General features: G+C 69.9%; 92 protein-coding genes, 2 tRNA genes and 2 pseudogenes (2 of these 96 cut by a window edge). 40 read left to right on the top strand and 56 right to left on the bottom strand.

The features are described 5' to 3' along the window. Both LXT23_RS50495 and LXT23_RS39085 read right to left on the bottom strand, forming a co-directional pair. Window positions 1-264: the beginning of a LamG domain-containing protein gene (locus LXT23_RS50495; RefSeq protein WP_323379132.1), read on the bottom strand. 570 nt of this gene lie to the left of the window's left edge; 264 of the gene's 834 nt are visible here — the first part of the coding sequence; the start codon lies at window positions 262-264; the stop codon falls past the left edge of the window. Window positions 265-299: 35 nt separating this feature from the next. Next, window positions 300-968 (bottom strand): nucleoside hydrolase-like domain-containing protein, encoded by a 669-nt coding sequence (locus LXT23_RS39085; protein ID WP_253985541.1) that lies wholly within the window; start codon window positions 966-968, stop codon window positions 300-302. A 593-nt stretch (window positions 969-1,561) separates the two neighbouring features. Between LXT23_RS39085 and LXT23_RS50800 the strand changes: the two are divergent. Further along, window positions 1,562-1,708, top strand: a pseudogene (locus tag LXT23_RS50800) (TetR family transcriptional regulator); the annotation flags it as partial. An 879-nt stretch (window positions 1,709-2,587) separates the two neighbouring features. Here the strand turns inward: LXT23_RS50800 and LXT23_RS39080 are convergent. The 9 genes from LXT23_RS39080 to LXT23_RS39040 all read right to left on the bottom strand — a co-directional run bounded on the left by LXT23_RS39080 (window position 2,588) and on the right by LXT23_RS39040 (window position 12,805). After that, a complete protein-coding gene (locus tag LXT23_RS39080; RefSeq protein WP_253985540.1) occupies window positions 2,588-3,790 on the bottom strand; it encodes a GNAT family N-acetyltransferase in 1,203 nt (400 codons plus the stop codon). A 52-nt stretch (window positions 3,791-3,842) separates the two neighbouring features. Continuing rightward, a complete protein-coding gene (locus LXT23_RS39075) occupies window positions 3,843-5,012 on the bottom strand; it encodes a DegT/DnrJ/EryC1/StrS family aminotransferase (RefSeq protein WP_253985620.1) in 1,170 nt (389 codons plus the stop codon). Then, window positions 5,009-6,127, bottom strand: coding sequence for a GNAT family N-acetyltransferase (locus LXT23_RS39070; protein ID WP_253985539.1), 1,119 nt, complete (start codon window positions 6,125-6,127; stop codon window positions 5,009-5,011). The genes LXT23_RS39075 and LXT23_RS39070 overlap by 4 nt, the downstream gene beginning before the upstream one ends. Window positions 6,128-6,162: 35 nt before the next feature. Then, a complete protein-coding gene (locus LXT23_RS39065) occupies window positions 6,163-7,242 on the bottom strand; it encodes a gluconeogenesis factor YvcK family protein (RefSeq protein WP_253985538.1) in 1,080 nt (359 codons plus the stop codon). Window positions 7,243-7,344: 102 nt separating this feature from the next. Further along, a complete protein-coding gene (gene exoE / locus LXT23_RS39060) occupies window positions 7,345-8,712 on the bottom strand; it encodes a polyisoprenyl-phosphate hexose-1-phosphate transferase ExoE (protein WP_253985537.1) in 1,368 nt (455 codons plus the stop codon). Window positions 8,713-8,810: 98 nt separating this feature from the next. Continuing rightward, window positions 8,811-9,548 (bottom strand): CpsD/CapB family tyrosine-protein kinase, encoded by a 738-nt coding sequence (locus LXT23_RS39055; protein ID WP_253985536.1) that lies wholly within the window; start codon window positions 9,546-9,548, stop codon window positions 8,811-8,813. 28 nt (window positions 9,549-9,576) lie between these two features. Then, complete coding sequence (locus tag LXT23_RS39050; protein WP_253985535.1) at window positions 9,577-11,004, bottom strand: GumC family protein; 1,428 nt, start codon at window positions 11,002-11,004, stop codon at window positions 9,577-9,579. A gap of 14 nt (window positions 11,005-11,018) precedes the next feature. Continuing rightward, window positions 11,019-12,167: a hypothetical protein gene (locus LXT23_RS39045; RefSeq protein ID WP_253985534.1), complete on the bottom strand. Its 1,149-nt coding sequence runs from the start codon at window positions 12,165-12,167 to the stop codon at window positions 11,019-11,021. Between the two features lie 65 nt (window positions 12,168-12,232). Further along, entirely contained in the window at window positions 12,233-12,805 is a 573-nt protein-coding gene (locus tag LXT23_RS39040) for a polysaccharide biosynthesis/export family protein (protein WP_253985533.1), read from the bottom strand. A 368-nt stretch (window positions 12,806-13,173) separates the two neighbouring features. Between LXT23_RS39040 and LXT23_RS39035 the strand changes: the two genes are divergently transcribed. The 3 genes from LXT23_RS39035 (at window position 13,174) to LXT23_RS39025 (ending at window position 17,645) form a co-directional block, all read left to right on the top strand. After that, window positions 13,174-13,377 (top strand): hypothetical protein, encoded by a 204-nt coding sequence (locus LXT23_RS39035; protein WP_253985532.1) that lies wholly within the window; start codon window positions 13,174-13,176, stop codon window positions 13,375-13,377. Window positions 13,378-13,725: 348 nt separating this feature from the next. Next, complete coding sequence (gene treZ / locus LXT23_RS39030) at window positions 13,726-15,609, top strand: malto-oligosyltrehalose trehalohydrolase (protein WP_253985531.1); 1,884 nt, start codon at window positions 13,726-13,728, stop codon at window positions 15,607-15,609. After that, on the top strand, window positions 15,606-17,645 hold the full coding sequence (locus LXT23_RS39025) for an amylo-alpha-1,6-glucosidase (RefSeq protein ID WP_253985530.1): 2,040 nt from the start codon (window positions 15,606-15,608) through the stop codon (window positions 17,643-17,645). Before treZ ends, LXT23_RS39025 begins: the two co-directional genes overlap by 4 nt. A gap of 41 nt (window positions 17,646-17,686) precedes the next feature. On the opposite strand, the gene LXT23_RS39020 is transcribed toward LXT23_RS39025, so the two are convergent. Both LXT23_RS39020 and LXT23_RS39015 read right to left on the bottom strand, forming a co-directional pair. Then, a complete protein-coding gene (locus LXT23_RS39020) occupies window positions 17,687-18,481 on the bottom strand; it encodes an SDR family NAD(P)-dependent oxidoreductase (protein WP_253985529.1) in 795 nt (264 codons plus the stop codon). 380 nt (window positions 18,482-18,861) lie between these two features. After that, window positions 18,862-19,035, bottom strand: a complete 174-nt coding sequence (locus tag LXT23_RS39015; RefSeq protein WP_253985528.1) for a hypothetical protein — start codon at window positions 19,033-19,035, stop codon at window positions 18,862-18,864. Window positions 19,036-19,177: 142 nt separating this feature from the next. On the opposite strand from LXT23_RS39015, the pseudogene LXT23_RS50795 reads away from it, so the two are divergent. Beyond that, window positions 19,178-19,594, top strand: a pseudogene (locus LXT23_RS50795) (helix-turn-helix domain-containing protein); the annotation flags it as partial. A 1,084-nt stretch (window positions 19,595-20,678) separates the two neighbouring features. After that, a complete protein-coding gene (locus tag LXT23_RS39010) occupies window positions 20,679-21,107 on the top strand; it encodes an EVE domain-containing protein (RefSeq protein WP_253985527.1) in 429 nt (142 codons plus the stop codon). Here the strand turns inward: LXT23_RS39010 and LXT23_RS39005 are convergent. The 4 genes from LXT23_RS39005 to LXT23_RS38990 form a co-directional block, all read right to left on the bottom strand. Continuing rightward, window positions 21,070-22,551 carry an amino acid permease gene (locus LXT23_RS39005; protein ID WP_253985526.1) on the bottom strand — a complete coding sequence of 494 codons (1,482 nt, stop codon included), beginning with the start codon at window positions 22,549-22,551 and terminating at the stop codon, window positions 21,070-21,072. The genes LXT23_RS39010 and LXT23_RS39005 overlap by 38 nt on opposite strands. A gap of 72 nt (window positions 22,552-22,623) precedes the next feature. Beyond that, window positions 22,624-23,211 (bottom strand): periplasmic heavy metal sensor, encoded by a 588-nt coding sequence (locus LXT23_RS39000; RefSeq protein WP_253985525.1) that lies wholly within the window; start codon window positions 23,209-23,211, stop codon window positions 22,624-22,626. Further along, a complete protein-coding gene (locus tag LXT23_RS38995; protein ID WP_253985524.1) occupies window positions 23,211-23,828 on the bottom strand; it encodes a hypothetical protein in 618 nt (205 codons plus the stop codon). The genes LXT23_RS39000 and LXT23_RS38995 overlap by 1 nt, the downstream gene beginning before the upstream one ends. Next, window positions 23,825-24,379 carry an RNA polymerase sigma factor gene (locus LXT23_RS38990; protein WP_253985523.1) on the bottom strand — a complete coding sequence of 185 codons (555 nt, stop codon included), beginning with the start codon at window positions 24,377-24,379 and terminating at the stop codon, window positions 23,825-23,827. The genes LXT23_RS38995 and LXT23_RS38990 overlap by 4 nt, the downstream gene beginning before the upstream one ends. Window positions 24,380-24,450: 71 nt before the next feature. Here LXT23_RS38990 and LXT23_RS38985 point away from each other — a divergent pair, with 71 nt between their 5' ends. Genes LXT23_RS38985 through pheA form a run of 3 tightly spaced genes read left to right on the top strand, consistent with a single transcriptional unit; the run spans window position 24,451 to window position 26,862 of the window. Further along, window positions 24,451-24,912: a GNAT family N-acetyltransferase gene (locus LXT23_RS38985; RefSeq protein ID WP_253985522.1), complete on the top strand. Its 462-nt coding sequence runs from the start codon at window positions 24,451-24,453 to the stop codon at window positions 24,910-24,912. Next, window positions 24,909-26,048 carry a bifunctional chorismate mutase/prephenate dehydratase gene (locus LXT23_RS38980; RefSeq protein WP_253985521.1) on the top strand — a complete coding sequence of 380 codons (1,140 nt, stop codon included), beginning with the start codon at window positions 24,909-24,911 and terminating at the stop codon, window positions 26,046-26,048. Before LXT23_RS38985 ends, LXT23_RS38980 begins: the two co-directional genes overlap by 4 nt. Continuing rightward, the gene (pheA, locus tag LXT23_RS38975) at window positions 26,041-26,862 is read left to right on the top strand and encodes a prephenate dehydratase (RefSeq protein ID WP_253985520.1); all 822 of its coding nucleotides are present in this window, start codon (window positions 26,041-26,043) and stop codon (window positions 26,860-26,862) included. Before LXT23_RS38980 ends, pheA begins: the two co-directional genes overlap by 8 nt. Before the next feature lie 42 nt (window positions 26,863-26,904). On the opposite strand, the gene LXT23_RS38970 is transcribed toward pheA, so the two are convergent. Next, complete coding sequence (locus LXT23_RS38970; protein ID WP_253985519.1) at window positions 26,905-28,026, bottom strand: 3-deoxy-7-phosphoheptulonate synthase; 1,122 nt, start codon at window positions 28,024-28,026, stop codon at window positions 26,905-26,907. 173 nt (window positions 28,027-28,199) lie between these two features. Next, the gene (locus LXT23_RS38965) at window positions 28,200-28,766 is read right to left on the bottom strand and encodes a tetratricopeptide repeat protein (RefSeq protein WP_253985518.1); all 567 of its coding nucleotides are present in this window, start codon (window positions 28,764-28,766) and stop codon (window positions 28,200-28,202) included. Window positions 28,767-29,049: 283 nt separating this feature from the next. Here LXT23_RS38965 and LXT23_RS38960 point away from each other — a divergent pair, with 283 nt between their 5' ends. Beyond that, window positions 29,050-30,054 carry an energy transducer TonB gene (locus tag LXT23_RS38960; protein ID WP_253985517.1) on the top strand — a complete coding sequence of 335 codons (1,005 nt, stop codon included), beginning with the start codon at window positions 29,050-29,052 and terminating at the stop codon, window positions 30,052-30,054. Window positions 30,055-30,069: 15 nt separating this feature from the next. On the opposite strand, the gene LXT23_RS38955 is transcribed toward LXT23_RS38960, so the two are convergent. The 6 genes from LXT23_RS38955 to LXT23_RS38930 form a co-directional block, all read right to left on the bottom strand. Beyond that, complete coding sequence (locus LXT23_RS38955; RefSeq protein ID WP_253985516.1) at window positions 30,070-32,334, bottom strand: caspase family protein; 2,265 nt, start codon at window positions 32,332-32,334, stop codon at window positions 30,070-30,072. Next, complete coding sequence (locus LXT23_RS38950; RefSeq protein WP_253985515.1) at window positions 32,334-33,137, bottom strand: ActD protein; 804 nt, start codon at window positions 33,135-33,137, stop codon at window positions 32,334-32,336. Before LXT23_RS38950 ends, LXT23_RS38955 begins: the two co-directional genes overlap by 1 nt. A gap of 152 nt (window positions 33,138-33,289) precedes the next feature. Beyond that, a complete protein-coding gene (locus LXT23_RS38945; RefSeq protein ID WP_253985514.1) occupies window positions 33,290-34,603 on the bottom strand; it encodes a GNAT family N-acetyltransferase in 1,314 nt (437 codons plus the stop codon). A 51-nt stretch (window positions 34,604-34,654) separates the two neighbouring features. Further along, window positions 34,655-36,316 carry a sigma-54-dependent transcriptional regulator gene (locus tag LXT23_RS38940; protein WP_253985513.1) on the bottom strand — a complete coding sequence of 554 codons (1,662 nt, stop codon included), beginning with the start codon at window positions 36,314-36,316 and terminating at the stop codon, window positions 34,655-34,657. A 50-nt stretch (window positions 36,317-36,366) separates the two neighbouring features. After that, window positions 36,367-37,320 carry a GGDEF domain-containing protein gene (locus LXT23_RS38935; RefSeq protein WP_253985512.1) on the bottom strand — a complete coding sequence of 318 codons (954 nt, stop codon included), beginning with the start codon at window positions 37,318-37,320 and terminating at the stop codon, window positions 36,367-36,369. A 123-nt stretch (window positions 37,321-37,443) separates the two neighbouring features. Next, window positions 37,444-37,722: a glutaredoxin family protein gene (locus tag LXT23_RS38930; RefSeq protein WP_253985511.1), complete on the bottom strand. Its 279-nt coding sequence runs from the start codon at window positions 37,720-37,722 to the stop codon at window positions 37,444-37,446. Between the two features lie 21 nt (window positions 37,723-37,743). On the opposite strand from LXT23_RS38930, the gene LXT23_RS38925 reads away from it, so the two are divergent. Next, entirely contained in the window at window positions 37,744-38,898 is a 1,155-nt protein-coding gene (locus tag LXT23_RS38925) for a DUF4388 domain-containing protein (RefSeq protein ID WP_253985510.1), read from the top strand. 21 nt (window positions 38,899-38,919) lie between these two features. Here the strand turns inward: LXT23_RS38925 and LXT23_RS38920 are convergent, their stop codons facing one another. Next, entirely contained in the window at window positions 38,920-40,329 is a 1,410-nt protein-coding gene (locus LXT23_RS38920; protein WP_253985509.1) for a penicillin-binding transpeptidase domain-containing protein, read from the bottom strand. 180 nt (window positions 40,330-40,509) lie between these two features. On the opposite strand from LXT23_RS38920, the gene LXT23_RS38915 reads away from it, so the two are divergent. Both LXT23_RS38915 and LXT23_RS38910 read left to right on the top strand, forming a co-directional pair. After that, window positions 40,510-41,397, top strand: coding sequence for an ABC transporter permease (locus LXT23_RS38915; RefSeq protein ID WP_256561584.1), 888 nt, complete (start codon window positions 40,510-40,512; stop codon window positions 41,395-41,397). Next, window positions 41,394-42,305: an ABC transporter ATP-binding protein gene (locus tag LXT23_RS38910; RefSeq protein ID WP_253985507.1), complete on the top strand. Its 912-nt coding sequence runs from the start codon at window positions 41,394-41,396 to the stop codon at window positions 42,303-42,305. Before LXT23_RS38915 ends, LXT23_RS38910 begins: the two co-directional genes overlap by 4 nt. A gap of 31 nt (window positions 42,306-42,336) precedes the next feature. Here LXT23_RS38910 and LXT23_RS38905 read toward each other — a convergent pair whose 3' ends face one another. After that, window positions 42,337-42,567, bottom strand: a complete 231-nt coding sequence (locus tag LXT23_RS38905) for a sulfurtransferase TusA family protein (RefSeq protein ID WP_256561583.1) — start codon at window positions 42,565-42,567, stop codon at window positions 42,337-42,339. Window positions 42,568-42,764: 197 nt separating this feature from the next. Here LXT23_RS38905 and LXT23_RS38900 point away from each other — a divergent pair, with 197 nt between their 5' ends. Then, entirely contained in the window at window positions 42,765-44,741 is a 1,977-nt protein-coding gene (locus LXT23_RS38900; protein ID WP_253985506.1) for a DsbA family protein, read from the top strand. A gap of 94 nt (window positions 44,742-44,835) precedes the next feature. Here LXT23_RS38900 and LXT23_RS38895 read toward each other — a convergent pair whose 3' ends face one another. After that, the gene (locus tag LXT23_RS38895; protein WP_253985505.1) at window positions 44,836-45,231 is read right to left on the bottom strand and encodes a RidA family protein; all 396 of its coding nucleotides are present in this window, start codon (window positions 45,229-45,231) and stop codon (window positions 44,836-44,838) included. Between the two features lie 71 nt (window positions 45,232-45,302). Further along, window positions 45,303-47,519 (bottom strand): RelA/SpoT family protein, encoded by a 2,217-nt coding sequence (locus LXT23_RS38890; RefSeq protein ID WP_253985504.1) that lies wholly within the window; start codon window positions 47,517-47,519, stop codon window positions 45,303-45,305. A 149-nt stretch (window positions 47,520-47,668) separates the two neighbouring features. On the opposite strand from LXT23_RS38890, the gene LXT23_RS38885 reads away from it, so the two are divergent. After that, window positions 47,669-48,844, top strand: a complete 1,176-nt coding sequence (locus LXT23_RS38885; RefSeq protein ID WP_253985503.1) for an FHA domain-containing protein — start codon at window positions 47,669-47,671, stop codon at window positions 48,842-48,844. 105 nt (window positions 48,845-48,949) lie between these two features. Here the strand turns inward: LXT23_RS38885 and LXT23_RS38880 are convergent, their stop codons facing one another. Further along, on the bottom strand, window positions 48,950-50,659 hold the full coding sequence (locus LXT23_RS38880) for a serine/threonine-protein kinase (RefSeq protein WP_253985502.1): 1,710 nt from the start codon (window positions 50,657-50,659) through the stop codon (window positions 48,950-48,952). A 115-nt stretch (window positions 50,660-50,774) separates the two neighbouring features. Here LXT23_RS38880 and LXT23_RS38875 point away from each other — a divergent pair, with 115 nt between their 5' ends. Further along, window positions 50,775-51,542 (top strand): FHA domain-containing protein, encoded by a 768-nt coding sequence (locus LXT23_RS38875; RefSeq protein ID WP_253985501.1) that lies wholly within the window; start codon window positions 50,775-50,777, stop codon window positions 51,540-51,542. A 102-nt stretch (window positions 51,543-51,644) separates the two neighbouring features. Here the strand turns inward: LXT23_RS38875 and LXT23_RS38870 are convergent, their stop codons facing one another. Next, window positions 51,645-52,007: a TraR/DksA family transcriptional regulator gene (locus LXT23_RS38870; RefSeq protein ID WP_002640271.1), complete on the bottom strand. Its 363-nt coding sequence runs from the start codon at window positions 52,005-52,007 to the stop codon at window positions 51,645-51,647. Window positions 52,008-52,134: 127 nt separating this feature from the next. Between LXT23_RS38870 and LXT23_RS38865 the strand changes: the two genes are divergently transcribed. Continuing rightward, window positions 52,135-53,016: a DNA integrity scanning protein DisA nucleotide-binding domain protein gene (locus LXT23_RS38865; protein ID WP_253985500.1), complete on the top strand. Its 882-nt coding sequence runs from the start codon at window positions 52,135-52,137 to the stop codon at window positions 53,014-53,016. Between the two features lie 79 nt (window positions 53,017-53,095). Here the strand turns inward: LXT23_RS38865 and LXT23_RS38860 are convergent, their stop codons facing one another. From LXT23_RS38860 to dnaK, 5 genes are all read right to left on the bottom strand, one after another. Next, a complete protein-coding gene (locus LXT23_RS38860; RefSeq protein WP_253985499.1) occupies window positions 53,096-53,656 on the bottom strand; it encodes a PspA/IM30 family protein in 561 nt (186 codons plus the stop codon). A 16-nt stretch (window positions 53,657-53,672) separates the two neighbouring features. Then, window positions 53,673-55,949 carry a vWA domain-containing protein gene (locus LXT23_RS38855; RefSeq protein ID WP_253985498.1) on the bottom strand — a complete coding sequence of 759 codons (2,277 nt, stop codon included), beginning with the start codon at window positions 55,947-55,949 and terminating at the stop codon, window positions 53,673-53,675. Between the two features lie 31 nt (window positions 55,950-55,980). Continuing rightward, complete coding sequence (locus LXT23_RS38850; RefSeq protein WP_253985497.1) at window positions 55,981-58,512, bottom strand: AAA family ATPase; 2,532 nt, start codon at window positions 58,510-58,512, stop codon at window positions 55,981-55,983. A 91-nt stretch (window positions 58,513-58,603) separates the two neighbouring features. After that, the gene (locus LXT23_RS38845) at window positions 58,604-59,473 is read right to left on the bottom strand and encodes an SRPBCC family protein (RefSeq protein ID WP_253985496.1); all 870 of its coding nucleotides are present in this window, start codon (window positions 59,471-59,473) and stop codon (window positions 58,604-58,606) included. A 241-nt stretch (window positions 59,474-59,714) separates the two neighbouring features. After that, window positions 59,715-61,625 carry a molecular chaperone DnaK gene (gene dnaK, locus LXT23_RS38840; protein ID WP_253985495.1) on the bottom strand — a complete coding sequence of 637 codons (1,911 nt, stop codon included), beginning with the start codon at window positions 61,623-61,625 and terminating at the stop codon, window positions 59,715-59,717. Window positions 61,626-62,024: 399 nt separating this feature from the next. On the opposite strand from dnaK, the gene LXT23_RS38835 reads away from it, so the two are divergent. Beyond that, entirely contained in the window at window positions 62,025-63,119 is a 1,095-nt protein-coding gene (locus tag LXT23_RS38835) for a diacylglycerol/lipid kinase family protein (RefSeq protein WP_253985494.1), read from the top strand. Between the two features lie 40 nt (window positions 63,120-63,159). Here the strand turns inward: LXT23_RS38835 and LXT23_RS38830 are convergent, their stop codons facing one another. The 5 genes from LXT23_RS38830 to greB all read right to left on the bottom strand — a co-directional run bounded on the left by LXT23_RS38830 (window position 63,160) and on the right by greB (window position 67,391). Then, the gene (locus LXT23_RS38830; protein ID WP_253985493.1) at window positions 63,160-63,921 is read right to left on the bottom strand and encodes an SAM-dependent methyltransferase; all 762 of its coding nucleotides are present in this window, start codon (window positions 63,919-63,921) and stop codon (window positions 63,160-63,162) included. A gap of 83 nt (window positions 63,922-64,004) precedes the next feature. Further along, on the bottom strand, window positions 64,005-64,316 hold the full coding sequence (locus tag LXT23_RS38825; protein ID WP_253985492.1) for an HP0495 family protein: 312 nt from the start codon (window positions 64,314-64,316) through the stop codon (window positions 64,005-64,007). 32 nt (window positions 64,317-64,348) lie between these two features. Beyond that, window positions 64,349-65,668: a PhoH family protein gene (locus LXT23_RS38820; RefSeq protein WP_253985491.1), complete on the bottom strand. Its 1,320-nt coding sequence runs from the start codon at window positions 65,666-65,668 to the stop codon at window positions 64,349-64,351. A 211-nt stretch (window positions 65,669-65,879) separates the two neighbouring features. After that, window positions 65,880-66,851 carry a deacetylase gene (locus LXT23_RS38815; protein WP_253985490.1) on the bottom strand — a complete coding sequence of 324 codons (972 nt, stop codon included), beginning with the start codon at window positions 66,849-66,851 and terminating at the stop codon, window positions 65,880-65,882. 9 nt (window positions 66,852-66,860) lie between these two features. Then, window positions 66,861-67,391 carry a transcription elongation factor GreB gene (gene greB, locus LXT23_RS38810; protein WP_253985489.1) on the bottom strand — a complete coding sequence of 177 codons (531 nt, stop codon included), beginning with the start codon at window positions 67,389-67,391 and terminating at the stop codon, window positions 66,861-66,863. 196 nt (window positions 67,392-67,587) lie between these two features. Between greB and LXT23_RS38805 the strand changes: the two genes are divergently transcribed. From LXT23_RS38805 to LXT23_RS38780, 6 genes are all read left to right on the top strand, one after another. Next, window positions 67,588-67,660 (top strand) — tRNA-Lys (locus tag LXT23_RS38805). A 20-nt stretch (window positions 67,661-67,680) separates the two neighbouring features. Further along, window positions 67,681-67,753: transfer RNA gene (locus LXT23_RS38800), tRNA-Glu, on the top strand. A 248-nt stretch (window positions 67,754-68,001) separates the two neighbouring features. After that, window positions 68,002-68,562, top strand: a complete 561-nt coding sequence (locus LXT23_RS38795; protein WP_253985488.1) for a hypothetical protein — start codon at window positions 68,002-68,004, stop codon at window positions 68,560-68,562. 200 nt (window positions 68,563-68,762) lie between these two features. Further along, window positions 68,763-69,119, top strand: a complete 357-nt coding sequence (locus LXT23_RS38790; RefSeq protein WP_253985487.1) for a YciI family protein — start codon at window positions 68,763-68,765, stop codon at window positions 69,117-69,119. After that, window positions 69,119-69,595 (top strand): DoxX family protein, encoded by a 477-nt coding sequence (locus tag LXT23_RS38785; RefSeq protein WP_253985486.1) that lies wholly within the window; start codon window positions 69,119-69,121, stop codon window positions 69,593-69,595. Before LXT23_RS38790 ends, LXT23_RS38785 begins: the two co-directional genes overlap by 1 nt. After that, on the top strand, window positions 69,595-70,833 hold the full coding sequence (locus LXT23_RS38780; RefSeq protein ID WP_253985485.1) for an RNA polymerase sigma factor: 1,239 nt from the start codon (window positions 69,595-69,597) through the stop codon (window positions 70,831-70,833). The genes LXT23_RS38785 and LXT23_RS38780 overlap by 1 nt, the downstream gene beginning before the upstream one ends. A gap of 272 nt (window positions 70,834-71,105) precedes the next feature. On the opposite strand, the gene LXT23_RS38775 is transcribed toward LXT23_RS38780, so the two are convergent. The 4 genes from LXT23_RS38775 to LXT23_RS38760 form a co-directional block, all read right to left on the bottom strand. Continuing rightward, window positions 71,106-71,861 (bottom strand): DUF5953 family protein, encoded by a 756-nt coding sequence (locus LXT23_RS38775; RefSeq protein WP_253985618.1) that lies wholly within the window; start codon window positions 71,859-71,861, stop codon window positions 71,106-71,108. Next, complete coding sequence (locus LXT23_RS38770) at window positions 71,858-72,469, bottom strand: DUF6310 domain-containing protein (protein ID WP_323379130.1); 612 nt, start codon at window positions 72,467-72,469, stop codon at window positions 71,858-71,860. The genes LXT23_RS38775 and LXT23_RS38770 overlap by 4 nt, the downstream gene beginning before the upstream one ends. A 570-nt stretch (window positions 72,470-73,039) precedes the next feature. Then, the gene (locus tag LXT23_RS38765; protein ID WP_253985483.1) at window positions 73,040-74,509 is read right to left on the bottom strand and encodes an arabinan endo-1,5-alpha-L-arabinosidase; all 1,470 of its coding nucleotides are present in this window, start codon (window positions 74,507-74,509) and stop codon (window positions 73,040-73,042) included. A 53-nt stretch (window positions 74,510-74,562) separates the two neighbouring features. Continuing rightward, a complete protein-coding gene (locus tag LXT23_RS38760; RefSeq protein ID WP_253985482.1) occupies window positions 74,563-75,051 on the bottom strand; it encodes an SRPBCC family protein in 489 nt (162 codons plus the stop codon). Between the two features lie 174 nt (window positions 75,052-75,225). On the opposite strand from LXT23_RS38760, the gene LXT23_RS38755 reads away from it, so the two are divergent. Together LXT23_RS38755 and LXT23_RS38750 are read left to right on the top strand one after the other, a co-directional pair. Beyond that, complete coding sequence (locus LXT23_RS38755) at window positions 75,226-76,956, top strand: SH3 domain-containing protein (RefSeq protein WP_253985481.1); 1,731 nt, start codon at window positions 75,226-75,228, stop codon at window positions 76,954-76,956. Between the two features lie 149 nt (window positions 76,957-77,105). Continuing rightward, window positions 77,106-77,864 (top strand): DUF6209 family protein, encoded by a 759-nt coding sequence (locus tag LXT23_RS38750; protein WP_253985480.1) that lies wholly within the window; start codon window positions 77,106-77,108, stop codon window positions 77,862-77,864. A 106-nt stretch (window positions 77,865-77,970) separates the two neighbouring features. On the opposite strand, the gene LXT23_RS38745 is transcribed toward LXT23_RS38750, so the two are convergent. After that, window positions 77,971-78,885 (bottom strand): polysaccharide deacetylase family protein, encoded by a 915-nt coding sequence (locus LXT23_RS38745; RefSeq protein WP_253985479.1) that lies wholly within the window; start codon window positions 78,883-78,885, stop codon window positions 77,971-77,973. 141 nt (window positions 78,886-79,026) lie between these two features. On the opposite strand from LXT23_RS38745, the gene LXT23_RS38740 reads away from it, so the two are divergent. Continuing rightward, window positions 79,027-79,518: a DinB family protein gene (locus tag LXT23_RS38740; RefSeq protein WP_253985478.1), complete on the top strand. Its 492-nt coding sequence runs from the start codon at window positions 79,027-79,029 to the stop codon at window positions 79,516-79,518. On the opposite strand, the gene LXT23_RS38735 is transcribed toward LXT23_RS38740, so the two are convergent. Next, entirely contained in the window at window positions 79,496-79,870 is a 375-nt protein-coding gene (locus LXT23_RS38735; protein WP_253985477.1) for a helix-turn-helix domain-containing protein, read from the bottom strand. The two genes, LXT23_RS38740 and LXT23_RS38735, sit on opposite strands and share 23 nt — an antisense overlap. A 471-nt stretch (window positions 79,871-80,341) precedes the next feature. Further along, window positions 80,342-82,210, bottom strand: a complete 1,869-nt coding sequence (locus tag LXT23_RS38730) for a family 43 glycosylhydrolase (protein ID WP_253985476.1) — start codon at window positions 82,208-82,210, stop codon at window positions 80,342-80,344. Window positions 82,211-82,587: 377 nt separating this feature from the next. On the opposite strand from LXT23_RS38730, the gene LXT23_RS38725 reads away from it, so the two are divergent. Continuing rightward, a complete protein-coding gene (locus tag LXT23_RS38725; RefSeq protein WP_253985475.1) occupies window positions 82,588-83,760 on the top strand; it encodes a hypothetical protein in 1,173 nt (390 codons plus the stop codon). 161 nt (window positions 83,761-83,921) lie between these two features. After that, window positions 83,922-86,636, top strand: coding sequence for a PAS domain-containing sensor histidine kinase (locus tag LXT23_RS38720; RefSeq protein ID WP_253985474.1), 2,715 nt, complete (start codon window positions 83,922-83,924; stop codon window positions 86,634-86,636). A gap of 18 nt (window positions 86,637-86,654) precedes the next feature. On the opposite strand, the gene LXT23_RS38715 is transcribed toward LXT23_RS38720, so the two are convergent. The 3 genes from LXT23_RS38715 to LXT23_RS38705 form a co-directional block, all read right to left on the bottom strand. Beyond that, window positions 86,655-87,017: a nuclear transport factor 2 family protein gene (locus LXT23_RS38715; protein WP_253985473.1), complete on the bottom strand. Its 363-nt coding sequence runs from the start codon at window positions 87,015-87,017 to the stop codon at window positions 86,655-86,657. A 35-nt stretch (window positions 87,018-87,052) separates the two neighbouring features. Continuing rightward, on the bottom strand, window positions 87,053-88,999 hold the full coding sequence (locus LXT23_RS38710) for a peptidoglycan DD-metalloendopeptidase family protein (protein WP_253985472.1): 1,947 nt from the start codon (window positions 88,997-88,999) through the stop codon (window positions 87,053-87,055). Between the two features lie 172 nt (window positions 89,000-89,171). After that, window positions 89,172-90,092 carry a hypothetical protein gene (locus tag LXT23_RS38705; RefSeq protein ID WP_253985471.1) on the bottom strand — a complete coding sequence of 307 codons (921 nt, stop codon included), beginning with the start codon at window positions 90,090-90,092 and terminating at the stop codon, window positions 89,172-89,174. A 311-nt stretch (window positions 90,093-90,403) separates the two neighbouring features. Here LXT23_RS38705 and LXT23_RS38700 point away from each other — a divergent pair, with 311 nt between their 5' ends. From LXT23_RS38700 to LXT23_RS38675, 6 genes are all read left to right on the top strand, one after another. Then, entirely contained in the window at window positions 90,404-91,222 is an 819-nt protein-coding gene (locus LXT23_RS38700; RefSeq protein WP_253985470.1) for a hypothetical protein, read from the top strand. A 140-nt stretch (window positions 91,223-91,362) separates the two neighbouring features. Next, complete coding sequence (locus LXT23_RS38695; protein WP_253985469.1) at window positions 91,363-95,079, top strand: annexin; 3,717 nt, start codon at window positions 91,363-91,365, stop codon at window positions 95,077-95,079. Window positions 95,080-95,107: 28 nt separating this feature from the next. Beyond that, window positions 95,108-95,914: a hypothetical protein gene (locus tag LXT23_RS38690; protein WP_253985468.1), complete on the top strand. Its 807-nt coding sequence runs from the start codon at window positions 95,108-95,110 to the stop codon at window positions 95,912-95,914. A gap of 102 nt (window positions 95,915-96,016) precedes the next feature. Next, a complete protein-coding gene (locus LXT23_RS38685) occupies window positions 96,017-98,284 on the top strand; it encodes a TonB-dependent receptor (protein ID WP_407692940.1) in 2,268 nt (755 codons plus the stop codon). A 139-nt stretch (window positions 98,285-98,423) separates the two neighbouring features. Continuing rightward, entirely contained in the window at window positions 98,424-99,791 is a 1,368-nt protein-coding gene (locus LXT23_RS38680) for a hypothetical protein (RefSeq protein ID WP_253985466.1), read from the top strand. 192 nt (window positions 99,792-99,983) lie between these two features. Beyond that, the gene (locus tag LXT23_RS38675; protein WP_253985465.1) at window positions 99,984-102,137 is read left to right on the top strand and encodes an ATP-binding protein; all 2,154 of its coding nucleotides are present in this window, start codon (window positions 99,984-99,986) and stop codon (window positions 102,135-102,137) included. 349 nt (window positions 102,138-102,486) lie between these two features. Here LXT23_RS38675 and LXT23_RS38670 read toward each other — a convergent pair whose 3' ends face one another. Further along, window positions 102,487-103,815 carry a glycoside hydrolase family 88 protein gene (locus LXT23_RS38670; RefSeq protein ID WP_253985464.1) on the bottom strand — a complete coding sequence of 443 codons (1,329 nt, stop codon included), beginning with the start codon at window positions 103,813-103,815 and terminating at the stop codon, window positions 102,487-102,489. 338 nt (window positions 103,816-104,153) lie between these two features. Between LXT23_RS38670 and LXT23_RS38665 the strand changes: the two genes are divergently transcribed. After that, a complete protein-coding gene (locus LXT23_RS38665; RefSeq protein WP_253985463.1) occupies window positions 104,154-104,480 on the top strand; it encodes a hypothetical protein in 327 nt (108 codons plus the stop codon). On the opposite strand, the gene LXT23_RS38660 is transcribed toward LXT23_RS38665, so the two are convergent. Then, on the bottom strand, window positions 104,462-105,229 hold the full coding sequence (locus tag LXT23_RS38660; RefSeq protein ID WP_253985462.1) for a hypothetical protein: 768 nt from the start codon (window positions 105,227-105,229) through the stop codon (window positions 104,462-104,464). The two genes, LXT23_RS38665 and LXT23_RS38660, sit on opposite strands and share 19 nt — an antisense overlap. 106 nt (window positions 105,230-105,335) lie before the next feature. Next, the gene (locus LXT23_RS38655) at window positions 105,336-106,817 is read right to left on the bottom strand and encodes a hypothetical protein (protein WP_253985461.1); all 1,482 of its coding nucleotides are present in this window, start codon (window positions 106,815-106,817) and stop codon (window positions 105,336-105,338) included. A gap of 306 nt (window positions 106,818-107,123) precedes the next feature. Between LXT23_RS38655 and LXT23_RS38650 the strand changes: the two genes are divergently transcribed. From LXT23_RS38650 to LXT23_RS38635, 4 genes are all read left to right on the top strand, one after another. Further along, window positions 107,124-109,106 carry an OPT family oligopeptide transporter gene (locus LXT23_RS38650; protein ID WP_253985460.1) on the top strand — a complete coding sequence of 661 codons (1,983 nt, stop codon included), beginning with the start codon at window positions 107,124-107,126 and terminating at the stop codon, window positions 109,104-109,106. Between the two features lie 410 nt (window positions 109,107-109,516). Continuing rightward, the gene (locus LXT23_RS38645) at window positions 109,517-109,996 is read left to right on the top strand and encodes a flagellar hook-length control protein (RefSeq protein ID WP_253985459.1); all 480 of its coding nucleotides are present in this window, start codon (window positions 109,517-109,519) and stop codon (window positions 109,994-109,996) included. Between the two features lie 200 nt (window positions 109,997-110,196). After that, window positions 110,197-111,987, top strand: coding sequence for a hypothetical protein (locus tag LXT23_RS38640; protein ID WP_253985458.1), 1,791 nt, complete (start codon window positions 110,197-110,199; stop codon window positions 111,985-111,987). Between the two features lie 12 nt (window positions 111,988-111,999). After that, window positions 112,000-114,714, top strand: a complete 2,715-nt coding sequence (locus LXT23_RS38635; RefSeq protein ID WP_253985457.1) for a hypothetical protein — start codon at window positions 112,000-112,002, stop codon at window positions 114,712-114,714. On the opposite strand, the gene LXT23_RS38630 is transcribed toward LXT23_RS38635, so the two are convergent. Both LXT23_RS38630 and LXT23_RS38625 read right to left on the bottom strand, forming a co-directional pair. Further along, complete coding sequence (locus LXT23_RS38630; RefSeq protein WP_253985456.1) at window positions 114,659-115,192, bottom strand: hypothetical protein; 534 nt, start codon at window positions 115,190-115,192, stop codon at window positions 114,659-114,661. The two genes, LXT23_RS38635 and LXT23_RS38630, sit on opposite strands and share 56 nt — an antisense overlap. Further along, window positions 115,189-115,343 carry the 3' end of a hypothetical protein gene (locus tag LXT23_RS38625; protein ID WP_253985455.1) on the bottom strand. 214 nt of this gene lie beyond the right edge of the window, so 155 of the gene's 369 nt are visible here — the last part of the coding sequence; its start codon lies off the right edge, out of view — the gene reads right to left on this strand; its stop codon occupies window positions 115,189-115,191. The genes LXT23_RS38630 and LXT23_RS38625 overlap by 4 nt, the downstream gene beginning before the upstream one ends.

The following is a 115,343-nucleotide window of genomic DNA, read 5'->3' as shown; positions in this document are numbered from 1 at the left end:
GCCACTGCCTTCATCCAGCTTCCAGTGGCCCACGAGTCCGGCCGTCGGGCCCGGTCCTCCCGGCGGCGTGACAGTCACCACGACGCGCCGGTAGCTGGTGAGCCGGGGCGTGCCGTTATCAGTCACTGCCAGGATGAGGTGCACGGTGGCCGGAGCACTCACGGTCGGCGCGGTGAAGCTGGCATCGCGCGAGGTGCCGCCGGACAGGGTAACGGTGCCTGGGTGCGTGCCGGCCTCCACGTACTGGAACCACTGGTAGCTCAGGGTGTGGCCGTCCGGGTCCGTCGAACCGGCGGCGCTCAGGTCGACGCGGGTGCCGGAGACGGCGGAGCGCTGGAGGAACTGCCGGCTCGTGTCGTTGCTGACGGCGGCGACGGGCGGATGGTTCGCATTGGCGTAGGCGGAGGTGTTGCTCCAGTCCAGTCGCGCCGCGAAGTCGTGCTGATACGCCTCCCGCCAGCGGGCCACGGTCCACTTCCGCCGCGTGCTGAAGTCGGCGTTGCCCGCCGTGGACCAGTGCGTGTCCTCCGCATCGATGTAGTGCTGGCCGGCGTCCAGGCGGAATTCGAGCCCTCCGTGGAGCGCCCCGCGCCGAGGTTCGCCACGCCGCGATTGGGACTGCCGGACTTCACCCGCACGCGCAGCGTGGAGGCCAGGGGGTAGCCAGTGGCGTGCTTCGCCGGGTTGGGCTGCACCGTCTCGTAGTCGTTGACGATGGCGTGGATGAGGTCGGGCCGGACGATGGGGTTGGGCAGCTCGCCCGCGGTGCCGGCCGCCGACGCGATGAGTCCGGTGAGCTCCACCTCATTCGAGTAGAGCATCAACCGCCGCATCGACTGCTGGTCGTCCGGGTCTCCACCGATGTCGGTGGTCACCAGCAGGCGCGGCTTCGACTGCGCCTGCGCGGTGCAGAAGGCCAGCAGGGCTCCGGCGAGCACCGCTCGCCAGAGGGAGGAGGAAACGGGCATCGCTGAGGGCTCCCAGTGACGTGTCCTGAATGGACAGAAGCAAGAAAGCCCACAATACCCGCCCTCCAAGACGTCTCGCGCCATGGCCGCTTTCACCTGCCGATGGCCGAGGTGTCCTGCGCGCCAGGTCCCTGGTGCACATCATGGGCGGCCCAACGCACCTGCCAGCATCGGTGTCCCACGAGGCTGCGGAAACATGTCTCGGCCGCATGTCCCTGTTCGCGCGTGAAGCCGTGGCGGCAGGGCAGTTGCTGGCAACCGCCCTGTTGGGCCTCACCGCGCCGTTCCAGCCTCCCCCGGCGTGAGGACGACCGTGGAAGGAAGGTTCCTTCCAGGAACGAGCCGGGCCGAGGCGACCGGGGCCCCCACCAACGGCTTCCCTGATGGACTGCCGCACCGTCCTCTACCGGGCGCGATGGGCAGTTGCGGAAGGAAGCTTCCTTCCAGGAACGAGCCGCTCCCGAGGCGGTCACCCCTTGGCGGGAGAGGCCTCAGCTGGGTTGCCGGCTTCGTGTCAGACCCACGAGGTAGGAAGGAGCTGAGGCGGAAGGAAGGTACCTTCCAGCGGCCAGCCGGCCTGAGGGCGAGGGTGTATGGGGATCTTCGAGCAAATCTACGCGACGACGATGGGGCAGGCCGCGGAGGTGCTGGCACAACGGGGGTACGAGAAGACGCCAGCGGACGTGCTGGCGCGGGCGGCGCGCATGTCGGTAGGCACGCTCTACCGGCAGTATGGCGGCAAGCGGAACTTCGCCCTGAAGGTGCGCGACTTCGCCGAGAACGAGCTGTGCCGCTACGCACGCACCGAATTCGAAATCGAGCGAGGCCGCACCCGCGAGGACTACCGACGGGGCTTCATGGGCTTCTGGAGGATGCTGGCGCTCTGGGGGCTGAGGCAGCCGTCGCACTTCTGCTTCACCTTCCTGCACTGGCACCCGGAGGACTCCCCGGAAGAGGAGCGAGGCTGGAGGATTCGGCGGTTGGTGCTGGAGATACTCGAGCAAGGCGTGCGTGACGGAGCTCTGACGGAAGGCTCGTCGGTCACGAGAGCCTGTTTCGTCTGGGGCTCGCTGGCGGAGCTGGCGCGCATGGCGATGCAGCGACCGGATGCGCTGTCGGAAGAGGACGTCTTCGCTTCGGCGGAGGCGCTCTGGCAGGCGCTGGGGCCCACGAAGCACGAGGGCCCCCGTGGGGCTGGCAGTCCGCCGGCTGGGAAAGGCGAACTCGCGGCCGCGACGCTCGGTGACGACTCGGCACCAGGCTCGGACGGAGCCATGGAAGCAGGGCCCACTGCGAATCCCCCCAGCCTTGCGGCAACCTCCGAGCTCGACGGCTCGCAGGGCGACTTCACGCCCTCAGGCAAGGGGGGAAACCCTTCAGCTGGTGGGCCCCCCACCTTGTTCTCGTTTACCGCAACCGAAGGAAGAGTGCGCGTCGGACAGAGCACGACGCTGGTGGCACAGGTCATCGACCCCGACACGCGGTGGGCTGACGGCCGCCACGCTCAACATCTGCGTCGTGCCGGCGGATTCACACGCGCCGTAGGCCTTGCCACGCCGACGCCCACGAAAGCCGCAGCGCCTCTGCGTGGCAGGCAGAGGCGCGCTCCAGGCTCGCCCCTACTCCACCGCGGCCTTGCGACGGCGCAACCGCCGCACCTTCTCCACCAGCGTGTCCGGCATCACCGCCTTGGCGCCGTTGCGCAGCCCGCGCGCCAGCTCCTCGGAGCGGGTGAACCACTGCCCTGCCCAGGCCTGGCCGTGCACGCGCACCGACACCGTGCGCCGCTGCTTCGTCACCCAGTCGGACTTGTACGTCTCCGTGCCTCGCAGGAAGTCGTACTCCGTGAGGCCCGACTCAATCGCGTCCCGGAACGTCTCGCCCACCAGCACCAGGCCCACGCTGCGGTTGCGCCACTCCGGGTCATACCCGGACTGGAAGTACACGAAGCTGTCCCGATGCAGGATGCCGTACACGGAGGCGACGGCTCGGCCGCCCACCTTCATCGTGTACATGCGCAGCCGGCCCCGCTCCGCCAGGAACTGCGTGGCATCCCGGTGGAACGCCTCCACGCCCGTGCCCTTGATGCCCTGCGAGCCCCCATCCGCGGCCCACCGCGCCGAGTGCAGCCGGAAGAAGTCCGTCAGCGGCCCGGCCAGCTCCCCCGGCGCCTCCGTGCGCTCAATCCGGTAGCCCTCCTGCTTCTCCAGCCACTTGCGCCGGCGCAGGAAGTTGTCGCGCCGGCCCGTGCGCTTGAGGAACGCATCGAACGGCTCGCTGGGGCTGAGCGTGTCGTACGGGCACACGTAGCGCTCCGCCACCCGGACGTCGCCCGCGGGGAACACCTCGCGCAGCACGTCCACCGTGGGCGAGCCCTCGCGCAGGTCCGTGAGGTCCAGCACGTCCCACTCGTCGCGCAGCGCGTGCAGCATCCGCGCGAAGGCATGCGCCACATCCCGCTCGTGGCCGCGCTTCGCCACCACGTCCAGGTAGTCGCTGCCCACGTGCGTCTCGCCCAGGAAGCTCAGGCGCCGCACCGGCACGCCCGTCACGCCCCGGTACTCCACGGACAGCGGCAATAGCCCCACCAGCGTGCCGTTCCTGTCCCGCGCGGTGAGCACCAGCGGGCGCCGGTCCGTGCCGATGCGCCTGCACCATGGGTACAGCCACTCCCAGGCGTTGAAGGGCCCCGAGTCGCTCGCGTCCAGCAGCGCGTCCCACTCCGCCCGCATCCCCGCCAGCGCGGAAGTACTGCCCACGGCCGTCACTTCCAGCCACTGCGCCGCCTGCGGCCCCTGCGCCAGCTCGGTCTCCCGAATCACCGCCCGTCCTCCCGGAGGGACGGACGTCCCTCCCCTGTACCCTGTCCCCTGCTCAACCCGCGCGCTTCTTCGACCGACGGTCCGACTTCAAGGCCTCCCGCACCGCCTGGGCCACGTCCGCCATGACTTCCGGCGACAGGTCCTGGTGGCACGGAATCTCCACGATGGAGCGCCGCAGCTGCGCCACCTCCGGGAAGGCCGACGCGTCACACGCCGGGTGGAAGCGCTTCCAGAAGTCGATGGCGTCGATGCCCTGCGCCCGCAGCCGCGCCAGCACCTCGGCCTTGTCCTCCACCACCATCGGGTAGAACAGCGGGCACGCCCCCGGCGGCAGCTGGTTGAACAGCGGCGGAGACACGTCCCGCAGACGGCCCAGCAGGAAGAAGTAGTTGCGGCGCCGCTGCTCGACGATGGACTCCAGGTCCTGCGCCAGGGCAATCCGCTTCGTCAGCGGGCTCATGCCCAGGTCCACGTGCCGCCGGTCGAAGTGCTGCGTGCCCGTCGCCACGCGCTCGATGCTGGCCGCCTTCACCGTCCCGTGCCCCACGCTGCGCACCATGCTGCGCAGCGTCCGGCCGAACGCCCCGCCGCGCAGCTCCAGGTTCTGCAGCAGCGCGGACACCGTGTGGCTGAAGGTGGACGCGGACGGAGGCGCCGGCGGCTCCGGGAGGCTGTACTGGCGCGGGCCGTTGACGACCAGCGCACCGCCATTGGGAACCGGCAGCGTCTTGTAGAGGCAGAAGATGCCCACGTCACCCGTGGTGCCCAGCGGCACCGCGCCGTCCGACGACAGGAGCGACAGCGCGCAGTCCTCGATGAGGATGAGGCCGTGCTGGTCCGCCAGCTTGCGCATCTGGGCCACCGGGCCCGGGAAGCCCGCGTAGTGCGTGAGGTACAGCGCCTTCGTCTTTGGGCCGATGCGGCGGGCCACGTCCTCCAGGTCCACGTCCCACCGGCTGCCCACGCGGTAGAAGCGCGGCGTGGCGCCCGCGTCCACCAGCGCCTCCACCTCCACGCCGTGGTGGTAGGCCGGCATGAGCACTTCACCCGCGTCCAGCCCCAGCATCTTCACCGTCAGCCAGATGGCGTTGCGGGCGAAGTAGAAGTAGCGGACGTTGGGAGACGAGAACGGGGGCAGCGAGCCCGGCTTCGGCCGCGACAGCAGCATGTGCGGCCACAGCGTCGGCAGGGACGGAACGAACAGCTTCCCCGAGGACTTCATCGCTTCCATCGCGCCACCACCTCTTTCATCGCGGGTCCCCACCGGAACTTGGCCGCGCAGAGCGCCCGGCCGAAGGCGGAGTCATTGAATACGTAGAGCCACGTGTGGCGCCGGACCTGGTCCGTCCAGTCGCGCTTCCACACCATGTCCGGCCCCAGGAAGTCGAACTCGCGCAGCCCGCGGTCGATGCAGTCCCCCACCACCTCTTCCACGAGGAGCTGCCCCGGGCTGCACTCACGCAGGCTCTCGTCGTAGCCGGGCTTGAGCAGGAAGTAGCGCCCGCCGTGCTCCAGGCCGTAGTGGAAGGCCACCGGCCTGCCGTCCACGCGCAGGAAGTACAGCGCCAGCCGCCCGCGGTACGCCGAGTCCCGCGCCAGCTCCGTGTAGAAGCCGCGCGTGCGCGCGTCCTGCGCCATGGCCGTGCCGCGCTCGCCCTTCCAGCCGCTCTGCTCGAGCAGGAAGCCCTGCTCCAGCGTGCCCTCGAGCCCGAGCCCACCGTCCACGCGCTCGAAGGTGACGCGGCCCTTCTCCTCCAGCTTGCGGCGGCGCCGCCGGCAGTTGGCCTTGAACTTGGACTGCAGCTTCCCCTGGTACGCCTCGCGGCTCTTGGGCAGCGGGATGTAGGGCGACTGGAGCGACTCCCACTCCCCCACCGGCAGCCCCGCCTCGCGCGCCGCCGCGTGCAGCCGCCAGGCCGCGCCGCCGTCCGGCACGTCCGTCAGCCGCAGGACATCCCAGCCGCCCGCCTCGCGCAGGTGCGCGAGGAAGGCCGCCGAGGCCACGTCCGGCTCACGGGCCAGCAGGTCGAACCGGCACGAGTGCGCGTTGGCCATGCCGGACAGCTGCCGCGCCGGCACGCCGTACAGCGTGGTGCGCTCCTCGAAGAGCGGGAGCGCCGCCGTCAGGCGCCCCTGCGCGTCGCGCAGCGTCAGCACCCGCGGGCGGGCGCCCGGGGCGAAGTTGTCCAGCCAGATGCGCAGGAACTCGTGCCGGTAGAAGACCTCGTTGGAGGTGGCCTCCACGAGCGCGTTCCACTCGGACTCCAGGGCCATGAAGGCCGCCCGGTCGGTGACTTCCACGACGGACGGCGGGGAGATGAGCTGTCTAGCTTCCATTGTCGGGCGCCAAAGGTGGTGACGAGGCCTCGCGGCTACAAGCCGCTGCGGGCCATCTTCAGGAGGCAGGAGGCAACCTTGCGGCTGTCGTGTCGGATCCTGGACCCCTCCTTCAGGAGGTCGGCCCGGACCGGCACCACGCCCGCGGCAATCAAGTCCCGGTGGTCCACCGGAACTACATAGGAGCCGCGCCGCGCATACCGCTTCATGGACTCGTCCGTGGGCGGGGTGCCGTTGACCAGCACCGCGTCCAGCACCGGACCCACGTGGTCGATGACCGCCTGGACGTGGTCCAGGCACGTCATGCCGTCCGTCTCACCCGGCTGCGTCATGAGATTCGACACCATGACCTTCAGCGCCCGAGTCTCCTTCAGCGCCTGGGCCACGCCGTCCACCAGGAGGTTGGGCAGCAGGCTCGAGTAGAGCGAGCCGGGGCCGATGGCGATGAGGTCCGCCGTGTAGATGGCCTCCAGCAGCCCGTCCACGGGCGGCGGAGAGCGCGGGCTCAGGGACACCCGGCGCACGCGGCCGTGGGCGCGGCAGATGTTGCGCTCGCCCACGACTTCCGTGTCGTCGTGCATCTGCGCGACGAGCTGCACCGAGGACAGCGTGGACGGCAGCACCCGGCCCCGCGAGCCCAGCAGCTCGCCGGACATGCGCACCGCCTCCAGGAAGTCTCCCTTCAGCTCCGCCAGGGCGGAGATGAGCAGGTTGCCCACCGCGTGCCCCGCCAGGCCGCGCGCCCCGCCGAAGCGGAACTGGAAGACGTCCTTCAGGGCATTCTTCCCACCCGCCAGCGCCACCAGGCAGTTGCGGATGTCACCCGGAGGAAGCGCGCCGTGCTGGCGCCGGAGCCGGCCGGAGCTGCCGCCGTCGTCGCTCATGGCCACCACCGCGGTGATGTCCACCCCCGCGTCGCCGGGCCTGGGCAGCGCGCGCCGGGCCAGGCCGCGGAGCACCATGGGCAGCCCCGTCCCGCCGCCGATGGCGACGATGCGCGTGGGCCGCTCCACCTGAGGCTGCAGCAGCTCGTTGCGCTCGTGCTCCTGCTCGAGCCGGCGCCGGGTCTCCTCCCAGCCCTCCGGGAGCGGCGCTTCCATGTCCATTCCCATCATGACCCTACCCCCATCCACGACGCCCGAAAGCCCGGACCCGCCCCACCTGGCGGGCCCCACCCGCCCCGGCCTCTTCAACAGAGGCCGGAGCGGAGAATGTCCCTACCGCGCCCCACGACCGAGAAGCACATGCCTCACGGTGTGGAAGATGATTCCCACATCCAGGAACAGCGAACCGTTCTTCACGTAGTACAGGTCGAACTCCAGCTTGTTGCGCGCGTCCTCCACCGAGGCCCCATAGGGGTAGCGAATCTGTGCCCACCCCGTCAGGCCCGGCTTCACCGCCTCGCGCAGCCCGTAGAAGGGAATCTGCTGCTTCAGCTGCTCGACGAACACCGGCCGCTCGGGCCGGGGCCCCACGAAGCTCATCTCCCCCATCAACACGTTGAAGACCTGGGGAATCTCGTCGATGCGCGTGCGGCGGATGAAGCGCCCCACCCGCGTGACGCGGTCGTCATTCGCCCGGGCCCACACCGCGCCGTTCTTCTCCGCGTCGGTGCGCATGCTGCGGAACTTCCACAAGTGGAACGTGCTCCCGGCCAGGCCCGTCCGCTCCTGGCGGTAGAAGATGGGGCCCTTCGAGTCCAGCTTGATGGCCACCGCGACCACCAGCAGGAAGGGCGACGCTGCCAGGAGCAAGAGCGAGGCCACCGCGATGTCGAAGCCGCGCTTGAGCGCCCGGCGCAGCGGGGACACGGTCAGCTCGTCCGCGAAGGCGAAGTCGCTGGCCCGGAGGAACTGCACCGGGATGCGGCGCAGCACCCGCTCGCAGAAGCCCGCCGCCTCGTACACCCGGCGGCCCTGCAGCCTGCAGCTCAACAGTGAGTCCACCCAGTTGGCCCCGCGCATGTCATCCGCCGCTTGCACGACGTAGGCCGCCTTGAGCCGGTGGGCCGACGTGTCGATGGACTCGCCCGTGACGCGCGGGTCCACCATGCCGACGACGCGGTAGCTGCCCTCGCCGCCTGCTTCAATCGCGCTGGCCACCGCGCGGGCCTTGAGGCCGTCTCCCACGAGGAGGACGGTGTCGGGCGCGCCCACCACCGCGCGGATGGACACGCGCACCATCAGCGTGCCGGCCAGGGCGCCCATCGCCCCACCCAGCAGCGTGCCCGGAGGCAGCGCCACCGGCAGCGCCAGCGGCAGCACCAGCATCACCCCACCGGCCACCATCGCCGTGACGCCGGCGGCCTTGAGGAAGCGGTAGCCGCGCTCCCGGTCCTCCGCGGCTACGCGCAAGTCGTACAGGTCCAACAGGTACAGCGTGAACTGGAAGGTGACGACGAAGGCCGCGCCCAGTGCCAGCAGCGTGGGCCACAGCTCGGAAAGCGGGGGCCAGGTCCCCGCAGGCGCGAAGAGTGCCGCGCAGGCCGCCGCGCCCATCACGCAGGCCAGTGCGATTGCCGACGACTCGGCGAGGAAGAAAGTCAGCTTCTTTGCAGAAAAGTAGTGGTGAAAAACGCGGAGCACGTGCCCCTCCAACCAACCCGCCCGACCAACCGACCCGCTTCCAGGCTCCGCGCCGCCCCCCCCCGTCGCCAGGGGGCGGAGCGGAGCCATTCCAGGAGCTACTTCTTCTCGTAGTTCTTCAGGTACGGAGTCGCCTGCGTCTCCGCTCCGTTCAGCACACACCCGACGATGGGCGCGCCGCCCAGGCTCTCCACCGCCTGGTGCACGGCCTTGCTCGGGGTGACGTTGGCGCGAATCACCATCAGCACGCCGTCCACCTGGTGGCCCAGAATCGCCGCGTCCGCGAACGGCAGCGTGGGCGGCAGGTCCACGTACACCTCGTCGAAGCCCTCACGCACGGCCTTGAGGAACTGCTTCATCCGCGCGCTGGCCAGCACCTGCGTGGGCTCCTCCGGCGTGGCGCCCGCGGGGATGAGGGCCAGGCGCGTGCTGTTGAAGCGGCGCACCACGTCCCGCACCTCGCACTCGCCCGCCAGCAGCTCCGCCAGGCCCGTCTTGTTGCGCATGCCCAGCGTGCTGGCCACCCCGCCCCGGCGCAGGTCCGCATCCACCAGCAGGATGCGGCGCTCCGGGTTCGCCCGCGCCGCCGCGAGGGCCAGGTTGACGCTCGTCACCGTCTTGCCCTCCCCCGGCATCGCCGACGTCAGGGCCACCACCTTCATCGGCCGCAGCTCCCGCATCCGCTCCAGCCTGTAATAAAGACTGCGGTACTGCTCCGCCGCGGCCGAGGCCGGCGCCGTCAACGTCACCACCCGACGGTCCACCACGTTGCCGCTGGTTGCGTTGTCATCCACTCGAGGGAGGAAGTTGCCCGCCCGCTCCATCGTCTGATCCATACCCGTCCTCCGTCCTATTTCCGGCAACTCAGTTCAATGACGTGGGGGACGACACGCTGTTTCGAGCCCCCGAAGCCGGCATCAGAATCCGCCGCTCCGTCTTGCCATGCATATCCGGGACCACCGCCAGCACCGGGAGGGTGAGGCGCTCACGCACCTCGGAGCCATCGCGCAGGCTGTCGTCGCGCATCTCCAGCACCGCGCCGGTGAGGACGCCCAGGCCCAGGGCCACCAGGAGGGCAATCAGCATCCCCGTGACACGGTCCGGCTTGGCGGGGATGGCCGGCACACCGGCCGGGGAGATGACGTTGAAGAGGCTCTTGGCGCTCTTGGCCTCCAGCTCCTGCGCAATCTCTGCCTCCACCTTGCGGCTCACCACGCTCTGGTACTTGGTGCGGGTGATTTCGTAGTCGCGGTTCATCACCGACAGCTCGTGCGCCCAGCGCGGCGTGTTGGTGAGGCGCGCCTGGTAGACTTCGGCCTGCTTCTGGAGGTCGACAATCTCCTTCTGGATGGACTCGATGAGCTGGGCCACCCGGGTGCGCTCGGCGCGCTCGGCCCACAGCCGGCCTTCCGCATCCTTGCGCTTGGCGGACATGCCCTCGAGCTCCGTGGACATGCGCTTGATTTCAGGGTGGTCCTCCGTCCACTGGGTGCGGGCGTTGACCAGGGCGCGGGTGAGGCCGTTCTCCGCGGCCTCGAGCCGGCCGGCCTCGCTGTCCACCGCGTTGCGAGCGCGGGCCAGGTCGGAGCGGCGGGCCTCGGCGACGCGCAGCTCCTCGGACTTCGTCTGGAGCTGGTGCGACACGCGCTCCAGGCCGCGCATGTTCATCTCCATCTGCTCGGGCAGCTCACCCAGGTGGTCCACCTTGAACTGGGCAATCTTGCGCTCCCAGGACGAGACGGCCGCGCCCATCTGCACCATCTCCTCGTTGAAGAGGTCGGTGGCGCGGGCCGCCTGGGCCTGGCGGATCTTCAGCGTCTCCGCGGAGAAGATGTCCGGCAGCCGGTTGGCCACCTGCGCGGCCACCTGCGGGTCGCGGTTGGCGTAGGTGAGCTCGAAGGCCGTCTCACCCTCCACGCGCACCGTGAGGTCCTTGCGCATCTGGGCGACCGCGGACTCCATGCCCTTCTCGGACACGATGTCCGGGTAGAGGTTCATCTCCTCGATGGCCTTCTGGAGCACGGGGCGCGCCAGCAGCTCCTGTCGCACCGTGAGCAGCCGCTGTTCGATGAGCTCGCTCACCGTGCGCTGCACCATCTCCTCGCCCGGCCGCTGTGGCTCCACGCGGACCACCACCGATGCCTCGTACATGCTCGGCCGGGTCATCACGATGGCCGCGCCCACCGCGAAGACCGCCGCTGCGATGGCTCCCACCAAGGCCTTGCGGCGCCACAGGGCCGCCAGCAGCTGGTCCGCCGTCATCCCTCGCTCCATGTTCCGCTCCTCCTCCATCCCTCTCGATGTTGCTACCAAGGCGTCACCACCAGTCGGACCGCGAAGACATTGCGCGTCAGGTCCGCCGCGCCAGCCGTTTCCGCCACTCCGACCTGAGCAATTCGATCCACCGCACCCTGCGCCGACAGCTGCCGGCTGATGCGGTACTCCACCCCACCACTCAATGCGTACCCCTGAGACACCACGGGAGAGCCGTCCAGGACGCTCCAGTCCTGGGCCGGAGCCCGCCCGTTGCGGAAGAAGCTCGCCGCTCCGAAAGCGGAGAAGCGTTGGGTGAACCGACGCGCCAGCACCACCGCCGCGTAGTCCGCCCAGAGCGCGTTGGCGTAGCCACTCGCGCCCACCAGGTCGTGGCCCACCGCCACGCCCACGTCCAACAGCTCACCCTCGCGCTGCAGCTCCAGCGTCACGCGAGGCACCCAGCCACCCTCCTGGCCATCCGGCGCCAGGTACCGCACCGGGCCCGCCCGGGCGATGAACGTCATGGGGCGGGTCAGCCGGTAGCGCAGGCCCGCCGCCGCGCCGTGCGCCTGGCTCAGCTCCCCCTGGTAGAGGAAGCCCTGGTACCGGTACTCGAGGCCCAGGCTGAGCCGCCGCGTCGTGCGGTACCACGCCTCCACCAGCGGGGTGTGCGCGTAGCCGGCGGACTGACCGGCCTCAAGGATGCGAACCGCCTCGAAGGTGTAGCCCACGCGCACGTCCAGCCTGTCGGTGGCGCGGCCCGTGAAGCCCAGCCGCGCCTGGGTGAAGAACGTCGGCGAGGTGGAGCGGGCCAGGCCGTCACGCGGCAGCGAGGACGGGTCCGTCACGCGATACACCCGGACGGCCGAGTCCACCCGGAGCCGGCGCGTCAGCACGTGCCGGGCCTCCAGTCCCGCGCGGTGGTCCAGCGTCACCTTGCCGGAGCCGTGCCGCATCAGGAGGTCCGCCGCGTAGAAGCTGTCCAACGTCAGCCGGGCGTCCTTCGCCTCCAGACCCAGCCGCGGCGTCAGCTTCGTCATCAGCTGGCCGCCGGCCGCGCCATCTCCCAGGCGCAGGTCGTCGTCGTACCGCTCCTCCGCGGTGAGCCGCAGCCGGGGCTCGAAGACAGTCGCCCCCTGTGCGGCTGGTGCGGCGAGCATGAGGCCCGCGAGCAGCCACTTCTTCCAGTTGCCCTTCACCGTCGCCCTCCGTCCCACACGCCACCCACCGTCCATGTCCACGACGCCCACGCCCTCACACCCCCTCACGGCACGACGATGGTGTCACCCGGCCGGAGGATGAGCTCCTGTCCCCCGTCCGGAGAGATGAGGTCGCTGTAGCGCACCGGAATCTGCCCGCCCTTGGAGTCGGTGCGGATGACCACGATGCCGTCCGAGTTGGCGAAGTCCGTGAAGCCGCCCGCCAGGGCAATCGCCTGCAGCAGCGACACGCGGCCGCGCAGCGGATAGGCGCCCGGGTTGGCCACCTCGCCGGTGACGAACACCCGGCTGCTGTTCACCTCGCGGACAATCACCGTCACGCGGGGCTCCTGCACATACGCCTGGAAACCCTGCTTCAGCTGCTCCGCCAGCTCCGTGGGCGTCTTGCCCGCGGCCTGCACCTCGCCCACCATCGGCATGGAGATGAAGCCATCCGGCCGGACGGGGATGGTGCGCGACAGCTCCGCGTCACGCCACACCGCGATGTCCAGCACATCCTCACGACCAATCCGGTAGGGCTGGTCCGAGTTGTCCACCTTCACCTGCGGCTGGTGGGCACACCCCGCCAGGAGCACCACGCCCAACACCGTCCAGAACCCCGCGCTCGTCTTGCCCATCGTCTGCTCTCCCTCGCTGCGGATGTCTCGCTCATGGCCACGAAGTCGCTCGCGCCACGCTTCCGGCGGCTGTCCCATAGCAGCGGGTGTGCCATGTGCCTCGGGGAGGGAAAGTCCATGGATCGTCGTGGGTTACGAAATGCCCTGGGGTGCAGCCTGCTCGGGGTCGGGAAATTTTTCCGGCATCGTACTGGCGTCCAGTGCAGTGATTTCTGCTGGGAGGGGTCAGATCACGGAACCGGTTTACCCACTCCGGGCCACACCCCTTCTCATTCCATACGGCAGGTGCGTGGCACGCGTCTTGATACAGAAGGCGCGTGAGGCAACAGGGTTCACACAGCGGGCCGGGGGGCCCGGGAGAGAGGCGGATGAGGAAGGCGGCTGGGGCGGTGGCGGCGGCGTTCGCGATGGGAACTGGGGCCATGGCCGTGATGGGCGTGGCGTTCGCCAATCAGATGGAAGCAGCGGTGCTGGGTGTCGTCGGCCTGGCGCTGTATGCGAGCAGCGCGCTCGTCACCAGCAAGGCGTCGCCCTCGGCGGCCGCGCCTCGCGAGGTGGCGAAGCAGGCGTAGTAGAAGTTACTTCATGAAGGCGGGAGCCCGGCGCGGCAGCAGCTCGCCGGGCCCCGCCGCTGACTTCGCCGGCTCGATGCGGCCCCTTCAGGGTGGGCCCGTCTGGAGCGCGAGGCTCGGTCTCCGCGACCCGGTGGGATGCCATGCGGCCGATGCGTCGAGCCGCTGCTCGGAGAGCAGGCGTGCGCGAGCCGTGGTGTCCATGCGGGCCCGAGCGCCAGTTGCCTCCCGGACGACTCCTGCCCGCTCCACACGTGGGCATGCCCGACTCAGACTCCCGGTCCTTTCCGCGCTCGCCGCGCGTGCACAACGTCGCCACGGTGCCCTGCGCCCGAAGGAGGACGACTGTTGCGGCCTACCGCCTTTCAACTCAACCTGGGCGCGAGGACGCTGGGAGACGGGCGCACCCACTTCCGCGTGTGGGCGCCGAGCCGCCGCATGGTGGACGTCTGCCACCTCGAGGCAGGCCAGGCACGATACCTGCCCCTGCAGCGCACGGAGCGTGGCTACTTCCAGGGCACGCACCCGGTGCCCGCCGGAGCGCTCTACAAGTACCGGCTGGACGGCGAGGAATGCCTGCCGGACCCGTGCTCGCGCTTCCAGCCGGAGGGGCCTCACGGGCCCTCGCAGGTGGTGGACCCGCACCGCTACGCGTGGAGCGACGCCGGCTGGCGCGGCGTCACGCTGAAGGGGCAGGTCCTCTATGAGCTGCACCTGGGCACCTTCACGCCGGAGGGCACCTGCGCCAGCGCCGCCGCCAAGCTGCCGCTCCTGAAGGAGCTGGGCATCACCACCGTGGAGCTGATGCCGCTGCACACGTACCCGGGCCGCTACAACTGGGGCTACGACGGGGTGACGCTCTTCGCGCCGTGTGCCGTGTATGGAGACCCGGATGACCTGCGCCGCCTGGTGGACGAGGCGCACCGGCTCGGGCTCGGCATCATCGTGGACGTCGTCTACAACCACCTCGGTCCGGACGGGAACTACCTCGCGCGCTTCTCGCCCGGGTACTTCAACCCGAAGTACCCCAATGAATGGGGCGAGCCCACCAACTTCGACGACGGCGACGCCGCGGGGCCCTCGCGAGACTTCTTCATCCAGAACGCCTGCTACTGGCTCACCGAGTACCACTTCGACGGCCTGCGCCTGGACGCCACCCAGAGCCTCTACGACGCGTCCTCCCGCCACATCGTCACCGAGCTGGTGGCGCACGCGCGCGCCGCCACACGGGGCCGCGACATCCTCCTCATCGCGGAGAACGAGCCGCAGGACGTGAAGGTCGTCACGCCCCCGGAGGCCGGAGGCCACGGGGCGGACGCCGTCTGGGTGGATGACTTCCACCACTCCGCGCGGGTGGCGGCGGTGGGCCGCTCCGAGGCCTACCTCATGGACTACCGGGGCACCGCGCAGGAGCTGCTGTCGTGCGCGCTGCGCAACTCGCTCTACCAGGGCCAGTACTACGGCTGGCAGAAGAAGCGCCGGGGCTCGCCCCTGCTGCGCACGCCCGCCGAGCACGTCGTCTTCTACCTCCAGAACCACGACCAGCTCGCCAACACGCTGCGCGGCGAGCGGCTGCACGTGCTGACGGGCGCGCCTCGCATGCGGGCGCTGACGACGTTCTTCCTGCTGCTGCCGCAGACGCCCATGCTCTTCATGGGCCAGGAGTTCTTCGCCTCCTCGCCCTTCCTCTACTTCGTGGACCACCAGCCGGAGCTGCAGGGGCTCGTGCAGCAGGGCCGCGACGGCTTCCTCTCCCAGTTCGCCAGCGCCCGGCACGCCCTGGAGGCGGAGGGCTTCCACATGCCCATCGGCGAGGAGGCCTTCCGCCGCTCCAAGCTGGACTGGAGCGAGCGCGCGCGGCACCCGGGCGCGCTGGCACTGCACCAGGACCTGCTGCGGCTGCGGCGGGAGGACCCGGTGTTCGCCGCGCAGGACCGCTCCCGAATCGACGGGGCGGTGCTGGGCCCGGGCGCGCTGCTGCTGCGGTACCTCGGAAGCGAGCAGGAGGGCGACCGCCTGCTCCTCCTCAACCTGGGCACGGGACTGGATTACGAGCCGTGTCCGGAGCCGCTGGTGGCGCCGCCCGGGGGAAGGAACTGGCGCGTCCTGCTGTCCAGTGACCAGGTCCGCTACGGCGGGATGGGAACCGCACCGGTTCCCGAGGACGGGCGCCTGCACCTGCCCGGACAGACTGCGTTGGTGCTGACGAGCACCGAGGAGAAGAAGGCGTGATTCCGGTCCATCCCTCCCCCGCCCTGCCCCGCCTCGACGTCGAGAGGCCCGCTGGCACGGACTTCACCACGGACCTCGCCCACGAGTGGCTGGTCACCAACGGCCGCGGCGGCTACGCGTCCGGCACGGTGGTGGGCTGCAACACGCGCCGCTACCACGGCCTCTTCATCCCCAGCCTGGAGAAGCGCGGCCGCACGGTGCTGCTGGCGCGGCTGGAGGAGCAGGCGCTGGTAGAGGGCAGGCCTTACCGGCTGGACGCCGAGGAGCGCGCGGACGGCACCACGGACGAGTCGGGCGCGCGGCACCTGCGAGGCTTCCACCTGGACGGCCTGGTGCCCGTCTGGGAGTACCAGCTGGGCCCGGCGCGGCTGCGGCGCAAGCTGGTGATGGTGCACGGGGAGAACACCGTCTTCATCGCCTGGGAGCACGTGTCCGGGCCCGAAGTCAGCCTGCGGCTGCGCCCCTTCCCGGTGGACCGCCCGCACGACAAGCCCATCCCCCAGCGCCAGGGCGAGCCCACCGTCTTCCTGCGAGGCCGGCACGTCGAGCTGTGCGCCGATGACGGCGCTCCGCCCCTGCGCATGCGGGTGTATGGCGCCGGCCCCACGCCCTTCGTGAGCCTGCCCATGACGTCCCCCGCGCAGCTGTACCGGGTGGAGAAGGCACGGGGCTACGAGCACACGGAGGTGCAGCAGTCCCCGGGCTACTTCGAGTGCACGCTGCCCCCGGGAGGCACGCTCGCGCTGGGCGCCACCACGGAGGGCTGGGCGTGCCTGGAGCGGGAGCCGACGGAGGTCTTCGCACTGGAGCTGGAGCGCGAGCGGCGGCTCATCTCCCGCGCGCCCGAGGAGGCCCGCACGGGCGTGCCCGCCCGGCTGGTGCTGGCGGCGGACCAGTTCATCATCGACCCGACGCGCCCCGCGGACGACGCCTGGGCGCGCTCCATGGGCCAGGACGCGCGCAGCGTCATCGCCGGCTACCACTGGTTCACGGACTGGGGCCGGGACACGATGATTTCGCTGGATGGCCTGACGCTGGCCACCGGGCGCTACCGCGAGGCGGCGGCAATCCTGCGCACCTTCCAGCACTACGTGCGCGACGGCCTCATCCCCAACTACTTCCCCGACGGGGAGAGCGAGGGCGTCTACCACACGGCCGACGCGACGCTCTGGTTCTTCCACGGCGTGGACCGCTACCTGGACTGCACGAAGGACGAGGAGCTGCTGCGAGACCTCTTCCCCACGCTTAGGGCCATCGTGGAGCACCACCAGAAGGGCACGCGCTTCCACATCGGCGTGGACCCGGCGGACGGACTCTTGCGTCAGGGCGCGGAGGGCTACCAGCTCACCTGGATGGACGCGAAGGTGGACGGCTGGGTGGTGACGCCGCGGCGGGGCAAGGCGGTGGAGATCAACGCCCTGTGGTTCAACGCCCTGCGGCTGATGGCCACCTGGGCGGAGCGGCTGGGGCAGGACGCGAGGCCGTACCTGGCGGCGGCGGAGAAGGCCTACGGCAGCTTCAACCGGCGCTTCTGGAACGAGAAGCTGCAGTGCCTCTTCGACGTGGTGGACGGGGAGCAGCTGAAGGAGGACCCGGCCATCCGTCCCAACCAGGTGTTCGCCATCTCACTGAAGCACCCGGTGCTGCACCGCGACCGCTGGGAGCCCGTGCTGGAGGTGGTGCGGCGCGAGCTGGTGACGCCGGTGGGCCTGCGCAGCCTGGCGGCGGGGCACGCGGACTACAAGGCGAACTACGACGGCGACCTGCGCGCGCGGGACGCGGCGTACCACCAGGGCACGGTGTGGGGGTGGCTCATCGGCCACTACGTGGACGCGACGCTGAAGGTGAACCCGGACCTGGCGGCGGCGCGCGCGCTGCTGCGCGGGCTGGAGGAGCACCTGCTCCACACGGGCATCGGGCAGATCAGCGAAATCTTCGACGCCACCGAGCCCTACCGCCCGCGCGGCTGCATCGCCCAGGCGTGGAGCGTGGCCGAGGCGCTGCGCGTGTTCATGAAGACGCACGTGACGACCTGAGCCGCCGTCACGTGGCGCTTCCGGGCGCGCCGCCGTCAGGCTCAGGCGATGGCGCGCACCACGCCGCCGTCCACGCGCAGGGCCGCACCGCTGATGCCCGAGGCCTTCGGGCTGCAGACGAAGGCGACCAGGGAGGCAATCTCCTCCACCGTCTCGAAGCGCTGGAGCAGCGAGGACGGCCGCGCGTTCTTGAAGAAGTCGCGCTCCACGGTGGCCACGTCCACGCCCTGCTGGCGCGCCAGGTTCTCGAGGAACCCCTCCACCCCTTCAGAGCGCGTGGGCCCGGGGAGGATGGAGTTCACGGTGATGCCGGTACCGGCGGTGCCCTCGGCGATGCCTCGGGCCAGGGCAATCTGCGCCGTCTTGGTGACGCCGTAGTGGACCATCTCCACCGGAATCTGGAGGCCGGACTCGCTGGAGATGAAGAGGACGCGGCCCCAGTTCTTCTCGCGCATGCCCTTGAGGTAGTGGCGGCTGAGACGCACGCCGCTCATCACGTTCACCTCGAAGATGTTGAACCACTGCTCGTCGGTGATGTCCTCGAAGGGGCGGGGCTCGAAGGTGCCCAGGTTGTTCACCAGGATGTCCACGCGGGGCACCGCCTTCAGCATCCGGTTGACGCCTTCCAGCGTCCCCAGATCACCGGCCACGCCGCGCAGCTTCGCCCCCGGCTGCTTCCCCCGGAGCTCCTTCAGCGCCGCGTCCACGCGCTCCTGCGTGCGCCCGTTGACGATGACCTCCGCGCCCTCGCGGGCCAGCGCCTCCGCGATGGCCAGGCCGATGCCCGCCGTGGAGCCACTCACCAGCGCAACCTTGTCCTTCAGTTCCAGGTCCATGCGTTTCCACTCCTGAATTGAGGCGCACCGTGTAACGCAGTCCTCGCCGGGCCGCACGGCAACTCCGGGCAATCCCGGCCGGACGGGGCGAACCTACAGCGCCACCCTTGCATCCGTCTGACCACCAATAGCAGGGCGGTGCCGAAGCGCCCCTGGTGGCGGCGGGGCTGGCTGTGACTTCGCCGGTGGCACTCCCTTCGCGACCTCAGGGAAGTGCTCAGGACGAAGCTCCAGAGCCGTCGTCAGAGAGAAAGGCAACACGGCGACCGTGAACTGAGCTACCCAGAACGCCAGCAAGTGCACGCTCGATGGGATAGAAGTGCCCGCCAGCGGCACACTTTCGCTCCCGTCCGCAGTTCCCACAGCATCAACCGGGTCCGCTACATCGACTCCTTCGTCGCCCTGCCAGCGAAGAATTGCTCCGGTGATGAGCCACGCTTGAGCTGGGCCACGTCAATGCGCCCCAGTGCGCGCTCCTGGGTGGCGGTATCCAGCGCCCCATCGATGCCGAAGGTGAGGTGGCTGTCCTCCCCTCCCAGAGCACGACCTCCCATGTGAGATGTTCCGGATCTGGCGGGAGCACTCTCAAGTCGGCCAGGGGCGATGCGGAGGAGTTCCCGGACTGATGCAAGACGCGCATGAGTCCTGCCTGACAGGGTGAAGCCCAGGGCGGGAAGGACAGACCACCGTGCGGCCATGCCGTGCCAGCGCTCCACTCCTCGGGGCAGTCCGAGGCATCCCGTGGGCAGGCTCTCGGGAGGGTTTGACTCCAGACTTGGAGGGAGCCCGCATCGCCTGAACGCTCGCGGGCTTTTCGGCCTCTTACGCAGCACGGACCGCAGCGGACCTGCCCGGTCGTCCGCCGTCGACATGTCAGCCCCACCCGGTAGGAAGGTGCTGGCGGAAGGAACGTTCCTTCCGCGGGCGGGTCGGTCCGGGGGTGGGCAGATGATCATGGAGCTGTACCAGCAGTTCGTGGCCACGCGGATGGAGGAGGCGGCGGCGGTGATGGCGCAGCGCGGCTACGACAACACCCCGGCCGCGGAGCTGGCGCGGGTGATGCGCATGTCGGTGGGCTCGCTGTACCGGCGCTACGGCAGCAAGCGCGGCTGTGCGCTGGCCATTCGCGACTTCTCCGAGGACGAGCTGTGCCGGTATGCGCGCTACGAGTTCCAGATGGCCAGCACGGACGAGGGCGCGGGCTTCCGCGAGGGCTTCTTCGCCCTCTGGCGGCTGCTGGCCAACTACGCGTTGCGGACGCCCGGCGTCTTCAGCTTCGTCTTCCTGCACGTCCACCCGGAGGCGGGGCCTGACGACGAGCGAGGCTGGCGGGTGCGGGACCTGATTCGCGAGATCGTCAGCCAGGCGGAGCGTGACGGAGCGCTGGAGCCGGGGTCCGCGATGGCGAGGACGTGCCTGGTGTGGGGCGCGCTGGCGGAGCTGGGGCGGGTGGCGGCGAGGTGGGAAGGCGCAGTCACGGAGGAGGACGTGCTCGCGTCGGCGGAGGCGCTCTGGCGGGCGCTCGGGCCCGGGGAGAAGTCGGCGCCCCGGGGGTCTGGCGGAGTGCCGCCTCCTGAAGGCGAGAAGGTCCCGGATGAGGCGCCCGACAGTGCCGCGGCGGCAATGGATGATGGTGCGGAGGCGAATCCGCCTCCAGATGGCGAGAAGGCCCCGGATGAGGCGCCCGATAGTGGCGCGGCGGCGGCAATAGATGAGGGCGCGGAGGAGCCTCGGCCAGGCGCTCCGCCCGTGGAAACGAAGCGTCCCCTCGCCATGGTGGAGGGCGGTACTCCGGCAACTGCGACGCGCGAAGCCCCAGGGCTGCACGTGTTGAGTGATTCACCTGCGGGTGTGGGCGCGACGCGGTCCGAAGCCATGACGGAGGAAGTGGCCCTCGCACCAGCTCACGAGGCTCCGGCATTCGGGCGCTCGATGCACGCCAGACCCCGTCGCGGTCATCGATGCGGCCCTGCCGGAACGGGGACACCTCACCCGGGAGGCCGTTGCCGGGCGACGTGGCAGGCAGCGCACTGGAGTCAGGTCGCTCGCCACGTTCCTGCATGCCATGGCCCCGGGAGGGCGCGGGGCCTCCCGGATGCCGCAGGCCCCTGCCACGTCATGAATGAAGGGCTGCGCTGCGCACCATCCTCCAACGTTACCGTCGCGGCGGCGCACCAGGGAGGTAGCATCCGCCGCCATGGCGAAACCCCAGTACTGGCTCATCAAGAGCGAGCCCTCCGTCTACCCGTACACGCAGCTCGAGAAGGACGGGAAGACGGAGTGGACCGGCGTGCGCAACTACGAGGCGCGCAACAACCTCCGGGCGATGAAGCCCGGCGACCTGTGCCTCTACTACCACTCCAACGAGGGCAAGGCCGTGGTGGCCGTGGCGAAGGTCCTCACCCCACCCGGCCCGGACTCCACCGCGCCCGACGAGGACTGGGCCGCGGTGCACGTGGGCCCCTTCCTCCCGCTGAAGCAGCCGGTAGAGCTGGCCACCATCAAGGACACCGAGGCGCTGAAGGACATGCAGCTCATCACCCGCAGCCGCATCAGCGTGGTGCCCGTCACCGCGCCCCACTTCAAGCTCATCCTGAAGATGGGGAAGACCGCGCTTCCGAAGTAGCCAGCGGGTCCGGCCCCCGCAGCAGCGTCACCTTGGGCCCCGTGAAGGTGTGCCGCTGCGCCAGCAGCCAGTAGAGGGCCAGCAGCACCAGCGCGCCGGCGAACGTGTAGCCGGCGAGCTGGTTGGGCGGCAGCACGAAGAGCACCATGATGGCCGCGCACCAGACCAGCGCCACCCCGTTGATGAAGGGCGACGCGCGGCCCAGGTCCCACGGCCCCCGGTGCGACCACGTCCCCGAGCGCCGTGCCCGCCACCCCACCCAGATGGGCAGCGCATACGACGCGTAGAGCGCCAGCGTGCTCAGCGCCACCATGGCCGCGTACGCCTCGGCCCAGAGCGCCACCACCAGCGCCGCCGCCACGGACACCCATACCGCCACGGACGGCGTCTTGAAGCGCGGGGACACGTGCTTCAACCACCGCGAGCCCGGCAGCCCGTTGTCCCGCGCGAAGGCGAACAGCATGCGCGAGTTGGACGTCACCGACGACAGCCCGCAGAACCACATGGCACAGATGGCCACCCACACCAGCGCGCCACCCACCGTCGGGCCCAGCGCCGTCGTCAGCACGTACAGGAACGGGTTGGGGGCCGCCGCCGCGGCCGGCAGGTCCTGGATCGCCAGCGTCACCGCGCCCAGCAGCACGTACCCCACCACGGCGCTGACGGCCACGGACAGGAAGATGCCCCAGGGCGCGTTGCGCGTCGGGTCTCTCGTCTCCTCGGAGATGTGGGCGCTGGCGTCGTAGCCCGTGAAGGTCCACTGCGCCTGGAGCAGGCCGATGAGGAAGCCGTACAGGTACCAGGGGTTCTCGCTGCTGAAGCGCGTGAGGAGGAACGCCGGCTCCTTCATCGGCGCCAGGGCCACCAGCGCGCCGATGAGCACCGCCACGCCGGCCAGATGGTACCAGGCGGAGAAGTCGTTGAGCCAGGCCACCACCCGCACGCCCACGTGGTTGAGCACCGCGTGGGACACGAGGATGGCGGCGTAGAGCGGCAGCACGGCGCCGCGCTCGCGAGGCAGGCCCAGCATGTCCGCGAGGAACTCCGCCAGGCCGTAGTCGATGCCCGCCGTAATCGCGAACTGCCCCACGGTGTTGAGCCACGCGGTGAAGAAGCCCACCCGCGGCCCGCCGAGCATCGCCGACCAGTGGTAGAGCGCGCCGGCCGTGGGGAAGGACGAGGCGAGCTGCGCGAGGCTCGCCGCCACCGCCAGCGTCAACAGCGCCACCAGCGGCCAGCCCACCCCCATGACGAAGGGTCCGCCGAAGCGCAGCCCGTGGCCATACAGCGTCACCGCTCCGGTGAGGATGGAGATGATGGAGAAGGAGACGGCGAAGTTGGAGAAGCCGCCCATGTCGCGCAGCAGCTGCTGCGCGTACCCCAGCCGCTGGAGCTGGGCGGCGTCCTCCTCGAGCTGGCGCTCACGGTCCGGAGTGTTGGCCATGAACACCAGGATAGGCGGGCCAGCGGCACGGAGCCCCGACCTCCGGGCCCGCCTCTGTCCGAAACCGGAACGCTACGGCTTACGGGGCGCCGGGGTGCCAGGGCGCGCCGGCTCGGCGGCGGTGCCCGGGAGGCCCCGGTGGATCTTGATGTGCTTCTCGAAGTGCATCGGCCCCATCTCCGCCTCCAGCTTCTGCCAGAGGTCCGGCCCGAGCAGCTTCTTGATCTGCACCATCAGCCCCACGCGGTTGCGGCGCACCGCCGTCTCCGCGCGGCCCACCTCCTCCACCTGCTTGAGGATGCCGCTCTCGTCCGGTGACGGCGCGCTCAGCAGCCGCTCCAGGCGCAGCTGCGCCCGCTTCAGGTCGGCCTCCAGGGGAATGAGGGCCTCGTTGGACTCGAAGCTCAGGTCCTGGGCCCGCTGCGCCACGTCGCGGGGGATGCCCAGCTTCTCCACCAGGTGCGGCGGAATGCCATTGGTGGGCGCCGGCAGCGGCCCCACGCGCATCATCATCGGCTGGCCCGAGCGCGTCGCCGAGATGACGGGCCCGTTGGAGTGGATGAGGACGTTGCCCTCCTCGTCCTCCTGGGCCAGCGCGGGGGTGGTCAGCAGCAGCGCGGCCACGGTGGTGCTCAACAGCCTCTGGAATCGGGTCTTCATCACAAGGACTCCACTGGGTAGAGAGGAATGACCGCCGTTCGGAACGGCGGGGCTTCCAGCGCGCGGGAATCGGGAGGGCGCAGCCACGCGGCGAGCGTGCCGAACGGCCGGTACGTCTCGTCGTGCACCACCAGGTCGCGGCGGGTGAAGCCGCGCACCTCGCCCATCAGCTGCATGAGGGAGCCCCGCTCGGCGGCGTGCTGCACGGCCACGGCGGCGGAGTCCTCCTCCAGATGCGTCGGCAGCACGTCCTCGCGAGGCTCGCGAGTCAGCCCCAGCTCGGCCTGGGGCATGGGTGCTTCGCCTATATAATGATGCGGGTCCTGCTCGGGCGCGGCGGCGGGCCGCAGCCACAGCACCAGCGCCGCCAGCCCGAGGGACGCCACGGCGCCGGCGGAGGCGCGGCGGCGGATGACGCGGCGGCGCACCTCCCGCAACACGGCTTCGCGGGGGATGGTGGGCAGCTCGGGCGGCTGGGGCAGGCGCAGCGCGGCGGCGGACGCGTGCAGGGCTGCCAGGGTGCGGCAGTCCTCGCAGTGCGCCAGGTGGGCCTGGAGCTCCGGCGTCAGGCGCGCAGGCGCTTCCACGAGGGCAGCGGCCGCGTCGTGGCATCTCATGGGGTGTCTCCTTCCAGGGCGTCAGCGGCCTTGAGCTTCTTGAGGGCGCGGTAGAGGTGGATGCGGACGGTGCCGCGGCCGATGCGCATGGCCTCGGCGATGGCGTCCAGCTCGAGGCCCTCCAGGTAGCGGAGGGTGAAGGCGGTGGCCTGCTGCGTCGGGAGCGCCCGCAGCGCGCGGCCGAAGCCGAGCCAGCGCTCGGCGCCGACGAAGTGCTCCTCCGGAGAGGGCACCGGCGCGGGGCCGAAGTCCAGCGCCTCGCGCACCACGTTCCAGACACGCCGCCGGCGAAGGTGGCTCATGGCGCGGGACACCAGGATGCTGCGCAGCCACGCGGGCGCCGCGGTGGCGTCCCTCAGCGTGTGTCGCTTCTCGTACGCATCCGCGAGGGTGGCCTGCACCAGGTCCCTCGCCTCCTCGCCGTCCCAGACCAGCCGCCGGGCGAGCCGCAGCAGCCCACCCTGCTCCGCCTCCAGGAGCACGTCGAAATCCAGCGCGGCCGTGGCTCGCGGCGGGCTTCGAGGCTCGTCCAGGATGGCGGTGCCCTTCACGGTGAAACAACCTCCCATCAGCTTCCACGTGAATGAGGACGCGCGGGTGGGAAAATCGGCATACTCGACCCGTGAGTGTTTCTGAAATCCGCCGGATTCCCGCCGCCGCGACTCGCGGTCTTCGCCAGGCCGTCCTCCGCCCGAACCAGCCCCCGCAGACGGTCGTCTATCCGGGAGATGACGATGCGGACACCCTCCACCTGGGCGTCTACGCGGTGGGGGGCCGCCTCGTCGGGGTGGCCTCGCTCTACCGGGAGCCGCCCCCGGACTCCCTGAGGACCACCACGGCCTGGCGCCTGCGGGGCATGGCCGTGGACAAGTCGCTCCAGGGCCACGGGTACGGGGCCGCCCTCCTCCGGGCCTGTCTGGAGCACGCCACCGTCCAGGGAGGCACCCAGGTGTGGTGCAACGCCCGGACGACGGCGTCGGGCTTCTACCGCTCGCTCGGCTTCTCCCAGAAGGGAGACACCTTCGAGCTCCCCGGCATCGGCCCCCACCACTTCATGTGGCGCGGCCTCGAGGCCTCCCGATGACGACCATCCCCGACCTGGAGGCAGTGCGCATCGCCATCGAGAGCATCGACGAGGAGATCCTCGATGCCCTCCGCCGCCGCATGGACCTGGCGGACGACGTGGCGCGGGCGAAGCTGGCCGCGGCGGCGCCCTTTCGGGACCAGCGCCGTGAGGACCTGCTCCTGCGCCGCATCCGCACCCGGGCCGCGGAGCATGGGTTGGATCCGCACGAGGTGGAGCGCATCTGGCGCCTCTTCATCGACATGTCGGTGGCGCGGCAGCAGGCCCTGGTGCAGCGGCAGGACACCACGCCCCTGCGCGTGGCGTACCCGGGCGTCGAGGGCTCCTACAGCCACCTGGCCGCGCGCCGCCGCTACGGCAACCGCCCCGGGGGCGTGCTGCTCACCGGCTTCGACCATGCCCGCGAGGCGATGGACGCCCTGCGCCGGGGCGAGCAGGACCTGGTGCTGCTGCCAATCGAGAACACCACCGCTGGCAGCATGAACGAGACGTACGACCTGCTCGCCGAGGGCGGCGTGGTCATCACCGCGGAGCTGGTGAGCCAGGTGGACCACCGGCTGCTGGGGCTGCCGGGCGCGAAGCTGGAGGGGCTGCGCGAGGTGCTCTCCCACCCGCAGGCGCTGGCCCAGTGCGAGACGTTCCTCCGCGCGAAGGTGCCGTGGGCGCGCATGGTGCCGGACGTGGACACCGGCGGCGCGGCGCAGAAGGTGCGCGAGCGGAACGACCCGGCGGTGGCGGCCATCGCCAGCGAGACGGCGGCGCAGCGCTTCGGCCTGGAGGTGCTCGCCCGCGACCTGCAGCCCGCGTCGGACTACACGCGCTTCGTGGAGGTGGGCCGCGAGCCCACGCCGCTGGCGCCGGGCGTGCCGTGCAAGACGTCGCTGCTGGTGGTGCTGGAGCACAAGCCGGGGACGCTGGGTGAGATGCTCCAGCGGCTCATCCTGCGCGGGGTGAACCTGAGCAAGCTGGAGTCGCGGCCCATCCCCGGGCAGCCGTGGCAGTACCGCTTCTACCTGGACGTGGAGGGCCACGCGGCCTCCGCGGCGGTGACGGCGGCGCTGGACGACATCCGGCCGCTGACCTCGTCGCTGCGCGTGCTGGGCACGTACGCGAGCGCGGAGGGGGCCCATGGCTGAGCCCCGGCGCCGCATCGCCTTCCAGGGAGAGCACGGCGCCTATGGCGAGGAGGCCGTGCGCGCGCTGCACGGGCAGGACGTGGAGTCGGTGCCCGTGCTCACCTTCCGCGCCGTCTTCGAGTCCGTGGCGGAAGGCCGCGTGTACGGCGGCGTGGTGCCCGTGGAGAGCACGCTGGGCGGCCCGGTGGCGGAGAACGTGGACCTGCTGCTGGAGCACGACCTCCAGATTACGGGCGAGCTGTCGCTGCGCATCCGCCACTGCCTGCTCGCGCCGCCGGGACGGACGCTGGACGGAATCGAGCGGGCCCTCTCCCATCCGCAGGCGCTGGCGCAGTGCGCGGGCTACCTGAGAAGGCGCGGCATCACCCCGCTGCCGGAGGCGAACACGGCGATTGCCGCGCGCCGGGTGGCGGAGGAGGCGCCGCCGCGCACGGCCGCCATCGCCAGCCGCGTGGCGGCGGAGCTGTACGGGCTGGCGGTGCTGGACGTGGGGGTGGAGGACTCGCCGGACAACCACACCCGCTTCGTCACGCTGGGCCCGGCGCCCGAGCGCACGTGGGCCCGGCGCAAGACGGCGCTGGCCTTCACGGTGGAGAACGCGTCCGGCGCGCTCTACCGGGTGCTGAGCGCCTTCTCCTCACGCGGGCTCAACGTGGCGAGGCTGGAGTCCCGGCCTCAGCGCCGCGCGTGGGAGTACGTGTGGTGCATGGACGTGGACGGCGCGCTGGAGGACCCGCGGGTGCGCGAGGCGGTGGACGCCGCCCAGGGCGCCTGCATCACCCTGCGGGTGCTCGGCAGCTACGGCGTGGCGTGACCCCGGAGCCGTGAGGCGCTCACCTCACGGCTCGCAGGGGACTCAGGTGGTGCCGCCGGGGCTGAGCCCGTCACCGGCCTTCACGGCGGCGACGTAGGCCTCGCGCACGAGGCGCACGTAGTTCTGGAGCGCGGGAAGCTGCGGCAGCCGCAGCGCCTGCGGGCCGTCGCACAGCGCGGCCTCCGGCTGCGGGTGGAAGTCCACGAGCAGCATGGACGCCCCGGCGATGAGGCCCTGGCCGATGGCGTGGAAGATGTCCGGCAGCCCGTCCGGCGGCGGCGGCGCCTGGCCGATGGCGTGCGACGGGTCCACGCACACGGGCATGCGCGTGAGGCGGCGCACCACCGGCACGTGGGCGAAGTCCACCATGTTGCGGTGCGGGTCGCCCAGGTGCGTCTTCACGCCGCGGAGGCAGAAGACAATCTTCGGGTTGCCCTCGCTCGCCACGTACTCGCAGGCGTTGAGGGACTCTTCCAGGGTGATTCCCATGCCGCGCTTGAAGAGCACGGGGAAGGTGCGCTGCTGGCCGATGCTCTTCAGCAGCTCGAAGTTCTGCGCGTTGCGCGTGCCCACCTGCAGCATGACGCCCGTGGCGTTGCCCGAGCGCTCCAGGGCCTCGCGAATCTCGTCGATGTGACGCGGGTGCGTCACCTCCATCGCGATGACCTTGATGCCGTGCTTGCCCGCGGACTCGAACACCCACGGGAGGCACGCGGCGCCCAGGCCCTGGAACTCGTACGGGCTGGTGCGCGGCTTGTACACGCCCATGCGCGTCGTCTTGATGCCGCACTTCGCGAGCGCGGCCATCATCGCGTCGACGTTCTCCCGGTTGTCCACGGCGCACAGGCCCGCGAACAGCTGCACCGACTTCTCATCGAAGGTGACACCGTTGTAGTCGAAGCCCGAGGACGCCCGCTGGCCCTTGTGCCGGCCGATGACGCGGTACTTCTGGGACACGCGCACCACCTGCCGCACGCCCGGAATCGCCTCGAACGGCTCGACGGGGACCTGCGCGGTGGAGCCGAGCAGGTACACCTCGGTGACCGTGTACTCGGCGCCCTCCATGACGTGCGTCCGAGGGGTCACTCCCTTGTACTGCGAGGCGACCTTGAGGACGGTGGACACCACGGACTCAGGTGAGTCCGGCTCGAGCATGACGATCATCTTCAGTTTCTCCCGCGCGGCGCTGTCGTACGTGCCGTGAAGCTTAGTGGAAAAGGATGCGCGGAGTGTAACAGCCAGGACAGTCGCTTCGCGTCCGCCCCCGGGTCAGGAGTGACGGCGCCCTCTGGCGGCACGCTCGAACCGCCGGGGCGCTCGTGCCCCTGGCCGCCCGCTCAGCTCGCGGCGGGACGGAGGCGGATGGCCATGAGGGCGTAGTGGTCGCGCTGGGCGTTGTCGCCCAGGTGCTCCCAGACGTCGGCGAGGGCCTTGGCGGCCTCGACGTACGCGGGGGAAAGCTCGAGCGCGAGCTCGAAGGTGTGGCGGGCCTGCCGGTAGCGCGCCTTGTCCGGCCGGCGGGGGCCGCGGGTCAGCAGCGCATTGCCCAGGGTGTAGACCTCCACGGCGGCGGCCTCGCGGTAGCCGGGCGTGGAGTTGAGCTGCACGGCGCGCTCCATGAGCTGCGCGGCGGCCTCGGGCTCACCGAGCTCGAGCTGGCAGAAGGCGGCGTCGCGGTACGGGTCCGCGGTGGTGGGGTCCACCTCGATGGCGCGCTCGAAGCACCGGAGCGCCTCCTTCGTGCGGCCGAGCGCCATCAGCGACGAGCCCTTGCCGGTGAGCGCGGGCAGGTGCTTCGGGTCCACGGCGAGGACCTTGTCGAAAGCGAGGATCGCGGCCTCGTGGTTGCCGGACATCGAGAGGCTGGCGCCTTCGTTGAAAGCCGCGAACAGCAACTTGGACATCGTTCCCCCACGGGACAGGGTGGCGCGGAGCGCGAGTCGCCCGCGTGTCGAGCCTGTCACCGTGCGGAAGGCCTGAAAAGGCATCAGTACGTCGGGCGTGCGTCTGGCTGATGGGAACCATCGGCTGGCGCGGCACGCCTCCCCAGGAGGTGCCTTGACCGGCCCACGCCAGCGGCTCCCAGCCCTCCGGGAGCCGCCATGGATTCAGGCGCCAAAGGGTCCGTGCTATGAGGCGTGCAAGCCCGACTGACTCCGGGCGGGGCCGGATTTCGACTTCCAGACCATGCACCTCTCCGCCTCCCCCCTCGTCGCGCTCCTCTGTCTTCTGGTGCTCCCTGGCTGCGCCTCCACGCCCCCCGCGGCCCGAAGGGAGGAAGGACCGGAGCAGGCGGCTCCCCTGCGCCCCACGGGCCAGAGCACCACCGCGAAAGAGGAGGCGAAGCGCAGGGACGAGCTCGAGCTGAAGGCACGGGCGGAGCTGCTCTGCCGGCACCACCAGTTGGGCGCTCCGGCGATGGCGCGCCTGCCCCAGGGCACGCGGGCGAATGACCTCATCCGCGACGTGGACCTCTTCTTCGTTCGCGACCATCCCGCCCTGGTGGTGCGTACGCCGGTGGACCTGCCCGCGGCCTTCGCCGAGGTGGCACGCCACATCCGCTGCGAGGTGGAGTCCGTGGAGCTCCGCGGCTGTACCGCGGCCGTCACCGTCCTGCAGACCCGGCCCCGGTGGGAGGACCCCGGCTTTCCCGCCGAGGCCCTGAAGGGCACCGCCCCCTCCGACGAGGTGCGCGCCAGCCTGGGGCGCTGGATGGAGCCTGAGTCAGCGCCAGTCATGGAGACGCACCGCTTCAGCTTCTCCATCACCCCGAGCGGCTGGCGTGCCGACTACGAGCTGCCCGAGAAGGCGCGAGGGCTCGAGGACCCCTTCTTCGCTCCGGTGGGCACGGCGGAGCAGCTGCTCGCGACGGCGATGCCCTCCGAGCCCGGGAGCTTCCCCGACGCTTCATCGCGCCAGGGGAACAGGGTGACGGCGTCCGACTGGCTGTGCCGCAACGACCAGGAGTCCATGCCGGCGGCGGCGGTCCGGGTCGAGGGCCAGGTGGTCGTCCGCTGCGTCATCACCCGGGAGGGCTCGGTGAAGAGCTGCCGCGTCCAGAAGACGCTCCCACAGATGGAGAAGACGGTGCTGGACTCCCTCTACGGCTCGCGCTCGAGGCCGGTCACCGTCGGCGGAGTTCCCATCGACGTGACGTACACGTTCACGCTCGACTTCAAGCCGCCGCGCTGAGGCCGCGGCGCGGCGTCACATCCGCACGCCGAGCTGCATGCCGGGCCACCAGAGGTAGTGCTTGGGGCCCTGGCGGGAGAAGCTGCTCAGCGCCGTCACCGGCTCGCCGTCCGGCGAGTGCAGCATGTTCATCGTGGGCCCGCCGATGATGGCGAAGCGCTTCGCGAGCTGGAAGCCGCCCATCACCCGCACCTGGTGCAGCAGGTTGGCGGTGGTGAAGCTCGAGTCCCACGGGTACACGCTGCTCGTCACCACATCCACGTCGACGAAGAGGCGCTCGGACACGGGGATGTGCCCGCCCAGGCCGATGCCCAGGGCCCAGTGGCTCGGCCCTCGCGCCTTCGCCGCATGGCCGATGCTCCCCACCACCGTCGTATAGAAGTAGCGGCTGCCCACCTTGAAGCCGACGTTGGCGAAGTGGCTGTCGCTGCCGTACGCCTCGACGTGGAACTGGCCGTTCTGGACGATGCTGACCAGGCCGAACGGCAGGCCGGACTCCACCTCCCGCGCCACGTTGACGAGGCCCAGCTGCATGCCGTTCAGCTTCCCCGCCAGGTTGATGAGCCCCAGCTGCATGCCGGACACGTCGCCACCCACGTTGAGGAGCGACAGCTGCAGGCCCTGGGCGGAGTCCGCCCAGTTCATCCCCACGGAGGTCTGCACACCTGTCATGCGCCCCTGCACCCTGTTGAGCCCCACCGTGCCCTGCACGCCCCCGAAGTCCCCCGACACCCAGTTGGTGCCCACCGACAGCTGCGTGCCCTCCATGGGCGCGGAGGACACGTTGCCGCCCACGGAGAGCTGTCCCATCAGGCCGCCCTGGCGGGCGACGTTGAGGCCCACCGCGGCCTGCAGGCCGCCCACCTGACCGGCGGCCCAGTTGCCACCGATGGAGAACTGCGCGCCCGTCACCTCCGCGCGCGCCACGTTGCCGCCGATGGCGAACATCACGCCCTGCACGGGGCCCGTGGCCCAGTTGCCGCCCAGCGAGAACGCCAGGCCATCCACCCGTCCGACGCGAGCGGCCCCCAGCGAGATGGAGAGCGTGTTGTCCACCGGGCCGACGTCGAGCACGTCGTTGGTCTGCACCGACGGGAACAGGCCCAGGTTGAGGAAGCGGTACGCGTTGCGCGGCGGTATCGGGGAGTCCAGGCCGCCCGTCGCGGACGCCATCGGCTCCACCGGAGGCGCGCCCATCAGCCGGGGCGTGCCCCCGCCGCGCATGGCGGTCAGCTCCACGCCGACGGGACGGAAGGCCGACTCGGCCAGCACGGCGCGCCCACCCTGCGCCAGCACCAGCTCCGCCTGGGACGCCTTGCCGTGCGCCTCGCGCATCACCGTGTACTTGCCCGGCTGTAGCCCCAGCTCCGTGGCACGGCCGGCGAACTTCTTGAGCTCCACCACCAGGCGGCCCGGCGTGTCGCGCACGTAGAGGCGCCCGTCGAGCATCTCCCCCAGCACCAGCACCGCCGCGGTGGAGCGCAGGTCCGTCATCACCAGCTCGCCCGTGCCCGCCAGCTCGATGTCGTAGGCGGGGTGCTGCGCGCCCGCGCGCGTCTGCTCGGTGCGCGCCAGCGTCTCGTGGAAGGCGAACTGGTACGCCTCGTGGAGCGTCACCCGGCCGTCGCCGGTGGCGTCCGCCGCGCCGCGCATGCCGGACATCAGGTTGTGGGTGAAGAACGAGCCGCCGATGCGGTCGGACTCCTGGGACACCTCGTCCTCGGAGGAGGACGTGAGGATGGCGTGCCCGCGCACCGCCGTGGACGCGTCCACCAGGAAGGCCGGACGGCGCACCCCGCCCTTCTTCCGCGCCAGCGTGCCGGACGCGCACGAGTCGAGGATGGCGATGCGCACGTCCGCCGGCAGCGACTCCAGCGCCTGCCGCAGCTCGCGGTAGCCGAAGCGGTCGTTGTGGAGCAGCAGGCCCTCCTCGTCCGAGTGGCCCGAGTAGTAGATGAGCGCCTCCGTGCGCCCGCCGCCCGTCTTCGCCGCGACCAGCATCGCCTTGAAGCGCGCCAGGGCGCCCTCGAAGGCCGCGCGGTCGCCCTCCATCATCAGCATCCGGTCCTGGGGCTGGACGCCGCCGAGCTCCTCCAGCACGTCGCCGAAGGCGCGCGCATCGGTGACGGCGTAGCGGAGCTTCGCCCGGCCGGGGCCGCCGTCATTGACCCCCACCAGCAGCGCGAAGCGGCGCACCGGGTGGGACTGCGCACCGGGGGCCGGCGCGGCGGAGGCCAGCGCGGGGACGAGCAGGAGCGAGAACAGGAGCGACCGCGTCATTACGGCACCTTCTCCAACGTGAAGGATGTCTGGACCAGCGTAGCCGGCAGGGGCAGCGGCCGGGTGCGCGCATCGGAGGGCTGGCGGGCCAGCGTGCGCGCGGCCTCCAGGATGGTGGCCACGTCGAGTGGCGCTTCGGAGGTGACGAAGAGGAAGCGCTCGAAGTCGGGCGCGTCGTCCAGCTCGTAGGCATGGCCCAGCGACACCGCGTCGCCAGGGGTGAGCGCCGTGGAGCCGGTCAGCGTCGTGGGCAGGTGCAGCGTCACCCCGCCGCGCCCGTCCACCGACACCACCACGCCGTGAGGGCGCCCACCGGACACGTAGCTGAGCTCCACCAGGTCTCCGCGGCGCACGGGGGTGCGGTCCGCGAGCAGCTCCGGCTCGATGGCGCCCTTGCGGTAGACGCGCAGCATCGGGGTGCCCTTGATGCGCTCGGTGTCCGCCCACGCGGGCGGGGCCGGCGCCGGGGCGGGCACGGGCAGCTCCTGCTGCGTGGACAGGAAGAGCAGCACCAGCGACGCGGCCACCGGCATGCTCAGCGACAGCCCGTGCCACCCGCCGTGCTCGCCGCCCCGGGCGGACTCGATGCGGGCGCGGGCGGCGCGGCGGCGCTCCACCTCGGCGGCCACGGCCTCGGGCGGGTGAAGCTCCAGGGTGCGGCGCGAGTCCTCCTCCAGCCGGGCCAGGCGGGCGGCGCCATTCGGCTCGCGCTCCAGGCGGACGCGCGCATCAGCCAGCGCGTCAGCGGACAGCTCGCCCAGGGCGACGCGCTCCAGCAACCAGTCGGGGGTGCACAGGGCCATACTCGAGGAGCCTCCAGCGCGGCGGGACGCGCGTTCAGTCGAACACCTGTCCGGGCTGGAACTGTTACCGCATCATGAAATGAGGATCAGCCGATGGCGCGAACCCCACGCCGGGGGGGGTGTGACACTGTGTGCGGGACTCGGGGCCCAGCTCACAGCGCGAGGACCATCTGCTCCTGGTCGACGTAGGCGCCTCCAATCTTCAGGGCGTTCGGCTCCACGCCGTAGGTGCGGAACCCCAGCGTCCGGTAGAGGCCCTGGGCCGCCCCGTTGCCCACGGCCACCGACAGGATGAGGCGCTCCACCCCGGCCATCCTCCGGGCCTCCTCGACGAGCGCGGTGAGCAGCCGCCGGCCGAGGCCTCGCGAGCGCGCCTCCGGCGCCACGTACATGCCCCAGACCACGCCGGTGTGCGCATGCTTCTGCCCCCCCGCCCGCTGGAGGCCCGCCACGCCCACCAGCCGCGCGCCGTCGAAGGCCCCCAGCACCACCTGCGCCGGCCCGACGAGCCGCGAGCGCACCGTCTCCATGGGCAGCGCCGAGTCCTCCGCGAGCGAGGCCCCGAAGGCCTCCGGGTGCTCCTCCAGGCCGCGCAGGCGCAGCGCCCAGAAGGTCTCCGCGTCCTCGGCCAGCAGCCGCCGGACGGTGAGCGGCCCGGGTCCTCCGCCCCGCCCCTCCGCCTCCAGCAGGGACGTGAAGCCGGCGGCGTAGTCCGGGTAGCGGGGCCGCCAGCCCAGCGTCTTGAGCCGGGCGTTGGACACGGCGCGGTCCCCGCGCAGCGACTCGTGGAGGCTCTCCAGGGGAACGCGGGGCGGCAGCGGCACGCCGACGCGCTGGCACAGCCAGCTGACGGTCTCCTCCTGGGGCGCGGGCCGATCATCCGCCACGCAGTAGAGGGCCCCGGGCTCGCCGTGCAGGAGCGCCACGCGGAGGGCCTCCACCAGGTCGTCCACGTGGATGCGGGAGATGCGCCCTCCCCCACGCTCCGGCAGCCGGACGGCGCCCGCCAGCAGCCGCGCGAGCGTGCTGCGCTCCGGGCCGTAGATGCCGGCGATGCGCAGCACCACCGCGCCCAGCGGCAGGTAGCGCGACTCCGCGTCGATGCGCGCGCGAGCGGTGGGTGACGCCGGCTCCACCGGCGTGTCCTCGTCCACATGCCCCCGCGCACCGCCGTACACGCCGGTGGAGGACAGGTAGACGAGCCGGGACGGCGGCTGCCGCGCGAGCGCCTCGGCGACCTGCACGTCGAGCCCCGCGTCCGGAGGGATGGAGACGACGACGTGCGCCCCGGCCGTCCGCGTCAGGGCGTCTTCCAGCGAGGTGACGCGGGCGCCCGCGCGCTCCAGCACCTCGCGGCGCGCGGAGTCCCGCGTGGCCGCCAGCACCTCACGGCCCGCGCGGGCCTCGGCCACCGCGAGCCGCGTCAGGGTGTAGCCAGCGCCCAGCAGGACGAGTGAAACGCTCATCCCCCCGCGATAGCGGGACCGCGGGGGGCAGCGCAAGTAGATGCAGCCGGATTACAGCTCCGCGCTGGCGCGCGGGTCGATGATTCCGCACTCCTTGATCTTGTACAGCAGCGCCTTGTAGCTGATGCGCAGCTTGGTGGCCGCGCGGCGCTTGTTCCAGGCGGTGCGCTGGAGCATGGCCAGTATCGCCTCGCGCTCGGCGAGCATCGCCGCGCGCTTGCCGATGTCCTTCAGCGACGGCTCACCGGCCGGCGCGGGAGGAGGCGGAGGCTGCGGCACGTCGAACGGGTTCAGGTAGCGCGGCGTCGGGAGCACCGAGTTCGCCGGCTCCAGCGCCGCCGCCGGGACGACCGAAGCGCCAGCCGGGGCGGAGGCCGCCGCGAGGGACGTCCCGCGCGACGGCATCTCCAGCACCTGGACGGACGAGGAAGGCGGCATGCGCACCGGCTCCTCGTGGTGCCCACGGCCGTAGGTGCCGTCATCACCGCCGTACGCGGTGGGCAGCGAGGGCGCGCTCGCGGGCGAGCGGCCCGCCGCGTTGAGCTCGTCCAGCACCAGCGTGGCGTCTTTCAGCACGCACAGCCGGCGCACCATGTTCTCCAGCTCGCGCACGTTGCCGGGCCAGTCGTAGTCCGCGAAGGCCTGCAGCACCTCGCGCGGCAGCTCCGACACGCCGTTGATGTAGTGGCGGCCGTACTTCTTGAGGAAGTGGTCCGTCAGGGGCACCACGTCCTCCCGGCGCTCGCGCAGGGGCGGCAGGCGGATGGCCACGACGTTGAGGCGGTAGTAGAGGTCCTCGCGGAAGTTGCCGAGGGCAATCTCCTTCTCGAGGTCGCGGTTGGTGGCCACCACCACGCGGCTGTCCACGCGCACGCTCTTCTTGCCGCCGACGCGGAAGAACTCCTCGTCCTGGAGGACCTGGAGCAGCTTGGCCTGGAGGCGGATGGCCATCTCGCCAATCTCGTCCAGGAAGATGGTGCCCTGGTCCGCCAGCTCGAACTTGCCCGGCTTCTCCGCCGTGGCGCCGGTGAAGGCGCCGCGCTCGTGGCCGAACAGCTCGCTCTCCAGCAGCTCCCCGGGGAGCGCCGCGCAGTTCACCTTGATGAAGGGCTTGCCACGGCGCTGGCTGCGCGCGTGGATTTCCCGGGCGATGACCTCCTTGCCCGTGCCCGACTCACCCAGCAGCAGCACCGGCACGTCCGTGTCGGCGATGCGCTCCACCAGCGCGCGTGCCCGGCGCATGGACGGAGACGAGGAGATGAGCACCCGCGCGTCCTGCGCGGCGTCCGGCACCGGCGTCACCACGCGGGGCGCGATGACCGGCGCCACGGCCTGACGCTCCGGAGCGCGCGTCCCCAGGGCCCGCGCCAGCACGTCCTGCAGCTCGTCGTTGCCGAACGGCTTGGCCAGATAGTCGCTGGCGCCCATCTTCAGCGCCCGCACCGCATCGTCCGCACCCGCCAGCGCGCTGAGCACGATGACCGGCGCACTCCCACCCTTGCCGCGATAGTGGCGCAGCACTTCCAGGCCGCTCATCTCCGGCATCACCACGTCCAGCAGCACCGCGTCGAACGAGCCTCCCGACAGCATCTCCAGGGCCTGCGAGCCACTCGCCGCACACCGCACCTGGTAGCCCGCGCTGCCGAGAAGCTCGGACAGGAACGTGCGCACCGACTCTTCGTCATCCACCACCAGCACCGCGATCCGATCCATCCCCACGCCTCCGCTCGCCCTGTGCATCGAACCTGAACCTCCGCCCATCTTCATATCGACAGCCGGGTAGGAGCCCCGACCGTGCGACGAAACTCTCGTGTACGGCGCATTTCCTGCTGCGCCGCGCTCAGCAACTGCGCGGGCGTGCCCACCGCGTCCGGGAAGCTCACCGCCCCCAGCTCCAGCGACGTGCGCACCACCCTGCCCTCCACCTGGAAGCGCGCCGCCTCGAAGCGCGCGCCCACCCGGCTCAGCACCTCCGGCACTGCCTCCGCGGGCGTGCCCGGCAGCATCAGCGCGAACTGGCAGTCACCCACCCGGGCCGCCGCGTCCGCCTCGCGCACCGTCTGCCCCAGCACCACCGCGCTGTACACCAGCAGGCGCTCCGCCATGCCACGCCCGAACTCCTTGCGGAAGGCGCCCCAGCCGCCCACCTCCGCCGCCACCAGGGAGAACGTCCCCCCGTAGCGCTCCGCCCGCCGCACCTCCAGGCCGATGAGGGCCAGCAGGAACGAGCGGTTGTAGAGCCCCGTCACCGGGTCATGCAGCGCCAGCGCGTTGCCGGACTCCTCGGTGGCCGCCGCCCGCAGCACCGCGGCCTTCAGCTTCAGCTGCGAGTGCAGCTTCATGGCCAGCTCGGCCCCGCTGCCGCCGCGCGACACCATGTCCACGCACTGCCCCTTCTCCAGGCAGAAGCGGTACGCCTCCGGGTCGTGAGGGTCCACGAGGTAGAGCACCGGCACCGTGCCACGGCTCAGCTGCCGCAGCCGCCGCGCCACCTGCACCGCCGCGTAGTCCGGAGCCTGCGCGGCCAGCAGCACCGCGTCCGGGCGGATGACCTCGAAGAGGGGCATCGCCGCGTCGAAGCGCGTCAGCGGAACGACACGGAAGCCCGCCTCCCCCAGGAGCATACGGGTCCGCTCCAGGTCCTCGGCTCGCGGCTCCACCACGAGCACGGTAGGCGGCTGCCCGGCCTTGCCTACCCGCTTCCGTCTCACGCCCACCAATCCGCCCTCCCCTTCAGAACTTTCTTCTTCACCGCGCCTCCGGCCCGCACCCGGATTTACAGTCCTGCACCCTCCACCGGGTTCTACATCTCCCCGGAATTACTGGAGAAGGGCACTGAACTACCCATCCTGGGCAGCGGTTTTAGCAATGGCTGTGCCACCTAGGCCTTCACGCAGGCGTGCCTCCAGCTCGGAGGCCTCCACGCGGTGCTTGAAGGCGGGCACGCCGTCGATGACGACGACGGGGATGTCGTAGCGCCACCTCTCGAAGGCCGCCGCGTCCTCGAGGATGGAGATGATCCGCAGCTCGAAGGGGATGCGAGCGCGGACGGACTCCACGACAATGGCTGCCTTGTCGCAGAGCGAGCAGTTGGGTTTCGAGTAGATATCGACTCTCATGCGGTGCAGGATGATCGGTTGATGCGTGGCCTGTCTGGTGACTTCTCGACGATGCCCCCCAAGGACCTCGTCGTCTACCTGGGGAACCGGCGGGTCACCGGTGCGCTCAAGCTGCATCGTGGGGACGTGCACAAGCAACTGGAGCTGCGTGACGGCCACGTCGTCAGCGCCAGCTCCAACCAGCCTCGCGAGTTCTTCGGTCAATTCCTCATCAACATGGGGCACCTGACGGAGGACCAGCTGGAGAAGGCCTTCGCCACCCAGGCCCAGACGCGCGTCTTCCTGGGGAAGATTCTGGTGATGACGGGCCTGGTGCCCGAGCCCACGGTCCGCAGCACGCTCAGCCACAAGTTCCGGGAGATGCTGCTGGACGTCTTCCACTGGGAGGACGGGACATTCGCCTTCGAGGCGTCGGACTCGGCGCCGGAGGTCGCGGGGCTGGACGTCAGCGTGGACCTGGTGGACATCCACCGCGAGGGCGAGTTCCGGGAGACGGCGTGGCAGGCCATCCGCGCCGTGTTCCCCTCCGGCTCGGTGCGTCTCACCATCGACGAGCGCAAGATGCCCGAGCGCAAGCCCGGCAGCATGGACGAGCGCATCGTCACCCTCATCAAGGAGGGGCTGAGCATCGACGGGCTGGCCCTGGCGCTGCACGCCACGGACTTCTTCCTCTACCAGCGGCTGTACGCGCTGTACCGGCTGGACGCGGTGAAGGTGTCGGAGCTGGAGCCGGAGCCCGAGACGGCCGTGGTGGAGGAAGAGGAGCAGGACGCCGGCGTCATCGGCTCGGAGTCCTCGTCGGACGAGGTGCTCCAGGCGGCGCAGCTGTTCCTGGACGCGGGCAACGTGCGGGACGCCGAGGCCCTGGCGCGGCGCGCGCACGAGATGTCCGCCTCGCCCCGCTCGGCGGAGCTGTTGAAGACGGCGCAGGAGCGGCTGGTGGTGGAGCTGCGGCGAGAGCTGACGGAGCCGCCCCGGGTGCCCGCGCTGCTGGTGCCGCCGGCCAACCTCAAGGCCATGCAGCTGTCCGCGCCCGAGCGCTATCTGCTGTCGCGCATCGACGGCCGCCGCGACGTGGCCGCCATCGTCCACGTGTCCCCGCTCCAAGAGTTGGACGCCCTGAAGTTCTTCCAGGGCTTCGTGGACCGGGGGCTGGTGAGGCTCACGGCGCGCTAGCGGGCGCGCCCTCCCACAGCTTCAGTGCTTGCCCGCGGCGGAGGCCGGCGCCGTCACCTCGACGGGGGCCGGCACGCGCTCCAGGCCCAGGCGCAGCGCCTCGCGGCCCAGCCAGGTGCCGCGGATGCGCCACTTCGGGTCGTTGACGATGACGGCGGCCACGGCCACGCGCGGGTTGTCCCTGGGCGCGAAGCCCACGAACCACGAGTAGTCGCGGAAGGGCTCGCGGTCCGCGAGCGTGCCCGTCTTGCCCACGGCGTTCTCCACGCGGAAGCCGCGCTCGCGGAAGACGCCGCGCGCGGTGCCGCGCGTCACCGTCTCCTCCAGCATGGCGGTGAGGTCCTTCGCCGCCTCGGGGGTGAGGACGGCCTCGCCCTCGGGCGGCAGCAGGGCGCCCGTCTCCGGCTCCACCAGCACCGGGTCCACCCAGCGGCCGTCATTGGCCGCCACCGACGCCACCAGCGCGCCGTGCAGGGGGGACAGGTACACGTCCCCGAAGCCCGCGCCGGTGTTGGCCAGGCCGAAGGCCTCGTCCGGGATGGCCGCCAGCGAGATGTCCGTGGGCACGGAGAAGGGAATCTCGCGGTTGAAGCGGAAGCGGGCCGCCATGCGCCGCAGGGCGTCCGCGGAGAGGTGCTTGTTCGTCAGCTTGGCGAAGACGACGTTGGCGCTCTTGCCCATGGCCAGCGCCAGCGTGTAGCAGGCGCCGTCGCGCTCGCTGTCCTCCAGGTGCTTCTCGCTCAGGCGCCGCTTGCCGCCGTGGAAGCACTCCTCCACCGACGGGGGGACGCCCGCCTCCAGCAGCGCGCTGCCGGTGACGATCTTGAAGATGCTGGCCGCGGGGAACACCGCGCGCACGGGCAGGCCGCGCACCTCCGGCCGCGCCGCCGAGTGCTCCGCCAGCGCCAGCACCCGCCCGGTGGACGGCTCCAGCACGACGACGGCGCCATATGGCACCCCGTAGTCGCGCATGATGTTCGTCAGCTGCGTCTGCAGCAGCGGGTCGATGGTGAGCACCTGCTTGCGGCCGTCCTTCTCCTTCACGACGAGCCGCTCGCCCTCCAGCTTCGCCCGGGCCAGCAGGTCCGCGGCGCGAGGCAGCGGCTGCAGCTTCGCGATGGGCGGAGCCGACTGGCGCGAGGGCACCGGCACGGGCGGCACCAGCCCCGGCTCCGCGGCCAGCGCGGGGATGCCGCCATCCGCCACCGACGCGCTGCCCAGCACCGCGGCGGAGGCCGTGGCCAGGGACTCGGGGCTCCCGGCGTCCGGGGGCGAGGCGCTGACGGTGTCGGCGGGGGCCTGGGCTGTCGCGCTTCCCGTCCCGGAGGCCTCCGGAGGCGCCTCGGCGGCCGGCTGCGGCCCGGTGGCGCCGAGCAGGAGCGTGAGGGGAAACAGCGCTGCGGCGGACAGGAGACGGCGGCGGATCGTCATGCTGCGCAGGGGCTCCGGGGGGCTCCAGGAGTCCCAGGGGGGCTCCGGAGGTGTGCTGAGCGTCCACTCTACCGACTGACGGCGCGCTGTCCACGGACGCTTCCTCGGCCGCTTTCCTCCATCCGCTGACGTCAGAAACTTGGCGATTGGGTGCGCAACTCCGCTAGGTTCCCCCACATCTTGGACGGATTGAAAGAGACACTGGTCATCTGGAGCGCCGAGCTCCGCCGGGCCGTGCGCAGCGGCCGCGCGCTGGTGCTGCTCGGGCTCTACAGCATGTTCTCCGCGCTGGTGCTGCTGGTGGTGGGCTGGCTCGCCCGCGAGGTTCGCACCGCCGTGGGCAAGCAGCTCGAGGACGCGGGCGCCAACGCCGACGCGACGGCGCAGGTCGGCGAGGAGATGCGCAAGGGGATGCTGGGGTGGTTCACCAGCAATGACACCGCGATGATGGAGGCCCTCTCGCAGGTACCGCTGGAGGTGCTCATCGTCTTCAAGATCACCCTCTTCTTCCTGCCGGCCTACGTCGTGCTGATGGGGTTCGATCAGATCAGCGGCGAGGTGGGCCCGCGCTCCATGCGCTACCTCACCGTGCGCGCGCGGCGCTCGTCGGTGCTGCTGGGCAAGTTCCTGTCGCAGGCCACGCTGCTGCTCGGGCTGGTGCTCATCATCGACCTGGCCATCTTCGTGTACGCGCGCATCGCCAACCCGGACTTCGGCTTCGGGGACATGGCGCTCAACCTGCTCAAGTTCTGGCTGGCGGCCATCGTCTTCTCGCTGGCCTACGTGTCCCTCACCACGCTGTGCTCCAGCCTCTTCCGGAGCCCCGCGGTGAGCCTCGTCTTCAACTTCATCGTGCTCTTCGTCTTCTGGCTGATGGACACCATCGGCCGCGCCTCCGGGGATGACGGCCGCTTGCGCTTCCTGCGGTACCTGTCGCCCTCGTACTACGCGGGAGATCTGCTGCACCCGAAGCTCGCCGAGTTCGCCGCCAGCGGCGCCGCCTACGCGGCCTTCGCGACCATCTTCCTGCTGGGCGCCTACGGCATCCTGCGCGTGAGGGACCTGTGAGCGACCTGGCCATCGAGCTGTTCGGCGTGTCGAAGCGCTTCGGCGAGAAGGTCGCCGTCAAGGGCGTCAGCTTCTCCGTCCCCAAAGGCTCCGTGTACGGCCTCATCGGCCCCAACGGCGCCGGCAAGACGACGACGTTCTCCATGATGTGCGGCTACCTCTACCCGTCCGAGGGCACGCTCAAGGTCATGGACGTGGACCCCACCACGCCGGGCGCCCTCAAGGGCCGGCTGGGCGCGCTGCCCCAGGACGCGGTGCTGCCGCCGGGCTGGGAGACGGGCGCGCTGCTCACCTACTGGGCCCGCCTGTCCAACCTGGACGACCCGGACCGCGAGGCCCGGGGCGCGCTGGAGCAGGTGGGGCTGATGGAGGCCTGGAACGTCCAGACGCAGGCGCTCAGCCACGGCATGGCCAAGCGCGCCGCCATGGCCCAGGCCCTCATGGGCCGCCCGCCGCTGGTGCTGCTGGACGAGCCCACCGCCGGGCTGGACCCACGCATCGCCGCCCAGGTGCGCCAGGTCATCCGCGGCATGCGCGACGCCCAGCAGACGGTGGTGGTCTCCAGCCACAACCTCCAGGAGCTGGAGGAGCTGTGCGACGCCGCCGCCATCCTCGACAAGGGCTCGCTGGCCCAGGCCGGCACCATGTCCGAGCTCACCGGCCAGGGCTCCGAGTTCCGCGTGCAGATTGCCCGCGGTGACGTGCTCCTCCCGGAGATTGCCTCCATCGCCGACGTCACCGACGCGCGCATGGAAGGCGACTCCGTGCTGCGCGTGCGCATCCGCGGCGGCGTCCGCCCCGAAGAGGTCATCAGCCGCGTGGTGGGCCACCTGCTCCAGACGGGTGTGCTCATCCTCGGCGTCAGCCGGGGCCAGCGCCTGGAAGACCGCGTCCTCCAGTTGCTGTGACGCGCTGCACGGCGGGCGGGCCCCTCGCGGCTCAGCCCGCCTTGCGCACCCACCCCACGTAGGTGTCCCCCCTGCGCTCCAGCCGCACGAGCGGATGGCCCGTGGCCTCGCACCACGCTGGCAGGTCCTGCTCCAGCCCCCGGTCCGTGGAGATGAGCTCCACGACCGTTCCTGGCGCCAGCTTTCGTATGAGCTTGGCAATTTCCAGGATGGGCATGGGGCAGAGGGCCCCGGACGTGTCCAATCGCACCCCGTCGAGCATGATCCTCACTTTGGCGGAATTTTTCTGAAAACTCCCCAGTTTCCGGGCCCCTAGGGGGGCTGAATCCCCCGCGGAGGGACAGGCCCGTTGGCTTGCATGTCTGGAATTCCCTCTGTTAAGTACCCCGCCCTCTGCCCTTGTAAACCCCCACGCTCGGGCCCGGAGTCGGACCTATGGCGAAGGAGCAAAATCAATCCATGAAGCCCAATGTCATCGTGGCCCTCATCGTGGGCCTGGTGCTCGGGTTCGTTGGTGGCCGTGTTGTTGGCGGCCCCTCGGCGAACAGCGAGACCAACAAGCCCACCGCGAACGCGCCGTCCGCCCCCGGAGCCCCTGGCCGGCGCCCGGTGGACCCCACCGTCTTCAAGGTGCCCATCGATGGCGCACCGGTGAAGGGCAGCCCTGACGCGCTCGTCACGCTGGTCGAGTTCTCCGACTACGAGTGCCCGTTCTGCAGCCGCGCGGACCTCACCGTGAAGAAGCTGCAGGAGCAGTACGGCAAGAAGCTCCGCGTGGTGATGAAGCAGAACCCGCTCTCCTTCCACCCCAAGGCCAAGCCCGCCGCCATCGCCGCCATGGCGGCCGGTGAGCAGGGCAAGTACTGGGAGTACCACGAGAAGCTCTTCACCAATCAGAAGCAGCTCGATGACGCGTCGCTGGAGAAGTACGCGCAGGAGCTGGGCCTGGACATGGCGAAGTGGAAGTCCGACCTGTCCAACCCCAAGTTCCAGGACGTCATCCAGAAGGACCAGGCCCAGGCCAGCCAGCTCGGCGCCAGCGGCACCCCGGCCTTCTTCATCAACGGCCGCTTCCTCTCCGGCGCGCAGCCCATCGACAACTTCCGCGCCCTCATCGACGAGGAGCTGTCCAAGGCCGAGGCCCTCGTGAAGGGTGGCGTCCCCGCCTCGCAGGTGTACGCGAAGATCATCGAGAAGGGCGTCGAGAAGGCCGCGCCGAAGCAGGCCCCCGCGCAGCAGGCCGCCGCCGCCGTCCGCAAGGTGGACGTCCCCGAGGACTCCCCCTCCTTCGGCCCCGCCACCGCCAAGGTGACGATTGTGGAGTTCTCCGACTTCGAGTGCCCGTTCTGCAGCCGCGTGGGCCCCACGCTGGCGCAGATCAAGCAGAACTACGCCAAGGACGTGCGCGTGGTGTTCCGCCACCAGCCCCTGCCCTTCCACGCCAACGCGAAGCTCGCCGCCGAGGCCTCCATGGCCGCGCACGAGCAGGGCAAGTTCTGGGAGTTCCACGACAAGATGTTCGCCAACCAGAAGGCCCTGGACCGCGCCTCCCTCGAGAAGTACGCGCAGGAGCTCGGCCTGAACGCCTCGAAGTTCAAGGCGGCCCTGGACAGCGGCAAGTACAAGGCGAAGGTGGAGGCGGACATGGCCGCCGGCAGCGCGGTGGGCGCCAACGGCACCCCCACGTTCTTCATCAACGGCCGTGAGTTCGTCGGCGCCCAGCCGTTCGACAGCTTCAAGAAGGTCATCGACGAGGAGATTGCCAAGGCCGACAAGCTGCTGGCCTCCGGCACCAAGGGCGAGGAGCTCTACGCCAAGATCGTCGCGCAGAACATCGCCGCCGCCCCGGCCGCGCCCGCGGCCCAGCAGGGTGCCCCGGCCGAGCCGCCGGTGCAGAAGGTGGACGTCGGCAACGCCCCGGTGAAGGGCGCGAAGAACGCCCCCGTCACCATCATCGCCTTCTCCGACTTCGAGTGCCCGTTCTGCAGCCGCGTGCTGCCCACGCTGAAGCAGATCGAGGAGCAGTACGGCAACAAGGTGAAGGTGGCCTTCAAGAACCAGCCCCTGCCCTTCCACGCCAACGCCAAGCCGGCCGCCGCCGCCGCGCTGGCCGCGCACGAGCAGGGCAAGTTCTGGGAGATGCACGACAAGCTCTTCGCCAACCAGCGCGCCCTGGACCGCGCCTCGCTGGACAAGTACGCGCAGGAGCTGGGCCTGAACGTGGACAAGTTCAAGGCGGCCCTGGACAGCGGCAAGTTCACCGCGCAGATCGAGGCGGACTCCGCCGAGGGCTCGCGCCTGGGCGCCAACGGCACCCCGACGTTCTTCATCAACGGCCGCACGCTGGTGGGCGCCCAGGGCTTCGAGGCGTTCAAGAAGGTCATCGACGAGGAGCTGAAGAAGGCCGGCGGCCCGGTGGCCGCGGACTCCAAGTAGTCAGCATCCCGCTTCCATGAAGCACGAGAGGCCGTCGGACCGCTGAGGGTCCGGCGGCCTCTGTGTTTTCCACGGGTGCCCGAAGGCGCCTGCGTCAGGAGACAGCGATGGCGTCGATCTCCACCTTGGAGCCGCGCGGCAGCGCGGACACCTGCACGGTGGCGCGGGCCGGGGGCGCGCCGGTGAAGTAGCGGCCGTAGACTTCGTTCACCCGGGCGAAGTCACCCAGGTCGGTGAGGAAGATGGTGCAGCGCACCACGTGGGAGAAGTCCAGGCCGCTGGCGGCGAGCACGGCCTTGAGGTTCTCCATCACCCGCTCGGCCTGCGCGACGACGTCTCCCTGCACCATCTCCATGGTGCTGGGGTCCAGGGGAATCTGGCCGGAGAGGAAGGTCATCTTCCCCGCGTCCACCTGCACCGCCTGCGAGTAGGGGCCAATGGCCTTGGGGGCCTGGTCGGAGTGGATTGCCTTGCGAGCCATGAGGCGCACCTCGGAGTTGGAGGGTGGCCACGGTGGCCACCCGGGGTTTTCCGGGGCGCTCTAGCACGAAAGGCGGCGGGTTAGATTCGCTCGACGGAGTACACCCCGTTGAGACGCTCGATGGTGCGCATCAGGTCGGTGAGCTGCTTGAGGTCGGAGATGGTGACCTCGAAGGTGTTCACCGCGCGGTCATCCCCCGTGGCCCGGCAGTTGGCCTGGGAGATGTTGACGCCCTTCTTGGAGAAGGTGTTGGAGATGTCCGCCAGGAGGCCCGGCCGGTCCGCCGTCAGCACGCGCAGGGTGACGGGGCGCTTGAAGTCGCCCCGGACGTCCCACGTCACGTCCACGCGGCGCTCGGGGTCCGTGGCCAGCGCCTTCTCACAGCCGACCGTGTGCACCGTCACTCCCCGTCCCCGGGTGATGAAGCCGGCGATGGGGTCGCCGGGGACGGGGTTGCAACACCGTCCGAAGCGCACCAGCACGTCGTCCACGCCGCCAATCTGCACGCCGCTGCGGTTGGTGCGTCCCACCAGCCGCTTCGCCAGGTCCGTGACGCGCGACAGGCCCGGCAGCATGGAGGAGCCGTTGCCGCCCGTGGCGGTGTGGCCGGGGCCGTCCCCCTTCGCGCTGGCCTCCGCCGCGGCCAGCTTCTCCTGCGGCACCAGGCGGTGGATGAGCTGCTGCGGCGTCACCTTGCCGTAGCCGATGGCCACCAGCAGGTCGTCCTCGATGCGGAAGCCCAGGTCCTCGGCGGCCTTCTTCATCTCCCCGGACTTGAGCAGCCGGTTGAAGTTCAGCTGGAAGCGCTTGAGCTCGCGGTCCGTCAGCTCGCGGCCCAGTTGCAGGCTCTTGTCGCGCTGCTGCTGCTTGATGAAGCCGCGGATGCGCTGCTGGGCGCGGCTCGTCTTGACGAAGGTGAGCCAGTCCTTGGACGGGTGCTGCTGCGGGCTGGTGAGCACCTCCACCGTGTCGCCGTTCTTCAGCTTGTAGCGCAGCGGGACGATCTTCCCGTTCACCTTCGCGCCCACGCACCGGTTGCCCACGTCCGAGTGGATGGCGTACGCGAAGTCCACCGGCGTCGCCCCGCGCGGCAGCGAGCGCACGTCGCCCTTGGGCGTGAAGACGAAGACCTCGTCGGTGAAGAGGTCCACCTTCACCGTCTCGAGGAACTCCTTCGGGTCCTTCAGGTCCTGCTGCCACTCCATCAGCTGCCGCAGCCAGGCGAACTTCTCGTCATCCTTGGAGATGACGGCCTTGCCCTCCTTGTACTTCCAGTGCGCGGCGATGCCCTCCTCGGCGATCTTGTGCATCTCCGCGGTGCGGATCTGCACCTCCACGCGCTCGCTCAAGGGGCCAATCACCGTGGTGTGCAGTGACTGGTACATGTTGGGCTTCGGAATCGCGATGAAGTCCTTGAAGCGCCCCGGCACCGGCTTCCACATCTCGTGCACCAGGCCCAGCGCCTCGTAGCAGGCGGGCGCCGTGGGGGAGATGATGCGGAACGCGATGATGTCGTGGATCTGATCGAAGTCGATGCCCTGCGCCTTGATCTTCTTGTAGATGCTGTAGACGTGCTTGAAGCGGCCGCTCACCTCGGCCTTCAGCCCGCGCTCCACGAGCTTCGAGCGGATGAGCGCGCAGGTGTCCTCGATGTACTCCTCGCGCTCCTTCTTGCGCTTGTTGAGCTTCTCCTGGAGCGCGAAGAACTCCTGCGGCTTCACGTAGCGGAAGCTCAGGTCCTCCAGCTCCGTCTTGATCCAGGAGATGCCGAGCCGGTTCGCCAGGGGCGCGTAGATGTCCAGCGTCTCCTGGGCGATGCGCGCCTGCTTCTCCTCGGACATGTGGTCCAGCGTCCGCATGTTGTGCGTGCGGTCCGCCAGCTTCACGAGGATGACGCGGATGTCCTGCGCCATCGCGATGATCATCTTCCGGAAGTTCTCCGCCTGCTTCTCCTCCTGGGAGAGCGTGGCGGACGCGGAGAACTTGGACAGCTTGGTGACGCCGTCCACCAGCTGCGCCACTTCCGCGCCGAACAGCTCGGTGAGCTCCTCGGCGGTGGCGAGCGTGTCTTCGATGGTGTCGTGGAGGAGGCCGGTGACGATGGACGCCTCGTCGAGCTTCAGCTCTCCGAGGATGCCCGCCACCTCGAGCGGGTGGACGAGGTAGGGCTCGCCCGACTTCCTCAGCTGGCCCTGGTGGACCTTGGCTGAGTAGACGTAGGCCTTCTTGATGATGTCCAGGTCAGGGTCCGGGTGATACGAGGAGACCCGTTGGAGGATGTCGTTCAGGCGAATCATCGAGGGAATGGCAATCGTAACTTTGACCCCATGGGGGGGCAACGTCGCCCCACACGGGGGTACTCCACTTTACGCCCGGACGTATCCCACCCGGCGCGTTCGCTTTCGTTGACCCGACGTTTTCCGGGCCCCTAGATTCGCCCACGCCCATGTCACAGCTCCTGCTGTCCGCCCTCTCCGTGGTCTGCCCGAACTGTGACGGGTATAATTCGCCTCGCTCGGCCACCTGTACGCTCTGCGGCCAGGCCCTCGTCGAGGCCCCGGCCCCCCGTCCGCCCGCCGGCAAGCCCGGCACGGCGGCGCCCAGGCCCACAGCGGCGCCCCCCGCCGGCCGTCCCGCCGCGGTTTCCACGTTTCCGGGTCCACAGCCCGTCCCACACACCACCCCGCCCCCTCCGAGCGCCATCCCTCCCGGCCTGCGCCCCTCGGCGCGGACGCCGCCCCCCACCGCCGCGGCGGGGCTGTCGGTGGAGCGCCCTGTCCGGCCTCCGGCCTCCACGGGAGGTCCGGCCGCGGTGCCGCCCGTCCGCGCGGCGGGGACCGCCCCCACCGCGCCGGGGCCCGCCGTCACCCGGCCGCCGCCTCCGGTTCCGGACAGCGCGATGCCTGGGCGGCCCGGAGCGCCCGGAGCCCCCGGCCCGGCTGCTGCTGCAACGGCCCGGCCCGCGCCTCCGGCCGCCTCCCGCTTCGGGCTGGCGGTCATCGCCGGCTCCACGCGGGGGCAGCGCTACAAGCTGCCCGTCACCGGCTGCGTGGTGGGCCGCCAGCGTGGCGCCATCCTGTTCCCGGACGACGCCTTCGTCTCCCCCCTGCACGCCACCTTCCTGGTGAAGGACGGCGCCCTCTTCGTGCGAGACGAGTCGAGCGCCTCGGGCGTGTTCGTCACCGTCGCCGGCACCGAGGCGCTCGCCCCGCGCACGCTGTTCAGCGCGGGCCAGCGGCTGTTCCGCTTCACGGGCCGGCTGGAGCTTCCCGGCCCCGCGGCGGGCAGGCCGGCCGTCTACGGCGCGCCCGTCCCGCTGGGGCAGGCCGTCTATGGCGTGGAAGAGGTGCTGCTGGGCGGGAGGGCCGGCCGTGCGGTGGTGACGGCGGCGCCGCTGCTCACCATCGGACAGGCCAACTGTGACTTGAGCTTCCCCGGCGACGAGGGGCTGGCCGGGCGCCACTGCGAGCTGTCTCCCACGCCCACGGGCGCCCTGCTGAGGGACCTGTCCGGCGGCCTGGGCACGTACGTGCGCCTGGCGTCCGGCGTGGAACGTCCGCTCCGCCCGGGAGACCGGGTCCGGCTGGGACAGCACGTGCTCCAGGTCGAGACGCTGGGCTGAAGCGGTAGCGCCGGAGCGCGCTCGGGCCGCGCTGCCAGCAGCCGTGGCACCCGGTCCTCCCGGGCGCCTTCGTGGCACCCGGTCCTCCCGGGCGGCTTCCCTGACTCAGGGCGGAGCGGGCCGGGCCTCCGCCGTGCTCAGGCGCTGCTCGATGACGTCGCGAGCCTTGGAGTCCGGCACCTCGCGCAGGTGCCGCGTCCACCAGCCGCGAGCCTCCTCGATGTCCGGGTTGGGGCGGTTCCAGTACGCCTCGCCCAGCTTCAGCGCCAGGTTCGCGTCGCCGCTCAGGCCGAAGGCCTCCCGGTACTTGGCGGCGGCGAAGCCCGCGTCCCCGCGCTGCAGCGCGATGTCCCCTTCCCGCGTCAGCTGCGCTGCGCGCTCCACGTTGCGAGCCCCGGTGGCAATCTCCTTGTCGTAGAGGGGCACCTCGGCGTCCGAGCCCTGCGAGCGGGCCACCCCTCCGGGCACCGGCGCGTTGTCCGGCAGCGAGTACGGCGTGTCCTTGGTGCCGCGGCCGGCGCCGTAGACGAAGTAGTAGGCGAAGAAGCCCGCCGCCGCGAGCACCAGGAGGATGGTGAGCGACTTGAAGAAGAAGGCCGCGCTGCCACTGCCCGTCCCGGGATTCGTGGGGACGAGCGAGCCGGTCTCCTCCCGCGCGGAGGGCATGTCGTCGGCATTGGAGGGCAGTGGTGCCAGCACGCCCGGCAGCACGCGCATCGTGGCCTCCATCGTCACCTCGTTGCTGTCCCACCCGGGCACGGTGGTGTCCCGGCCGTCGTTCATCGGGCCGCCGGTGGACTTGCGAGGCAGAGGCGCCAGCACGGCGGAGGGCTGGGCGCGGCGGGGGTTGGCCTCGGCCCGGCGGCGCTCCTTGTCCACCGCGAGCAGCTCGGCCTTGAAGGACTCCGCGTTGGCCGGCCGGTCATCCGGGCTCTTGGAGAGGGCCCGGAGGATGAGCCGCTCCATGCCCTGGGAGATGCGCGCCTCCGGCCTGCGCCGGCTGGGAGGCAGCGGCTCCTCGGTGAGGTGCTTGGTGGCGAAGCCCACCGCCGAGTCCGACTCGAAGGGCAGCAGGCCCGTCATCAGCTGGTAGAGGATGACGCCCACCGCGTACAGGTCCGAGCGGTGGTCCAGCTGCGCGCCCCGCGCCTGCTCCGGGGACATGTACTCGGGCGTGCCGCACACGAAGCCCGCGCGGGTGAGCGCCGGCCCGTCATCCGCGGTGGAGTCCGTAATCTTGGCGATGCCGAAGTCGAGCACCTTGACGAAGTCGCCCTCGTTGCGGCGCTGCTCCACCATGATGTTCTCGGGCTTGAGGTCCCGGTGGATGACGCCGGCACCGTGCGCATCCGACAGCGCGCTGAGCACCTGGCTGACCAGCTTCACCACCCGCCCCTCGCTCAGCGGCCACTCGCGGCTGAGGATCTGGTGCAGGTCCTGCCCCGCCACGTACTCCATGGCGATGAAGAGCGCGCCGTCCTCGGCCTGGCCGAAGTCCAGCACGCTGATGGAGTTGGGGTGGTTGAGGCGGCTGGCGGCCTTCGCCTCGCGCTGGAAGCGCGCCACGGTGCGCTCGTCCGACAGCAGCGTGTGGCGCAGCACCTTCAGCACCACCACCTTGTCCAGGGCGAGCTGCCGGGCGCGGAACACCCGGCCCATTCCGCCCTCGCCGATGAGGGCTTCCACCCGGTATTTGGAGGCAATCGTCTTGCCGACGTAGTCGTCCGCGTCGGCCGTACGCACGAGCGTCGCGCCGCAGGCGGGACAGAAACGGGAGGATTCTTGGGCGTCAGCGCCGCAGGAGGGGCAGAGCAAGTCGACTTTCCCCAGGGGGGTGGGCCCGGGAGTTCACCACGTCGCTCGGGTGAGGAGCAAGCCACGCACAAGGCGAGCAAGCGGGCGCGGCCCCTGGTACAACCCGGAACCCGCCATGGACGCCGTGGAATACTGCCCCCGCTGTGACACCGAGAACGCCCGGGACGCGACTGTCTGCCGCGCCTGTGGCTCGCCCATCCGCTCCGGGACGATGGTGATGGCTGTCGCCAGCCTGTCCTCGCGCCCGCAGGTGTCCATCCGCGTGGTGCGCGCCGACGGCGGCCCCGAGTCCGTCGTCCGCATGCAGCGCGACACCCTCACCTGCGGCCAGCAGGGAGAAATCGCCCTGCCGGATGACCCCTTCATCATGCCCGTGCAGCTGCGCTTCTTCTTCTCCGGCGCCCGGCTGGCCGTGGAGGACGTGGGCGGCGCCAACGGCGTCTTCGTCCGCCTGCGCGCGGAGCGGGAGCTGTCCCCCGGCGGCGAGCTGCGCCTGGGACGGCAGCGCCTCGTCCTCGAGCCCATCCCCGCCGCGGCCACCGGCCCGGGCGGCACGCAGGTGTGGGGCTCGCCGGATCCCGGCTACCGCCTGAGGCTGGTGCAGTTGCTGGAGGGCGGCCTGCGGGGCGCGGCCTTCCCGCTGCGCGAGGGGGACAACCTGCTGGGCCGCGAGCAGGGCGACCTCACCTTCCCCACGGACGGCTTCGTGTCCGGACGGCACGCGGTGCTTCAGGTGCGGCAGGACCGGCTCCAGGTCCGCGACGTGGGCTCGTCCAACGGCACCTTCATCCGCCTGGCGGGCCCCACCTTCGTGGACAACGGGGACCACTTCCTCATCGGCCGCCAGCTGCTGCGCGTGGAAATCCAGGCGCCCGCGGCCTGAGGCGCCCGGAGTCGTCAAGCTCAGGAGCCCCGGGCGGTGCTGCTGCCCGGGTGCCGGGCCGCACGGGAAGCTCCCGCACGGCCCGGGGTGCCACGGCGCTGCTCAGCCGTAGGACTTCTCCTTCTTCTCCTGCTCCTCCTTGCAGCGGATGCAGAGCGTCGTCACCGGACGCGCCTCGAGTCGCTTCGGAGAGATGTCCTCCTCGCAACGCTCGCAGATGCCGAACGTACCGTCCTCGATGCGCACCAGCGCCTTCTCGATCTTCTGCAGCAGGAACTTCTCCCGGTCGCGCAGGCGGAACACCATCGACTGCGCGTACTCGGAGGAGGCCAGGTCGATCTCATCCGGGAGGTCGTCCGTGTCGAAACTGGACTCCTCCACCAGGGTCTTCTTGGCGCTCTCGAGCAGGCTCGTCTTGCTGTCCTCGAGCATCTTCTTGTAACGCTTGAGATCTTTCTGGTTCACAGCCTTCGCTCCAGTCCAGCGAGGGTTTTGGGCCCTGACCCCCGAAAAAAGGGCCCGAAAGCTTTATTCATGTACCCTTCAGTGTCAAGCTGACCAGGGTCCAGACTCTGGGTGAAGAGAGGGACGGTTGACCGAGAACACGAAGTTTGATCGGGAGTTCCTGCGCTCGGCCCTCTCGCTTGCGGGCAAGAGCGAAGTAGACCATTTCCTCTACATCTGCGACACGCCCATTCCTTCCGAGGAGTTCCGGGGCCGGCCTGCTCGCAAGAAGCTCGTCTATGCGGTGACGATGCCGAAGCTCGCACAGGAGCACCTGGCGAAGAAGGTCCGCGCGCTCGTCATCCCGGCGTATGACTACTCGCGCACCGAGCGGGTGAAGGTGGCGCTCGTCTCCGCGCTGTCCCAGGGAGCGTTCAAGGAAGGCGACCTGGTGCTGTGCATGACGGGCAAGGTGGGCCGCGCGCCGGACACGCTGATGCAGATGCGCATCGGCGGCTCGCTGGATGACCGGCTCGCCATCGAAGGCGTGAAGCTGGGCGAGGAGTTCAACTCGCAGGTGGTGGACGCGCTCATCCAGCTCGCGCTGCAGATTGGCCAGGAGGGCTTCGAGGGCCATCCCATCGGCACCATCATCACCATCGGTGACCACACCACGGTGCTGGAGAAGAGCCGGCAGATGACCATCAACCCGTTCCAGGGCATCTCCGAGGCGGAGCGGAACGTGCTGGACCCGAAGATCCGGGAGGCCATCAAGAACTTCTCCGTGCTGGACGGGGCCTTCGTCATCCGCGAGGACGGCGTGGTGCTGGCCGCGGGCCGCTACCTGTCCGCCACCGACGACGCGGTGAAGATTCCGCTCGGCCTGGGCGCGCGCCACGCGGCCGCCGCCGGCATCACCTCCACCACGCACTGCATCGCGCTGGTGGTGAGCCAGACGTCCGGCGCGGTGCGCCTCTTCAAGGGCGGCAACATCGTCCTGGAGCTGCACCAGACGGCGCGCCGCACCTGAGGCGTGTGCCGGCCCGCCTGCGCTCGCCCGAGCGGAGGCCGGAGCCAGCGCCGCCCCACCTGCGGGGCCCGGGCGAGCGTCACTTCTCCTGCTCGCGCAGCTCCTCGCGGTAGATGTCGGCCAGGGCGTGCGCGCGCTCCACCTCGTCCCGGGCGGCGTCCACCACCAGGGCCTGCTCGAAGCGGGCCACACGCTCGCGCATGGCGTCGGTGACGATGCCGCCCACGGTTAGGCGGGCGGAGGCGCTCTCGCGCTCCCGGCGCAGCTCCTCCAGCCGGTCGCCCAGCTCGCCCGCGGCCTCCAGCAGCAGCTTCGCGTCCGTGTCCGCGCGCGCCAGCGACTCGCGCGTGGTGGCCAGCAGGGCCTCCGCGTGCTCCCGGTCCTTCTTCAGCACGGCCGCGGCGCGGGCATCCCCCTTCTCCTCCGCGGTGCCGCGGCGCGAGGCGAGCTCCTCCAGCCGCTTCGTGTAGCGCTCCACGCCGCGCGACAAGTCCCCCTTGAGGGCGAGCAGCGTGGCCGCGGACTTGCGCACCTGGGCCGCCTGCCGGTCCAGGTTCTCGATGAGCTGGTCCAGGGCGGCGAGCGGGTCCGCCGGCCGGGAGGGCTCCTTCTTCCGTTTCCGCAACAGGCCGAAGAACATGGGCGTGGGGTGCAGCCTAGCCGAACGGGCGGCACAACAGCCGCACCCGGTCCAGGGCCTCGCGCACGGGAAGCCCACCGGCGGACAGCGCGGCCAGGTACCGGGCCGGCGTGAGTCCGTACACCGACAGCAGGTGCTGGAGGAGCACCATGCTCTCCGACGCGCGCCGGTCCGCGGGGGCCAGCGAGGCCGCCTCCACCAGCGCGGCGAGGATGTCCACCACGCGGTTCACCACGTCCGCCCCCGGCACCTGCGCACCGGGCGACGCGGAGGGCGTCTCCGGGAAGAGCGCGTCGAAGGAGGCCTCCACCGCCACGGGCGCGGGCGCGCCCCTCCCGGCCGCCACCGCCTCCAGCGCCTCCAGGTGGGGTGCCAACTGCTCCAGGACGTCTCCGGTGGTGGGCACGTCGCGGGGCAGCAGGGTGCGCCACGGGGTGTCGAACTCGGTGCGCGCCCACTGGATCTCCTCGTCGGAGAGGTGGTGATAGAAGGCGCGGCCTCCCGCGGCGCGCTGCTCGCGCACCAGCATGCGGAGGTCCGGGTTCTCCTCGCCCAGGGAGATGAAGCTCAGGGCGATGTCCAGCGCGCCCATCGGGGCCCGGGTGCGGCGGATGAGGTCCAGGTCCACGCGGTCCTCGCCGTCGGTGATGATGACCACCGTGGCGCGGGCGAGGTACGGGTCCCTGCCCTGCGCGGCGCGGATGGAGTCGAAGGCGGACATCAGCGCCAGGGTGATGTCCGTCTGGCCCTCCGCGGGTGACTCGCGGAAGAGCTTCTCTATCTGCCGGGTGGCCTCGACGGCGGTGTCCACGCGGGCCAGCTCGGTGGGCACGTCGTTGAAGAAGCTGAAGTAGAGCGGGTCGAACTGCTCGCCCCGGCGCGCCTTGACGCGCAGGTTGTTCAGCTCGGCGATGACGATGGCGTCGCGGAAGCGGGCGCGACTGCCGTGCATGGAGCCGGACGCGTCGCAGACGTAGACGCGCACGGCGGTGCGCTTCACCTTCTGGGGGCGCGGCGGGGGCTCGTCCTCCAGGTAGGCGCGCACCAGCTGGTGGCTCGCGGCCAGGTCGTGCAGCAGCATGCGCGGGTCGGTGAGCACGAAGTTGTGCACCTCGTGCAGGCTGCCCGTCGTCTCGTACGTCATCGTCTGGGTGGGGTACGGCACCCGCCGGGGGACGGGCCGCTTCGTGCGCGTGTCCGCCAGCACGATTTCCTCCGACAGCGCGTCCTCCACGTCGAAGTACCGGGCGCAGCCGGCGGCCAGCTCGAAGGTGGAGAGCTGCTCGGGCTTCAGCGAGAAGGCCAGGTCCGCCAGCAGCTCGTCCGGCTGGGGCGCCGTGGCCGCCGGCTTCCCCGCCTCGGGGCTCTCCCCGAACCAGTGGGCCAGCGAGTCCCGCTCGGCCGTCTCCAGCTGGGCGGACAGGCGCTGCCGGGGCGGCAGCAGGGGCTCCAGGGCGGTGCGCGCGGCGTTCGCCAGCTGCGTGTCCCCGGCCTCCAGCGCGCGCTCGTAGAGGCCGCGCAGGGAGCGGTAGGCCACCTGGGGCTCACGCCGGGCGGAGTGCCGCACATGGCGCAGCAGCTCGTCCAGGGAGCGCACGGCGGGCACGGAGCGGACGCGCTCACGGGCCTCCGCCACCTGCCGGCGCAGCGCCATGCCCCGCTCCCGGTCGTGGTCCGCGCCCAGGCGCAGCAGCAGCTCGTGCGCCAGATCCAGGTCGCGGCGCTTCTGCACCACGTCCGCCGCGTTGTCGCGCGCCCGGGCGGCGAAGAACTCGGCCGCCGCCATGCGGGCGCTGGTGGGCGAGCGGTCCCTCCGCGTCACCTCCGGCCGCACGTAGATTTCGAACTCCACGTCCGTGTCCAGGCTGTCCGACGGGGGCCGGGAGAACAGCTCCGCCACCTTCACGGCCCGCGCCAGCTGGACGAAGGCCCGCTCCAGCAGGGTGAGCGCCCCGGGCGGCGGCTCGCCCGCGCGCCATGCGCGCTCCACGAGCAGCACGCACGCCTCCACCTCCTCCAGGGCCTGCTCCGCCCGGGCCTGGAGCCCCTGGGCCAGCGCCCCCGCGCGTCCCTTGCGCACGCCCAGCTCGCGCAGCAGCTGCGCGTCCGCGGCGGTGTGCACGCCCACCCGGTCCAGCTCGCGGTCCAGCGCCGTGAGCACCGGCAGGGCCAGGTCCTCCGGCCCGCGAGCGCGCCGGCCGAAAGACCACCCGCGCCAGCCTCCGGGCGCCGGAGCGGGCTGTTGCAGCGCATCCAGGCGCCGCCGCAGTTCCGTGAGCCGCCGCACGAGCACGCTCAGCGCCTCCCCTGCCCCTCAGCCCGCCTCATGACGCCGACCGCCGCGACAGCACCTGGCGGCTGAAGCGCCCGAAGTCGTCGTCGATGCCGCGCAGCTGCCCCTCCAGCCTGCGGGCACTCTCGCCCAGGTCTCCGGGCATGGAGCCCAGGATGGACAGCACGCCCCGCAGGCGCACCAGCTCCCCCTCCTTCAGGGCCAGCATCGGGAAGCGGCTGCGCACCAGCCGGTCCACGGTGCGCTCCGCCTCGGAGCGCTCGGTGAGGGAGTCCGGGGCCGGCAGCGACGTGAGCAGCTGCGTCAGCCAGCTGCGCAGGTACTTCACGCGCGACTGGACGAAGGACAGCTCCGCCTGTGCCACCGCCGAGCGCACGTTGTCCGAGAGGAAGCCCGGCGCGGAGGCGCCACGGAAGACCGCGAGCTGCCCGTCCAGGCTGAGCAGCGAGGCCAGCTCGCCGTCCGGGGCCCGGGCGGAGAACTCGCCCCGGTAGAAGACGTACGCGTCGCCGTTGAGCACGGCGGTGGCCTGGGGCGGAGGGCTGGCCACCTCGCGGGTGAGGAGCTTGGCGTGCTCCCGCAGCCGGTTCTCGAGGATGTCGCGGCACTCGGCGAGCACCACGTCCACGGACAGGCCCTCGCGCCTCAGGTTCTCCGCCACGGACTGCACCGCGCGGCCGTACTGGTCGATTCGCTCGAAGGGCGTGGACGACAGCACCTCGCGCGCATAGGCGATGCCCAGCGGCAGCAGCAACTCCTGCTTGAGCCCCGCCTGGGACGGGTCCAGCACGGCCAGCGAGTGCTCCAGCTGCGTGAGGCGCCGCGAGTCGGCGGCGAGCGCCTCCAGCGGCTCCCTCCGCGCCCGTCCCGTGGAGCCCTGGAAGGCCAGGGCGGCACGGCGGCGCAGGGCGGACACCACGCGCCGCCGCACCTCGACCTCCTCCACGCGCAGGGCCTCCAGCGCCGCCGGCGCGCCCTCCGCGAGCTGCCCCGCCAGGTCCGTCGTCTGGGACAGCTCCTCCTCCAGGTTGTCCGCCAGCCCCACCAGCCCCTCGAGCTTGAGGCCGTCCTCGAAGTCCACGCTCTCCGCGGACAGGGCAATCATCTCCAGCGCGCCCTCCAGGTAGCGCGCGGTGGACTCGCACAGCGGCGCGTAGCCCGCGCGCAGCTCGGGGATGGCGCGGCACAGCGCCAGCGCGTCGCGGAAGGAGGACAGCAGCGCCAGCCCACCCCGGCCCTCGCCCTGCCCCGCCATGCCGCGTCCCAGCCGCTGCTCCAGCGCGGTGACGAGCGCCCGCGCGGCGCCCAGCAGCGGGGCCCGGTTCGCCGCGTGGCGCGGGCCCGGCACCAGCTTGGTCAGCAGCGACTTCGCGGTGGTGGACACCACGGCGGGCTGCCAGTTGCGTCCCAGCGACTCGGCCGCCGCCACGTCGTCGACCGCCCCCAGCGCCTGGGCCTCGCGCTCCACGCCGCCCCCCAGGTCCTGCCGCACCTGGGCCAGGCACTCGTCGAAGGCCCGCTGCTCCAGCCGGACGATTTCCAGCTGTGCGCGCTCGCGCGGGTCCACCACCGCCTTGAGCAGCGCCTCCGTCTCCGCCGCTGGCGGGCCCCCCAGCAGGAAGAACCAGCGCAGCGAGTCCAGGTCCTCCACCGTGGCTTCCAGCGGCCGGTCCGGCCGCCGGTAGATTTGATCTCTCACCACCGCGGCCTTCAGCGCCCACAGCGCCTTCACCGCCGAGCGCTGGGAGAAGTACTTCGTGGGCACGTAGTCGGGCAGCTTGGACACCTGCGCCGCCAGCGCGCGCTCCAGCGCGTCCGCCAGCAGCTCCACGCCCTCCAGCACGTGGCTGGGCACCTTCACCCGCGTCACCGCGTCCTGCAGCAGGTCCACCTGCTGGAGGGACAGCTGGGCCCGCAGGTCCGGCCGCGCTCCGTGCAGGAAGCGCTGGAGCATGGCCGCCCGGCTCTCCTTCCGGGCGAAGGACTTGGGCACGAAGCAGATGAAGCTGAGCCGGTCCGCGAAGGCCAGCAGCAGCTCCGGCGAGCGCGCGAGCACCTCGGAGAGGTACCGGTTGCTCGTCATGATGACGCACTCGGTGCGCCCCGTCGTCACCCGCCGCCCGTGCTTCAGCTCGCGCTCGTACAGCACGTTGAGGATGGAGCGCAGCAGCATGTCCCGGCCGTCGAACACCTCGTCCAGGAAGGCGTGCTCGGAGCCCAGCATGCCCTCTTCGGTGAGGTACTCCGTGCGCCCCGTCTCCGTGAGCACCTTGAAGTCCACCGGGCCGATGAGGTCCGTCTGCACGGTGGACTCGGCGAGCTGCTTGGAGAACAGCGACGGCTGCCCCGTGCGCTCGTCGACGATGCGCCCCAGCACCGCGCTGGCGATGGCGCTCTTCGCCGTGCCCGGCGGCCCCACCACCAGCACGTGCTCCCGCCCCAGGAGCGCCAGCTCCAGCTGCGTGAAGAGCGTCTCTCGCTCCAGGTACGCCTCCCGGAGCTCGCCGAAGAAGTGACGGAAGGCCCGGGAGGCCTGGACGTAGGGCGGCGGATGAGCTTGCACGGACGACCTGGAGGTGACGGGGAGGCGCCCATGCTACCCGCCGCCGTCGCCCCATTTGAAGGGTGCCGACGCCCACCCTCCGTGAAGGCCGCTACTCCGCGAGGGCGTCGTGCAGGTGGCCGTGGACGCTCCGCCAGATGTCGTGCTGCCGCTCGATGGGGTCCATCACCTTCATTCCCACCGCCGTGGCCGGGGAGCTGCCCTGGAAGGCGGAGTACTGGCGGAGGCGCGTGCCGCCCCCGCCGTCGTCCTCGAAGACGAAGCGGTTCGTCCCTCGCAGCGGGTGCCCGTCCAGGGTGGTGATGTGCACCGTGTTCGCCCCGGGCTCCAGGCGGACGGTGATGGGCGCCCACACCGGGGGCAGGCCCTTCTCCTCCAGGAACAGCTTCGCCCCGTCCTCCAGCTTCGCCGTCGCCGGCCGCAGCTGGATGCCCGCCGACTCGAACACCGCGCCCGGGTTGCGCACGAAGTAGTCGTAGGCCTCCCGGGGAGCCGCGCCGGGGATGCGGCTGGTGTAGTCCGTGAGCGACGTGGGCGCCCCCTGGATGGGCGCGCTCGCCCCCAGCAGCTTCAGGTGCCACCGCGCGTATGCGTCCACCGCCGCGCCGCCCCCCAGCAGCTGGCTGGCCGCCGCCGCCTCGGACTGGGCCGCCGTCAGCCCCAGCTGCTTCGTCTGCTCCGCCAGGTTGCCCGTGGGCAGGGGAGGGAACGCGCCGCCAATGGCGAAGTCGAACCCGTTGGCCTGCCCCGTCCGGGGTCCGCTGCGAGGCCCCTGCACGGGAGCGCCCCCCTGCGCCGGGGGCCCACCGGAGGGGCCCCGGTACGCCACCACCGAGCTGGCCGGCGCGGAGGACGCCTGCCGCGCCGGGCCAGGCCGCGCAGGAGCCTGGGAGGAGGAAGCCCCTTCGGGCTCGACGAGGCCGGGGTGGAGGGAGGTCGGCGAGGACTCGATACGGGACATGCGGGTGCCCTTTCGGGGGAAGAGGAACCCACCCCCTGTGCACCCGCTCCGCCACCGCCCGGCCCAGTCCCTTCGGGCCCTTGGCGCTCCGCCCACGTCCCACTTCTCGTACGGGCATCCACCGTTCCGGAAGGCCCCCTGCCCGCCCCACCCCGAAAAAGCGGAGGGCCGGTCCCCCACTCGCGCGGAAGCACCGGCCCTCTTCACTTCACCGGAAGCGGCTCATCGCCGCCCGCGGCCACTACGACTGGCGGAACTCGGCGTCCACCACGTCGTCCTTCTTCGGGGTGGCCTGCGAGCCCGGACCCGCGGAGGGACCGGCCCCCGGAGGAGGCGCCTCGCCCGGGGCGCCGCCCGTGGCGCGGTACATCTCCTCGGCCGCCTTGTAGCTGGCCGCCTGGAGCTTATCGAGCGCGGCCTTGATGGTGTCCTTGTCCTGGCCGTCGCGGACCTTGTTCAGCTCCGCCACGCCCTCCTCGAGCGCCTTCGCCGTGTCGGCCGAGAGCTTGTCCTTGTTCTCCTTCAGCAGCTTCTCCGAAGCGTAGGCCGCGCTCTCCGCCTGGTTCTTCACCTCCACCAGCTCGCGGCGGGCCTTGTCGGCGGCCTCGTTCGAGCGGGCATCGGCGACCATCTTCTCCACCTCGTCCTTCGCCAGACCGGACGAGTGGGTGATGGTGACCTTGTTGTCCTTGCCGGTCGCCTTGTCCTTCGCGCTGACGTTGAGGATGCCGTTCGCGTCGATGTCGAACGTCACTTCAATCTGCGGCACGCCGCGGGGCGCCGGAGGCATGCCCGTCAGGTGGAAGCGGCCGAGGCTGCGGTTGTCGCCCGCCATCTCGCGCTCACCCTGCAGCACGTGGATCTCCACCTGCGTCTGGCCGTCCGCGGCCGTGGAGAACGTCTCCGACTTGCGCGTGGGGATGGTGGTGTTGCGCTCGATGAGCTTCGTCATCACCCCACCCAGCGTCTCCACGCCGAGGCTCAGCGGCGTCACGTCCAGCAGGAGGATGTCCTTCACCTCGCCGGACAGCACGCCGGCCTGCACCGCCGCGCCCACCGCCACGACCTCGTCGGGGTTCACCGAGCGGTTCGGCTCCTTGCCGAACAGCCGCTTCACCGCCTCCTGCACCTTCGGGATGCGGGTGGTGCCGCCCACCAGCACGACCTCGTTCAGCTCCTTCGGGTCCAACCCGGAGTCCTTGAGGCACTTGCGACACGGCTCCAGCGAGCGCTCGATGAGGTCGTCGATCATCGCCTCGAACTTGGCGCGCGTGAGCTTGACGTTGAGGTGCTTGGGACCGGACGCGTCCGCCGTGAGGAACGGCAGGTTGATGTCCGTCTCCATCGCGCTCGACAGCTCGATCTTCGCCTTCTCCGCCGCCTCCTTCAGGCGCTGGATGACCATCTTGTCCTTGGTGACGTCGAGCCCGGTGTCCTTCTTGAACTCGGCGACCAGCCAATCCATGATCCGCAGGTCGATGTTGTCGCCGCCCAGGTGCGTGTCACCGTTCGTCGCCAGCACGTCGACCACGCTCTCGCCCACCTCCAGGATGGAGATGTCGAACGTGCCGCCGCCAAAGTCGTAGACGGCGATCTTCTCGTCCTTCTTCTTGTCCAGGCCGTACGCGAGCGCCGCCGCCGTCGGCTCGTTCACGATGCGCCGCACGTTGAGGCCGGCAATCTCACCGGCGTCCTTGGTGGCCTGGCGCTGGGCGTCGTTGAAGTACGCCGGGACGGTGATGACCGCCTCCGTCACCTTCTCGCCCAGGTAGTTCTCCGCCGCGCGCTTGAGCTTCAGCAGCACCTGCGCGCTGATCTCCGGCGCGCTGTACTGCTTCTGGTCGATGTCCACGCGCGCATCACCGTGGGGGCCACGGGCGACGCGGTAGGGGACCAGCTTGGCCTCCTCGGCCACCTCATCGTGGCGGCGGCCCATGAAGCGCTTGATGGAGTACACCGTGCGCTCGGGGTTGGTGATGGCCTGACGCTTCGCCACCTGACCGACCAGGCGCTCCCCATCCTTCGTGAACGCGACCACCGAGGGCGTGATGCGGCTGCCTTCCTCGTTGACGATCACCTTGGGCTCGCGACCCTCCATGATCGCAACCACGCTGTTCGTGGTGCCCAGGTCGATCCCGATAATCTTGCCCACGGTTCGTATCCTCCGGAAAAGACTGCGTTTTTCTCAAAAGCTGCTGATGTATGCCCAACGTAACCACCCACCCCCCGCTGTCAAACCGGAGTGGCGCCCCGCAGTGCTCCTTCGGGAAGGTGCTACTCCCCGGTGCGTAGCGCAGTGCGCAGGCAGGCATGCGCCGCGTCACGCCAGCGCCATGGACGCGCCACAGGTGCGTAACGCGCTCTACACCTCCGTCACCCCGCGGTAGCAACCGGGCAGCCGGGAGATCAGCAGCCGACGCTGCAACCCCTCGGAATGTCATGCCTGCCCGCCTGCTGACGCAGCGAGTCAGGCCTTGGCGAGAAAAGTGCACAGTCCGCCCGGCGTCGCCATTCGGGTGCCCCCAACCCGAGCAACCCTGGAGCCCGCCGCATGCTCGTCCAGCCCCTCCGCTCGCCTGATTTCCGCCGGTCTCCCGCGTCGGATGTCGCCCCCGAGCCGAAGGTCGCGGTGCTGTTGAATGCCAATGCCCGCAAGGTGGATGCGCGGGTGGTGAAGTCGCTGTCCCATGTGGTGCCGGAGCAGGACCTCTTCCTCTCCCGCTCGCCCCTGGACGCGCGTCGCATCGTCCAGACGGTGCTCGAGCGTGGCTACCCCACCGTCTTCACGGGTGGCGGTGACGGCACCTTCATGGGCTTCGTCAACGAGGTGCTGCAGCAGGTGGGGCCGCGCGGCCGCTTCGCGGGCCAGGCCGCGCCCCGCTTCGGCATCCTCAAGCTGGGCACGGGCAACGGCATCGCCGCGCACGTCAACGCCTCCAGCACCCGCGGGGACGGCATCCTCAACGACGTGCTGCGCGCCCGCACCGGTGAAGTCCCCGCCTTCCGCCCCATGGACCTGCTGATGGTGGACGGGCAGCGCGCGCCGTTCGCCGGGCTGGGCGTGGATGGCAAGGTGCTCAACGACTACATCTGGGTGAAGGAGAACCTGGGCAAGGGGCTCCTGAAGAACGTCCTCTCCGGCAGCGGCGGGTACTTCTCCGCGGTGGCCTGCAAGACGGTGCCGCACTACCTGACGAACTCCACCTGGGTGGAGTGCGAGGTCATCAACGGCCAGGCCGGCGAGGCGTACCGCCTGGGCGCGGACGGCCGCCCGGTGGGTGACGCGCTGGCGCCCGGGGCCACGCTGTTCCGCGGCCGGCTGATGATGGCGGCGGCGGGCACCATGCCCTTCTACGGGTACGGCTTCCGCATGTTCCCCTTCGCCAGCGAGCGCCGCGGCTTCATGCAGCTGCGCCTGGGCCAGGTGACGCCCACGCAGGTGCTCACCCACCTGCCCAAGCTGTGGAACGGCCGCTGGTTCCCGGAAGGCCTGCACGACTTCCACGCCCGCGAGGTCACCATCCGCTTCGCCCGCCCCATGCCCTTCCAGGTGGGTGGCGACGCGGCCGGCTACCGCGACCAGGTGTCGCTGTCCGTGGCCCCGGAGTCCATCGAGCTGGTGGACTTCAACGGCGCCATCAACTGACGCGCCGCCCGCGCGGGCAGCGCACCTGCCCGCGCCGCGCCTAGCCCCTGTCGCGTGACGCCGGAGGCTTCTCGCCCGGCTCCTTGCGGCGCCCCACGACGAACGCGTAGCTGACGCTGGCCTTGCCGTTGCTCTCGCGGTGCAGGGCCAGCTCCTCGCGCAGCCCGGCCGTCTGGGCGTTGGAGCCCGCCGGCAGGTGCTCCTGGATGTCCCGGTAGAGCACGTCCAGCTCGGCGTCGTGCAGCGTCTCGGCGGACTCGGGCTCGTAGCCGGAGGCCTCCAGCGTCTGGAGCAACTCGCGGGGCAGCAGCAGCGGCCCGCCGACGCGCCGCTCCCAGAAGTCGAGCGTGGCCTTGGGCGCGAAGCGCCCCACCCTCGCGGGGAACGTGAGGCCCAGCCGGCCGCGCTTCGCCAGCAGGGGGCGCATGCTCGCCAGCGTGGGCTTCAGCGGGTACAGCACGTGGCCCTGGATGAGGATGGCGTTGAACTCCCCCTCCGGCAGGCCGAGCGACTCCAGCGACACGCGCCGCACCTCGAGCCTGTCGGACAGCCCCTGGGCGCGCACGCGCTCGCGCAGCGTCGCCAGCAGCGCCTCGTCCGTGTCCGCGGCCACCACCGAGCAGCCCAGCTCCCGGGCCAGCAGCAGCGCCGCGTGCCCGTCCGGGCCGCAGCCGAGCACCAGCACCCGCGCGCCCGGCTCCAGCTGGGCCACCTTGGCGAAGCGCCGCGTCGCATCTTCCGAGCCGAACGCTCGCCGGACGCCCGCGGGGTGGTAGAGGGGGAAGGGCTCTGCGGGACTCATAGATTCCTCATATACCCGCACCGTCCGGACTTCCAGCAACGGACCCGGGCGCCGCCCTCTCCCTCACGGCGGCGCCCGGTGCTTCACAGGTAGTAGATGACCCGCTCGTCTTTGTGGAGCCCGGCGTAGATGGCGCGCCGGTGCTCCTCGGACAGCAGGTACACCGACACGCTCAAGGACACATAGGTGCCCTTGCTGCTGGGCTGCTCGCGGATGGAGTCCGGAGAAACCTCCGTCCCCATCAGCCTCCGGAACAGCTCCCTCACGTGCTCGGTGAAGCCGGGGGGCTCCTGCTTGCCCATCACCTTGAAGGTGTAGACCGACGGGTACTCGATGAGGGGCTTCTTCTCCTCATCGCCAGCAGGGGGTGTGCTCTCAGGACCATCCTTCGTCATGACACGTCTCGACGCTCCGGCGGGCGCAGGCGCTAGAGCAGGTTTGCGGCGAGCTCGGCCAGGGCGCTGCGCTCTCCCTTGGCCATGGTGATGTGCGCGGCGATCTTCTCGCTCTTGAAGCGGTTCACGACGTGGACGAGCCCGTTGTTGGTCGAGTCCACGTACGGGTTGTCGATCTGGAACGGGTCTCCCGTCAGGATGATCTTCGTGTTGTCGCCCACGCGGGTGATGATGGTCTTCACCTCGTGTGGCGTGAGGTTCTGGGCCTCGTCCACGATGATGAACTGGTTGGGGAGGCTGCGGCCGCGGATGTACGTCAGCGGCTCAATCTCCATCAGCCCCAGGTCCAGCAGCTCGTGGTAGCCGCGGCCGGCCTTCTTGTCCGCGCGGCTGAGGTTCATCAGGAACTCCACGTTGTCGAAGATGGGCTGCATCCAGGGGTTGAGCTTCTCCTCGACGCTGCCCGGCAGGTAGCCGATGTCCCGCCCGAGCGGGAAGATGGGCCGGCTCACCAGCAGCTTCTGGTACAGCCCCTCCTCCGTCACCTTCTGCAGGCCCGCGGCGATGGCGAGCAGCGTCTTGCCCGTGCCCGCCTTGCCGACGATGGTGACCAGCTTGATGTCGTCGTTGAGGAGCAGGTCCAGGCAGAAGGTCTGCTCCATGTTGCGAGGGCGCACGCCCCAGGTGCCGTCCTTGATGGAGCGCAGCAGGGGCACCAGCCGGGCCTTCGTTCCATGGAAGCGGCCCATGGCGGTGTGGGACGGGTTCGTCTCGTCCTTGAGGAGCACCAGCTGGTTGGGGGCGAGCGTGTCCGCGTCGGGCAGCTCCACCTCGGCGCCCTGCTTGTACATCTGGTCCACCAGGTCGCGCGGGACGAGCCGCTCGGTGAAGCCGGTGTACAGCTCGGTGATCTCCACCCGCTCGGCGTCGTAGTCCTCGGCGATGAGGCCGAGCGCGTCCGCGCGGATGCGCAGGTTGGTGTCCTTGGTGATGAAGACGGCCTGCGTCTCAGGCTCCTTCTCCATCAGGTCGATGGCCACCGCGAGGATGCGGTTGTCCATCAGGTTGCTGTCCGCCATGGACAGCGGCAGCTCGCGGTCGGTGAAGTTGACGCGGAGCATGCCTCCGTGCGGCAGCGCGACGCCCTCCTTCAGGGAGCCCTCCGCGCGGAACGAGTCCAGGTAGCGCGCCACCAGGCGCGCGTTGCGCCCCAGCTCCGAGAGATCGCGCTTGAACTGGTCGATCTCCTCGATGACGTAGATGGGGATGATGACGTTGTTGTCTTGGAAGCCGTAGATGCTGCGTGGGTCGTGAAGGAGGACGTTGGTGTCGAGGATGAAGTTCTTTCGCATCGTGGGTTGCGCGACCTGAAGGTTCGGGTGCGACCGCTGGGGACCGTGCGACGGCTTCTCTGGGCCCAATATAGACACCGCCCCTGGGGGAAACAGCCGGCTTGTCGCCTGGAAGGCCGGCTGTCCGATACCCCACGCCCGCGCCACTCCCTACCCGGGAACGCGGGCCCTGGCCATGAAACGCACGGGCCCCGAGCCCCCACTCCCGCCGCTACGGGCCTGTAGCACCCAGTGAAGCCTGGGACGTAACGGGAGCAAGCGGGTCATACCCGAGCAGCTCCGCCACCCGCCCGGGCGGCGGCCCGGGCGGCATGCGCTCCCAGGGGAAGCGCTGCTGGAGCGTCTCCTCGTCGAGCGAGAAGCGCGGCGGAGCCCCCGCCTGGAGCGCCGCTTCCCAGGTGCGCGAGCCGAAGTGCTGGATCATCCGCCGGCTCAAGGGGGCCAGCATGGGGGTGGGGATGAAGGGGACGGAGCGGCCCTCGGCGTCCCGCATGCAGCCCAGCTCCACGGCCCAGGCGAGCAGCCACCGGGGGCGCTCCTGCCCCGCCGCCTTGAGGGCGAGGAAGCGCCCCTGGGCGGCGCCGTCCACGAAGAGGAAGCGGCGCTCGTAGACGGCGGCGGCGGCGAAGGTGGCGGGGATGAGGGCCAGGCCCTCGGCGCCCACGCGGCGGGCCATGAGGTGCAGCAGCTCCAGCAGCTGGCCGGACAGGGCGAGGCCGGGGTGCGTCTGTCCGGGCAGCGGGGGGCGGTTCCAGTCGAAGGGGCGGCCCGGGTTCTGGAGCAGGAGCGAGTCCACGTAGAGCAGCGGCGCCTGGGCGAGCGCGTCGGTGAGGCCCACCTCGGCGCCCACCGTCTTGCGCAGGCACAGGTCGGCCACGGGGGCGTAGAAGCAGCGGCTCCAGAGGAGGATGCGGGGGCGGTACGGGTCGTCGACCCGGAGGCGCAGCTCCAGCGGGCCCACGCGCTCCTCCACGCGCTGGAGCAGGCCATAGGCGCGCAGGGCGCGCTCCAGGCCCTGGGGGCTGTAGGTACCGAAGAGGAGGTCCACGCGGGAGGCGTGGGGGTCGTCCAGGGCCAGATCCTCCAGGGAGAGTTCGGTGCCCTCGGAGACCGCCAGGTCCGCCCCGCTCAGCTGTTCATAGATGCGGCGGAAGCGGGAGCTGACGGGCAGGGTCCGGGGCATGGCGGGGTCCTATTCGTAACGGATGTCCACGACGGTGAGCTCGATTTCGCCGCGGGGGCGCCGCACCTCGACGGAGTCACCCACGGCCTTGCGCAGCAGCGCGCGGCCGATGGGGGACTCCACGCTGATGCGGCCTCCGGCGGCGTCGATCTCATCGGACCCGACTATCTGATACGTGGTCCTCTGACCGTCCTCGTCCTCCAGGGTGACGGTGGCTCCGAAGTAGATATGCGCACGGTCGCTCTGTTCAGAAGGAGTGACGATGGTGGCGGTGTCCAGGCGCTTCTGTAGGAAGCGCAGGCGCCGGTCGATTTCGCGCAGGCGCTTCTTGCCGTAGATGTACTCGGCATTCTCCGAGCGGTCGCCCTGGGCGGCGGCGGCTGAGACTTCGGCGGTGACCTTGGGGCGCTCCTCGTTGAGGAGGTGGACCAGCTCGCGGTGCATGCGCTCGGCGCCCGAGCGGGTGAGGTAGCGGCGGAACGGGGCCTTCTCCTCGTCGTCCTCGTCGTCGTGAGCGTCGGGATGTACGTCCTGGGACATATCCTCCTGTATACCGCCGGCCGGTGACGCAGGAGTGGGGACGGCGGGCCGGACGTTCACCGGAAGTCGGCACGGGAGATGTCAGGAAGGCGGGGGTGTGCACGCCAGTGGAAAGCGCTGGGGAGTGCTGGTAGGAAGCGCCTGCCGCCGGGGGGCTCCCGGGGGTGTCGTGGGTGGTGCGAAAAAAGAATAGTGCGAGTCGCTAGCTCAGCTGGTAGAGCACCGGCCTTTTAAGCCGAGGGTCGGGGGTTCGATCCCCCCGCGACTCATGTAGTAGAGAAGACGTGCCGTCCCCGTCGTCTAGAGGCCCAGGACGCTGGCCTTTCAAGCCGGTAACACGGGTTCGAATCCCGTCGGGGACACTGTAAAAACGCGGGGTTGGACGGGTCAAACCGTCCAACCCCGTTCGTTTTTCGTCCGCCCGTCCTGCGTTCGAAGTGCGCTGGCCCCTTCCGCTGAGCAGCGCCTCGGTCGGGCTGTGCTCACGCCGTGGGCGCCATTCACCCGCGCAGGTGGCCTGCGACTCCTGCAGAGGGTCCTCTCTGCGCAACAGGCACCCCGCAGCGCTCTGGGCCGGGAGCGCCCGTGCCTCTGAAAGAGAGTCCTCGAAATGAACCGCTTTCTCCTGCTGGTGCTGTGCGCCCTCCCCCTCATTGGCTGCGGTGGGGATCCGGTGTCCTACTCGGCGCCCGTCGGCATCAACCTCAAGGCCAAGTCCTCGGACACGGCCAGCGGCACCGTCACCTCGCAGAAAGGTATCGAGACCGAGTCGGGCAACCCCTTCAAGGTCTTCGTTGATACGGCACGGCAAAATCTGGCCGGCACGTCACCCTCGCGCGTGGAGTTGACGAGCCTCACCCTCACCCTTGGCGCCCAGAGCACAGGCGTGGCCTCGCTCTCCGAGGTGTTTAGCGGACGGGTCGAGGTGCTCTTCCTCGTGAATGAGTCCAACAACACCTATGCCGCTGGCCACGTCGAGGGGCCGAGCGGAAGCGGCCCTGTGGCGATGGTGGTGGACTTCGACTCCGAAGCGCTTCCGGCTGCCGACTACACCCGTTTCCTGGATGGCAAGTTCAACGTGGTGCTGCGCGGCTCCGCGGCCCCCACGTTCATGAGCAAGGGAGCTGAGGTCGATTTCCAGACGACCTTCTCCTTCACCGCCTTCGAGTAGCTCGCGCCGTACACCACCAGCGCCCGGCCAGGCAGCTCCGCGCCTCGGAAGTCCCTCGGTGGCGTGAGTCTCTTCTGGCTGGCCGCCAGGTGGTTCCCATCCAGCACCCGCACCCATTCTTTCGGGGCCGGTAGAAATCGTCGAGGCGCGCCCGTCATTGTCACAGCGGGACATGAGGTTCCGCCAAGGGAGCCGAGAACATGCGCTTCATGATGCTGATCCATCACGACGAACCCGCCCTCGCCGCGGCCCCGCAGAAGGAACTCTGGGCCGAATACGCCGCCTTCAACGAGGCGCTGGCCAAGGCCGCGGGCTCTTCCCCGGGCGAGCGGCTGCAGCCGAGCTCGGCGGCGACCACCGTGCGCCAGCACGACGGCAAGACCGAGGTGCTCGACGGTCCCTATGCCGATACGAAGGAGCAGTTCGCCGGCTACTTCTTCGTCGAAGCCCCGAGCCTCGACGAGGCGATTGCCTGGGCCAAGCGCTGCCCCTCGAGCAAATACGGCTCGATCGAGATCCGTCCCATCATGGATTCCCATGCGGGCGGGAGGCGCTGATGGTGACGGGCGAGGCCAGCCGTGCCCCCGACAGCGACAGGGGTCTCAACGAGAAGCAAACCCTGGGGCTGACCGCGAGGTCGATCGGGTACTGGGCGACGACGGGGCTCGTCGTGTTCGCGATGGCCAGCGGAGGTATCGCTGAGCTCGCGCAACGACCGGAGACGATCGACGGCATGAACCAGCTCGGTTACCCCGTGTACTTCGTGATGCTCATCGGCGTCTGGAAGCTGCTCGGCTCGCTGGCGCTACTGGCCCCTGGATTCCCGCGAGTCAAGGAGTGGGCCTATGCCGGCATCTTCTTCAATATGACAGGCGCAGCAGTGTCCCACTGGGTCAGTCGCAGTGCCACGTGGCACGTCGCGGTGACTCTGGGCTTCGCCGCTCTTGCCGTCGCCTCGTGGGCGCTTCGACCGGCAAGCCGGACTCTCGGGCGCTGGCCGCTCATGGTCCCCCAGACAGGCCAGAAGGGCTGATGGTGACGAACGAGGCCGGCCGTGTTGCCGAGCACGTGGCGCGCGAAAGCTACGGCCGCCTCGTCGCTTTCCTCAGCGCCCGCACCCGCGACGTGGCGGGCGCCGAGGACGCGCTCGGCGAAGCCTTCGCGTCAGCCCTGCGCGTGTGGCCGATGGACGGCGTACCGGACAATCCGGACGCGTGGCTGCTGACTGCGGCGCGGCGGCGGCATACAGACACTGTTCGCCGAAGGCAGACCCGCGAGGCCGGGGAGGAGCATCTGCAGTTGGTGGGCGACGAGCTCGAAGCGGTGGCAGTCGAGCGGGACGTCATCCCGGACCGCCGACTCGCCCTGATGTTCGCCTGCGCCCATCCGGCAATCGAGCGCGTCGTGCGCACTCCGCTGATCCTCCAGACCATCCTCGGCCTGAGCGCCGAGGATATCGCCGCTGCCTTCATGATTCCGCCCAAGACCATGGGGCAGCGGCTGGTCCGGGCCAAGACCCGCATTCGCAACGCAGGCATTCCCTTTCGCGTGCCCGACCCGGAAGAGCTGCCCGAACGCCTCGACGCCGTTCTCGAGGCGATCTATGCCGCCTACTCCAAGGGCTGGAACGAGATGGGCGACGACGCCCTCCCCGAACTCGCCGACGAAGCCATCTGGCTGGGCCGGCTGGTTGTCTCCTTGCTCCCCGATGAACCCGAAGCCAAGGGCATGTTGGCGCTGATGTTCTACACCGCCGCCCGCCGCGCGGCCCGGCGCGACGCAGCCGGCGCCTATGTCCCGCTCGAACAACAGGACACAGGTCTCTGGAATACCTCACTGCTCGCGCTCGCCGAAGACCTCCTGCATGAGGCGAACGCAGCGGGGCCGAGCGGCCGCTACCAGCTCGAGGCGGCGATTCAGTCCGCGCATGTCGCCCGCCGCCTGGCCGGCATCTCCAACTGGCCGGTGGTGGTGGCGCTCTACGACCATCTGCTCGCACTCACTGGCTCGCCGGTCGTCATCCTCAACCGAGCCGTCGCGCGCGCCGAGGTGGACGGTCCGCGCGCCGCACTTGCCGATTTGACGCCGCTCGAGGCTGACAAACGCATGCTCTCCTATCAGCCCTATTGGGCCGCAAAGGGTCACCTGCTCTTCCGCGCTGGCGACACTGCCCCGGCCGTCGAGGCACTGACCGTCGCCATCGGCCTTACAACCGACGAGGCCCTGAAGGGATACCTTCTGAGACAGTTGGCATCGCGACAAGCGACCTGAGTCTTTCCAAGCATGAGATAGGCGTCGATTGTCGGGCGGACGGTCGTCGGCACTGGATGGGACACGCGGCGTGACTCCTGAGCCATCCCCTCATCTGGGCCCGGTTGCCCGCCAGCGCGCTCTGTTGATGGCCAACTTGCGTACCAGCATGGCCTCTCGTCTTCCACCGCACCATCTTGCCTTACACGAAGCTGTCAGGTAAGCGGCTGGCGATCAGCTCGCTCAAATGCAGGGATCGCTCAGGAGCTGACCCGCACCACGGCACGGAGGAGTCAAGGTGCTGCGCGACCGCCGATCTCCGGGAAACGCTCATAGGCCCATAGGAGCGCAGCCAGGTGGTCGGGTTTGTCCAAATCGAGCGGCGCGTCCGTGAGCTGCACGATCCACCCACCCGATGTCGTGCGCCGCGCCCGCAATAGCAACTCGGAGTCGCGGTCCGGGTCCGGGAATCCGATTGCATTCGCGGCAGCGGCAGACCAGTAGTTCAGCCACCCGAGGTAATAGGGAATCTCGGGCAAGCGGATGTGCTCGAAGAGTTTGAGGGCTGGCAGGCCCCGGGGAGGGGACGGCGGCCCTTCCATCGTGGGAGCTATCTGCTCCGCGATGTCCCCCGAAGCTGCGTCCGGCGTAGCGTGCCCCCAGAACGCGCGTGCGCCCTCTGCCACTGCTTCAAGCACATCCGCCGCTGCCGCGACAACCGCCGCATCTAGCGGCAACTTCGCATGGACTTGGAGTTGTGGCCGACCGCCTGGGCTCACATACGCGGATCGGTGGCGCCCGGAAATCATCACGGGGTAACGCTCATCGTTGTTACATACCATCGGGAACTCGCCGCGCGTGGCCTTCTCAGTCAACCACGCATCGCGCTGTGGCAACGCGGCAAGCCGTCGCCCCTCGGTGACTCTCCACTCCAGGCGCAAGCCGGGGAGCGCCTTTTCCATCGCCTGGACGGCAGCGAGTGTGCGGTTGTCGCCACCCACAAGCGCAGGCGCATAGACGTTGAGAATGAGGGGACTTCGAGTGGTCATCGTTTGCATCCCGTTACGACGATCTTGAAGGTGGGATCCTGCTTGAGCAGCGCGAGTCTATGCGCGTCGGTGCTCACGCCGACAACGAAGTCATATCCACAAGCCAGCGCAGCGTCGCGCTCCTTATCCAACTGCTTGAGTTCCTTCTCAATCTCCCGCTCTTGGATAAAGCCATTATATGTGTCAAACCGATGGGTCTTGATCTCCCACAGCACGCGCACGCCGACTTGCAGCGCATCGAAGCGTTCACCGCCCACGAGTACGTCCATTCCGGGATAACGGTTAGGCGGAAACTTGTCGGCGCACTCGTCATGTGGGGCATCCTCGCCCGCGTGCGGCACCGGGGCAGGCCTGCACTCAGGACGGCGCTCGCGCTCCAGTGGCTCAGTTGGAACCGGAGGGAGCCAGTCCTGACCTGATGGCTCCGGCTTGGGCTTTCGATTCGCGGAGGGTTCCAGCGGGGCAGGCTTCGTTCGGGACGCGGGCTCTACCTCTTCGGTACTGCTCCCTCTCAACTCATACGCATCCAGCGCTTCCTTGATCGCGACTCCCACCACCACCACGCCAACAACAATCACCGCGCCCACGACGATCTCGGGAGCAGCCAAGACACAGAGGCCGATTCCCAGGGCAGCCGCGCCCGCCGAGGCAACGGCACACCTTCCCGTCCGGTCGTTGACCCGGACCCGGTCATGGTCGAGGGCTGCAAAGCACCGCTCCGCTACCACGGGCCAAGGCTGGGACGCCTCACGGACAGCGCACTGCCCCCCGTCAGTCCACGGCAGCGTCGCCGCTCGCTGGAGGTTGGCGATCCTCGAGTTCCGGGACGCGCTCTCTCTTGGGCTCGGTGCCGACGTGGCGCAAGCCGAGAGGAAGAGCAGGAGTGCTGCGCAGGCGCGGAGTCGCATGGCTACGTCCTTTCAGCCGAGCCAGCGAACTGAGGGTCAAGGCTGTCCAGTTCTGGAGTATGCCAGCACCCGCTAACGGCGAGGGTGACTGGAATGTGCGGGAGTGAGGCGGCTCGGGCGCGATGGGGCACGTGCCACGTCGCGCGGGTCCGCCTCCCGCGCGTCTTACGACGCGTACGCGAAGGCCGTCGTCCCCTTCCTGAAGAAGGTCGGAGGTCAACAACTCCTCGCTGAGCCGACTCCAGACCTCGCGTCTCCACCTCCAGCCGCTCAGGGCACGAACACCGCCTGGCACCGCTGCCGGCACTGCGTCCAGCCCCGGCTGGCGTTCACGAAGGGGCAATCCAGGGTCGCCTGCACCGGGCCGCCGGCACCGCCAGGAGAGGCCAGCGAGCAGCGCTCCCCCGCGGGCGTGGCCCAGTGGCTGAACCGGCGCGCTGGGTCGGGCGTCACCGTCACCGTCACCCGCGTGCCGGTGTCCCCGCGACACACCGCGCTGCCGCACGAGGTGGCCACACTGCCGCCCCCGGTGGCGCTGACCTCCAGCACGCCGGGCAGGCAGGGCTCCACGCGGTCCGACGTCCCGCTCTCCGGGTGGGTGGGGTCGGTGAGGGTGTGGGGGCCGTCATCCACCGGCCAGCCATCCGCGGTCCAGTGGAGGCGCCGCACGTGGGGCGCCTGGGTGCCCGCACAGAATGTGTCGCCCGCCAGCTGCCGCTCGACGTAGCGGTGGAGGACCAGCAGGTGACGGCCCTCGTGCTCCACCACGGACGGGCCGCCCGGCCCCACCAGGTTGCCGCGGCTTTCGAGGAGCACGGTGCCGCCGCCGTTGACCAGCTTGACGCCATTGCGGTCCACGAAGGGCCCCGTGGGCGAGGTGGAGCGTCCCACCACGAGCCGGTACGCGGGGAGGTCGGCGAGCCGCGTCGGGGTCGACGGGGTGTAGGGCGGGTACACGCGCGTCCAGCCCAGGGGGTACTCCTTGGGGCGGGGGCCGCAGCAGTAGTCCCAGTTCGCAAGCAGGTAGTAGTAGCGCCCGCGCTGGAAGAGGTGGCCGCCCTCCAGCGCGTGGTAGCGCTCGTTGTTCCGTCCGGCCAGGCGGGTGCGCGTCGCGGCGGTATCGGGCCTGCCGGAGCCCAGGCCGAGCGGGAGCTGGTAGATGCCGCCGAAGAAGCCGCCGAACGACAGCCTCGCGCGCGGGGCCCCGGTGGCCGTGGTGAACAGCAGCACGTCCGGGCCATCCGCCGCGTAGGGCGTCGTCGACGTGCTCCGGAAGACCTCGCCGTGGTCCGTCCACGGGAGGCTGCCGTCGAGCACGGCGTTGGACGCGTGCCCCACGAACACCCGCCGCGAGGCGGGCACGGTGACGGCGTAGTACACGTGGAAGCGCCCCCCGAAGTAGGAGATGTCCGGCGACCAGACCTGGTCCGGCTTGAGCAGGGAGTTGGAGAACCGCGCGAGCGCCCAGGCCGGGACGGCGTTGTGGTCATTGCACTGCGCATCCCACTGCGCGGGGAAGACGCGGCCCACGAACTGCCAGTTCACCAGGTCCACGGAGCGGCGGATGGGAATGCCCTGCCCCGTGGACACCACGTAGAACACGTCCTGGCTCCCCTCGCGGACCTTGATGACGGAGGGGTCATGCAGGAACAGCTCCCCATTCGAGACGCATGGAGTCTGCGCCCGCGCCAGCTCTGGCGCGAGCGCGACCAGCACCACGACAAGCCATGCCCCTCGCATCCGGGCCTCCCGAAGCGGTAAAGCGTTGATGCCCCGGAATACGAAGCCAGGGCTCAACTGGATTCACGGACCGGCGGGGCCTCGGTGAACGCAGCCAGGTTCTCCAGCGTCGAGCGCAAGCCCGCGTCGTGGTCTTCCTTCCGGATTCCCTCGGGCACGTTCTCACAGGTGATGGTGACCTCGGTGCCACCCGGCACCGCCGCCAGCTTCCAGGTCATCGTCATCACGCCCGCGAACGCAGGGTCCTCGGACTCGAACTCGAACTGCTGGACGACGCGCTCGTCGGGGACCAGCTCCAGGAACCGGCCCTCGACGAGGTCGGAGTGCTCCGAGCTCTTGCCGGGCGCCTCGTGGTTCGCCTCGTCGTAGGTGAGGGCCATCCGATAGGCCCCGCCCGGACGTGGCTCGAACGCGTGCAGGTGGCCCTTCATGCCTTCGGGTGGCAGCCACGAGACCACGGCCTCCGGGTCCACGAAGGCCCGATAGATGACCGCCGGCACGGCCTTGATGACCCTCGAAGCAGCGTCCGTCCTCTTCGCCATTGTCAGCCTCCTCGCTGCCGCCAGCTCCGCCAGGATGCGCACCCCGATCTCCGGACGCACGCTCGTGTCGGAGCTGCCGGCAGTCACCGCCGATTTAACTCGGTTTAATTCAACCGGAACCGGGGCAACCGCGACACTCCGACAGTCAGTCGTCGTTCGAGAGGTCGCCCCGCCATGGTCAAGTTCCCCCGGCTCGTCTCCCTGCCACCAGCCGCCCCGGCCCCTACGCCCGTCCAGGCCGCCCCGGTGCAGCCGCGACCGGCCCCCGCGCCCAGGCCCCTCCAGTTCACCGCACCCTCCCAGTTCACGCCCTCCCCCACTCCGGCGGGCACCACCCTCCACACCGAGCGGCTGGGCGACGGCAGCGCCAACTGCCTCGAAAAGGCCGTGGGCCTCGCCCGCCCCGGTGACTCCATCGTCCTCATGAGCGACACCCGGGACGGCGTCGGCCACGCCCTGGTGCGCAGGCCCGACGGCTCCGTCATCGACCCCAACCACCCCCAGGTCCGCTACGAGACCCTGGGCCAGTGGCAGGCCCTGCATCCGCGGTACTCCCAGCCCGTCACCGTCCCCGCCTCCCAGGTCCAGCAGGTCCTCTCCACGCCTCCTGGCCCGCAGCGCGAGGCCCTCATCCGCCAGCTCGGCCTGTCCGGCGTCGCCAACCGCCAGGTCGCGGACGACGAGCCTCGTTGGGTCGCTCCGACGTCGACCGATGGAGTCAACTTCCGCAACGCGCCGTCCACCCAGGGCTCGCAGATCCTCAGCACCGAGAGCCAGGGCACCCGGCTGCAGGTGCTCGGCGAGAACGACGATGGCACCTGGCTGAATGTGCAGCTGGAGGATGGCACCCAGGGCTGGGTCTTCGCGGAGCTGGTGGGAGAGACCACACCTCCGCCGCCGCCTCCCGCGCCGCCCCCTCCCCCACGCTTCCCGGACTGGCTGGCGCAGGGCACCTGTCCACCCCACATCCCCGAGCCCCTCTGGAACGGCCTGCCCCAGAACATCCAGCAGCAGGTCATCCAGACCGAGCGCGAGAAGGCCGTGAGCCAGGCCTGGCCGATGCCGGAGTTCGACCTCCAGGGCCCACCTCCCCCCAACGTCGACCTGCTGACCTGGAGCCACCTGCCCGACGACGGCAGGCAGGCCCTCTACCGCGAGCACTGGCAGACCGCCGTGCGCGAGCAGACCGACCTGCTCTTCAACGGCGTCCCTCCTGGCGGCCTCGTCGTCGAGAGTCCGTTCATCGGCGTGGACAGCACGCTGGGCCGCGGGCAGGTAGGCCCGTGGTACGAGAACGCCCTGCAGCACGGCGCCGCCGCGCAGTACATCAACCTGGAGAAGCTGCTCGGCCCGGGCTTCCCCCAGATTCACTACAACCTGTGCGGCCCGCTGGCCGTGGGAGCCTCGCTCGGCATGACGCCCGAGGAGGCGCTCACCGCCTTCAAGGACTCCATCGGCGACGTGAGCGAGAACATCCTCGAGACCGGCAGCGTGACCCACGACACGCACCTGGAGAAGTTCTACGAGGCCCAGGGCTGGCAGGCGGACATCGTGAAGCTCACGATGACGCCGCCCTGGGAGATGGCGCGCCTGCTCGCCGAGGGCAAGCAGCTCACCACGCTGGTGAACATCGATACCAAGGGCGCCGACGGCAAGCTGCGCGACTACGACGACAGCACGAAGCAGGTCGCCCACTGGGTCAACGTGCGCGCGGTGGAGCAGGACGCCAGCGGCGACTGGATGGTGCGCGTCTACAACCCGTACGAGAACCGGGAGGAGGTCTACTCCTGGGACGACTTCGAGACGGCGTGGAACAAGTCCGGAGGCGTCACCAACGGCGAGGCCTGGACGAACAATCCCTACGTCATGGTCATCGCCACGCCTCCCACGACGGCCACGGAATAGCGACATCCGCCTTGGGCGGGTGACTCCGGACCCGAACCCGGTGTCGCTGGCGCTCGGGCTCGCGTTCCTCACCTCGCAGGGCCCCATTGACCTGATGCGCGGGACCGGGCTAGCCGTCCGGTCCCTCTTCCGCTCGAAAGGAGCGCATCTTGGTCCGTCAATTCCTTCCCTCCCTCCTTCCGCTGCTGCTGGTGGCCTCCACGGCCGCGGCGCAGACCACCCCCACCTCCATCACCTTCGATGGCTACTGGAACGAGACGCCGTCGGTGGAGCTGATTCCCGCGGGCGGTCAGGTGGTCGTCAACTACGACATCAGCCGCCTGCCGCAGTGCCGGGGCACCACCTCCACGGGCAACCCGTCCTGGACCATCACCGGCCACGTGCAGATGAACCGCGGCCCGGTGTCGAGCTTCTGGGTGGCTGGCCACGCGCCGGACGGCAACCCCTCCCAGCGCACCCTGCATCTCCCCGCGGGCGAGAGCGGCGCCCTGGTGATGTGGTTCGACATCTCGGGTCTGGGCTGCCAGGGCTGGGACTCCAACCACGGAAGCAACTACCACTTCGCCGTCGGCGCCCCGACTCTCTCCTTCAACGCGAACTGGGACGAGATGGTGGCGGGCACGCTGCGCGCCGGCCAGCAGTTCATCGTCAACTACGACATCAGCCGCCTGCCCGAGTGCCGCGCGACGTACAACGGCCCGGCCTGGGTGATTGTCGCGCAGTACCGCTTCGACAACGGCCCCGTCCAGGAGACGGTCGTCACCGGCTCCGGCAGGTCCGTGCCGACGGCCATCACCGCTCCGGCCGGCGCCCGCCACCTGGAGATGTGGTTCCGCAACACGGACCGCAGCTCCTGCATGCGCTACGACAACAACTACGGCTCCAACTACCACTTCACCGTGCAGTGAGCCGCACCAGCTGAGTCGCGAAGGCCCCGAGGCACGGGCGCACCTCCCGTGCCCCGGGGCGCTTCCTCCGCGAGCGAGCCGTTGGAATACATCGCGAGCATCCTTCTCAGAGGCCCTGTGCTTTCAGTGCCTCGATTTCGAACTCGCCATCGTCCACCAGCCGCTCCCAGCCTTCGAACTTGCCGAGGCCGAGCGTACGGGCCATGGACAGCAGCAGGCTCTGGCCGGCCACGGTGCGTTCGGGCTGGAGCTGGTAGATGGGGTCCTTGAAGGCCGCCTGCGGGGTGGCGATGGCCCAGCCCATCTGCTTGAACTGGGCAATCACCTCGCCGAGCCACATCGCATTGATGAGATTGTGGTGCAGCAGGATGACCTGCGGGATGTCCCTGCCCTGCAGCTTGTGTGCGAGCTCGCGGTAGGCGATGGCACGCTGACGCACGTGCGCGAGATACGCGGACTTGATGGGTGTGACGTCGGCCTTGGGGTTCTTCTTCAGGACCTCGACCAGCTTGTCGTTCAGGCCCCAGTCACTGGTGTCCAGTGAGACGTAGGCGTTGCGGTAGCCCTGCTCCTTCAGGAAGGTGCGCATGCCGTCGCGCTTCTCCGGCGTGTCGCCTTCACGCAGGTACGTGAAGCGGAACCACTTCGTATAGCCGGGCAACGTGGCGATGAGGCGATCGCAGTCAAGGAGCTCCTGCTGGTACTGGGCCAGCGTGCTCTTGTGCAGGTCGGGATGCGACATCGTGTGGTTGCCGATGACGTGGCCAGCCTCGCCCCATGCACGTGCCAGTGCCAGGCCCTCGGGCTGGTTCGCGCCCCTGTTGACGGTGACCATCAGCGCGGCCTTCGCCTTGTGCCTGGCCAGGGCGGCCAGCAGGGCCTGATTGCGCTGCACGGCGGTCATCCGCGGGGTCTCTTCCAGGGAAGGGCCGTCGTCGAAGGTGAAGGCGACGGACTGCGCGAAGGCCGGAAAGGCGGCGAGCAGGAGGAAGGCGGTGGCGACGACGTGGCGGAAGGTCATTAGTTGTCGGAACAGGAGCTGGAGGTGTCTCGAGGATCCTGGCGCGGAAGCACTCCGCGGTCCAGCACACCGGGCCATGGATGCGCCGAGTCCGCCGTTGCGTTCAAGCGCGCTGTCCGACAGCTCCCTATCCTCGGACGCATGAACCAACCTCTCCAGACGCTTGTCACTCACGCCGCGTGGGCCAACCGACAGCTCTTCGCCGCCCTTCGCGACGTCAACTCCTTCGAGTCGCAGAAAGGCGCGGACTTCATCGTGCGGCTCCTCGACCACGTGCACGTCGTCAGCAGCATCTTTCAGGCCCACCTCCAGGGTGTCTCGCACGGGTACAAGGCGACACAGAGCGCGGTCCTCCCCACGCTCGCGGAGCTCGACCGCGACTCCGAGGCCATCGACCGCTGGTACGTGGAGACCGCGGCGTCGCTCCCACCGGAGGAACTCTCACGACCTCGCGAGGTGCGCTTCACCGACGGGAAGGTCGTGACGATGAACGCCGCAGCGATGATCCTCCACGTGGTCACCCACACGACCCATCATCGCGGAAACGTGGACGCCATCATGTACCAGGCCGGGATGCCGCGCCGGAGGGACGGCCTCCCCGAGTTCCTCGTCAGTCGAGCGTCCGCCAACTGACCGAGCTCAGCCCCTGCGTGGGCGTCATGCCGAACTGCTCCCGGAAGACGCGGGTCAGGTGGGCGCTGTCCGCGAACCCGGCGGCGGCGGCGGCGGCACTCAGGCTCGCGCCCTCCTCCACCGCGGTGATGGCACGGCGCAAGCGCTTCCATCGCAGATACGCGCGCATCGGGAGCCCGATGTCGCGAGCAAAGGCATGACGCATCTGCCGCGGCGAGAGCCCGGCCTCATGCGACAGGCTCGCGAGGTTGATGTCCTCGGCGCCATCGAGGTACGCGCACATCCGGCGTGCCGCCGGGTGTCGCGGCTCCGGGGGCTGACACAGGTCGACGGCGGAGAGGATCGAGGCCATGAGAGCACGTGCCATCTCCAGCGTAGGCTCGCGAGGGACGCTCACGTCGAGCGTGTCGCGACTCCACGTCTCGCACCGGGGCTCGGCGTCACGAGAGAGCGCTCGGCTCGCCAGGTCGTCTCCGTCGAGGAACAGCAGGGCGGCATGGGCACACGCGCCGTGTCCGTGGGGCATGCGCGGGGGAATGACGGCCGCGCCGGTGCGAATGCGTCCGTTGGCACTGTCTTCGAGGTCCAGCCCCTGTGGCGCGATGACGATCTGAGCCGCGTGGTGCGCGTGGCGCGCCGAGGCAACGAGGGGGCCCACGTAGAGCGCCCGCGTCCCCGAAATGAACAGCGTACCGTCCAATCGTGCAGGCGTGCTCAACGGCTCCTGGCTCTCTCGGGTGACGTCGACATTCGCGAGCCCATCCGCTTCCCACCCTATCGCGAGCCAATCACAACCCAATGGAGCTCAGTCAGGGAGCGTCCTTCACCGCGTGCGTTCGCCAGCCCGCAGCGCGTGGACGCGGACGTAGTCGAACTCGGCGGTGAAGTCGCCGCCCCCGCCCATCGCCGCGAGGGCGATTCGTGGGTGGGACAATGCGTGTGTCCAGGTGCCGCCGCGAACCCAGTCCTTCCCGTTCTGGCTCGTGTACGCGGTGTACGCAGCGGTGTCGCCACCCGCGGCGCGGCGAGCCTCGCCCTCGAGGCGCTCGACCGCGATGCGCAGGTATGTCCAATCCCTGGAAGGAGGGCCGACGACCGTGTTGCCATAGCGCCCCCAGCCGGCCGGCACCGGCGCCAGCTCCTTCGAGAACTCCGTCTGCCGGGTCTCCCACATGGAGGTGTTCATCAGCTTGATGTAGTTGTCATCGTCGCCGTAGAGCACCAGCCCGGCCTGCGCGTGGTTGAAACAGCAGCCTTCGTCCGGCACGTCGAGGCGCACCCGGGTTTCGATGAGGTAGTCCCCCTTGGGCGCCGGGCGTGTCAGCAGGGACGCGGTGTTCGTGTCGAGGAAGAGGTCGGCCTTCTGCACCTGAAGGCGGAGCAGCCCATCGGCAACGGCGTACGTGGACGCGTCGGGCGGCCGCACCCACGACCAGGAGGCGCTCAGCGCCTTCCCGTCGAACAGCTCCGACGCCGCTGCGATGGGCGCACCGGGAAGGTGCGACTGCGCCGGCTTCGGACGGGACCGGGACTTGTATCCCTCTCGAGCCGCGGGCGCGGGCATCTTTCCGTCCGAAGCCCACGCGCCGCCGCGCACGGTGGGCCACCCGTCGACCCAGTCCAGGGGATCCAACAGCGCGGGCCGCTTGGTGAAGCCTGCCGCACCTTCGAAGAACGGATCGGCACGATCGACCGCGTGGTAGACAGTCCACCACTGCCCCGCCGCGTCCTGGAACACCGTGTTGTGCCCGGGCCCCACCCACCGGTTGCCGTTCATGCTGATGACGGGGGTTCCACCCACCTGCGTGTCCAGCAGCGAGTGGCCCTCGCGGTCCACGAACGGACCGAGCGGGTGGGTGGACCGCCCGGCGAAGACGCTGTAGCCGGTCAGCGCGCCGTTGCAGCAGTTCGTCGCCGACACGAACAGGTAGTAGTGGCCGTCGCGGGAGACGACGTTCGCACCTTCGTAGCGGTTGCTGATGGTAATCCGTTTCTCCTCGGCGCCAGCGGCCGCCCCCTCCGCGGTCAGCGTGACGGTCCTGGCGAAGAGGCCCCCGCTGTAGCTGCCGTAGTACAGGACGCTCTCTGTCCCGACGGAGTCACCCAGGACGTCCGGATCGTACGTCCAGAGGAATGCGCAGGGGTCCTGGCTGGAGGTGTCCCTGCGGGGGCCGACCACCATCTGCTCGGAGAACTTCCACGGCCCCGTGGGCTTGTCGCTGGTCGCGACACCGATGGCGCTGTCGGTCTTGCACGTCGTCGCGGTCGTGTCGGTGACGGCGAAGAACAGGTAGTACTTCTTGTGCGCCGAGGAGTAGATGACTTCCGGCGCCCACAGCCCCGCGTCGCTGGCGGCGTAGCCAGGCACTGACTGGAAGGCGTCGCCGACGTACTCCCAGTTGATGGCGTCGAGAGAACGCAGCTGGGGAATCTTGCGGAACACCAGCTTCCCCTCGGCGTTGCGGTCCGCGTCGTTCAGCGGATCCGTCGTGCAGTACATGTACCAGTACGCATCGCCCTGCTCCTGCCCGCGCAGCACCATGGGGTCGGCACAGCTTTCGATGACCCCACCCGCCGGAATCCGCGGCTTCAACGGGTTGGTGTAGGTGCCGGGGTTCTTCGGACTGGCGGCCAGCGCCAGCGGAGCGGCGGTCAAGGCCAGCAGCAACAGCGCCAGGCAACGAGCGTCCATGCGAGCTCTCTTACGCTGCCGGCAGACGCTTCTCCAGGAGGAAAGGCGCTGAGGTGAGGGGCCGAGACGGGCGCCCCCGAGCGTCCACTCCCGGTCACGCGAGCGTGCCGCCGCCTGCTCGAAGGCAGCGGCCAATCCCCCGGCGCGACACCAGAGCCCTCCCATGCGGGCGAGCCCAAGGTGGGACGCCTGTAGCAACAAAGACATACATCCGGGTGAAACACACCCATCCCGAGTCGCGCCTGCCCCGCACGGACTGCGGAGCAGAGACACACCCAGCGCTCCTTATTTTTCGGGCTCATCGGCTGCTAGTCTTTACACTCCTGCGACATTTATGTGGCAGGAGCACAATCCCACCCAGGACAGCCCCCTCTCCCATGAACAGACATCTCGCTTCCGTCCTGGCCGCAACGGCTCTCGCCGCTGTCGCCTATGGTGTCCCCGCTTCGGCCCAGTCGCGCACGCCCTGGCAGATGCATCAGGGCCTGGAGGTGACGGAGAGCAATCCGCTGGGGCTGGTGCCGTTCTCCTGCACGCCGACCCGCAATGGAGACCCGTGCGAGTACGAGGTGTCGACCATCCCTCCCGTGGGAGAGCCGACCTGGGGCCCTGCTCCGGATGGGGAGATCATCGACTTCACCCTCTATCCGTCGAACGTGTGCAGCGCGCCGGTCACCTGCATGGCCTACGGCGACTTCACCTACTTCCAGTCGTTCGTGCGGATTCCGGCCGACTTCGTCGTGACGGAGTTCAACATCGTCTTCAATGGCATGGACGACGGCTCGCAGGTGACCATCTTCAATTCCAGCTACCCGAACGGGCTCGTCATCCCTGGCAGCTACGTGTTCCACAACGAGTGGGGCACCGCGAACCTGGGGGCCTACGTGCGGGCGGGCGAGGTGAACCGGGTGGTCGTCACCCAGGTGGATGACTGCTGCATCCACAACAACATGCGCGAAGCGTGGGTGCGGCTCAATGGCCAGCCCGTGGAGCTGGTGTTGGGCTCTCCGCCGGAGCTGACCATGTGCAACATGCCCCGCTACACCAACCAGCCCCTGCAGAAGATCTGCTCCTGGACGCGCGCGACCGAGGCGGGCGTGGCAATGGCCAACGTGAGCCTCACCATCGACGATGGCGCGCCCATCACGCTGACGCCGGATGCGAACGCGGGCCACGCGGCCGTCTGGATGAACCTGGCCGAGGGCACCCACACCATCCGCGTGACGGCCACGGATGAGCACGGCCGCGCCACCATGAACGAGAAGACGGTGACGGTGGACCTCACGCCGCCGGTCCTCACGGTCCTGTCCCCCTCCAGTGACGAGGTGTGCGCCAGCCCCGTGGTGGACATCACCACCCACGTGCAGGACACGACGCCCACGCGGGTCGTCACACAGTGGGTGCAGAGCTCCAGCGTGGCGAGCGGTACCGGCGCGGTCACCCACACCGTGGACCTGGTGAACAGGGGCTGGAATGCAGTGCTCATCTCCGCCACGGACGCGGCCGGCAACACGTCCGAGCTGGACCACCTGGTGCACGTGGCCGAGTAGGCCGCGCCTCTCCAGCAGACCCACGCGTGCCCTGCCCCGGCTGCCTTCCGGGGCGGGGCGCGGCAAGGGGCCCCCTCCCCGCTCCCTCCGTCCAACCCTGTCGACCATTCCTAGAATCAAGGGAGGGCCCTGTCCGGGGCGTCTCGCAAGGGGGAGCACGGATGATGACAGCCGAGGCCAGCACCGAAGAGCATGGCCTCTCCGACTGGGCACGGCAGTTCGAGGTCATCGTCTGGACCGCCGACGCGGTGACGCTTCGGCTCATGCACGTGAGTCCGAATGCCGCCGGGATTCTCGGCTACCCCCTGGAGCAGTGGTGGAGCGAGGCCGACTTCCTCGTCAGGCACCTCCACCCCGAGGACCGCGACGACGCACTGTCGCTCTTCCTGGCGGGCCCCCGCCGCCGGACCGAGCGCAGCGGCGTGCTCCGGTTCCTGGATGCGGACGGGCAGGCGCTCCCCTTTCTCACGAAGGTGCTCACGCTCGAGCACGGTGAGGGCCATGCGCCCGAGCTGCGGTGCTTGATGGTGCGCCTGGAGCGGAACATCCGCGCCAGCCAGGCTTCCGAGCGGGAGCGGGAAACGCTCCTCCGAAAGGAGCACGAAGCCCGGGAGCGCGCGGAGGCGCTGGCCCGGCAGCTCGCGGCCGGCGAGTCGCGCTTCCGCAGCATCTTCGAATCCCACCTCATCGGGCTCGTGCTCAGCGACAACGACGGGCGCATCCTCCATGCCAATGACGCCTTCCTGCGCATGGTGGGCTACAGCCGCGAGGACCTGGAAGCGGGCCGCATCAACTTCATGGACCTGACCCCACCCGAGTTCCACGCGGTGACCCGGCAGGCGGTGGAGGAAATCGAAGCCCGCGGCGTGGCGAGCACCTTCGAGAAGGAATACGTGCGCAAGGACGGCCGTCGCGTGCCCGTCATGCTGGGCAGCGTCCGCCTGCCCGCCCCGCACCAGAACGCCACCTTCGTGCTGGACCTGACCGAGCGCAAGGAGGCCGAAGCGGAACGCGAGCGCTTCTTCCGCCTGGCGCCGGACATGTTCTGCATCGCGGGCCTGGACGGCTTCTTCAAGCGGATGAACCCGGCCTTCACGCGCATCCTGGGCTGGGGCGAGGACGAGCTCCGCGCCCGGCCCTTCCTGGACTTCATCCACCCGGAGGACCGCGGCAGGGGGGAGGAGACGCTGGCCGCCCTCAAGCGGGGAATCCCCGGCCCGGGCCTCACCGTCCGCGTCTCGTGCAGCGATGGCGGGTGGAAGTGGCTCCACTGGACCGCCGTGCCCGTGCCGGAGACGGGCCTCATCTACGCCTCCGCGCGAGACGTCACCCAGCAGCGCAAGGCCGAGGAACAGCTCGTGCTGGCGGAGCAGCGGCTGCGGACCGTCATCAACAGCGGGCCGCTTGTCCTCGCCGTCGTCGACGCCGAGGGCCGCTTCGTCGTGTCCGAGGGCAAGGGGCTGCGGAACCTGGGCCTGTCTCCGGGCCAGGTGGTGGGACGGTCCGCCCTCGAGATGTACGCGGACGAGCCCCACGTGCTGGAGTTCCTCCGCCGGGGACTGGCGGGAGAGACCTTCTCCTCCATCGTCTGCATCGCCGGTCTCACCTTCGAGGTGTTCTACCAGCCCGTCCTGGACGAGGCCGGCCGCGTCACCAGCCTCAGCGTCGCGTCGTTGAACGTGACGGAGCGCGTCCGGGTGGAGGCCGAGCGGGAGGAGCTCATCCGCCAGCTGATGCACGAGCGGAGCATCCTCCAGGCCGTGCTGCAGCAACTGCCCCACTCCGTCTACATCGCGGAGGCGCCCAGCGGAAAGCTCTTCCTCGCCAACGCGCAGGCGGAGGCGCAGATTCGCGGCCCTGCCCAACCCGCCAGGAACACGGAAGAGTACCGCGCCTATCCGGGCTTCCATGACGACGGGCGGCCGTACGAGCCCCACGAGTGGCCCCTCCCCCGTGCCATGGCCTCCGGAGTGCCGGTCCTGGCCGAGGCCGTCCACGTCATCCGGGGCGACGGCAGCCGGGGCATCATCGAGTACAGCGCGACGCCCGTGCGCGACGCGCAGGGCCACATCACCCACGGCGTGGTGGTGGGCGTGGACGTCACCGCGCGCAGGGAGGCGGAGCAGGAGCGGGAGCGACTGCTCGAGGAGCTGAAGCTGGCGGTCAGCGCCCGCGACGAGTTCCTCGGCATCGCCAGCCATGAGCTCAAGACGCCGCTGACGCCCCTGGCCCTCAAGCTCGAGGCGCTCGCGCGCGCGGCAGGGGCCGAGCCGGAGTCCCCCATGGCCCGGCGTGTCGCGCCCCACGTGGAGGTCCTGCGTCGGCAGGTGAAGCGGCTCGCCGACCTGGTGAACGACCTGCTGGATGTGTCGAACATCCGCGCGGGACGGCTGGCCCTCACGCTCAACCCCCAGCAGTGCGACCTCGCGGCGCTGGTGCGAGACGTGGCCGGACGCTTCGACACCGAGGTGAAGCGCGCGGGGTGCGAGGTCCGCGTCCACGCTCCCGCACCGGTGCAGGGCACCTGGGACGCTTCGCGGCTGGAGCAGGTGGTGACGAACCTGCTGGCGAACGCCGTCAAGTACGGCCCCGGCCATCCCGTGACGCTGAGCGTGGAGGCGGTGGACGGGCGCGCGAGGCTGACGGTCCGTGATGCGGGCATCGGCATCGCGCCGGAGAACCTCCAGCGCATCTGGGGCAGGTTCGAGCGCGCGGTGTCCGAGCGCCACTACGGGGGCCTGGGCCTGGGCCTCTACATCTCGCGGCAGATTGTCGAGGCCCTGGGCGGCACGGTGAAGGCCGAGAGCACGCTCGGCCAGGGCGCCACGTTCATCGTCGAGCTTCCACTGCGGGACGGCGTGTCCCGCAGTGCCTGACTCGACGCGAACACCCTCCTACGGATTGAACAGCTTCGACGCGTCGACGTAGGCGTTGTACTCGGCGAGCTTCCCACCCTCGAAGCGGGAGAGGGTCGCCCACGGCACGGTGAGCTTGCTGCCGTCCTTGCGCACGTACGTCACGAACCCGTTGGCGAAGGCGCGGTCCCCCAGCGTCCAGCAGCTCTCGAACTGGTGGCTGATGCCGCCAATCGCCCCGAAGAACCCGCGGATGAAGTCCTCGATGCGGCCGCGACCGGAGACGGGCTCATTGTTTCCGAAGCGGAAGACGCCTCCCTCGGTGAAGAACGCCGCGAAGCCGCGCGCGTCGAGCGCATCCACATGCGCGAACATCTCGTCGAAGAATCTCTTGTGGTCCATGTCCGTGTCCTTCCGAATGCCAGCAAACGCGTTCCTCAGTGCGTCCAGAGGGCCGTGAAGCGGTGGGAGCCATTGACGGAGACGCCCGTCACCAGCCGGGTGAGATAGCCGGCGCCCGTCCAGGTGTTGAACTCCGTCTGGTACTGCGCCGAGGTGCGGTCATGGCGCGCGACATAGCCCCCGTAGGGCATCGAGTCCCACACCGCCGAGTAGTAGACGACGCCGCCGTGCATGTACGTGTTCACGTACTGCAGGTAGCGGCCTGCCTCCCGCTGCGCGTCGAACGTGTCCTGGTACTGGGAGGCGGGGATGGCCGCCGAGGCGACCCAGCCGCCCACGCTGGCCTTGTCATACAGCGCGGTGACGTAGCGCTGCCCGCCCACCGACACCACCGAGGCATTCACCAGCCGGTAGCTCTGCGAGTACGTGTCGAACAGGGCCTGGTGCTCTGCCGCGGTCTTGCCATGGTAGGCCACCCAGAGCGGGCCCGGCCTCTTCGTGAAGAGGGCCGAGTACCGGACGGTGCCGCCCGACACGTAGCTGTCCACCTGCATCAGCCGGTAGCCCGCCTCATCCATCGCGTCGAGCTCGCTCTGGTACTGCGTGCCGGTCAGCACATGGCGGGCCGCCCAGGCGTAGCCGTCCCCGGGACGGAACACGGCGTTGTAGTAGGTGCTGCTGCCGTCCTCGTAGCCATCCACCCAGACCGGCCGGTAGCCGGCCGCGGTGATGTCATCGAACACCGTCTGGTAGCTGGCGGAGGGAATCCCGTGCCGGGCCACCTCGGCGAGGCCGGGCTGGACGGTGCTCACGTTGAACGTGCGCGTGGCGCGCAGGCTGCTGTTGATGCGCACGCGCAGCGTCCAGGTGCCCGGCGTGGTGCCCGCCACCTTGTTCCAGGAGGGGTACAGGTGCCGGTAGCGCGCCGCGCCCGGGACGGTCCACGTCCAGGCATCCACGGCGCCGTTCGGCGCGGTGAGGGACATGTCCACCACGTCCCCGCCCCGCCCGCTCATCGACAGGCCGATGCCCAGCGGCTCGCCCGGCGCGTACAGGCCGGGGTTGGGCACCGGGTCCTTGATCTGCGCGCTGCTGGTGAAGGTGCCCTTGCGCAGCATGACGTCCATCACGTCCGAGGGCGCGTGGTAGGCGGGCGGCGACGTCCACATGCCCAGCGCGAAGGACTCCACCGCCGTGTTCGAGCAGTCCTGGAGCTCGAAGTGCAGGTGCGGCTGGGTGGAGCAGCCCGCGCTGCCCGCCACTCCGAGCACCTGGCCCGCCACCACGGTATCCCCCACGTTGACGACCACCGAGTTGCGCTTCAGGTGGCCGTAGAGCGTGTCGTAGCCGTTGGCGTGCTCGATGCGCACCACGTTCCAGCTGCCCGTGCAGCTGGTGTTGCGGTCGAACTGGCTCTCTTCGACGAAGGTGACGGTGCCAGCGGCCGCCGCGCGCACCAGGGCGGAGCCCGAGTCCATCTCCCGGAAAGAGGAGATGTCGATGTCGATGCCACGGTGTCCGTCGTAGGTGCGCGCCAGGTTGCCGGTGAAGCCCAGGTAGTCCTCCAGCAGGCTGCTGGCCGGGTCCAGGTCCACGTAGTTGTTCACCATCCACGCCCGGCCGTTGGCCCCGCTCATGGGCCACCACGTCAGGTCCAGGTCATTGGCGTTACAGGACGGCACCGCCAGGGCGCTCGTGCGCCCCTCGGGAGTGCTCGCGGCCAGGTGCGCGTCGTACTCGTGGGGGTCTTCGGAGTGGGGGGCGGACCAGTCCGCGTTCGCCGGCTCCAGGGCCTGACGGGGAGCATCCTCGTCACCGTGCCGCTCCGCCTGCGCCGCGGGGGGCTCGGCGGGCTCGGACGGAGCGTCCACGGGCGCACCGCAGCCGCTCGTCACGAGCGTCAGGCTTGCGCCCAGCAGGGTGCACTTCAACGCCGCGCCCAGCGCGGCCCTCATCGGGGAATGAAAGGTTCTGTTCGACATCGCGAGCTCCAGAATTGAGGCGAGATGCCGGATGAACGAAGCCCGCGTGGGATATTCCTCGCGCCCACCCTTTCCATGAACGAAGGCGCCCCGGCCGGTTTCAGGCAGGGGCGCCTCGAGGTGCTTCAGGGCCGTGCTTCAAGGCCCGTGCTTCAGGGCCTGGGCCCCTGCGCTACTTGCAGAGGTGGCCGTTGTTGTACTCGTCCAGGCTCTCCGCGAGCGTGTCCGCGGCGTCCGCGTTGATGACGGCCTTGTACGAGCCCATGCCCGTGAAGCCGATGCCGTCCAGCAGCGACTGGCCGCTGTTGGCCGCGGCGACGGCCTCGTCGCAGCGCACCGCGCCGGCCTGGAAGTTCAGGCGCGCGCCGAGCAGCTGCGCGGCGAGGCGGTAGGCGGCGTCCGTGGCGCGCTTCGCGCCGTTGAGGTCGGACTTGCCGAGGAGGTCCACCGCGTCCTGGCAGTTGTTGACGAGCAGGTCGCCGATGCGGATGCCGCTGGCGGCCGCGAGGGCCTGGTCGAGCAGCGCGTCCTGCTTGCCGCCGCTGCAGGAGGACCAGTTCTTCCAGTAGCCGATGGTGTGCGCGGGGGCCGAGGGAGGCGGAGGCGGCGGAGGCGGCGGCTCGGTGTACTCGGTGTTGTTGACCTCGATCAGGTGCACCCACGGGTACTGCACCACCACGTCCTTGCAGACGGTGCGCGTGTTGGGATTGGAGTTGCCCACGCTGTTGGGGATGAAGCCCCCCTCGAGGCTGAGCGAGGAGCGCCAGCCCGCGGGGATGTTCACCTCACAGACCTGGTAGGTGTCGAAGGGCAGCGCCGGGATGTGGATGAGGCCCATGTTGCTCGAGTCGGCGATGAGGCCGCCGACGATGACGGTGCCCTCGCCACCCGGGAAGTCCGCCTTGGCGCCCTTGCGGACTTCGAACGTGAAGGCGAGGTCGCCGAGGAACTTGAAGTCCTGGCCGTTGACCCGCTTGAAGATCTTGATGTCGCCCGTCTGGATGGGCGTGGTGTCGTCGGTGGCGTTCGCGTCCAGCCCCACCAGCCCCAGCGCCGCGGCCATCGCCGCAATCCACTTCCCGTTGCCTTGCATGTTCGTCGTCTCCTCACGTGTGCGCCCACGGTCAGGTGGGCGGCAGACGGGTCTGGAGCGCTGTTGAAGTCGACGCCCCCCCGACACCTGCCTACGGCCGTTTTCTTTGCCACACACACACGACCAATTGCAACCTAAGCACCTATTTACACTTTCAACGAACTTCCTCGTTACGCAGAGGACGGAGTTCCGCGGGGTTGGCTGGCGTAGGTCGACGTGTGAAACGAACTCACCCGGCAGGTGGCCTTCAGCGGAGCTGGGCGCAGCAGCGGCTCCCTCCCGGGTGAGCGCCGAGATAGGGTGGCGGCGCAATGAGCCTCGTCACCCAGGGCCGCGAGCCGCGGCGGCAGATGGTGCTCCGGCCCCAGCCCGGGTCGAAGCAGGTCGTCATCGCCACCTTCTCCTCCGGCGTCACCGTGGAGACAGCAGGACGCTCCGAGCCCGCGCCCCCCGTGCCGGGCTCGCGGATGACCTTCATCATCCACGCCCAGTCCGTCACCCCCGAGGGCGACGTCCGCTACGACTTCACCCTCGACGCGGTGGACCTGCTCGTGGAGCGCGGCACCCTCCAGCAGAGCGTGGACGCGGTCCGCGCCAGCATGGCCTTCCTGCCCGGCCTCACCGGCAAGGGCACGGCGGGACGGCGCGGCAACACGCTCGACCTCGCCCTGCCCTCCGGCCTGGAGCCCGCGCGCCGCAAGGAGCTGACGGATCTGATCCGCGCGCTCCAGTTCGTGGGCAACCCGTTCCCCGCCGAGCCCATTGGCCTCGGCGCCCGCTGGGAGCAGCCCCTCTACGGGTCCGGCCCCATGGCGGCCAGTGGCACCGCCAGCTTCGAGCTGGTCTCCATCCAGGCGGAGCGGCTCACCACCCGGTTCCTCATCCAGCAGACCTCGCGAGAGCAGCCCGTGCCGCCGGAGTATCAGACCCGCAAGGACGGTGGAGAGCGGATGCTGCTGCGCTCCCAGAGCAAGGGCGAGACGGTCTTCCGGTTGGACAGGCTGTGGCCGGCCCGCAGCGAGCTGGAGCTGCGCATCCAGGCTGACCTGTCCGCCGAGAAGGAAACCCCGCCCCGGCGGATGCGCCTCATCACCGAGGTCCGCATGCTGCTGGAGGAGCAGTCAGCCTGAGCCAGGCAGCCCCGGGTCCTACGCAACTCAGGCCCGGAGTTTTTCGATAATCTCTTCCGAGAGACGTGTGGGCCGCACCTGGGGGTGCGCCCATGTATTCCAAAGTCCGTCATCGCGGACAGTGCGCGGAGCTGGGGGCAATGAGAGTCAACGACGGCGGCGCTTCTCGGACGACGGGAACCAGCGGGGCGGGACAGGGCTCGGCGGCGGACGCGGCGGCGCGGCGCGCGGCGGAAGAGGCCCGGCGCGCGGCGGAAGCGGCCCAGCGGGCGGCGGAAGCGGCACGGCTGGCGGCGGCCGAAGCGGCCCGTGCCCAGGGACAGCAGGCGGCCCAGGCCCAGCAGCGCGCGGCAGCGGCGGCGAAGCTCGCGCAGGACGCCCAGCAGAAGGCACAGGCGGCGCTCGTCGAGGCGCGCAAGGGCAACCTCCCCGCGAATGAGCTGAAGGCCGTGGAGCAGTCGGTGGCGCGAGCCACCACGTCGGCCCGTGACGCGGCGGCATCTGCCCGCGCCGCCACCAGCCGCACGTCCTCCACCAGCTCCTTCGTCCCCGCGTCACCCACGGCGCAGCGCCCCCCCGCGGGCCCGCCGGCTCCGGCCACCTCGCCCGGCTACACCCGGGAGCAGGCCGCCAAGGACGCCACGGAGCTGTACCGCGCCACCAAGGGCGGCGTCACCGGCTGGGGCACCGACGAGGAGAAGATCTTCAAGACGCTGGAGGGGCGCAACCCGGCCGACATCGCGCTCATCCGCCAGTCCTTCAAGGAGCACTACAACCTCGACATGGACAAGGTCCTGCGCGAGGAGCTCGGCGGGGACGACCTCACCCGCGTCAACGGCATGCTGGCCGGCAACAAGGGCAACGCGGGCGCGGCGGCCATCCAGCAGGAGATGGGCGTCTTCGGCGACGAGGACGCCATCCTCAAGACGCTCCAGCAGGCCACGCCGTCCGAGCGTCAGTCCATCGCCCGCTCCTTCCAGCAGATGTACGGGAAGGACCACCGCGACATCCAGGCCTCCTCGCCCGAGGAGTTCATGCAGAAGGCGCTCGCCTCCAAGCTGGACGGCGCGCAGAACGCGCAGCTCAAGAATCTGCTGGCCACCACCCAGGCCACCACGCCCGGGCAGGTGACGCAGCTCGAGGCCAGCGCCGCGCGCAGCAAGGTGCACGACTCGCTCCAGGGCTTCTTCGGCGCCGACAGCGACAAGGTCTTCGACACCCTCGAGAACCTGCCGCCCGAGCAGAAGAAGATCCTCCTGGCGGACACCGCCCTCCAGGCGGAGATGCAAAAGGAGCTGTCCAAGGAGGACTACACGCGCGCCCGGGGCCTGCTGGAGGGCAACACCGCCACCTCCAGCGCCGCGAAGATCGACAGCGCCACGCAGGGCTGGTTCGGAACGGACGAGGGCGCCATCCTCGACGTGCTCAAGAACACGAAGCCCGAGGACATGCCCGCCCTCAAGGCGGAGTTCCAGAAGCAGACGGGCCGCTCGCTGGAGTCCGAGGTGCGCGGCTGGGGTGGCGACGATGCCGCCGTGGGCCTGCGCTACCTCAACCCGCCCGCCGCCAACGACACGCGGGGCCTGGCCCAGGCGGACGCGGAGCGGCTGCACCGCGCCATGGACGGCATGGGCACCGACGAGGCGGCCCTGCGGGAAATCCTCGGCAACAAGTCCAAGACGCAGCTTGACGACATCACCGCCGCCTACCGCGACCTCTACAAGAAGGACCTGCGCTCGGACCTGGAGTCGGAGCTGGGGGGCCGCGACGGGTTCGAGATCGTCAAGCAGATGTACGACAAGGGGGCCATCGACCCGAACGCCCCGGACGCGGCGCAGCAGCAGTTGCAGCGGCTGCGCGAGCAGCAGCAGTTCGAGCAGAGCGGCGGCCTGGACCTCATCAACACGGTCCAGACCTGGACCAAGGGCGAGTCCGACGCCGCGCGGCTGGAACGCAACCTGACCGCGGCGGAGACGGCGCTCGCCTCGGGTAACACGGACGCGGCCAACCGCCGGGTGGGCTACGCCACCTCCGACGTCAAGGACGTGCAGGAGACGAAGGACAGCGCCGCGGACATGGCGTCCACGGCCGCGGTGGCGGTGGTGACGACGGCGGCGGTGGTGGCCACGGGCGGCGCGGCGACGCCGCTGGCCATTGGCGCCTACGCCGCGCTGGGCGCGGGCACCCGCGTGGCGACGCAGGCGTACTTCAAGGGTGACTCGCTGGGCACCGACGGCCTGGTTCACCAGGCCGCGCTGGGCGCCGTGGAGGGCGGCACCGCCGTCATCCCGCTGCCCAAGGGCCTGGGCGGCGCGGGCACCACCGTGGCCGCGGGCGAGGTCACCGAGCAGGTCGTCAAGCAGACGGTGGGGCAGCGGCTGCGCACCACCGCCATCCAGGGCGCGTGGGAGGGCGGCGTCGGCGGCGCCACCTCGGGCGCGCTGGACCAGGCCATGCAGAGCGAGACGTGGCAGAACGGCCTGGTGTCGGGCCTCTCGCAGATGGGGCAGCGCGCGGTGGTGGACGGCACCGTGGGCTCCGTGTTCGGCGCGGGCGGCGGCGTGGCCATGGACGGTGTCATGCAGGGCGCGTCGCGGCTGGCGAAGCCGAGGGACGTCCCCGTGGTGCGCAACCCGGACATGGAGGGCAGCTCCGTCCGCGTGCGCTATGGCGACAGCGGCCGCGTCCACATCGAGGCGGGCCCCAGGGCCACGCCCGCGCAGATCCAGGCACATCTGGAAACAGCCCAGACGCTGCAGAAGTACGAGGGGCCGCTGGGCCAGGTGCGCCAGCTCCGCGACCGCGCCATGCAGGCGCTCACCGAGAAGCCGGGCTATGGCACGCAGGGCTTCGAGTCGCAGCTGGAGGTGAAGAAGCTCAAGGGCCTCATCACCGAGCTGGAGGCCGTGCAGAAGAAGATCGACACCCGCCTGCAGAGCCTGGACAACGGCGCCCAGGCGCCGACGGCGGCGCAGCGCGCGGACATGGAGCGCGAGCTGGCGAGCCTGCGCACGCAGCTGGCGGCGCACGAGCAGCAGATCGGCTCACTGGCCCCGGCCCGCGGCTTCGTTGCCGCCGACGACCTGGCGACCGAGGTGGCCCAGCGCGTGCGCGCCCAGCAGAGCACCACCGTCGACAAGGTCGTCAACAACCTGGACTTCGCGGGCGACACCACGGCCCGCGCGAAGGTCGAGACGGCCTGGCGCGACACCTATACCCAGACCTACGAGGCGGCGCGCCTGGCTGGGAGCACGCCCAAGGAGGCGGGGAAGCTCGCGACCCGGGCCGCTGAGACCAAGGCGAAGGAGGTCGCCAAGAAGGTCGCTGCCGACGCGGCTCGGTCCCGTGCCGACTCGGTTGTGGGCGACCCGAGCCAGTGGAGCCTCCGCGCCAGCGACCAGGGCGCGCTGACCGACTTCAGGAGCGGGGTCCGAGGCGCGGATGCGAAGCGGCTCGCGCCACAGCTGGACGGGCTCTCGGCCGCGCAGTTCCAGGCGTTCATGCAGAAGGAGGTCGCCTTGGGCCGCGCGACGCAGCTGCCCGCCTCCACGCTCCCCGGTGGCAAGCCGCAGGAGGGCTACCTGTACGCGGACGGCACGCTCGTCCGGTTCAAGCCCAACGGCGACGGGTTCGTCTCGGACCCGAGCTACAGCGTCGAGGTCCTCACCCGTGGGGCTCGCACACCCCCGCAGGACCAGGACGACATCGCGTTCAAGATTGCCTTGGACGGCAGCCCCGCGCCCAAGGGCCCGGCGTCCGTGACGAACCCCTACGACGGTGGTACGAACCAGACCCAGAAAGAGGCGTTCGAGCAGCAGATCGCCGCGTCCGGGCACATGAGGACCACCGAGCCGTAGGCCGGCTCCATCCGTGGAGGCACCCGTCGTGAAGTTCGAGAGCGCATGGCTCACCCGCACCGACGGTCCGGTCGACGTCGCTGCCATCGAGGCGCACCTCGAGTCCCTGCCCTGGGCATGGCGCGATCCGGTGAACGGAAAGCAGTTCTTCCTCGCCGGTCGCGTCCGGAACGCACGCGAGGCGCGTGACAAGCGCCTCGCGCAGCCCACCGAGTTCCCGACCGATGGCGTGCTGGTCGCGGTCCTCCCGGACGGCGTGAGGCTCGACCAGCGCGGCCATCCCGAGTCCATGGCTCGCGCGCGCGACTTCCTCGCCTGGCTGCTGCGGGCCGGCAAGTGGCGCGCGCGCACCGAGTTCTCCCCAGAGAAGCCCCTCACCTCGGCCGACGGCCTGTACCCCGGGCCCCTGCCCTCCGCGGCCGACCTGGCGGACGACCCGCACCAGTCGCCCGTCATCGAGGGCGCCCTCACGCGGTGGACGGTCGGAAAGCGCACCCTGTCGGTGCACTCGGGCGGCGCCGTGCGGCTGCAGCTTCCGGCAGGAGGCACCGTCGACGCGCGCCTCGCCCCCGCCGAGCTCGACGCCTGGAACCGCGCGGCGGACCTGGACCCCGAGGACGTGGACTTCGACGCGCCAGATGCCACGACCAGCGTGGCGTTGGACCGTGAAACGCCCGAGGGCGACAAGTCGGCGTGGTTCGACAAGACACGAGTGCCGGAGCAGGTGTTCCCGCTCTCGCAGCAGGTGACGAAGCTCTGGAGCACCCTGGAGGGCTGGGCGCCCGGGAAGCCCGTCCCCGCCGGCCTCGTGTCCATCACGCGCAAGGGCAGCTGAGCCACCTGCGGGTTTCGTGCGGCAACCGTGATGGAACGGTGAAGTAGGTGCCCCTCACGCGGAGGCACGCTCGCGGCCCATGGAAGGGACTCGAGCATGTGCGTGAAGGGGTGGTTCCGGACCGTGGGCGTCCTCGCGGCATGTCTGGCGTTCTCAGCGGCTGGAGCCGAGGCGCGCGGGGTCATCTTCGGTACGGTGAAGCAGGCCGAGACGGGAGCTCCCGCGGGCGATGTCGTCATCACGGCGACCTCACCTTCACTGCAAGGCGAACAGACCGTGCTGACGGACGCCCAGGGGAGGTACCGGATTCCGGACCTGCCTCCCGGGCTGTACACCGTGCGGTTCGAGAAGGAATGGCTCCGGCCCTATGCGCGGACCGACGTGCCGTTGAAGGGGGGATACTCCACGAAGCTCGACGTGACGCTGGTTGCCGATGACTCGGAGCAGGTACTCCTGCAGGGTTGTGGCCCGCCGGCCATCGACGTCGGCAGCACGACGACGGGACGCGACCTCGACTTCGAGTTCGAGCTCGACCGTGTGCTGGGCAGGAGCTCCGGCGCACCCGACGCGGTGCGCACGGTCGAAGACCTCGCACCGCTCATCCCAGGGGTCCTGGATGTGGCGGGAGGCCTCTCCATCCACGGCGCTTCCGTCTTCGAGAACGAGTACCGGCTGGATGGCCTGTCCGTCGGTGACGCGGTGCTGGGACTCAATGCCCTCTCCCTGAGCGCGGAGCTGATTCAGGCCCCGGAGCTGGCGACGGGTGGCGCCCCGGCGGAGTACGGCCGTGCCACGGGTGGGCAGCTGAGGGCGACGACACTGTCCGGCTCCAATGAAATGCATGGCTCCGTCTTCGCCTTCTGGACGCCGGGGCTGCTGGAGGGACGCCGCGAGAGCACGGGGCTCGGGAGTCAGGATGCGCTCAAGCACCAGGGAGACTTCGGGGCCACCCTGGGCGGCCCGTTGCTCAAGGACAAGCTCTGGTTCTACGCGGGAGTCACTCCGGCGCTGAGCCGGGTGGAGCGGACGCTTCAGGCTCCAGCCCCCGATGGGAGCCTCCCACGGCGCTTCGACGACGCGCGCAGCCTCCAGGCCCTGGGGAAGCTGACGTACCTCATCAACCATGACCACAACGTGTCGCTTTCGCTCGTCACCGCGCCTTCCTCGCGAGAGGGAGGGAGCACCGATTCGACGCTGACCTCGCTTCGCTACGCCGGCGCGTTCATGGACAAGAAGCTGCTGGTCGATGTCAACGCGGGCTGGCTGTCCCAGCAACCGGCGCCCCGGGCCACGGTCGACCGCTACCAGGCCAATGCCACGGCCCTGTGGCTGGCGCGGTGGCTGGTCACGCACGCGGTGAAGGCGGGCGTGGACTCGGAATGGCTCACCCATGAGAGGCCAGGCGCGAAGACGCCCAGCCAGGTCTTCAGCGGCTACGTGCAGGACAGCGCGTCCTTCGGCAATCGCTTCACCTTGAATGTCGGCGCCCGCTACGACGTGCAGCGCATCGAAGGGGCGAGCCAGGAACCCGTCACCACGGCCCGGCTTTCGCCTCGCATGGGCCTCATCATCGACCCGTGGGCCAACGGCCGGATGAAGGTGTTCGCCCACTTCGGGAAGTTCCAGGGACTGATTCCGCTGGGGCTCCTGGAGGCTCGGGCTCCCGCGGCGGAAGTGACAGTGGACCCGGACCTCGAGCCCCTGGCCTCCCGCGAGGTCGTAGCGGGGCTCGAATACGAGGTCCTGTTCGACGTGGTCCTCGGCGCGACGTATCTGCACCGGAGGCTGGAGCACGGGCTCGCGCTCGTGCCCCGGACGGACGGGAGTGGTGGGGTGCTCGTCAATCCCGGCTCCGGGCTCGCTTCCGATTCTCCGCGCGCGGCGCGCAACCAGGATGCGGTGACGGTGGAGCTGCGCACCTCCTACCGGAATGGCTGGCTGGGACAGGCGAGCTACACGTGGTCCAGGCTGACGGGCAACTACGTGAGCCCGTTCGCGGCGTGGGACGGGCTCACGCCGACACAGCGGCTTCCGCTGGACCGACCCCATGTCATTCGCCTCTCCGGGGCCCGGGAGCTTCGCTTCGACCGAAGCCGCAAGTGGCGAGCCGATGTGGGCGCGTCGTATCTGGGCGCGTCGGGCCTGCTGCTGGAGTCCGGGAAGCGCACGCCGTGGGTGCAGTCATGGGATGCCTATCTCGGCGTGCGGTACGCGGTGCGCGACTGGCAGGACGTCACGTTCCGGCTCGACGTGTTCAACGTCCTCAATGCGCAGGAGCCGACACAGGTGGAGGCGCGCGACACCTCCCTCGTGCCCGTGCGATATCAGGCTCCGCGGCAGGTGCGCTTCGGCCTGCGGTACGACTTCTGACTCGGCGGGCGAGGTCCGCTTCCACCCGCCAGGTCTCCAGCCCTGGCTACATTCAGACCTGTGCGTCCGTGGATATGATGGCCTGAGCCTGGAGGCAGCCCCCTGACGCCGCCTCCGCGAATCACCCACGAGGAGAAGCATGGGGCTCGACCTGAGGTTGCAAGTCACGGAGTCCGGCGGAAGGAACAACCCCGAGGCTCCCCCCGTCCCGGAGCGGACCTATGAGGTCCAGGTCCGGCTGCGTCGCGACTGGCTTGGCTATCGCGAGCCCGAGGAGCACGAGGTCCTCATGGATTTCACTCGCCGGCGTCGCCTCGAGCTCGACGAGGGCGCGCGGACGTACGTCGAGTCGTCGCTGTACGCGAACGTCTGCTCCCGGCACTTCGAGCTGCCCAACCGCGAGCATGTTCGCTCCGTCATCGCGGCCGGCCAGGGCGACACGTCGGACTTCGAACCCGTCATCATGGAGCACCAGCTCTCGGTGCTCGACAAGGCGCGGGGACGGACGCTCGCGGACGCGGCTCCGAAGAGCACGGGGCTTGGCGGACTCCTGCGGTCCGCCTTCTCCGGGAAGAAGAAGCAGGGCGACATCTCCGTGCAGTCGGACGCCGGGCGCACGGTGTATGGCACCGCCCAGGGGCGCGAGCTGCTCGCACACTCGGACGACGGCACCGACGTAGCGCCCGACATGGGCAGGCGGTTCGTCCAGTTCCTGCGCTACCGCTACGACGGCCACCCGCTCATCCTCGAGCGGCTCGCCTCGGCGGGCCGTGTGCCGCGCGAAATCCAGTACAGCGCCCGGATGATGCGCGGCATTCCCGCGGGCACCGTCACGCTGCGGCTCCTGTCCGCCAACGTCGTGCCCGACACCGGGCTTCCACTCGACGGCTACCGCCGCGTGGTGCGAGGAAGGCCAGGGCTGCCGAGCGACGCCATCCTGGAGCGCGTCACACTCGGCCCCGCCCCGGACCCCAACGAGGTGCAGGAGCGGCGCAAGAAGGAAGCGAAGGAAGCCGTGGACGCGGGCCACATGCTCGAGGGCGTGCTCACCTTCTTCGAGCTGAAGCTGGAAATCGATGTGACGGTGCCGGGCCTGGGGGAGGTCGTGCGGGACATCCAGGATGAGGAAGTGCGCCGCTTCCGGGAAGTCATGTCGGAGCCGCCCACCACCCAGGAAGTGGCCAGCGTCATGGCCCCGGTGCTCGTCGAGCTCCGGCAGGCGGCCGGACGCCGCGCGCACGTCCTCATGAGCATGGAGTCCCATGCCCGCCGGACCCTCGGCGAGACCGAGGAGGCGCGCGCGCTGCTGCTCCAGACCATCGACACCAACCCCTTCTTCACAGGGGCCTACAAGGACCTGGGAGACCTCTGCACCTCGGACTGGGACATGGGCGCGGCCTGGATGTGCTGGGATGCGGCGCGGAACATCATGCCAGGCCACAGCCTGCTGAAGGACGTGAGCAGGTTGGAGCAGATGCTGGCCGCCGAGCATCCCGAGTTCTTCTGACGGTATGCCCGCCTCGTCGTCTGCTGCTCGCAGTCTGGCGGGGTGGTCCACCGCCTGCCCACCCGCTCGAGGAGCCCCGCGGAGAGTCGCGGGGGGCCTGCCGTGCGCAGGGTTCTTTGTCTCGCCAGATACACACCCGGGGCGCTTCCCGTTGTTTCAAGGCGACGTGGTCATCATTGATGGAGCCATGCGGTGGGACCCTTGACGATGATGATGAGCCCATCCCTTCACGCCCCCGACGTGCCAGGCCCCCTGTCCTTCGTCTCCGGTGGAGGTGCCACGGGGGCTCTGGTCCGGGCCATCGACTGGTCGAAGACGGTGCTGGGGCCCCTGGAATCGTGGCCCGTGAGCCTGCGGACGATCGTCGGCACGCTGCTCCACTCGCGCCATCCCATGGTCCTCTTCTGGGGCCCGGAGCTCATCCAGTTCTACAACGACGCGTACCTGCCCAGCTTCGGCCAGGGCAAGCACCCGACGGCCCTGGGCCAGCGGGCCCGGGAATGCTGGGGAGAGGTGTGGCCCATCATCTGGCCTCAAATCGAGGCGGTGATGCACCACGGCACGCCCAGCTGGAACGAGGACCGGGTCGTCCCCAGCTTTCGCAATGGCCGCATCGAGGAGCTCTATTGGACCTACGGCCATTCTCCCGTCTACGACGAGACGGGACGGGTGGCCGGGGTGCTGGTCGTCTGCACCGAGACCACGACCCGGGTGGTGATGGAGCGCCGGAAGGACACCGTGCAGGCGCTGTCCGAGGCCCTGGCGCGTGCGGCGGATGCGCGGAGCGTCATGCAGCGGGCCGCGGAGGTGCTTCGCAAGGCCCCCTACGACATTCCCTTCGTCCAGCTCTTCCTGAGGGGCGCCTCCGGTGAGTTCCGGCGGGTCGATGCCCCCACCCCGGGCCCGGACGAAGGGCCCAAGGGCAGGACTGATGGCCCGCTTCCGCAGGTAGCGGAGGTGCTGCGGCGTGCGACCGATGCGCGCGAGCCCGCCCACCACGTCTGCCACCCTCCCCTGCCCCTGCTGCCCGGGAGCGTATGGCCCGAACCGGTGGAGGAGCTCTGGGCGGCGCCGCTGGGCACGGCCGGCGGGGAGCGCCCGGCCGGCTGCATCGTCCTGGGCATCAGCCCGAGGCTGCCCTTCGATGAGGGCTACCGCAGTCACTTCCGCCAGCTTGCTTCCCAGGTCGCGGATGCGCTGGCGCTGAAGCAATCCCAGACATCGGTCGAGGTCGTCCGCCAGGACCTGCGCGAGTTCTTCATGCGCGCACCCGCGCCGATGTGCATCTTCTCCGGGCCCGAGCATGTGTACGTCCTGGCCAACGAGCGCTACCTCCAACTGACGGGCCACACCGACGTGCTGGGCCGGACGGTCCGGGAGATCTTCGCCGACCAGGAGGTGGGACGCTTCTTCGACCTGCTCGACGAGGTGTATCAGACGGGCGTGCCGTACATCGGCAAGGAGCTGCCCTTCTATCGCCGCGACGAGCGCGGGGTCCTGCAGAAGCTCCTGCTCAACGTCGGCTACCACCCCTTCCGGGACGACGAGGGGCGCATCACGGGCATCTTCGCCTTCGTCGAGAACGTGACCGAGCTGCGGGAGGCCGAGACGCTGGCGCGCGAGCTGCAAACCGCCGTCAGCGCGCGAGACACCTTCCTGGGCATCGCCTCGCACGAGCTGAAGACGCCGCTCACCTCACTCAAGCTCCAGACGCAGATCGGCCAGCGGGCGCTGGCGCGGGCCGAGCTGCATGGCTGGGAGCCCGAGAAGGTCCAGCGACTGCTGGAGCTCACCGCGCGCCAGACGTCCCGGCTCACCCGGCTGGTGGATGACATGCTCGACATCTCGCGCATCGCCTCGGGCAAGCTGGCGATGAACCTGGAGCGCGTCTGCCTCTCGGCGTTGGCGAAGGAGACCATCGAGCGCCTCGCCCCGGAGCTCGCCGCGGTGGGAGCCACCCTGGTGCTGGACCTCGCGCCCGACATCCAGGGAGAGTGCGACCCCTTCCGCATCGAACAGGTCCTCACCAACCTGCTCACGAATGCCGCCCGCTACGCCCCAGGGGCCCCGGTGCACGTCACGCTCGAGGAGCGGGAGGCCACCGCGGTGCTGACCGTCCGCGACCACGGGCCGGGAATCGACCCAGGCTGCCTGGAGCGCATCTTCAATCGCTTCGAGCGGCTCGGAACGGTGAACGTGGGAGGGCTCGGGCTGGGGCTGAACATCTGCCGCCACATCGTCCAGGCGCATGGAGGGCGCATCCACGCGGAGAGCACCCTCGGGCAGGGGGCCCGCTTCGTCGTGGAGCTCCCCCTCGTCGCCCCGAGCGCGGGCTCGCGTGGCTGAAAACAAATCGCCAGCGGGCGATGAGCGGCCCGCTGGCGACAGGTACGGCTCACGTCGACTCGTGAGTCTTACAGGATGACGTAGGCGCAACCACGGGGGCCGCCACGAACCTTGGTCTGGATCTTCATGGTGATTCTCCTTGTTGAGGTGTGGACTCCAGCATCGAGCATGGAATCAACCATACGCGCCTGGAGTGGAGAACCTAAATCCACTACAGCCTCTTAAGTCAAGATAGCCTGATAAAATCGTTGTATCTTGACGAGTATCTACCGGCCCCCGTCGACAACAGGGCTTGTCACGGTGTAGCGCCGAAGAGACCCATGGCGTCACATGTATCGTGCGTGGGCGCCTACGCGTGCTTGCGGCGCGTGGCCAGCAGCCAGAGCAGCAGCCCGGCCGCGGCCATCGTCGAGCCTGGCGCCGCCGACGCGCAGCCCCCCTCTCCAGCCCCTCCCGGTGCGGGAGGCTGCGGGGTCGTCGGCGGCGGGCCCGGAGCCGGCAAGGGCACTGCGAGGGACTGCTTGAAGCGCAGCAGCGCCTCGACGAAGTAGTAGTCGCCGTAGATGAGACTCTCGTCGATGGCCTCGCCCTTGGGCTTGATGGGCGTGCGGTAGAACGCCACGCCATGCAGCAGGATGCCGGGGCTCTGCGTGCCGGCGGCCAGGTAGGCCGATGAGCTGAGGCTGTCGAGCATCGCCAGGGCCGCCGAGTGGTACCGCTCCTTCACGGCCGCGTCCGTGACGAAGGTGTGCAGCTCCAGCAGCGCCGAGGCCACGACGGCCGCCGCCGAGGAGTCCTTCACCCGCTGGTCCGCGGGCGCGTCCATGTCCCAGTACGGAACGGAGTCCGGGGGCAACCGGTCCAGGTAGTAGTCCGTCACCTTGATGGCCGCCTCCAGCATGCGCGGGTCCTTCGTGTACCGGTAGGCCAGGGTGAAGCCGTAGATGGCCCACGCATGTCCGCGCGACCAGGTCGAGGGGTCTGAGTGCCCCTGGAAGGTCTCCCTCGAGCGGATGTTGCCCGCGGCGTCGTAGTCCACGACATGGAAGGTGCCGCCGTCCGGCCGGACCATGTCGCGCAGGGTCACCAGCGCATGGCTCAGCGCCATGTCCTTCCAGGCGGGGTCGCCACCGTTCTCGGCCGCCCAGAAGAGCAGCTCCAGGTTCATCATCGTGTCGGTGACGAGCGGAACCTTCCACTCGCGGTTCCAATCACAGCAGTTGATGACCCCCGAGGGCGCATGGAAGCGCTGCGCCAGCGAGCCGGCCGCCGTCAGCAACACGTCGCGATAGTAGGCCTCCCCCGTCAGGCGGTAGGCATTGCCAAAGCTGGGAAAGAACTTGAACCCCAGGTCATGCGTCTGGGTATTGGTCTTCTGGACCTCGGTGGGCCGCGTCCTCGCGTCCGCCCGCTCCCGCCAGACGGGGTCTTCCTCCGCCTCGTACATGTACCAGAGCAGGCCCGGGTAGAACCCCTGAATCCAATCGACGCGGTTGTCCGCGGCGACGAGCTTCCAGGTGCGGTTGTCGACCGTATTCTTGGGGTACTGGTGCGGCGGGATGTCCGGGCTCGTGGACGTTCGGGCCAGCTGCTCCCGTGCGAACTGGAGGGCCCGGTCCGCCGCGGCCTCATCGAAGGCCCACGCCTGCCCTGCCGTGAGGACACAGGTGGCAGCCACCAGAAAACGGCTCCAGACGCGATTTTGCAGTCTTCCCATCATTGTCCTGCCCTCCAGACAGACCCCACGAGAAGATGGGCAAGGCAGTGGGTATGGGCGACCGGCCTCCACCAGGCGGCTCGGCGTGCGGCTGCTGGCCTGCCTGGTCTGCTCGTTGAACTCCCCGCGCCTGGAGGGCAATCGTGAGGCCGTCCCCAGGTGCCGGGCCCGTAAATCCTCTCAGCCATTCCCGAGGCGGCGCACGACTCCAACGCCCGCTGGAGCGCCCTTGCGCGGGTGGTAGCCCGAGGGGGAGGCCCGGATGCGCGATGCGGCTTCAAGAAATGCAGTGGGGATGCGTGGCCGCACCTGATGCGGCGGACGGGAAGCAGCGCGGCGCGGATGATGACCTGGCCGGTGGCTCAGCCATCTGGGGCGGTCCGTGGGTGCGCAGCTGCTCCACCGCGGAGAAACGCCGGCGGGCCCTGCTGGAAGGGGCCCACCGGCACAACGGGCACTGGCTGCTGGAGCGTCACGACTTCCTCCCGCCGGGTCAGGCCCGGCGGGAGCCGATGCAGCCAGTGCGGGCGGCCTGCTTGCCACCACCCTGGTGTCTCGACAATCCGGCACGCTCTCGCAGCGGGCAGGACGTGCGCGGCGCGGTGAGCTACTCCGAGTACTCGTAGCTGTAGACGAGGCGCCAGTTGCGGTTGTACGTGTAGGTCCTGGTGAACCAGCCGCTGTAGCAGCTGCCCGTGTTGCTGGCGGTGTAGCCGTAGACGAAGCCGTTGTGGACGCGGGCGCTGAGGCTGGGCGAGCCGGGGTTCTCGCAGGGCTGGGTGACGCGGACGGCCTGGTAGGCGGCCTCGGCGTACACTTCTTCCTGGCCCTCGAAGTCGTAGATGGAGTGGACGCGGGTGGAGGTGAAGGTGTCGAGCTGGGCGGCCTGCTGGGCGTCGCTCAGCGTGAGGAAGGACTTCAGGCTGGCGAGGGCGGTGGCCTCGGAGGTGATGGCGCCGGTGAGGCGGTGGACGGCGCCGTCAGTGTCGGAGAGCGCGGCGCGGATGGCGGTGATGCCAGACGCGCCCTGATAGACCGACGTGGCGCCCCAGGTGAAGCTGAGGGCCTTGCCGGCGGTGTAGGCGCTGAGCGCGCAGGTGCCGCCAGCGCCGGCGGTCTCGACGAGGATGATCTTGCGGAGGCGGTACTCGGGGTTCAGGAGGGCGATGCACTCGTTGCCGGCGACGCCGTCATAGTTGGCGGCCGGGAGCACGGCCTCGACGATGTTGTAGACGCGGAACGAGGGGTCCGTGGCCTGCTGCTCGGTGGCCTGGAGGGTGTCGGTGCCCGTGTCAGTCTCCGCCTCGGGGCCAAGGCAGCCGGCGGCGAGGGAGGATGCGAGGACGAGAGCAGAGAGTCGGAGTGTGATTGTCATGGCCGCGGAAGCTAGCACGCGTGATACGAGCAATCTCGTAACATTTGTATGAGGCACCGATACATCCAGGCCAGACACTGTTCTGGCCTGAACCGATGTTCGAGCTTCAAGGCAGGCGGAAGACGCGCAGGTTCTCCTCTCCCTTGCGCACGTAGACGAGGGCGTCGTGCGTCGCCAGGTAGAAGAAGCGGTTCTTGACGAGGTCGTGCCATCCGCCGAAGGCACCGGCCTCCCACTGCGGCGCCTCGCGGAGCTCGCGGGTCTTCGGGTCGAGCTCGAAGGTCCGGTACTCGAAGCTTCCGTCCCCTCCGCGGTCGTACGGGAACGCGGCGATGTAGCGGTCGAGCGGTGGCACGTAGGTGAAGATCATCCCCTCGAAGTATTCGGTGTAGACACCTGAGAGCACGAGGTCGTGCTCCAGCTGCAGGTCCCCCCACTTCGCCGTGTCCAGGTCGTACGTGATGAGCCTCGGAGGAAAGACGCCGTACTGCGGCTGTGGGTAGGGGAAGCTCACCAGCGTCCGACCGACCCGGACCATCTGGGCGAAGAACCATGCGGGGGGAGTGACCGTCTCCCACTTCCACGTCTGGTCGTCGGTGTCGAAGGACCACCACCTCGAGTAGTTGTAGTTCTCAGTGGGGCCAAAGTAGTAGCGGTGGGTCACCTCGTCCCAGAACGTCCAGCCGGCCGCGCCGCCGTAGCCAGCCGCCCCGTCGTACTTGGAGCCCGGGGTGTTGAAGGGGTTGTGGCGCTTCCAGCTGTGGGTGGTCAGGCTGTAGCGCCACATCCGCCGGACGCCGAAGGCCACCTCCTGGAGGTCATGGTTGTAGACGAGCCCGTTGTACGTGTGGCGGGCCGTCGGATTGCCGGTCGACGCGGCGGGCCGGACCGGGTCGAAGTACTCATCGTTGAAGACGTCGCTGTCCGGGTGGGCCTTGGAGTACTCCCCGGCGGGCGGGTAGTAGCTGTACGTGATTCCAAAGACGACGCCCGCCCAGTTCGCCGGGTTGTCGGGCAGCTGCTCGATGCTCCAGCGCATCTTCGCCATGTCGAAGCGGTAGAGGCCGTTGTTGGAGCTGTCGGCATGCCCACCGCCGAACGCCCACCAGCGCGCGCGAGGCGCATCGACCGCCACGCCGGAGTAGGCGTTGATGACCGCGGCGAGTCCCCCGGAGCCGAAGTCCCGGTAGCCGGGAAGCGCCGCCTTGAGCTCCGCGTCGAGCGAGGTGAGCGGCGTGCCCGCGACCTCGATCCACCGCCCCTTGGGGACGAGCGCCCACGACACCGCGTTCACCAGCCCCGTCGAGTCACGCCCGGGAGTCCACACGTTGCCCTCGAGCCTGCCGGTCTCCGTGCCGTTGCCCCAGGAGAAGTCAGGGGGCGGTGGTGGCGGATTCCCCGCGTCGGGACCTCCAGCATCGGGATTGCCCGCGTCGAGAGTCCCTGCGTCGGGTGGTGGAGTCCCCGCGTCGACGGGAGGAGCCTCCTCGGGTGGGTCCTCCGGCGAATTGCAGCCAGCGAGCACTCCCGCGACAGCGAGCGCCAGGGAGAGAATCCAAGGTGATGAACGTCGGCCCAGAGGGAGCATCCGCGGCCACAAGGCAAGTGACATGCCACGGGGTGCTTGCGCGGGCTCACCTGGAAGCAGGGCCCCATGAGCCAGGAAGGGTCGGGGGGCCCCCACCCCATCGTGTGGCCCACGCGCCCCACAGGTCCTGCATCCTCGAAGCCCCGTTCCCGCCCCCCTGTTGCAGCTGATTGCGGCCCGGCACTGCGTTCACCCCCGCGCCTCCCATGGAGACGGCCAACAAATACGCTTCCGCACGGGACACCTGTATCCTCGGCGCCATTTCCCTCCGGGCCGCCACGGCATCCCTGGAAAGGAGCGCTCCCCTTGAACGCCATCACGTCGTCCCAGCCGAAGGAGATCACCCTGCGCGGGGTGACCCTCGGGGTCCTCATCACGCTGGTGTTCACCGCGGCGCAGGTCTACCTCGGGCTGAAGGTCGGCCTCACCTTCGCGACCTCCATCCCCGCGGCGGTCATCTCGATGGCGCTGCTGAGCGCCTTCAAGAACGCCACCATCCAGGAGAACAACATCGTCCAGACGCTGGCCTCGGCGGCGGGCACGCTCGCTTCCGTCATCTTCGTCCTGCCCGGCCTGTTGATGACCGGCTGGTGGACCGACGTGCCATTCTGGTCGACGTTCGGCGCGTGTGCGACGGGCGGCATCCTCGGCGTGATGTACACCGTGCCGCTGCGTCGCGCGCTGGTCTCCACCTCCGACCTTCCCTACCCCGAGGGCGTGGCAGCCGCCGAGGTGCTCAAGGTCGGCACCTCGTCACGCTCCGGCGCCACCGAAGGCAGGGCGGGCCTCATGTCCGTCATCTGGGGCAGCCTCGCCTCTGCCCTGTTCGCGGCGGCGGCCGCCGCCCGGCTGATGGCGGGTGAGGTGGCGGGGTATTTCCGGGTGGGCAGCGGCGCCACCGGCATTGGTGCCGCCAGCTCGCTGGCGCTCATCGGCGCCGGACACCTGATGGGCATCACGGTCGGCATCGCGATGCTGGCCGGCCTGGTGATTGCGTGGGGCATCCTGGTTCCGCTCCTCACGTCCATGAACCCGATGCCGGACGTCCCGGCGGCGGACCACGCGCTGGACGTCTGGAGGACCCAGGTGCGCATGCTCGGGGCCGGCGCCATCGGCGCGGCGGCCATGGTGACACTGGCGGGGCTTGCCAGGCCGGTCATCGGGGGCCTGCGGTCCGCGCTGGAGGCGGCACGGCGTGCCAAGACGCAGGGTCAGGCGCTCGAGCGCACGGAGCAGGACCTGCCCATCCGCACGGTAGGGCTGGTGACGCTGCTCTCCCTGGTGCCGGCGGGTTGGATTCTGGCGAGCTTCCTCCAGGGCACCGTCCTGGAGAGCCTGAGTGTGCCGCTGGTCGCCGTGGGCATCGGCTACGTCCTGTTCGCGGGCGTCTGTGCCGCCGCCGTCTGCGGCTACATGGCCGGCCTCATCGGCTCGTCGAACTCGCCTGTCTCGGGCATCGCCATCCTGACCATCCTGGGCGCCGCGCTCAGCGTCGGCGTGGTCGGCCGGCAGGTCACGGGGCCCGAGGCCGCCCCGGCGCTGGTGGCATTCGCGCTGTTCGTCACCACGGTGGTGCTGGCCGTGGCGGTCATCGGCAACGACAACCTGCAGGACCTCAAGACGGGCCAGCTGGTGGACGCGACGCCCTGGAAGCAGCAGGTGGCCCTGCTCATCGGCGTGGTCGCCGGCTCGGCCGTCGTCCCGCCGGTGCTCGGGCTGCTGAACCGGGCCTATGGCTTCGCGGGCGCGCCCAATGCCAATGCCATCTCCGCGCAGCCGCTGGCGGCGCCACAGGCGACCCTCATCTCCACCCTGGCCAAGGGCGTGATTGGCGGCAACCTGCGGTGGGACCTCGTGCTGTGGGGCGCCGCGCTCGGCCTGACGCTGGTCGCCATCAACTTCGTGGTGAAGAAGGCCAGCCAGGGCCGCTACAGCCTGCCGCCGCTGGGCGTGGGCCTCGCCATCTACCTGCCCAGCACCGTCACGGCGCCGGTGGTGGTGGGCGCGCTGGCGGGCTGGGCCTACGAGCGCGCGGCGAGCAAGCAGAGCTGGGGCGAGCCCGCCAAGCGCCTGGGCGTGCTCATCATGTCTGGCTTCATCGTGGGCGAGAGCCTGTTCAACGTCGCGCTGGCCGGGTTGATCGTCTCGACGGGCAAGGGCGAGCCGCTGGCCCTCCCGCTCGAGCTGGGTGAGGTGCCCGCCATGCTCGTCGCGGTGGTGCTCGGCACCATCGCGGTGGGCGGGCTGTACCGCTGGGCGGCGCGGACGGCGCTCCGCATCTCGACCTGACCGTGTCGGCCGCGGCGATGCGCGGGCCTCCGGCCAGCCGGTCAGCGAGGGCTCGCTGCGGAGCTGGCCCGCGATGATGTCGTTCAGCCCCGGGTAGCCGGGTCGAGCGTCTCGCGCTGCCCCTGACTCGAGAGTCCCCCACGGGAGCGGGGGACTCTCAACCCGCCGGGCCTCGCAGACCGCAGGGGGTGGTGCGCGCCGGGAGGCAGCGCCCGCCCCGGGGCGGGATGTCGTAGGGCCCTGACTTCCGAACTTCCCGGCAACCCGCTGGAGGGCCCCTTCCCGTTCGGAACCCTCGCACTCGGACAATGCACGTATAAACCACTATACTGCTATTGCTTGATTTGCAGCTTTGGATATGCAAATGAACATTGGCCCACTGATGGGCGGTTCCAATCAAGGAGAAGGTCATGAGTAAGGGATTTCATGCGCGAGTGGTCGTAGCCCTGTCCGTGCTGGCGCTGGCCCCCGCGGCCGTGGCGTCCGGCGGCTTCGGCATGACGTGGGCGAAGGTGTCCCACAGCGCCGGTGTGGACCATGTGGGCTGTTCGAACTGCAACGCGTACTCGGGGGAGACGTCGTGCTCGAACGCGCTTCCCGTCCTGTGCATCAACCAGGACAATGCGCCGGTGCCGCCGGGGATCTTCCCGGACTTCTACAATGGCTGGGCCCGGGGCAATGTGGCCACCACGCTGCCGGTGGTGGGCAGCTCCCTGACGAGCGTGGCGGTCGCGAACCAGCTGTGCGCGAGCGCATTCGGTGCGGGCTGGCGCATGGCGGAGTTCCACGACGGCAGTGGCGGCTGGAGCTGGTACGCGTACGGCAACGTGCGGAGCGACATGCGATTCTGGGTCTACATCAACGACACCGGCGCCAACTGCTGGAATTGATGAACACCCGCTGTCATTGAGCCGTGCCGCTGCGGCGGTTCAGGTCCGCAGCGGCTGGCTCCGTTTCTGGCCTCAGCAGGGAGCCCTGGCCCCAGTCCCGGTAGGCCGCCTCGGGCGCCACCGTGAGGTGCTGGCCCAGGGAGTCGGCGAGCTCACCTCGAGCCCGGACTTCGTTCCGATTCCGGATTAGGGTGGCCGGGATGTCGATTTCAGTGCTCCGGAAGTCGTTCCAGCAGCAGCTCGGACAATCGGGCAGCGTGACACTGGACGAATCGATTTCGAAGGTGTTCCCGGTCGCCCCCGAGGAGCTGAGGGCACTGGCCCGGTACCTGGGTCAGGACGCCCTCACGCTCCGGAGTGCGTCCCTCTACCCTCAGGAGAAGCGCCCCCGGACGCGTCACCTGAAGCCCAGGCACGAGTCCTACAGTCGCGCGGTGGAGCCCGGCTCCCGCTCGGCGCGCCTCTACCAGTTGCTCAAGGCCCTGGAGCGCAGCGGGCACTCGGTGTCCATCCGGAAGGAGGGGCAGCGCCGGGTCATCCAGGTGAACGAGACGCAGTGGCTGCCCTACAAGCTGCTCAAGTTCTTCGACAGGTCCGAACGCCGCGCCAGCGCCAAGCTGAGGGCCCGGACCCGGAAGGAAGAGAAGCAGCTGCGCGCGGAGCTGCACGACGACGCACCCACCTACCTGGAGGCGAGTGGCATCGTCGAGCACTTCCACTCCGGCATCATGCATTCCTACCGGCTCGTGGCCCGCTTCTTCATGGAGTCCGGCAAGCCCGGCTACTTCATCCAGCTCAGCCTCCCCCCCACGCCGCTCGTGGAGCTGCTGCGCACCGCCTACCACCCTGAGCTCCGGGCCCTGACGTTCCTGGATGCCGCCCTCATCCTGTCCTCCAGCTCGGTGCTCGGAACGTCGGACCGGATTCCCGTCTGGAAGGGCCTCCACTTCTATACGAACTTCCAGTTCGGTCCCCAGCTCCAGTCCGTCATCGTCCCGGACTGCCCGCTCACGCTCATCGGCGAGCTCGACGCCAGTCGACCCGGCCTGTCGCTCGTGTCGACCCCGTTCACCCTGCGCATGGGTGACACGACCCTCGACAGCGTCACGCTGTCCCTCACGGGCCACCGCAACATCGACAGCGAGGACTTCGAGTCCGTGGCCCTCCTGCGCGCGCTCTGGAATCCGGGTTCGCTCCACATCCCCCTCTACTCCCCGCTGCCTCCCGACACGGGGGTCATCGGCTGGAACACGGACCCGAAGTTCTCCCTCCAGGTCCCGGACCTGGAAACGCTCGCCCCGCTCTCCTGGAACTGGAAGGACTGGTGGCAGAAGCACCCGCGACTCGAGGCCCTGGTGGCTCCGGCCCCACCGCCGGCGCAGGCCAACGTCTCGGGCGGCATGCTCCTGGAGAACGAGGGCGAAGCCCCCGCGATGAACCTGACCGAAGTCCACCTGGGCATGGACCTCGGCACGCAGCAGGTCAGCGACGTGTCCTTCACCCTCACGGGAGCCGACCTCACCCTGGCGAACGTCCAGCTCGCGAAGCTGTCCAGGGCCCGGGTGGCCGTCCTCATCAACCAGCCAGCAGACGCCTCAGGCCGCTCCCTGCTGGTCGAGGCCGAGGTCGAGCTGGAGATTGCCGGGCTGAAGTTCAACGCGGTCCTGACGGCCCCGGACTTCGTCATCCGGGCCAGCGCCGACGACTCCGTCACCTTCGAGCAGCTCTCTTCGAGGCTCCTGCAATACCTCGTGCCGGCGGACGAGGAGCCCTCCGACCCGGGCAACTGGCGAGAGGTGGGCCCCGTCCAGATGGATACCGAGGAAGACCCCGTCCCGGACGCGGGGGACGCAGAGGGGGAGGACGCCATCCTCGAGGAGGAGACCTATCTGGGGTTCTTCATCACCCTCGATCCGTTCAGGGAGACCTTCCAGGTGGAACTCCTGAACCAGGATGGCGAGCGCAGCGTCTATCGCCTCGCCCGCAAGTGACACCGGAAGACCATGTCCTTCAAGATCATCTCGTGGAACATCTTTCGCTTCGCGACCGGCATCGTCCAGGACACGACCCGCATCAACCGGGTGCTGGACCTGGTGAACCCCGCCACGGGCCCCGCGTACGACGTCTTCGTGATTCTCGAGCCGCAGAACGTCGACTACCAGGAGCCCGGAGATATCGCCGTCGGAGCTGGCAGCCGCGCCATCCACATGCTCCTGGGCAAGCTTCGCGGCCGTCCGGGCGGCGGCGGCTGGGAGGTGGCGCCTCCTCGTGCGCTCAACTGTGGAGGCAAGGAGTCGGAGACCATCGCCGTCTTCTACAACTCCGCGAATCTCGTCCTGGATGGCCCCGAGTCCTCCACCCGCGTTCCGCCGCCGTGGAACCTGCGGCCCGACACCCCTGGCAAGCTGTATTGGGTGGACCGGAGCGCACAGAAGATCCGTCGCGCCAACCGTGATGGAACGTCACCCCAGGACGTGAGCACCACTGACGAGGCGCAGTCCCTGCAGGTGAGCCTGCGCTACGAGGAGCTGTATTGGATCGACACGTTGACCAACACCATTTGTTGCTCGGACCTGGATGGGACGAACAGGACCGTCCTCGTGACCCCGAGCAATCCCTCGCAGCTCGCGTTGGATGAGTTCAATGGGATGATGTACTGGCTCGATTCGGGAACGACGGAGCTGTGGCGCGCCTATCCCGATGGCTCCGGGCCCAAGAAGGTGGAGACGAAGAACAAGACTGTCGTCAAGGCCTCCTCCCTGATGGGCTTCACCCCCCACACCAGTCTGCGGATGGAGCTCTACTGGGGTGATGCCACGGCCAACGCGGCCTTGAAGCTGTCCAAGGACTCGAAGAACAAGGTCTCCCTGCGCGAGCTGAACATAGTGGATCCCACTGGCTTCACCGTCGACACCATTGGCGAGAAGATGTACTGGATCGAGCAGGGGACGAACAACATCTGCTCCGCCTCGCTCGATGGCAAGGGGGCCCTGGACCTGCTCACCGGAGCCACCCCCACGGAGCTCGTGCTCGACGTCACGAATGCCCACCTCTACTGGATCAACGCCGCCAACCACACCATCAAGAGGATGGACGTGGACGGCAACAACGAAACGGACCTCGTCGCGCCCGAGCTGCCCGACGCCGTGCGGCTCGACGGCACCGGCAGACGGTTCTGGCTCTACAAGGGCACCAAGCGACTGCGCCGCGCGGATGCGGGCGGGCTGAACGCGGTGGACGTGGTCACCACCGGTCAACCCGACGCCCTCGCCGTGGATGGAACCAACGACAAGCTGTACTGGGTGGACCGCGCGGTGAATGAAGTGTGGTGGGCGGACCTGGACGGCAAGCACGGCGCAGCCGTGGTCACCACCGGTCAACCCGACGCCCTCGCCGTGGATGAGACGAACAGCAAGCTGTACTGGGTGGACCGCGCGGTGAACGAAGTATGGTGGGCGGACCTGGATGGTACGAATGCCGCCGCCGTGGTCACCACCGGCCAACCCGAAGACCTCGCGGTGGATGGCACGAATGGGAAGCTGTACTGGGTGGACCGTGCGGTGAACCAGGTGTGGTGGGCGGACCTGGACGGCACGAATGCCGCTGCCCTGATTACCACCGGCCAACCCGAAGACCTCGCGGTGGATGAGACGAATGGGAAGCTGTACTGGGTGGACCGCGCGGTGAACCAGGTCTGGTGGGCGGACCTGGACGGCACCAATGCCGTTGCCCTGGTCACCACCGGCCAACCCGACGCCCTCACCCTCGCGCCGGGCGGGACGAAGCTCTTCTGGCTGGATTCGACGCAGCACGGCTTCCGCCAGGCGGATGTCAATGGCACCAACGAGGTGGCGGCCGAGCTCCCCGGACGGCCGAAGGGGCTGGTGCTCGATACGAACGCCGGGAAGATGTATTGGATTGACGCGAGTACGGACTACATCCGGCGCGCGAACCTCGATGGGACTTCACCGGCCGATGTCATCAAGGGTGAGAAGCCGGATGCGCTCGTCATCTTCCCCGGCTCCTTCCTGGTGGGCCAGTGCACCTACGAGGATGCGACCCCTGCGGAAATCCTCTTCGACAAGGCCCACGAGCGCCGTCCCTACCTGGTGCAGTTCAAGGAGACCGCGGCCACGGCACGGCAGTTCTGCGTGGTAGCCATGCATGCGCCCTCTCCTTCACAGGGCGGCAACAAGAAGGCCCAGAACGGCACCTCTCAGCTGGGGGAGATCCTGGAGATCACCACGAACCGGGGAACGATGCCGGTGGTCGTCGTGGGCGACTTCAACTGCTGCACGCTACCCAACCTGGCCGTACCGCCCTGCGCGCCCCTCTACCAGGGCCACGACCAGGACGTGACGGCCTTCAATTCATTGACCGGAGGGCCGGGCTACGCGCTCCACATCGACGTGCGCACGAGCCTCAAGTCCTCCCCCTCGTTGGATCTGGATGCGTCGACCACGCCTCCCCACGTCAAGCCGCCCGCCTACACCCAGCACTCCTACGACCACATCCTCACGGTGGGCTTCACCACCGTCGCGAACGCCCGACTCGTGGACCTGGTGGCGCGAGAGGTCTCTGCCTGGTACGCCAGCCAGCCGCCCCACCCGGTTCCAGTCCTTGCATCCAACACCTTCACGAAGACCCTCTTCGGGCGCATCTTCAAAGGCTCGGGTCTGAGCGATCATCTTCCGGTGGAGGTCGAGGTGACACTGTGAAGTCGATGCTCGCGTAGTCCTCCGCCTCCCCGGTTCCGGAGGGGGGCGTCTCCGGGGCACGAGGAGGAATCACCCGGGGGACGAGCTTGACCGCGTAGCTCGCGATGCGCCCCTCGTCATCCTCCTCGACGGAGACCTGGACCTGGACCTTCTCCAGGTCCACCTCGACGTCCTCGATGCGGATGAGCCCATCTGCACCGAGCCGCCCCTCGCTGGACAGGCCCACGCCCACCAGGGAGTAGGTGGCGTCCGCCACGGGCCGGTCCTCCGCGTCGAAGAGGCTGATCTCCAGCCAGGGCTGCTCGCACGGAAGCACGCCTGCGCCGACCGGCTGCTCCTCCACGTCCTGGACGTCCCGCTCCATCGCGGAGAGGGCCTGGAGCGGGTCGTCCTCGGGTGCCACGACAGGCCGCCGGTTCCCCCGGTAGGGCGTCCGGTTGCCGGCGGGCGTCTTCCCGAAGTGCTCGAAGGGATTCATCGTGAGGGCCCCTCCAGGGCCAGGAAGGAGGTGGCCCGCGCCACGAGCCGGTCCATCCTTTCGGTGGGGGACAGGCCCTGCTGCCGCACGAGGGGGGAGACCCAGGGATACGTGCCGGACGTGGTGAAGTCCTCGCCCAGGGCAAAGGAGA

Origin of the sequence: Pyxidicoccus xibeiensis (genome assembly GCF_024198175.1) — a bacterium.
Taxonomy (GTDB): Bacteria; Myxococcota; Myxococcia; order Myxococcales; family Myxococcaceae; genus Myxococcus; species Myxococcus xibeiensis.
The sequence above is the reverse complement of the archived record's forward strand: the minus strand, read 5'-3'. Positions and strand labels throughout refer to the sequence as shown.

Coding starts and splice junctions, on each gene's coding strand:
- LXT23_RS38885 (WP_253985503.1), top strand. CDS start 47,669: ATGTCACAGCTCCTGCTGTCCGCCCTCTCCGTGGTCTGCCCGAACTGT.
- LXT23_RS38630 (WP_253985456.1), bottom strand. CDS start 115,192: ATGAATCCCTTCGAGCACTTCGGGAAGACGCCCGCCGGCAACCGGACG.
- LXT23_RS39040 (WP_253985533.1), bottom strand. CDS start 12,805: ATGGGCAAGACGAGCGCGGGGTTCTGGACGGTGTTGGGCGTGGTGCTC.
- LXT23_RS38905 (WP_256561583.1), bottom strand. CDS start 42,567: ATGCTCGACGGGGTGCGATTGGACACGTCCGGGGCCCTCTGCCCCATG.
- LXT23_RS38835 (WP_253985494.1), top strand. CDS start 62,025: ATGCTCGTCCAGCCCCTCCGCTCGCCTGATTTCCGCCGGTCTCCCGCG.
- LXT23_RS38695 (WP_253985469.1), top strand. CDS start 91,363: ATGAGAGTCAACGACGGCGGCGCTTCTCGGACGACGGGAACCAGCGGG.
- LXT23_RS38860 (WP_253985499.1), bottom strand. CDS start 53,656: ATGTTCTTCGGCCTGTTGCGGAAACGGAAGAAGGAGCCCTCCCGGCCG.
- LXT23_RS38700 (WP_253985470.1), top strand. CDS start 90,404: ATGAGCCTCGTCACCCAGGGCCGCGAGCCGCGGCGGCAGATGGTGCTC.
- LXT23_RS38660 (WP_253985462.1), bottom strand. CDS start 105,229: ATGACAATCACACTCCGACTCTCTGCTCTCGTCCTCGCATCCTCCCTC.
- LXT23_RS39085 (WP_253985541.1), bottom strand. CDS start 968: ATGCCCGTTTCCTCCTCCCTCTGGCGAGCGGTGCTCGCCGGAGCCCTG.
- LXT23_RS38815 (WP_253985490.1), bottom strand. CDS start 66,851: ATGCCCCGGACCCTGCCCGTCAGCTCCCGCTTCCGCCGCATCTATGAA.
- LXT23_RS39035 (WP_253985532.1), top strand. CDS start 13,174: ATGAGGAAGGCGGCTGGGGCGGTGGCGGCGGCGTTCGCGATGGGAACT.
- LXT23_RS38945 (WP_253985514.1), bottom strand. CDS start 34,603: ATGAGCGTTTCACTCGTCCTGCTGGGCGCTGGCTACACCCTGACGCGG.
- LXT23_RS38875 (WP_253985501.1), top strand. CDS start 50,775: ATGGACGCCGTGGAATACTGCCCCCGCTGTGACACCGAGAACGCCCGG.
- LXT23_RS38790 (WP_253985487.1), top strand. CDS start 68,763: ATGCGCTTCATGATGCTGATCCATCACGACGAACCCGCCCTCGCCGCG.
- LXT23_RS38740 (WP_253985478.1), top strand. CDS start 79,027: ATGAACCAACCTCTCCAGACGCTTGTCACTCACGCCGCGTGGGCCAAC.
- LXT23_RS38635 (WP_253985457.1), top strand. CDS start 112,000: ATGTCCTTCAAGATCATCTCGTGGAACATCTTTCGCTTCGCGACCGGC.
- LXT23_RS38955 (WP_253985516.1), bottom strand. CDS start 32,334: ATGACGCGGTCGCTCCTGTTCTCGCTCCTGCTCGTCCCCGCGCTGGCC.
- LXT23_RS38950 (WP_253985515.1), bottom strand. CDS start 33,137: ATGGCCCTGTGCACCCCCGACTGGTTGCTGGAGCGCGTCGCCCTGGGC.
- LXT23_RS38820 (WP_253985491.1), bottom strand. CDS start 65,668: ATGCGAAAGAACTTCATCCTCGACACCAACGTCCTCCTTCACGACCCA.
- LXT23_RS39000 (WP_253985525.1), bottom strand. CDS start 23,211: ATGAAGACCCGATTCCAGAGGCTGTTGAGCACCACCGTGGCCGCGCTG.
- LXT23_RS38640 (WP_253985458.1), top strand. CDS start 110,197: ATGTCGATTTCAGTGCTCCGGAAGTCGTTCCAGCAGCAGCTCGGACAA.
- LXT23_RS38980 (WP_253985521.1), top strand. CDS start 24,909: ATGACGACCATCCCCGACCTGGAGGCAGTGCGCATCGCCATCGAGAGC.
- LXT23_RS38965 (WP_253985518.1), bottom strand. CDS start 28,766: ATGTCCAAGTTGCTGTTCGCGGCTTTCAACGAAGGCGCCAGCCTCTCG.
- LXT23_RS38825 (WP_253985492.1), bottom strand. CDS start 64,316: ATGACGAAGGATGGTCCTGAGAGCACACCCCCTGCTGGCGATGAGGAG.
- LXT23_RS39020 (WP_253985529.1), bottom strand. CDS start 18,481: ATGGACCTGGAACTGAAGGACAAGGTTGCGCTGGTGAGTGGCTCCACG.
- LXT23_RS38920 (WP_253985509.1), bottom strand. CDS start 40,329: ATGACGATCCGCCGCCGTCTCCTGTCCGCCGCAGCGCTGTTTCCCCTC.
- LXT23_RS38940 (WP_253985513.1), bottom strand. CDS start 36,316: ATGGATCGGATCGCGGTGCTGGTGGTGGATGACGAAGAGTCGGTGCGC.
- LXT23_RS38795 (WP_253985488.1), top strand. CDS start 68,002: ATGAACCGCTTTCTCCTGCTGGTGCTGTGCGCCCTCCCCCTCATTGGC.
- LXT23_RS39005 (WP_253985526.1), bottom strand. CDS start 22,551: ATGGCCAACACTCCGGACCGTGAGCGCCAGCTCGAGGAGGACGCCGCC.
- LXT23_RS38735 (WP_253985477.1), bottom strand. CDS start 79,870: ATGGCCTCGATCCTCTCCGCCGTCGACCTGTGTCAGCCCCCGGAGCCG.
- LXT23_RS38755 (WP_253985481.1), top strand. CDS start 75,226: ATGGTCAAGTTCCCCCGGCTCGTCTCCCTGCCACCAGCCGCCCCGGCC.
- LXT23_RS39070 (WP_253985539.1), bottom strand. CDS start 6,127: ATGGAAGCTAGACAGCTCATCTCCCCGCCGTCCGTCGTGGAAGTCACC.
- LXT23_RS38775 (WP_253985618.1), bottom strand. CDS start 71,861: ATGACCACTCGAAGTCCCCTCATTCTCAACGTCTATGCGCCTGCGCTT.
- LXT23_RS38710 (WP_253985472.1), bottom strand. CDS start 88,999: ATGTCGAACAGAACCTTTCATTCCCCGATGAGGGCCGCGCTGGGCGCG.
- LXT23_RS38730 (WP_253985476.1), bottom strand. CDS start 82,210: ATGGACGCTCGTTGCCTGGCGCTGTTGCTGCTGGCCTTGACCGCCGCT.
- LXT23_RS38705 (WP_253985471.1), bottom strand. CDS start 90,092: ATGCAAGGCAACGGGAAGTGGATTGCGGCGATGGCCGCGGCGCTGGGG.
- LXT23_RS38930 (WP_253985511.1), bottom strand. CDS start 37,722: ATGAGAGTCGATATCTACTCGAAACCCAACTGCTCGCTCTGCGACAAG.
- LXT23_RS39055 (WP_253985536.1), bottom strand. CDS start 9,548: ATGGATCAGACGATGGAGCGGGCGGGCAACTTCCTCCCTCGAGTGGAT.
- pheA (WP_253985520.1), top strand. CDS start 26,041: ATGGCTGAGCCCCGGCGCCGCATCGCCTTCCAGGGAGAGCACGGCGCC.
- LXT23_RS38995 (WP_253985524.1), bottom strand. CDS start 23,828: ATGAGATGCCACGACGCGGCCGCTGCCCTCGTGGAAGCGCCTGCGCGC.
- LXT23_RS39010 (WP_253985527.1), top strand. CDS start 20,679: ATGGCGAAACCCCAGTACTGGCTCATCAAGAGCGAGCCCTCCGTCTAC.
- LXT23_RS38655 (WP_253985461.1), bottom strand. CDS start 106,817: ATGCTCCCTCTGGGCCGACGTTCATCACCTTGGATTCTCTCCCTGGCG.
- LXT23_RS38715 (WP_253985473.1), bottom strand. CDS start 87,017: ATGGACCACAAGAGATTCTTCGACGAGATGTTCGCGCATGTGGATGCG.
- LXT23_RS38745 (WP_253985479.1), bottom strand. CDS start 78,885: ATGACCTTCCGCCACGTCGTCGCCACCGCCTTCCTCCTGCTCGCCGCC.
- LXT23_RS39015 (WP_253985528.1), bottom strand. CDS start 19,035: ATGGGAGGTCGTGCTCTGGGAGGGGAGGACAGCCACCTCACCTTCGGC.
- LXT23_RS39050 (WP_253985535.1), bottom strand. CDS start 11,004: ATGGAGGAGGAGCGGAACATGGAGCGAGGGATGACGGCGGACCAGCTG.
- greB (WP_253985489.1), bottom strand. CDS start 67,391: ATGTCCCAGGACGTACATCCCGACGCTCACGACGACGAGGACGACGAG.
- LXT23_RS39075 (WP_253985620.1), bottom strand. CDS start 5,012: ATGAAGTCCTCGGGGAAGCTGTTCGTTCCGTCCCTGCCGACGCTGTGG.
- LXT23_RS38765 (WP_253985483.1), bottom strand. CDS start 74,509: ATGCGAGGGGCATGGCTTGTCGTGGTGCTGGTCGCGCTCGCGCCAGAG.
- LXT23_RS38760 (WP_253985482.1), bottom strand. CDS start 75,051: ATGGCGAAGAGGACGGACGCTGCTTCGAGGGTCATCAAGGCCGTGCCG.
- LXT23_RS38680 (WP_253985466.1), top strand. CDS start 98,424: ATGGGGCTCGACCTGAGGTTGCAAGTCACGGAGTCCGGCGGAAGGAAC.
- LXT23_RS38925 (WP_253985510.1), top strand. CDS start 37,744: ATGCGTGGCCTGTCTGGTGACTTCTCGACGATGCCCCCCAAGGACCTC.
- LXT23_RS38645 (WP_253985459.1), top strand. CDS start 109,517: ATGAGTAAGGGATTTCATGCGCGAGTGGTCGTAGCCCTGTCCGTGCTG.
- LXT23_RS38830 (WP_253985493.1), bottom strand. CDS start 63,921: ATGAGTCCCGCAGAGCCCTTCCCCCTCTACCACCCCGCGGGCGTCCGG.
- LXT23_RS38960 (WP_253985517.1), top strand. CDS start 29,050: ATGCACCTCTCCGCCTCCCCCCTCGTCGCGCTCCTCTGTCTTCTGGTG.
- LXT23_RS38890 (WP_253985504.1), bottom strand. CDS start 47,519: ATGATTCGCCTGAACGACATCCTCCAACGGGTCTCCTCGTATCACCCG.
- LXT23_RS38970 (WP_253985519.1), bottom strand. CDS start 28,026: ATGATCGTCATGCTCGAGCCGGACTCACCTGAGTCCGTGGTGTCCACC.
- LXT23_RS38900 (WP_253985506.1), top strand. CDS start 42,765: ATGAAGCCCAATGTCATCGTGGCCCTCATCGTGGGCCTGGTGCTCGGG.
- LXT23_RS39065 (WP_253985538.1), bottom strand. CDS start 7,242: ATGATGGGAATGGACATGGAAGCGCCGCTCCCGGAGGGCTGGGAGGAG.
- LXT23_RS38785 (WP_253985486.1), top strand. CDS start 69,119: ATGGTGACGGGCGAGGCCAGCCGTGCCCCCGACAGCGACAGGGGTCTC.
- LXT23_RS38725 (WP_253985475.1), top strand. CDS start 82,588: ATGAACAGACATCTCGCTTCCGTCCTGGCCGCAACGGCTCTCGCCGCT.
- LXT23_RS38845 (WP_253985496.1), bottom strand. CDS start 59,473: ATGTCCCGTATCGAGTCCTCGCCGACCTCCCTCCACCCCGGCCTCGTC.
- LXT23_RS38780 (WP_253985485.1), top strand. CDS start 69,595: ATGGTGACGAACGAGGCCGGCCGTGTTGCCGAGCACGTGGCGCGCGAA.
- LXT23_RS38720 (WP_253985474.1), top strand. CDS start 83,922: ATGATGACAGCCGAGGCCAGCACCGAAGAGCATGGCCTCTCCGACTGG.